76 protein-coding genes, 1 tRNA gene and 1 pseudogene are annotated in these 89,245 nt (G+C 62.7%); 40 read left to right on the top strand and 38 right to left on the bottom strand.

The annotated features are described in order from the left end of the window. Positions 1-53 precede the first annotated feature (53 nt). Positions 54-1,424: an IS1182 family transposase gene (locus BBX50_RS15535; RefSeq protein ID WP_065776228.1), complete on the top strand. Its 1,371-nt coding sequence runs from the start codon at positions 54-56 to the stop codon at positions 1,422-1,424. A gap of 153 nt (positions 1,425-1,577) precedes the next feature. On the opposite strand, the gene BBX50_RS15530 is transcribed toward BBX50_RS15535, so the two are convergent. Together BBX50_RS15530 and xylA are read right to left on the bottom strand one after the other, a co-directional pair. After that, the gene (locus BBX50_RS15530; protein WP_065776227.1) at positions 1,578-3,089 is read right to left on the bottom strand and encodes a globin-coupled sensor protein; all 1,512 of its coding nucleotides are present in this window, start codon (positions 3,087-3,089) and stop codon (positions 1,578-1,580) included. A gap of 379 nt (positions 3,090-3,468) precedes the next feature. Next, on the bottom strand, positions 3,469-4,779 hold the full coding sequence (xylA, locus tag BBX50_RS15525) for a xylose isomerase (RefSeq protein ID WP_065776226.1): 1,311 nt from the start codon (positions 4,777-4,779) through the stop codon (positions 3,469-3,471). A 142-nt stretch (positions 4,780-4,921) separates the two neighbouring features. Between xylA and BBX50_RS15520 the strand changes: the two genes are divergently transcribed. Then, entirely contained in the window at positions 4,922-5,284 is a 363-nt protein-coding gene (locus BBX50_RS15520) for a nuclear transport factor 2 family protein (RefSeq protein ID WP_065776225.1), read from the top strand. 38 nt (positions 5,285-5,322) lie between these two features. On the opposite strand, the gene xylB is transcribed toward BBX50_RS15520, so the two are convergent. From xylB to BBX50_RS15495, 5 genes are all read right to left on the bottom strand, one after another. After that, positions 5,323-6,777 (bottom strand): xylulokinase, encoded by a 1,455-nt coding sequence (gene xylB / locus BBX50_RS15515; RefSeq protein WP_065776224.1) that lies wholly within the window; start codon positions 6,775-6,777, stop codon positions 5,323-5,325. A gap of 61 nt (positions 6,778-6,838) precedes the next feature. Beyond that, positions 6,839-7,876: a LacI family DNA-binding transcriptional regulator gene (locus BBX50_RS15510; protein ID WP_065776223.1), complete on the bottom strand. Its 1,038-nt coding sequence runs from the start codon at positions 7,874-7,876 to the stop codon at positions 6,839-6,841. Between the two features lie 163 nt (positions 7,877-8,039). Beyond that, entirely contained in the window at positions 8,040-9,155 is a 1,116-nt protein-coding gene (locus BBX50_RS15505; RefSeq protein WP_083213697.1) for a metallophosphoesterase, read from the bottom strand. Between the two features lie 84 nt (positions 9,156-9,239). Further along, complete coding sequence (locus BBX50_RS15500; RefSeq protein ID WP_065776222.1) at positions 9,240-10,829, bottom strand: DHA2 family efflux MFS transporter permease subunit; 1,590 nt, start codon at positions 10,827-10,829, stop codon at positions 9,240-9,242. A gap of 84 nt (positions 10,830-10,913) precedes the next feature. Further along, positions 10,914-12,125 carry an HlyD family secretion protein gene (locus BBX50_RS15495; RefSeq protein ID WP_065776221.1) on the bottom strand — a complete coding sequence of 404 codons (1,212 nt, stop codon included), beginning with the start codon at positions 12,123-12,125 and terminating at the stop codon, positions 10,914-10,916. 158 nt (positions 12,126-12,283) lie between these two features. On the opposite strand from BBX50_RS15495, the gene BBX50_RS15490 reads away from it, so the two are divergent. The 3 genes from BBX50_RS15490 (at position 12,284) to BBX50_RS15480 (ending at position 14,794) form a co-directional block, all read left to right on the top strand. Then, positions 12,284-12,982: a TetR/AcrR family transcriptional regulator gene (locus BBX50_RS15490; protein ID WP_065776220.1), complete on the top strand. Its 699-nt coding sequence runs from the start codon at positions 12,284-12,286 to the stop codon at positions 12,980-12,982. Between the two features lie 110 nt (positions 12,983-13,092). Beyond that, positions 13,093-13,932: an AraC family transcriptional regulator gene (locus BBX50_RS15485; RefSeq protein ID WP_065776219.1), complete on the top strand. Its 840-nt coding sequence runs from the start codon at positions 13,093-13,095 to the stop codon at positions 13,930-13,932. Between the two features lie 112 nt (positions 13,933-14,044). After that, complete coding sequence (locus tag BBX50_RS15480; protein ID WP_065776218.1) at positions 14,045-14,794, top strand: TerC family protein; 750 nt, start codon at positions 14,045-14,047, stop codon at positions 14,792-14,794. A 240-nt stretch (positions 14,795-15,034) separates the two neighbouring features. On the opposite strand, the gene BBX50_RS15475 is transcribed toward BBX50_RS15480, so the two are convergent. Then, the gene (locus tag BBX50_RS15475) at positions 15,035-15,415 is read right to left on the bottom strand and encodes a VOC family protein (protein ID WP_065776217.1); all 381 of its coding nucleotides are present in this window, start codon (positions 15,413-15,415) and stop codon (positions 15,035-15,037) included. 224 nt (positions 15,416-15,639) lie between these two features. Beyond that, positions 15,640-15,987, bottom strand: a complete 348-nt coding sequence (locus BBX50_RS15470; protein WP_065776216.1) for a metalloregulator ArsR/SmtB family transcription factor — start codon at positions 15,985-15,987, stop codon at positions 15,640-15,642. Between the two features lie 255 nt (positions 15,988-16,242). Here BBX50_RS15470 and gltX point away from each other — a divergent pair, with 255 nt between their 5' ends. Together gltX and lysS are read left to right on the top strand one after the other, a co-directional pair. Then, entirely contained in the window at positions 16,243-17,700 is a 1,458-nt protein-coding gene (gene gltX, locus BBX50_RS15465; RefSeq protein ID WP_065776215.1) for a glutamate--tRNA ligase, read from the top strand. 10 nt (positions 17,701-17,710) lie between these two features. Continuing rightward, positions 17,711-19,207, top strand: a complete 1,497-nt coding sequence (lysS, locus tag BBX50_RS15460; RefSeq protein ID WP_065776214.1) for a lysine--tRNA ligase — start codon at positions 17,711-17,713, stop codon at positions 19,205-19,207. Positions 19,208-19,306: 99 nt separating this feature from the next. Here lysS and BBX50_RS15455 read toward each other — a convergent pair whose 3' ends face one another. Beyond that, positions 19,307-19,966: a hypothetical protein gene (locus BBX50_RS15455; RefSeq protein WP_065776213.1), complete on the bottom strand. Its 660-nt coding sequence runs from the start codon at positions 19,964-19,966 to the stop codon at positions 19,307-19,309. A 246-nt stretch (positions 19,967-20,212) separates the two neighbouring features. Between BBX50_RS15455 and BBX50_RS15450 the strand changes: the two genes are divergently transcribed. The 11 genes and pseudogenes from BBX50_RS15450 to mnhG all read left to right on the top strand — a co-directional run bounded on the left by BBX50_RS15450 (position 20,213) and on the right by mnhG (position 33,241). Further along, positions 20,213-21,166 carry a nucleoside hydrolase gene (locus BBX50_RS15450; protein ID WP_065776236.1) on the top strand — a complete coding sequence of 318 codons (954 nt, stop codon included), beginning with the start codon at positions 20,213-20,215 and terminating at the stop codon, positions 21,164-21,166. A gap of 94 nt (positions 21,167-21,260) precedes the next feature. Next, positions 21,261-22,271 (top strand): ligase-associated DNA damage response exonuclease, encoded by a 1,011-nt coding sequence (locus BBX50_RS15445; RefSeq protein ID WP_065776212.1) that lies wholly within the window; start codon positions 21,261-21,263, stop codon positions 22,269-22,271. A 4-nt stretch (positions 22,272-22,275) separates the two neighbouring features. Continuing rightward, positions 22,276-23,895: a cisplatin damage response ATP-dependent DNA ligase gene (locus BBX50_RS15440; protein WP_065776211.1), complete on the top strand. Its 1,620-nt coding sequence runs from the start codon at positions 22,276-22,278 to the stop codon at positions 23,893-23,895. 61 nt (positions 23,896-23,956) lie between these two features. Further along, positions 23,957-24,142 carry a DUF3008 family protein gene (locus tag BBX50_RS15435; protein ID WP_065776210.1) on the top strand — a complete coding sequence of 62 codons (186 nt, stop codon included), beginning with the start codon at positions 23,957-23,959 and terminating at the stop codon, positions 24,140-24,142. Positions 24,143-24,276: 134 nt separating this feature from the next. Next, positions 24,277-26,915 (top strand): annotated as a pseudogene (locus BBX50_RS15430) (EAL domain-containing protein). A gap of 310 nt (positions 26,916-27,225) precedes the next feature. Further along, entirely contained in the window at positions 27,226-30,150 is a 2,925-nt protein-coding gene (locus BBX50_RS15425) for a monovalent cation/H+ antiporter subunit A (protein WP_139108358.1), read from the top strand. After that, on the top strand, positions 30,150-30,497 hold the full coding sequence (locus tag BBX50_RS15420) for a Na+/H+ antiporter subunit C (RefSeq protein ID WP_065776208.1): 348 nt from the start codon (positions 30,150-30,152) through the stop codon (positions 30,495-30,497). Before BBX50_RS15425 ends, BBX50_RS15420 begins: the two co-directional genes overlap by 1 nt. Continuing rightward, positions 30,490-32,103 (top strand): monovalent cation/H+ antiporter subunit D, encoded by a 1,614-nt coding sequence (locus BBX50_RS15415; RefSeq protein ID WP_065776207.1) that lies wholly within the window; start codon positions 30,490-30,492, stop codon positions 32,101-32,103. The genes BBX50_RS15420 and BBX50_RS15415 overlap by 8 nt, the downstream gene beginning before the upstream one ends. A gap of 6 nt (positions 32,104-32,109) precedes the next feature. Then, entirely contained in the window at positions 32,110-32,595 is a 486-nt protein-coding gene (locus tag BBX50_RS15410; RefSeq protein WP_065776206.1) for a Na+/H+ antiporter subunit E, read from the top strand. Further along, positions 32,592-32,873 (top strand): K+/H+ antiporter subunit F, encoded by a 282-nt coding sequence (locus tag BBX50_RS15405; protein WP_065776205.1) that lies wholly within the window; start codon positions 32,592-32,594, stop codon positions 32,871-32,873. Before BBX50_RS15410 ends, BBX50_RS15405 begins: the two co-directional genes overlap by 4 nt. Continuing rightward, positions 32,870-33,241: a monovalent cation/H(+) antiporter subunit G gene (mnhG, locus tag BBX50_RS15400; protein ID WP_065776204.1), complete on the top strand. Its 372-nt coding sequence runs from the start codon at positions 32,870-32,872 to the stop codon at positions 33,239-33,241. Before BBX50_RS15405 ends, mnhG begins: the two co-directional genes overlap by 4 nt. A gap of 49 nt (positions 33,242-33,290) precedes the next feature. Here mnhG and cobM read toward each other — a convergent pair whose 3' ends face one another. Next, entirely contained in the window at positions 33,291-34,052 is a 762-nt protein-coding gene (gene cobM, locus BBX50_RS15395) for a precorrin-4 C(11)-methyltransferase (RefSeq protein WP_065776203.1), read from the bottom strand. 66 nt (positions 34,053-34,118) lie between these two features. Then, positions 34,119-35,360 (bottom strand): bifunctional cobalt-precorrin-7 (C(5))-methyltransferase/cobalt-precorrin-6B (C(15))-methyltransferase, encoded by a 1,242-nt coding sequence (locus BBX50_RS15390; RefSeq protein WP_065776202.1) that lies wholly within the window; start codon positions 35,358-35,360, stop codon positions 34,119-34,121. Here BBX50_RS15390 and BBX50_RS15385 point away from each other — a divergent pair. Continuing rightward, entirely contained in the window at positions 35,329-36,114 is a 786-nt protein-coding gene (locus BBX50_RS15385; protein WP_065776235.1) for a cobalt-precorrin-6A reductase, read from the top strand. The genes BBX50_RS15390 and BBX50_RS15385 overlap by 32 nt on opposite strands. Here BBX50_RS15385 and BBX50_RS15380 read toward each other — a convergent pair. From BBX50_RS15380 to ung, 6 genes are all read right to left on the bottom strand, one after another. Further along, the gene (locus BBX50_RS15380; protein WP_065776201.1) at positions 36,093-36,857 is read right to left on the bottom strand and encodes a precorrin-3B C(17)-methyltransferase; all 765 of its coding nucleotides are present in this window, start codon (positions 36,855-36,857) and stop codon (positions 36,093-36,095) included. The genes BBX50_RS15385 and BBX50_RS15380 overlap by 22 nt on opposite strands. Continuing rightward, on the bottom strand, positions 36,854-37,591 hold the full coding sequence (locus BBX50_RS15375; RefSeq protein ID WP_065776200.1) for a precorrin-2 C(20)-methyltransferase: 738 nt from the start codon (positions 37,589-37,591) through the stop codon (positions 36,854-36,856). The genes BBX50_RS15380 and BBX50_RS15375 overlap by 4 nt, the downstream gene beginning before the upstream one ends. Next, positions 37,588-38,220 (bottom strand): precorrin-8X methylmutase, encoded by a 633-nt coding sequence (locus tag BBX50_RS15370; RefSeq protein ID WP_065776199.1) that lies wholly within the window; start codon positions 38,218-38,220, stop codon positions 37,588-37,590. Before BBX50_RS15370 ends, BBX50_RS15375 begins: the two co-directional genes overlap by 4 nt. A gap of 2 nt (positions 38,221-38,222) precedes the next feature. Then, entirely contained in the window at positions 38,223-39,539 is a 1,317-nt protein-coding gene (gene cobG, locus BBX50_RS15365; protein ID WP_244513161.1) for a precorrin-3B synthase, read from the bottom strand. A 161-nt stretch (positions 39,540-39,700) separates the two neighbouring features. Continuing rightward, a complete protein-coding gene (gene cobF, locus BBX50_RS15360) occupies positions 39,701-40,471 on the bottom strand; it encodes a precorrin-6A synthase (deacetylating) (RefSeq protein WP_065776198.1) in 771 nt (256 codons plus the stop codon). A gap of 102 nt (positions 40,472-40,573) precedes the next feature. Then, entirely contained in the window at positions 40,574-41,281 is a 708-nt protein-coding gene (gene ung / locus BBX50_RS15355) for a uracil-DNA glycosylase (RefSeq protein ID WP_065776197.1), read from the bottom strand. A 239-nt stretch (positions 41,282-41,520) separates the two neighbouring features. Between ung and modA the strand changes: the two genes are divergently transcribed. The 3 genes from modA to modC all read left to right on the top strand — a co-directional run bounded on the left by modA (position 41,521) and on the right by modC (position 44,250). Further along, positions 41,521-42,312 carry a molybdate ABC transporter substrate-binding protein gene (modA, locus tag BBX50_RS15350; RefSeq protein WP_065776196.1) on the top strand — a complete coding sequence of 264 codons (792 nt, stop codon included), beginning with the start codon at positions 41,521-41,523 and terminating at the stop codon, positions 42,310-42,312. A 166-nt stretch (positions 42,313-42,478) separates the two neighbouring features. Next, the gene (gene modB / locus BBX50_RS15345; protein WP_065776195.1) at positions 42,479-43,180 is read left to right on the top strand and encodes a molybdate ABC transporter permease subunit; all 702 of its coding nucleotides are present in this window, start codon (positions 42,479-42,481) and stop codon (positions 43,178-43,180) included. Continuing rightward, positions 43,177-44,250, top strand: a complete 1,074-nt coding sequence (modC, locus tag BBX50_RS15340) for a molybdenum ABC transporter ATP-binding protein (protein WP_065776194.1) — start codon at positions 43,177-43,179, stop codon at positions 44,248-44,250. The genes modB and modC overlap by 4 nt, the downstream gene beginning before the upstream one ends. 112 nt (positions 44,251-44,362) lie before the next feature. Here modC and BBX50_RS15335 read toward each other — a convergent pair whose 3' ends face one another. Then, the gene (locus BBX50_RS15335; protein ID WP_065776233.1) at positions 44,363-44,722 is read right to left on the bottom strand and encodes a winged helix-turn-helix domain-containing protein; all 360 of its coding nucleotides are present in this window, start codon (positions 44,720-44,722) and stop codon (positions 44,363-44,365) included. A gap of 182 nt (positions 44,723-44,904) precedes the next feature. Between BBX50_RS15335 and BBX50_RS15330 the strand changes: the two genes are divergently transcribed. The 6 genes from BBX50_RS15330 (at position 44,905) to BBX50_RS15305 (ending at position 52,899) form a co-directional block, all read left to right on the top strand. After that, positions 44,905-46,236, top strand: coding sequence for an FAD-binding oxidoreductase (locus BBX50_RS15330; RefSeq protein ID WP_065776193.1), 1,332 nt, complete (start codon positions 44,905-44,907; stop codon positions 46,234-46,236). A 419-nt stretch (positions 46,237-46,655) separates the two neighbouring features. After that, entirely contained in the window at positions 46,656-47,888 is a 1,233-nt protein-coding gene (locus BBX50_RS15325; RefSeq protein WP_065776192.1) for a 3-methyl-2-oxobutanoate dehydrogenase (2-methylpropanoyl-transferring) subunit alpha, read from the top strand. Position 47,889: 1 nt separating this feature from the next. Further along, positions 47,890-48,903, top strand: a complete 1,014-nt coding sequence (locus BBX50_RS15320; protein ID WP_065776191.1) for an alpha-ketoacid dehydrogenase subunit beta — start codon at positions 47,890-47,892, stop codon at positions 48,901-48,903. A 1-nt stretch (position 48,904) separates the two neighbouring features. Then, a complete protein-coding gene (locus BBX50_RS15315; RefSeq protein ID WP_065776190.1) occupies positions 48,905-50,188 on the top strand; it encodes a dihydrolipoamide acetyltransferase family protein in 1,284 nt (427 codons plus the stop codon). 7 nt (positions 50,189-50,195) lie between these two features. After that, complete coding sequence (gene lpdA, locus BBX50_RS15310; RefSeq protein ID WP_065776189.1) at positions 50,196-51,590, top strand: dihydrolipoyl dehydrogenase; 1,395 nt, start codon at positions 50,196-50,198, stop codon at positions 51,588-51,590. A gap of 127 nt (positions 51,591-51,717) precedes the next feature. Continuing rightward, the gene (locus BBX50_RS15305; RefSeq protein WP_065776188.1) at positions 51,718-52,899 is read left to right on the top strand and encodes an acetyl-CoA C-acyltransferase; all 1,182 of its coding nucleotides are present in this window, start codon (positions 51,718-51,720) and stop codon (positions 52,897-52,899) included. A 118-nt stretch (positions 52,900-53,017) separates the two neighbouring features. Here BBX50_RS15305 and purU read toward each other — a convergent pair whose 3' ends face one another. From purU to hmgA, 5 genes are all read right to left on the bottom strand, one after another. Next, positions 53,018-53,902 carry a formyltetrahydrofolate deformylase gene (gene purU / locus BBX50_RS15300; RefSeq protein ID WP_065776187.1) on the bottom strand — a complete coding sequence of 295 codons (885 nt, stop codon included), beginning with the start codon at positions 53,900-53,902 and terminating at the stop codon, positions 53,018-53,020. Positions 53,903-54,092: 190 nt separating this feature from the next. Continuing rightward, entirely contained in the window at positions 54,093-54,731 is a 639-nt protein-coding gene (maiA, locus tag BBX50_RS15295) for a maleylacetoacetate isomerase (RefSeq protein ID WP_083213695.1), read from the bottom strand. A gap of 27 nt (positions 54,732-54,758) precedes the next feature. Further along, positions 54,759-55,775 carry a fumarylacetoacetate hydrolase family protein gene (locus BBX50_RS15290; protein WP_065776185.1) on the bottom strand — a complete coding sequence of 339 codons (1,017 nt, stop codon included), beginning with the start codon at positions 55,773-55,775 and terminating at the stop codon, positions 54,759-54,761. A gap of 69 nt (positions 55,776-55,844) precedes the next feature. After that, positions 55,845-56,714: an MBL fold metallo-hydrolase gene (locus BBX50_RS15285; RefSeq protein ID WP_065776232.1), complete on the bottom strand. Its 870-nt coding sequence runs from the start codon at positions 56,712-56,714 to the stop codon at positions 55,845-55,847. Further along, complete coding sequence (gene hmgA / locus BBX50_RS15280; protein ID WP_065776184.1) at positions 56,711-58,078, bottom strand: homogentisate 1,2-dioxygenase; 1,368 nt, start codon at positions 58,076-58,078, stop codon at positions 56,711-56,713. The genes BBX50_RS15285 and hmgA overlap by 4 nt, the downstream gene beginning before the upstream one ends. 176 nt (positions 58,079-58,254) lie before the next feature. Here hmgA and BBX50_RS15275 point away from each other — a divergent pair, with 176 nt between their 5' ends. Continuing rightward, positions 58,255-58,725 carry a MarR family transcriptional regulator gene (locus BBX50_RS15275; protein ID WP_065776183.1) on the top strand — a complete coding sequence of 157 codons (471 nt, stop codon included), beginning with the start codon at positions 58,255-58,257 and terminating at the stop codon, positions 58,723-58,725. Between the two features lie 4 nt (positions 58,726-58,729). On the opposite strand, the gene BBX50_RS15270 is transcribed toward BBX50_RS15275, so the two are convergent. Then, positions 58,730-59,209, bottom strand: a complete 480-nt coding sequence (locus tag BBX50_RS15270; RefSeq protein WP_065776182.1) for an Lrp/AsnC family transcriptional regulator — start codon at positions 59,207-59,209, stop codon at positions 58,730-58,732. Positions 59,210-59,340: 131 nt separating this feature from the next. Here BBX50_RS15270 and hppD point away from each other — a divergent pair, with 131 nt between their 5' ends. Continuing rightward, positions 59,341-60,453, top strand: coding sequence for a 4-hydroxyphenylpyruvate dioxygenase (gene hppD / locus BBX50_RS15265; protein WP_065776181.1), 1,113 nt, complete (start codon positions 59,341-59,343; stop codon positions 60,451-60,453). Between the two features lie 108 nt (positions 60,454-60,561). Here the strand turns inward: hppD and BBX50_RS15260 are convergent, their stop codons facing one another. The 8 genes from BBX50_RS15260 to BBX50_RS15225 all read right to left on the bottom strand — a co-directional run bounded on the left by BBX50_RS15260 (position 60,562) and on the right by BBX50_RS15225 (position 69,993). Further along, the gene (locus BBX50_RS15260) at positions 60,562-61,518 is read right to left on the bottom strand and encodes a glycosyl hydrolase (protein WP_139108359.1); all 957 of its coding nucleotides are present in this window, start codon (positions 61,516-61,518) and stop codon (positions 60,562-60,564) included. Between the two features lie 23 nt (positions 61,519-61,541). Then, positions 61,542-62,057, bottom strand: coding sequence for a DUF995 domain-containing protein (locus BBX50_RS15255; RefSeq protein ID WP_065776180.1), 516 nt, complete (start codon positions 62,055-62,057; stop codon positions 61,542-61,544). 50 nt (positions 62,058-62,107) lie between these two features. Continuing rightward, positions 62,108-64,072: a glycosyltransferase family 2 protein gene (locus tag BBX50_RS15250; RefSeq protein ID WP_065776179.1), complete on the bottom strand. Its 1,965-nt coding sequence runs from the start codon at positions 64,070-64,072 to the stop codon at positions 62,108-62,110. After that, a complete protein-coding gene (gene galE / locus BBX50_RS15245) occupies positions 64,069-65,052 on the bottom strand; it encodes a UDP-glucose 4-epimerase GalE (RefSeq protein ID WP_065776178.1) in 984 nt (327 codons plus the stop codon). The genes BBX50_RS15250 and galE overlap by 4 nt, the downstream gene beginning before the upstream one ends. Position 65,053: 1 nt before the next feature. Next, positions 65,054-66,094, bottom strand: a complete 1,041-nt coding sequence (locus tag BBX50_RS15240) for a UDP-glucuronic acid decarboxylase family protein (protein WP_083213694.1) — start codon at positions 66,092-66,094, stop codon at positions 65,054-65,056. Between the two features lie 558 nt (positions 66,095-66,652). Beyond that, positions 66,653-67,453 carry a response regulator transcription factor gene (locus tag BBX50_RS15235; RefSeq protein ID WP_065776177.1) on the bottom strand — a complete coding sequence of 267 codons (801 nt, stop codon included), beginning with the start codon at positions 67,451-67,453 and terminating at the stop codon, positions 66,653-66,655. A gap of 1,115 nt (positions 67,454-68,568) precedes the next feature. Continuing rightward, positions 68,569-68,865, bottom strand: a complete 297-nt coding sequence (locus BBX50_RS15230) for a DUF2218 domain-containing protein (protein ID WP_065776176.1) — start codon at positions 68,863-68,865, stop codon at positions 68,569-68,571. 198 nt (positions 68,866-69,063) lie between these two features. Beyond that, the gene (locus tag BBX50_RS15225) at positions 69,064-69,993 is read right to left on the bottom strand and encodes a siderophore ABC transporter substrate-binding protein (RefSeq protein WP_065776175.1); all 930 of its coding nucleotides are present in this window, start codon (positions 69,991-69,993) and stop codon (positions 69,064-69,066) included. A gap of 255 nt (positions 69,994-70,248) precedes the next feature. Between BBX50_RS15225 and BBX50_RS15220 the strand changes: the two genes are divergently transcribed. From BBX50_RS15220 to BBX50_RS15210, 3 genes are read left to right on the top strand one after another with little or no spacing between them, the layout of a single operon-like run. Next, positions 70,249-71,193 carry an iron chelate uptake ABC transporter family permease subunit gene (locus BBX50_RS15220; protein ID WP_065776174.1) on the top strand — a complete coding sequence of 315 codons (945 nt, stop codon included), beginning with the start codon at positions 70,249-70,251 and terminating at the stop codon, positions 71,191-71,193. Further along, entirely contained in the window at positions 71,183-72,151 is a 969-nt protein-coding gene (locus tag BBX50_RS15215; protein WP_065776173.1) for an iron chelate uptake ABC transporter family permease subunit, read from the top strand. Before BBX50_RS15220 ends, BBX50_RS15215 begins: the two co-directional genes overlap by 11 nt. Further along, positions 72,148-72,906 carry an ATP-binding cassette domain-containing protein gene (locus BBX50_RS15210; protein WP_065776172.1) on the top strand — a complete coding sequence of 253 codons (759 nt, stop codon included), beginning with the start codon at positions 72,148-72,150 and terminating at the stop codon, positions 72,904-72,906. Before BBX50_RS15215 ends, BBX50_RS15210 begins: the two co-directional genes overlap by 4 nt. Before the next feature lie 140 nt (positions 72,907-73,046). Here the strand turns inward: BBX50_RS15210 and BBX50_RS15205 are convergent, their stop codons facing one another. Continuing rightward, on the bottom strand, positions 73,047-76,145 hold the full coding sequence (locus BBX50_RS15205) for an efflux RND transporter permease subunit (RefSeq protein WP_065776171.1): 3,099 nt from the start codon (positions 76,143-76,145) through the stop codon (positions 73,047-73,049). Next, complete coding sequence (locus BBX50_RS15200) at positions 76,142-77,305, bottom strand: efflux RND transporter periplasmic adaptor subunit (RefSeq protein WP_161490875.1); 1,164 nt, start codon at positions 77,303-77,305, stop codon at positions 76,142-76,144. Before BBX50_RS15200 ends, BBX50_RS15205 begins: the two co-directional genes overlap by 4 nt. Before the next feature lie 259 nt (positions 77,306-77,564). Here BBX50_RS15200 and BBX50_RS15195 point away from each other — a divergent pair, with 259 nt between their 5' ends. Then, positions 77,565-78,164 carry a TetR/AcrR family transcriptional regulator gene (locus BBX50_RS15195; RefSeq protein ID WP_320410505.1) on the top strand — a complete coding sequence of 200 codons (600 nt, stop codon included), beginning with the start codon at positions 77,565-77,567 and terminating at the stop codon, positions 78,162-78,164. 104 nt (positions 78,165-78,268) lie between these two features. Here BBX50_RS15195 and BBX50_RS15190 read toward each other — a convergent pair whose 3' ends face one another. Continuing rightward, entirely contained in the window at positions 78,269-79,312 is a 1,044-nt protein-coding gene (locus BBX50_RS15190; RefSeq protein ID WP_065776169.1) for a class I SAM-dependent methyltransferase, read from the bottom strand. Between the two features lie 312 nt (positions 79,313-79,624). Here BBX50_RS15190 and BBX50_RS15185 point away from each other — a divergent pair, with 312 nt between their 5' ends. Next, positions 79,625-81,622 (top strand): EAL domain-containing protein, encoded by a 1,998-nt coding sequence (locus BBX50_RS15185; protein ID WP_065776168.1) that lies wholly within the window; start codon positions 79,625-79,627, stop codon positions 81,620-81,622. 298 nt (positions 81,623-81,920) lie between these two features. After that, a complete protein-coding gene (locus tag BBX50_RS15180) occupies positions 81,921-83,699 on the top strand; it encodes a hypothetical protein (RefSeq protein WP_065776167.1) in 1,779 nt (592 codons plus the stop codon). A 33-nt stretch (positions 83,700-83,732) separates the two neighbouring features. Here BBX50_RS15180 and BBX50_RS15175 read toward each other — a convergent pair whose 3' ends face one another. Next, positions 83,733-84,845: an AI-2E family transporter gene (locus BBX50_RS15175; RefSeq protein ID WP_139108361.1), complete on the bottom strand. Its 1,113-nt coding sequence runs from the start codon at positions 84,843-84,845 to the stop codon at positions 83,733-83,735. 332 nt (positions 84,846-85,177) lie between these two features. On the opposite strand from BBX50_RS15175, the gene BBX50_RS15170 reads away from it, so the two are divergent. The 4 genes from BBX50_RS15170 to acpP all read left to right on the top strand — a co-directional run bounded on the left by BBX50_RS15170 (position 85,178) and on the right by acpP (position 88,743). After that, complete coding sequence (locus BBX50_RS15170) at positions 85,178-86,560, top strand: DUF3300 domain-containing protein (protein WP_065776165.1); 1,383 nt, start codon at positions 85,178-85,180, stop codon at positions 86,558-86,560. 21 nt (positions 86,561-86,581) lie between these two features. Next, a complete protein-coding gene (locus BBX50_RS15165) occupies positions 86,582-87,556 on the top strand; it encodes a DUF2950 domain-containing protein (protein ID WP_065776164.1) in 975 nt (324 codons plus the stop codon). 289 nt (positions 87,557-87,845) lie between these two features. Continuing rightward, positions 87,846-88,079 (top strand): hypothetical protein, encoded by a 234-nt coding sequence (locus tag BBX50_RS15160; protein ID WP_065776163.1) that lies wholly within the window; start codon positions 87,846-87,848, stop codon positions 88,077-88,079. Positions 88,080-88,494: 415 nt separating this feature from the next. After that, positions 88,495-88,743, top strand: a complete 249-nt coding sequence (gene acpP, locus BBX50_RS15155) for an acyl carrier protein (RefSeq protein WP_065776162.1) — start codon at positions 88,495-88,497, stop codon at positions 88,741-88,743. A 387-nt stretch (positions 88,744-89,130) separates the two neighbouring features. On the opposite strand, the gene BBX50_RS15150 is transcribed toward acpP, so the two are convergent. Further along, positions 89,131-89,207, bottom strand: a tRNA-Met gene (locus tag BBX50_RS15150). Positions 89,208-89,245 lie beyond the last annotated feature (38 nt).

The raw sequence follows: 89,245 nt of genomic DNA, 5'->3' as shown, positions 1-89,245 counted from the left end.
CAGACTGCTGACAAACCTCTGGCGTTTGCCGGGGGTTTTTGATTCACTGGGTTATGTTGAAGAAACCCGCTCCCGAACAGACCGCACTCGAGATGGTGACGCTCGACAGCCTGGTTCCGCAGGATCACCTGCTGCGCCGCATCGATGCGGTGATCGACTTTTCCTTCATCCACGATCGGGTTGCCGGGCTTTACTGCGCCGACAACGGCCGCCCGCCGCTCGACCCGACCTTGATGTTCAAGGCGCTGTTCATCGGCTACCTGTTCGGCATCCGCTCCGAGCGCCAGCTGGCGCGCGAGATCGAGGTCAATGTCGCCTATCGCTGGTTCCTGCGGATGAAGCTGACGGATGGGGTGTTCGACGCCTCGACGCTGTCGCAGAACCGGCGGCGGCGTTTCAACGACACGTCGGTGGCGCAAGACATCTTCGATCACATCGTCAGCCAGGCGATCGGTCATGGGCTGGTCGACGGTACGGTGCTCTATACCGACTCGACCCATCTGAAGGCGAATGCCAACACGGGCAAATACGACCTGCAGATGATCGAAAAGTCCCGCTGCGACTACTGGGCCGATCTCGACCGGGCGATCGATGCGGAGCGGGCGTTGCACGGCCAGAAACCGCTGAAGGAGAAGGAGCGCGAGCCCGAGGTGAAGGAGACCAAGATGTCGCGCACCGACCCGGAGAGCGGTTACATGGTGCGCGACGGCAAGCCGAAGGGCTTCTTCTATCTCGACCACCGCACGGTGGACGGCCGGCACGCGATCATCACCGATACCCATGTGACGCCGGCCAACGTGCATGACAGTATCGTCTATCTCGACCGGCTGGACCGCCAGCGCCAGCGGTTCGCCTTCGACGTCAAGGCGGTTGGGCTCGACGCCGGTTATGCCACGTCCGCCATTGCCAGGGGACTGGAAGAGCGCGCCATCCTCGGCGTCACCGGCTATCGCAATCCGACCCCGCCCAAACCCGGCATGATGCGCACGTCGAAGTTCGTCTACGACCACGGGCAGGATGGCTACCGCTGCCCCGAGGGTCAGCTTCTGACCTATGCCACCACCGACCGCAACGGCTATCGCCACTACCGCTCAGATCCGGCGATCTGCCGCGACTGTCCGCTGCTGGCCTCCTGCACGGCCAACACCAAGGCGATCCGCACCATCACCCGCCATGTCTGGGCCGAGGCTCGGGAACGCACCGACGCCCACCGCCTGACCCCCTGGGGCAAGGCGATCTACAAGCGCCGCAAGGAGACGGTCGAGCGCTCGTTTGCCGACGCCAAGCAACTGCACGGCCATCGCTATGCCCGCTTTCGAAGTCGAATCCGCGTCGCATGCCAGTGCCTGCTGGCAGCCGCAGCGCAGAACATCAAGAAGATCGCCATGGCGCTGACCAAAGCGCCAAAACCGAGACCGGCGTGAGCGCAGGCCGCCACTTTTGCCACCCGGAAACCCGCCCCAACGTCAGCACCAAATCCACAAAACAAAACCCGCCGAAAAATCGACGGGTTTGTCAGCGGTCTGAAGGCGCGCCGGTGGCGCCCTTCCCCCTCGTCCGCCGCTCTCCTCAGACGATCATCCGTAGCGCCGGTTGGCAGGCACCGGATTGGCCTTGCCCTGCCGTCCGGCGGATACGGTGAATTGATCGACCAGCCCTTTGAGCGTGGTACTCACTTGCATGAGTGTATGGGTCGCGGCGCTGGTCTCTTCGACCATTGCCGCATTCTGCTGCGTCATTTGATCCATGTTGGTGACCGCCGTGTTGATCTCGCCGATGCCGGCCGATTGCTCACGGGCCGAGCCGGCGATCGCATCGATATGGCCGTTGATGTGGATCACCTGGTCGCCGATATGATGCAGCGCCTCGCCCGTCTTGTTGACCAGCGACACGCCCATCAGCACGTCCTCGGCCGATTTGTCGATCAACTCCTTGATCTCGCGCGCTGCTTCGGCCGACTTCTGCGCTAGTTCGCGCACTTCCTGCGCGACGACCGCGAAGCCTTTGCCTGCCTCCCCGGCGCGCGCCGCTTCCACCCCGGCGTTCAGCGCCAAAAGGTTGGTCTGGAACGAGATCTGGTCAATAACGCTGATGATCTGGGTGATCTTGCGCGAGGATTCCTCGATCGCGCTCATTGCCGCCACGGCCTGTTCGACGATCGCTCCGGACTTGCGCGCCTCTTCCGTGGCGTTTCCAACCACCCGCCGCGCCTCCTCGGCACGAGACGCGGCTTCCTTGGAAATGGTGGTGATCTCCTCAAGCGCCGCCGCCGTTTCTTCCAGCGAGGCTGCCTGCTGCTCGGTACGCCGCGCCATGTCGTCGGTCGCCGACACCAGTTCGCCGGCATTGTTGGCCGTTTCCTCGGACGCCCCGACGATCGCGCCGAAGGTCTGGTCGAGCTTGGCGAGTGCGGCGTTGAAATTGCCCCGCAAACTTGCAAATTGCGGCGCCAGTTCCGCAGCGATCACGGCGGTGAGATCGCCGTCGGCGAGCCGCCTCAGACAGTTTTCGAGAGCCGAAAGTGCCTCTTCCTGCTGGCCGTTCAAAACCTGTCGTTCCGCTTCGGATCGCTCGCGCTCTTCCTGCAGTGCCTCGAGGTAGACGGAAATCGCGTAATCCATGTCGACCATCGCCGCCTTGACGACGGCGGCGACATCCGTGCCGATTTCCCTCGCCTTGTTGCGATGCAGGAAACCTTTCAAGTGACTTTCGATGACGCTCTGCAGGATGGATTCGATGATCAGCGCATAACCGCCGATGTACCAGCGCGGCTCGAGGCCAAGGCGCGCATGCGTCTTGCCGATCGTGGTGACGGCATCGACATATTGCGCATCGAACCTGGCGGACGCGATCAGTTCCCAGTGCTTCGCCTGCCTGGCCTTCGCCCCCTGCACATGCGCGTCGCTTGCAAAGAAACGTGCGGTTTCCGGGTTGGCGCGCGCCTTGGAATAAAACTTGTTCAGCGCCCTATCGAGCGAGGCCGAAATCACGGGCAGCGAACGTGCGAGCGCCGTCCTCTGCGTGTCGTCAAGGTCGACGAACTGCAGGCGCTCGTTGAGCAGTTTTGTTTTTGAATCGAAGCTGGTCATGCGGAAAGTTCCCCCGGTGCCGCGACAGGACGCATGACAAGTCGCCGCTGCAGCTCAAGGTTCGGCGTACCCTGCACCAGAGATTTACCACATCATAATGTAGAAATAACTGCAAATTGTAGACGATCAAAAATGCTATCTTCAATTGCGAATCGAAAGAACGAACACAACCCACGTCGAGAGACACATCTGTGTCGACGGCCGCGCGCCAACATCACGATTGGCTGATAAAGACTTCCATGAAATCCACATCCCGGCAACAACCAGAAAGCGCCATGGATTTCCTGCTGTGGAAAAATACAAATCCAGGGTGGCGAAATATGACAGAAGCGAAAGCGGCCGGGATTATCCCGGCCGCCTGTCGATATCGGATCGTCACTCAGACGTAGCGGTTGACGACGTTTTCCAGCAGCTCCTGCTTGCCGGACTTCGGCTGCGGGTTGAGGTCGGACTTCAGCACCCAGGCTTCGATCTCCTCCAGCGAGAAGCCGCCGTCGAGCATCTTCTTGGCTTCCGGCACCTGCCAGCCCGCGTAGCGGTTTTCGAGCGGTGCGGAGAGCGCCTTGTCCTCGATCATCTTCGCCGCGGCCTTCAGGCCGCGGGCGCAGCAGTCCATGCCGCCGATATGGCCGATCAGCAGGTCCTCGGGATCGATCGACTGACGACGCAGCTTCGCGTCGAAGTTGGTGCCGCCGGTCGCAAAGCCGCCGCCTGAAAGAACCTGGTAATAGGCGAGCGCCATTTCCGGCACGTTGTTCGGGAACTGGTCGGTGTCCCAGCCCGACTGATAGTCGTTGCGGTTCATGTCGATCGAGCCGAAGATGCCGAGCGCGTTGGCAAGCGCCAGCTCGTGTTCGAAGGAATGGCCGGCAAGGATCGCGTGCCCCTGCTCGATATTGACCTTCACCTCGTTCTCCAGACCATAGTTCTTCAGGAAGCCGTAGACCGTCGCGACATCATAGTCGTACTGGTGCTTGGTCGGCTCCTGCGGCTTCGGCTCGATCAGGATCGCGCCCTTGAAGCCGATCTTGTGCTTGTACTCGACCACGAGATTGACAAAACGGCCGAGCTGGTCGAGCTCACGCTTCAGGTCGGTGTTGAGCAGCGTCTCGTAGCCTTCGCGTCCGCCCCAGAGCACGTAGTTCTGGCCCCCGAGGCGCTTGGTGGCGTCGAGGCAGGTCTTCACCGTCGCCGCGGCAAAGGCAAAGACATCCGGATCCGGATTGGTCGCCGCACCCGACATGTAGCGCCGGTTGGAGAAGAGGTTGGCGGTGCCCCACAGCAGGTTGACGCCGGTCTCGGCCTGCTTCTTCTCGAAGTGGTCGACGATCTCGTTCAGGTTCTTCGTATTCTCCGCAAAGCTCTTGCCTTCCGGGCGCACGTCCGCATCGTGGAAGCAGTAGAAGGGAACGCCGAGCAGATCGAAGAACTCGAAGGCGACGTCGGCCTTCAGCTTCGCCGCATCCATCGTATCCTTGAACCAGGGCCGCTCGAAGGTCTGGCCGCCGAAGGGATCCCCGCCCGGCCAGACGAAGGTGTGCCAGTAGGCAACGGCAAAGCGCAGGTGGTCCTCCATGCGCTTGCCGAGAACAACCTCGTCCTTGTTGTAGTGGCGGAAGGCAAGCGGATTGGTGCTTTCGGCCCCTTCGAATTTGATCTTGGCTATATCGCCGAAAAATCCTGTGCTCACGGGTCTTGCTCCTCTTTCAAGAGTGGTGTCGGCCGGTATCGCCCGGGCGATAGGCGCGGCCATTACGTGGAAGGTAATTGGTTTCATTCCCTCGTCCGGCGATACCGGAAGCATCGAAACGCCAAACGAAAGGAACACTTCGATGCACGACTTCAACGCGATTGCCGAAGCCTACATGGCCGCCTGGAACGCCACCGACGCCGAGAGCCGCGCAGCCCTGATCGAGAAGGCCTTCGCCGCCGACGTCCGTTACCGCGACCCGATCATGCAGGGCGACAGCCACGCCGGGATCGACGCACTGATCGCGGGCGTCCAGGGCCAGTTCCCCGGCTTTCGCTTCACGCCGAAGGGTGACGCCGATGGTTTCGATGATACGATCCGCTTTTCCTGGGCGCTCGGCCCGGAAGGCGTTGCCTCGGTCATTGAAGGCACCGATGTCTGCCAGATCGAAAACGGCCGCCTGAAAACGATCACCGGCTTTCTCGACAAGGTCCCGGCCCGCTGAGCGCGCGTCATCCGGACGAAGCGTTGGGTGCAGCGTCGTCACGACGCTGCTCCCTTGATCGCCGGATAGAGCCGGCGGTAGCGCTGGTAGCTCTCCTCATAGGCTGAGACCAGTGCCGCCTCCGGCGCGATGGTTTCGGCCGTGCGCGGCGCATAGCAGGCGGCGACAGGATCGGCACCCGTCGCGGCGATGAGGCCCAGGCGGGCCGCCCCGAAGGCGGCGCCGAAATCGCCATCGGCGGGCAGATCGACCGGCAGGTCGAGTGCCGTCGCGATCGATTTCAGCCAGTAGCGCGAGCGCGAACCACCGCCGATCGCCGTCACTCGCGACAACGTTGTGCCGGCGGCGCGAAGCGCTTCCAGACTGTCGCGAATGGCGAAGGACACGCCTTCCATCACAGCCTGCGTCAGCACCACGCGGCTGCTTTCATGACCGAGCCCGACAAACGCGCCACGGATCGCGGCGTCGTTGTGCGGCGTGCGTTCGCCCGAGAGATAGGGCAGGAACGTGACGCCTGCGGGCGCCTTCAGGTCATCGCCGAGTTCGGCGCTCAAATCCGCGGCACTCCGTCCGGCGATGCCCGAGTACCAGTTGAGTGCATCGGTCGCCGAAAGGATGACGCCCATCTGGTGCCAGGTGTTCGGCAGCGCGTGGCAGAAGGCGTGTACGGCGCTTTCCGGATTGGGCAGGTAACTTGCATTGGCGGCAAAGAGCACGCCCGAGGTCCCGAGCGAGACGAAGGCGTGTCCCTCGCCAACCGTGCCCATGCCGCAAGCGGACGCCGCATTGTCGCCGGCGCCGCCGGCAACCACGACCTCACCGGAAATCCCCCAGTGTGCCGCGAGTTCCGGACGCAGCCGGCCGGCCGCCTCGGTCCCCTCGACCAGACTTGGCATCTGCTTTTCATCCATGCCGGTGGCGGCAAGCAGGCTCTGCGACCAGCACCGCTTGCCGGTGTCGAGCCAGGCGGTGCCGGCGGAATCCGACATTTCCGACATGTGTTCGCCGGTCAGCCACAGGCGCAGATAATCCTTCGGCAACAGTACCCAGCGCACCTTGGCGAAGATCTCGGGCTCGTTCGCCCGCACCCAGGAGAGCTTCGGCGCGGTGAAGCCCGGGAAGACGATATTGCCGGTGATCGCGCGGAACTGCGGATCGGCATCGAGGGCTGCCGCCTCGCGGAAGCTGCGCGTGTCGTTCCAAAGAATGCAGGGCCTGAGCACCCGATCGTCGGCATCCAGCAGCGTCGCGCCGTGCATCTGGCCGGAGAGGCCGATACCGCTGACGGCGGCAAGTTCCGCGGGATGCGCCGCCTTCAGCCCTGATATCGCCTCTTCGCTCGCACGCACCCAGTCGGCCGGATCCTGTTCCGACCAGCCGGGATGCGGCCGGGAGACATCGAGCGCGCCGGAGGCCGAACCGACAATGCGCTGGTCGCCATCGATGAGCATTGCCTTGACGCCCGAGGTGCCGAGATCCAGTCCGAGATACATGCTTGCCTCCGTTGAGCAATTCCAGGCGGCTTCCCGCTCGGATCCGAGCAGTTCCAAATCGTTACGCCGGGTCAACCGGCAGGTTGTCCTTCAGGAAAATCTCGATGCGGATGCGCTCCTGCGCCCCGATCACGGCGAGGCCATCGGCGCGGGCCTTGAGCACACGAATGGCGCTGCGCACCTCATGGCCGGCATCCTGATTGAGGAGCGCGTCGAGAGTTCCGGAAGTGAGCGCTGCACGGCTATGCGGCGTCAGTTCGTGCGCGATGGCGCAAATCTCCGTTTGGCGACCTGTCTTCTCCAGCGCCGCGATCAGACCGCGATTGCCGGCTCCGAGGTTGTAGATGCCGGCGAGATCCGCATGATCAGCGATGAGCTTCGAGACGAGTTGCTCGACCTTGGCCGGATCGTCATGGCCTTCCAGGACGGGCAGAAGTCGGCGGCCCGGCGCGCTTTCGGCCATGGCCGCGCCGAAGCCTTCAAGACGGTCGCGATGGTCGCGCACCAGCATCGAGCCGGCGATGATCGCCACCGGGCCTTCGCGTCCCCCAAGGAACCGTCCCATCAACGTGCCAGCGGTTCGGCCTGCCGCGACGTTGTCGACGCCGGCAAAATGATCGCGCGTCGATCCCGGCAGATCCGAAACCAGTGTCACCACCGCGATACCGTCTTCGCTTAAGGCATCAACGGCCTTGACAACCTCAGGCGCATCGACCGCAACCACGGCAACGCCGGCGGGGGTCAGTGCGCGGGCCCTTTCAAGCGCCTGAGCCAAGGCCGCAGTATCGAATGCCGGGACAGAGAAAACAGTGATCGCGGTGCGCTCGACCGCCGAGCGCGCCTTGGCCGCCTCTACCTCGGCAGCAAGACCGCGCATGAAGGTGTTGTCGCCCTCAGGCAGGATGAAGATCAGCGGGTAGATGCGGCTCTTGGCGAGGTTGGCCGCGGCAACGTCGCGCACGTAGCCGAGCGTCGTTATGGCGCGCTCGACCTTGTCGCGCGTGACGCCACGTACGCCCGGACGGTTGTTCAAAACCCGGTCGACGGTCGCGAGACTGACCCCCGCTTCGGCAGCGATATCGTGAACTGTCGGGCGCATGTTTTCCTCCGGGCTCTGCCTTTAGAGGAATTTTTGACGTACGTAAATCAAAAATCCGCGACGATCGAAAATCGCGGCGCACGGCGGAAGCGCGAGACACCGGGAAGAGCAGAACAATGCTTTGATATAGTTCAATTTTTTTGAGAATAGCCAGGCTCGTCCGTCAGCCCAGCGGCTTGCTGAAGGCGTCGGTGAAGACGACCTCGCCATGGACCCGACTTGCCTCGGCCAGCACCACATCCATGAAGCCGCCGGTGACGCGCACGACGGCAAATCCGCCCATATAGGCTGCCTTCGGTTTGAAGAGATCGAGCCCGCCCTGACGGTAGATCATCGCCGTTTCGTGCTGGTGCCCATGGAAGAGCCCGACCACGTTGAAACCTTTGACGACGTCCAGCAGCGCCTGGCGCTGGGCAACGCTCCACCAATGCGGCGCACCATCGCCATCGTCGTCGAAGGTCTTCGCCTTCGCATCCCAGACTTCGGTCGAAAAGGCGTCCCAGCCATAATGCTGGAACAGTATCACCGGTCGGCCGTCGCCGGCGTAGGCGGCTAGGTCCTGCTTCAGCCAGGGCAGCGCATTCACGGCGCCCCTGGTTTCGTCACCGCCGAAGCGCTGCAATTGCACCAGATGCAATCCGCCCCAATCCCAGGAATAGCAATCCGACAGCGGATCGTAGTTGGTAACCGGCACCGGCGGCTTGTAAAACACCGTCTGGCGATGGTTGAGCTCGACATAGTCGCGCAGCTCGCGGCGATACCAGTCGACATGCGGCGGCGGACCGTCCTGGTCGAGGTCGTGATTGCCAAGACCGACAAAGACCGGCATGTGGACGCGGTCACTGCCAGCCCCTTCCTGATAGCGGCTGGAGAACTGCTGCAGCTGCCTTCCCTCGCGCGGCTGGTGCACCTGTCCACCGCCGTCGTCGGTGATATCACCGCCAAGCACCAGGCCGAGCGGCTTGCCGATCTCGCGCCCGGCGCTTGCGAGCCCGCTCGGTTTGCCCGCAACCGTCACAGGCCAGCGCATGGCATGCACGGCGTTCAACGCCGCCACGTGGCGCAGCAGGTTGGCGTCGGTCTTGCCCTCCGCGGCACAGTTCGGAGCAAGCCCCTCGATCGAGACGAGGCAGGCATGGATGTCATTGGAAAACAGGAACGTCGCGTCGATCGCCGGAACGGCGGCGCGCGTGCGAGGGGCCGCAAGTCCCGCGCCGAGGCCGGCAAGGCCGGTCAGGAAGGACCGTCTTGAAAGAGCCGCCGAGACCAATCCGCGCATACGTCCGCCCCTCGATATCAGTGGACGCAATTGTGCCGCACGGTTTCGCTCGCGTAAACCGTGCGGCCAATCTGAGCAGAATGGTTAGTGTCCGTCGCCGCCGGGGCCGACGCCCTGCGGTTTGCTGATCATCATCACACCCAGGATCAGCGACAGGAACAGCACCGTCAAGAGCACAAAGATATCGCTGAAGGACAGGATGATCGCCTGCTGCTGTGTCATGGCCGCGAGCTGCTTGATCGCGATCGTCGTGCCGTCGAGGCCGTGAGCGTTGAAGTTCGCGGCCATGTTGTTGAACCGCTCCATCGCCTCCGGGTTGCCCCACTGCACATGCTCGGCAAGCCGCGCATAGTGGAAGTCCTGGCGCTGGGTCAGGATCGTGTTGATGACCGCAAGTCCCACCGCACCACCGAGGTTTCGGGTTAGGTTGAACAGCCCCGAGGCGCCGCGCATGCGCGTCGGCGGCATGGTGCCGAGTGCGATGTTGTTGATCGGTACCATGCAGAGCATCAGCCCGACGCCTCGCAGGATCTGCGGGATGAACAGCTCGTAAAAGTCCCAGTCGGCGGTCATGTGCCCCATGATCCAGGTGCCGCCGGCAAAACTGGTGAAACCGATCGTCATCAGCACGCGCGGATCGAGCTTGCCCGAGAGGATGCCGGCAACAGGCGCCGTGACGAACATGGCAAGGCCCGAGACGAACATGGTCTCGCCGATCATCAGGGAATCGTAACCGCGGATGCGGCCGAGATAGAGCGGGTAGAGATAGGTAAGGCCATAGAGGCCGATGCCCATCACGAAAGAGAACATCGAACCAAAGGCGAAGTTGCGGTTGGAAAACGCCCTGAGATCGACAACCGGAAACTCCACCTTGAAGGCCCGGTAGAAGAAGATCACCGCGGCGATGACGGTGGCGACGGCGCCCATGACGATGTGATCGTCATTGAACCAGTCGTTCGCGTTACCTTCTTCCAGCACATATTCGAGCGAGCCGAGGAAGATCGCCATCGAGGCCAGCCCCCACCAGTCGAACTTCTTGAAGAGGCCGAGTTCCGGCTTGTCGAAATCGATGAAGGTCCAGGTAAGCGTCGCGACGATGATGCCGGGAATAACGTTGACGAGGAACAGCCAGTGCCAGGAGAAGGCGTGGCTGAGGTAGCCGCCGACCGTCGGGCCGATGGTTGGCGCCAGCGTCGCGATCAGGCCGATGATCGGCGAAACGATGTTGCGCTTCGACGGCGGGAAGATGGTGAAGGCGGCCGCAAAGACCGACGGAATCATGCCGCCGCCAATGAAGCCCTGGATCGCGCGGTAGACGATCATCTGGTCGATGTTCGTCGCCGTCGCGGCAAGCGCGCTCGCCGCGGTGAAGCCGGCGGCCGAAACCGAGAACAGCACGCGCGTCGAGACGATGCGCGCCAGCGTCCCTGAAAGCGGGATCATGATGACTTCGGCGATGAGATAGGAGGTCTGCACCCAGCCAATCTCGTCGGAACCGGCCGAGAGACCTGCCTGGATTTCGGCGAGCGAGGCCGAGACGATCTGAATGTCGAGGATCGCCATGAACATGCCGACGACCATGGCGAAGAAGGCGATCAGCCTCTTCGGATCCATGTGTTCCTCGACCTTCGGTGCGGCGGCCGCCACCGAACCTGCTGTTGCCGTTGCGGCCATCGCAGCCACTCCTTGCATGGATGCGCGCTGGAGCGCGCCGGCGTTTGGGGACGCGCCCTCGGGCGCGCCGGCGTTTGGGCCCGGTTACTTGGTGGCTGCGACCTTGGTCGCGTCCGGCGCCGTGCGCGTGTCGACATCGACGACGACGCTCAGGCCCGCCCGCAGGTGCCCCTCGGCCAGCACCTCGGCCGGCAGGGTGATACGCACCGGCACACGCTGGATCACCTTGGTGAAGTTGCCGGTGGCGTTTTCGGCCGGCAGTAGCGAGAACACCGATCCGGAGGCCGGCGAGATCGAGGCAACCGTGCCTTCGATCGCATGGTCCTCATAGGCATCGACATGGACCTTCACCTTGGAGCCCGGCACCAGATGGGCGATCTGGGTCTCCTTGAAGTTGGCGTCGATATAGAGCTGGTCAACCGGAACGAGGGCAGCAAGCCGCTGGCCGGCGGAGACGAGGTCGCCGACCTGGACGGCGACGTTGCCGACGATGCCGTCATAGGGCGCCTTCAGCACTGTGAAACCAAGGTCGCGGTTGGCCTTGTCTCGCGCGAGTTCCAGCGAGCGGATCTCGCTTTCGGCTTCGGTGCGCTGCGCTTCAAGCACCGTGATGCTCGCATTGGCGGCAGCGATGTTGGCGTCTGCGCCGGCAAGGTTTGCCCGTGCCTGGTCGAGCGCCACGTCGGCATTGTCAAGCGAAGCGACGGTGCCAACGGCCTTGGACTGGAGGTCACTTGCGCGCTTCTGCGCAAGCTCGGCGCCGCGCACCGTCGCTTCGAGAGCCTTCTTCTGCGCTTCGCTCTGGGCAAGGCTCGCCTTGGCACCGGCGATCTGCGCATCGAAACGGCTGAGTGCCAGTTTCTGGGTGGCAATCTTCGCTTCGGCCTGCTCAGCGGCAATGCGGTAGTCGCCATCGTCGAGGGTGACGAGCGGGTCGCCGGCCTTCACCTTCTGGTTCGCGACGACGTCGACCTTGGCGACGTAACCCGAAACCTTCGGCGAAATCGTCGCGATGTCGCCTTCGATATAGGCGTCATCGGTCGAGACCATGAAGCGGCCATTGGTCCACCAGTCATAGCCGAACCAGGCGCCAGCGGCGAGAAGAGCCAGACCGAGCACGGGAAGAATGGGCTTGCGTGCCTTCTTCTGCGGCTGCGCGGCCTCCTTGGCCGGAGCCTGTACGGCAGCCTGCTCGGCGGCAGGCGCCTTGGCTTCAAGCGCGACTTCCTGCTGCACTTCGAAATTCTCGTCGACGGGACGGACGCGAGCAGCGCTGGACGTGTTGGATGCGGACATTGGGCACCGGCCTGGTTAAAGATTGCTGAACGAACTGAACCGTTCGGTTCGATTGAAACTTGACATAAGCCCTTTCTGGTCGCATATCAAGAGAAAATCGAACCACGCGGTTCGACGACTGATATTTAATGCAAGCAGGACGGAAACAAGCGACCATCATGAGCGCGGTGAAGACCGGAACACAGGATGTGGTGCAGCCGAACATCGGCATCGACGAGGATCTTTCTTCGGGCGGCGGCCGCCATGCCGCCGGCGAGGATCCGGCCAAGCGCGAGCAGATCCTCGAGGGCGCACGGCGCGCCTTTCTGAGCCAGGGTTTCGACGCGGCCAGCATGAACGACATCACGCGTGAGGCCGGCGTCTCCAAGGGCACGCTCTACGTCTATTTCGAGAACAAGGAAGACCTGTTCAAGGCACTGATCATCAAGGGCAAGACCCGGGTGGTTCAGACCGCCAAGCACGCGCTCAACGATCATGACGACGTTGAGGAATCGCTCTACGACTTCGGCGTTACGTTGACGACGAGCATGACCTCCGAGGAGACCATCCGCTCGATGCGCATGGTGATCGGCGTGATCGACCGGATGCCGCATCTGGCCGAACGCTTCTTCAGCGAGGCACCCGAGAACGGCTACACCGTGCTCAAGGCCTATCTCGACCGACAGGTTCCGACCGGCGCGCTCGACATCGACAACACTGAGATCGCCGCTCGTCAATTCATCGAAATGGCCCAGGCCGGCCTCTTCAAGCACCGCCTGTTCGGCGGCATGTGCTCCGCCCCGCCGAAGGAACAGATCGAAGCGACGGTGACCGCCGCTGTCCGCGTCTTCATGTCCGCCTATGGGCCGAAGAAATAGGTCGGCCAGTACCGAACTCTTCCGGGCCTCCGGCGTTACAATCCAGCAATTGCGATCAAGCGCGCCTTGAGGCAGCACCCTATCAACAGGGCGCTGCCAAGGGAGTGAGGATGAGTGCCATCGGACGGGCGGTCTGGTTCATCGAGAGCCATTTCGCAAAGGACATATCGCTGGATGAGATCGCTGGGGCCGCAGGCCTCTCGCGCTTCCATCTGTCACGCGTTTTCGGGCTGGTCACCGGCCGCTCGATCAGCGCCTATGTTCGCGGCCGGCGGCTGAGCGATGCCGCTCGGGCGCTGGCAGATGGTTCCATCAGCATTCTTTCGGTGGCACTCGATGCGGGCTACGGCTCGCACGAGGCTTTCACCCGTGCCTTTCGCGACCAGTTCGGCGTTACGCCGGAAACGGTGCGCAAGCAAAGGCATGTTCGAAACATCGAACTGATGGAGCCACTCAGAATGGACGACACCCGCCTTCTCAAGATCGACCCACCGCGCTTCGAAGACAGCCCTCCGCTGCTCTTGGCGGGCTTGGCAGAGACCTACGCCTATGGCCGCACCGAAGGCATCCCGTCGCTCTGGCAGCGGTTCAACCGCCATTTCGGCGACATTCCGGGCCAGAAGGGCAACATCGCCTACGGCGTCTGCAATGAAAGCAACGGCGAAGCCGGCACCTTCCGTTACATGGCAGCAGTCGAAGTCAGCGACGCCGACTTCTTGCCGGAGGGCTTTTCGACGCTGAAGCTGCCGAAGCAGCGCTATGCCGTTTTCCTGCATCGCGGCCACATTTCCGCGATTGCCAAGACTGCAGACCATGTCTTCGGCACCTGGCTGCCGGAGTCCGGACTTCAGCACGCCGAGACGCCTGATCTCATCGAGCGCTATGACGAACGCTTCGACCCGCATTCGGGCATGGGTGTCGTCGAACTGTGGATTCCCGTCCGATCGTAAACGGTAAAGCGCTGCCGCAAAGGGAGGCGGCGCTTGCCACCTCTTCGGTGTTGCTTAAATACTTTCGGCGATTCTTGCGCGACGACGCGCCACCCAAAAAGGAAGATCGCCGATGCAGGACCTGCTGTTGCTTGCCCAAGACCCCACCGCCTGGGTCGCCCTCGTAACCCTCGTCGTCATGGAGGTGGTTCTCGGCATCGACAACCTGATCTTCATCTCGATCCTCACCAACAAGCTGCCGCACGAGCATCGCGAAAAGGCCCGCCGCATCGGCATCGGCCTCGCCCTCGTCATGCGCCTCGCCCTGCTCGGCACCGTCGCCTGGATCGTCAAGCTGACGACGCCGGTGTTCGAGGCCTTCGGCCATGGCTTCTCCTGGAAGGACATGATCCTGATCGCCGGCGGCCTGTTCCTCGTATGGAAGGCCACCAAGGAAATCCACCACAATGTCGATCCTGCCGATCATGGCGAGGACTTCATTGCCTCCTCGGCGATCAACAGTTTCGGCGCTGCGATCGCCCAGATCCTGCTGCTCGACCTCGTCTTTTCCGTCGACAGCATCATCACCGCCGTCGGCATGACGCCGCATTTGCCGATCATGGTCATCGCCGTCATCGCCGCCGTCACCGTCATGCTCGTTGCCGCCAACCCGCTCGCCAACTTCATCGAGAAGAACCCGACGATCGTCATGCTGGCACTCGCCTTCCTGCTGATGATCGGCACGACGCTGATCGCCGAAGGCATGGGCATGCATGTGCCGAAGGGCTACATTTATGCCGCCATGGCCTTCTCGGCGCTCGTCGAGATTCTGAACATGGTCGCGCGCAACGCCCGCCTCAGAAAAGCCGGCAAGCTCACCTGACAACCTGGGCGCAGAGGCCCTCTCATCACCAGAAGGCCCGCATCATCGATGCGGGCCTTCTTGCTTGCGGGAGTTAGCGAAGACGCGTGGCCGAACCGGCCGGCCGTCAACCGCGAGCCGTCAGCGGGAACCAGGATCGCTCCTCTTTCTTCCGCTGAAGTCATGCCGGCGGCACAGCCCCGCGTCTTCTGGTTGGACAACGCTTCTCCGCGAGAAACGTTCCCCCGCCCTTCGGGTCATTCAAGCATCCGGGCGGTGGCCGACTTCAACCAGTATGTTGCCAGGAATGATCGTGTAAAAAACATAGGCGCCGTGCCGATCCTCGGGTGCGTTCACCTGAACGCCGGATGCGCGCATGCGCTCATGGGCATCGTCAACCGCAATGCGCGTCGGCAGCAGAAAGCCGATGTGGTAGGTCTGCACGCCAAGGCTCACCTGATCACCGCCGCCAAGCGCTGCAATTGGCGGGCTGATGACGAGAACCAGACCCGAACCGTCGGTCAGGCGGAAAAAGGCATCCTTGCCCCGCCTTTCAACCAGCGTCAGGCCGAAGTGATCGATGAGAAAGGAAGCCGTCGCGGCGACGACAGGGCTATGGAGGTCGATATGGTTCAGTCGCATGTTGCTGTCTCCGTGTTTTCGAGAAACGCGGCGGACTGCGTCGATCTGCATACCCCGCCGCGGACCGATGCGATGGCATCGGAACCACGTCGTGGGTTCGAACGGGCTGTTCGAGCAGAGCTTCGTTGAAATACCGAAGGGACCGGGCTTACCTTATCCGGTCCTGCCTTTTTCGACGCCCCTTGCATACAGCAGAACGGCGGCAGGCGGAAGTGGGGCTGCGCTCAGTTCTTCCCGGCGTTCGGATCGACTTTCTGCAGCTCCTGCAGGTAGGCGTCGAGACGGTCAAACTTCTGTTCCCAGAAGCGACGGTAGCTGTCGAGCCAGCTGTTGACGTCCTTCAACGGTGCCGCCTCCAGCCGGCACGGGCGCCATTGTGCCTCGCGACCGCGGCTGATCAGCCCGGCACGCTCGAGAACCTTGAGATGTTTGGAAACCGCCGGCAGGCTCATTTGGAATGGCTCCGCCAGTTCGCCGACCGACGCCTCACCAAGAGTGAGGCGAGCGAGGATTGCCCTCCGCGTTGGATCGGCCAAGGCTGAGAGCGTCGTCGACAGGCGATCTTCCGGCATTTTCTAAAAAACCTTTCAGTTAAATAACCTTTCGGTTCATTACCGCCCACCGCAGGCAGTGTCAACAAAAAGCGGCGTGATCCACTTTCCGTTGACATGATCGGCGTTCTATGGTCTCACCCGAGCCATTGGAATAGCCTGCCGATACCGTTGTTGCGGCACCCTTGCGGGCCTTTCCTTCCCATAAAATGCGCGCCCGACGGCCGGATATCTTCTCCGGCAAGGGGCGAGAAGCACGTCAGACGGGCAAAGACCATGGCAAATTCAGCAGTCCGGGTACGCATCGCACCCTCCCCCACCGGCGAGCCGCATGTCGGCACCGCCTACATCGCTCTGTTCAACTACCTGTTCGCGAAAAAGCATGGCGGCGAGTTCATCCTGCGCATCGAAGACACCGATGCGACCCGCTCGACGCCGGAGTTCGAACAGAAGGTGCTGGACGCGCTGAAATGGTGCGGGCTCGAATGGTCGGAAGGCCCTGATATCGGCGGTCCCTACGGCCCCTATCGCCAGAGCGACCGCAAGGACATGTACCGCCCCTACGTCGAGAAGATCGTCGAAAACGGTCACGGTTTCCGCTGCTTCTGCACGCCCGAGCGGCTGGAGCAGATGCGCGAGAGCCAGCGCGCCGCCGGCAAGCCGTCGAAGTATGACGGCCTGTGTCTCAACCTCTCGGCCGAGGAAGTGACGTCGCGCGTTGCCGCCGGCGAGCCGCATGTCGTGCGCATGAAGATCCCGACCGAGGGCTCGTGCAAGTTCCACGATGGCGTCTATGGCGACGTCGAAATCCCGTGGGATGCCGTCGACATGCAGGTCCTCTTAAAGGCCGACGGCATGCCGACCTATCACATGGCCAACGTCGTCGACGACCATCTGATGAAGATCACCCACGTCGCGCGCGGCGAGGAGTGGCTGGCCTCGGTGCCGAAGCACATACTGATCTACCGGTATCTCGGCCTTGAACCCCCTGTCTTCATGCACCTGTCACTGATGCGCAATGCCGACAAGTCGAAGCTGTCGAAGCGCAAGAACCCGACGTCGATCTCCTACTACACCGCACTCGGCTACCTGCCGGAAGCGCTGATGAACTTCCTCGGGCTGTTCTTCATCCAGATCGCCGAAGGCGAGGAACTGCTGACGATCGACGAACTGGCCGCCAAGTTCGATCCGGAGAACCTTTCGAAGGCCGGCGCGATCTTCGACATCCAGAAGCTCGACTGGCTGAACGCCCGCTGGATCCGCGAAAAGCTCTCGGAAGACGAGTTCGCCGCCCGCGTCCTTGCCTGGGCGATGGAAAACGACCGCCTGAAGCAGGGCCTGAAGCTCAGCCAGTCGCGCATCTCGAAGCTCGGCGAACTGCCCGATCTCGCAAGCTTCCTGTTCAAGTCCGACCTTAGCCTCAAGCCCGAAGCCTTCGCCGGCGTCAAGTCGACGCCCGAAGAACTGCTCGAGGTCCTGAACACCGTTCAGCCGGATCTCGAAAAGATCCTTGAATGGAACAAGGAATCGATCGAAGCCGAACTGCGTGCGGTCGCCGAGCGCATGGGCAAGAAGCTGAAGGTGATCGTGGCGCCTCTGTTCGTCGCGGTTTCCGGATCGCAGCGTTCGCTGCCGCTGTTCGACAGCATGGAAATCCTGGGCCGCGCCGTGGTACGCCAGCGCCTGAAGGTCGCGTCCCAGGTGGTCGCCTCCATGGTTGGCAGCGGAAAGTAAGGAGAGCACGATGAACGACAAGACCGAGACCACTGGCCTCTCCTCCGACGTCACCGAAGTGCGCGCGCAAAAGCTGAAGTTGCTGCGCGAGCAGATCGGCGACGTCTACCCGGCGCATTTCCACCGGACAATGACCAACGCCGAACTCACCGCCAAGTATGAGAGCCTGGAGCCGGATACCGAGACGCAGGACGTCGTGACCGTCGCCGGCCGCGTCTATTCCTCGCGCAACTCCGGCATGTTCATGGACATCCATGACGCGTCAGGCAAGATCCAGATCTTCAGCCACAAGGACACCACGCCGGAAGACGCGCGCGCGCTGCTCCCGATGATCGACATCGGCGACATCATCGGCGTCACCGGCGTCGTGCGCCGCACCAAGCGCGGCGAGCTGACGATCAATGCGCAGGCCATCACCATGCTGACGAAGTCGCTGCTGCCGATGCCCGAAAAGTGGCACGGCCTCTCCGACATCGAGCTGCGCTATCGCAAGCGTCACCTCGACATCATGACCAACGAGGAATCGAAGGTGCGCTTTCAGCAGCGCAGCCGCATCGTTTCCGGCATTCGCCGCTTCATGGAAAATGACGGCTTCATGGAAGTCGAGACGCCGATGCTGCATTCGGTCTATGGCGGCGCCACCGCCGAGCCGTTCAAGACGCATCACAACACGCTGAAGCTCGACATGTACCTGCGCATCGCGCCGGAACTGTACTTGAAGCGCACGCTGGTTTCGGGCCTCACGGACAAGGTCTTCGAGATCAACCGCAACTTCCGCAACGAAGGCGTCTCCACCCGGCACAATCCGGAATTCACGATGATGGAGTGCTACTGGGCCTATGCCGACTACGAGGACATCATGGACCTCGTCGAACGGCTGTTCGGTGAGCTGGCGATGGCGATCCATGGCTCGACCGAATTTGCCTATGGCGACAAGGAAATCTCCTTCAAGGGTCCGTTCCGCCGCGTGCCGATGCCCGACGCCGTCAAGGAAGCGACCGGTATCGATTTCCTGGCGATGAAGACCGACGAAGAGGCCCGCGCTGCCGCCAAGGCCGCCGGCTTCGAGGTCGAAAAAGACTGGACCTGGGGCGAATGCCTCGCCTTCATCTTCGAGGAGAAAGTCGAGGGAACGCTGATTCAGCCGGCCCACGTCACCCATTTCCCGAAGGACATTTCGCCCTTTGCCAAGGAAGTGCCGGGCGAGCCGCGTCTCGTCGAGCGTTTCGAGACCTATTGCAACGCCTGGGAACTCGGCAACGCCTTCTCCGAACTCAACGATCCGGAAGAGCAGCGCGCCCGCATGGTCGAGCAGCTCGAACAGGCGCATGCGCGCGGCGAAAAGGCCAAGCAGCTGGACGACGAGTTCCTCGATGCCATCGACCAGGGCATGCCGCCGGCCGGTGGCCTCGGCATCGGCGTCGACCGCCTGATCATGTTACTCACCAACGCGCCTTCGATCCGCGACGTGATCCTCTTCCCGGCACGCCGCCAGAAGGCGGACTGATCCGAGGCGACATCGCCACGAACAAGAAAGCCCGGCGCGCCAACGCCGGGCTTTTCGATTCCTCGATGAACGCTTCCGCCGCCCGGTCGCGGCTCAGCCTCAATGTCCGGCAGGCGCCTCGGCCGTCTCTGCCGGTTTTGCCTCATGTTCGCCGGCGCCTGCGTCCGCCGCGGCTTCTTCGGCAGGAGCCGCCGACGGGTCGATGCACGAAGAATGGTCGTCCATGGCCGCCATCATCCCACGAACGTCGTCCAGGGAAAGGTCGATCGTCTTGCCGTGAAAGGCGCCGACGGAGTTTGCAGTGCCGTCGTTATAGGAGGCGCGAAACATTTCGCTCATGCCTGGCACGCTTTGCGGGCCAGGGGCAAAAAGGACCTCCGCACCGATCGCGGCTCCCCGCACTTGCGCCCGCTCTTCCGGCCCGGCCGCATCGAGCACGATCACCTGATAGAGATCGGCCTTTTCGGCTTTCGCCAGGGCACCCGCCACGCGCAAGGCCGTGCGGATGCGCGCCTGGCCATCGGCGCGATCGGTCTTGACGTGCATGCGGATCCACCGCTGGCCGTTGTGGCCAAGCTTTAGCGTGCGGATGGTCGTGCATTCGAGCCCTGAGGCCTTCGGTTCGGACAGCCGCGTCATCAGCGCGTCGCGGCTGACATAGACGGCTGCCCCGCCGGAGGCGGCCGAAACACCGAAAGCGGCCGCGAGGATGACGAGCAGCCTTTTCGATGGCCTGATCTTGCCGAGAATAGCCTTCACGAGGGTGACTCCGCCGTCATGTCGAGGATTACAGAAAAGCCCCAGGGGCAAGCCTCAAGCTTAGGCGCGCGACCTTTCGGAAAGTTTAAGCCGGCCTGGAGATAAATCGCTCAAAGCCGACCAACCGTCCGCAATCGGTCATCAATGCAGGATGCGCCACGCGGGACGCGGAGGATGATTGACATTCACCGCCATCTTGCCTCCATTGCGAGCCGTCAAACACAAGAACAAGAAAAGAAGAACGTAATGCATAAAGTCATCTTTGATACGGACCCGGGCATCGACGATGCGATGGCGCTGCTCTTCCTGCACCGCCACCCGGCCATCGACCTGATCGGCATCACCACCGTCTTCGGCAATGCCTCGGTTGAAACCACGACGCGCAATGCCCTGTTCCTGAAGCAGAGCTGGGGCATCGATGCGCCGGTCGCCAAGGGCCTGGACAAGACCTTCAATCCCGACCGTCCGCATGTCGGCTGGCCGACCTTCATTCACGGCGACGACGGCCTCGGCAACATCGACGTGCCTGAGACGGTCGACCTGCCGATCGACCCGCGTCCGGCGCACCGCTTCATCATCGATACGGTCCGTGCCCATCCGGGCGAAGTGACGCTGATCGCCGTTGGCCGCATGACCAACCTGGCGCTGGCGCTGCGCGAGGATCCCGATTTTGCAGCACTCGTGCGTGAAGTCGTCATCATGGGCGGGGCCTTCGACGTCAACGGCAACATCACGCCCGCTGCCGAAGCCAACATCCATGGCGACCCGGAAGCCGCCGACGTCGTGATGACGGCACCGTGGCCGGTCACCGTCGTCGGCCTCGATGTCACCACCCAGACCGTGATGACCAAGGCCATGATCGCCGACATCGCCGAGCATGGCGGTGATGCCGGCAAGCTGCTCGCCGATATCTCGAAGTTTTACGTGACCTTCTACGAGCAGCACGTACCCGACGGCATGGTCGTGCACGACAGCTGCGCCTGCGCCTATGTCGTGGCACCCGACCTCTTCACCGTCAGAAGCGGTTCGATCCGCGTCGTCTGCGGCGGCATCGCGGACGGGCAAACGATCCAGAGCCCCGACAACAGGCTGTTCCCGCCGAGCCCCTGGGACGATCTGCCGAGCCAGAAGGCCTGCATCGACATCGATGCCGCGCGCACGTTGAAGCTGATCAGCGATACGCTGGTTCTGGGCGGCTGATCCTGATCGAGGCGCGGTCGATGTTTCCGTCGCGTCTCGAAAAACTTGAAGATGACAGCTGGCGGACGCGCGTTCGCCAGCTATCTTTCAGTCCATGAAACCGGACGCCCTCCTCTATCCCGCCCCCAAGGGCCTCTACTGCCAGATCGGCGATTTCTACATCGATCCGGTGCAGCCGGTCGAAAGGGCGCTGATCACCCACGGCCATTCGGACCACGCCCGCGCCGGCCACGGCCATGTGCTCGCCACCCGCGAGACCCTCGACATCATGGGCATCCGCTACGGCGAAGGGTTCTGTGGCGCGAGCCAGGCTGTCAGCCTCGGCGAGACGCTCGTCGTCAACGGCGTCGAGGTCGGATTTCACCCGGCCGGCCACGTCCTCGGCTCGGCGCAGATCTCGGTCCGTGCGAACGGTACCCGCATCGTCGTCTCCGGCGACTATAAGCGGCGGCGGGATCCGACCTGCGCCGGCTTCGAACCCGTCGCCTGCGACGTCTTCATCACCGAAGCGACCTTCGGATTGCCGGTCTTCCACCATCCGGACGATCGGGCGGAGACACGCAAGCTGCTGACGTCGCTTGCACAATTTCCTGATCGAACCCACGTCGTCGGCGCCTATGCACTTGGCAAGGCCCAGCGCGTGATCGCCCTCCTGCGCGAACAGGGCTACCACCAGCCGATATTCATCCACGGCGCCCTGCAACGGCTCTGTGACTACTATCAGAGCCGGGGCATCGACCTTGGCGAGCTGCGCCCGGCGACGCTTGCCGCAGACGAGAAGCAGGATTTCCGAGGCACGATCGTGATTGGCCCGCCCGCCGCCTTTGCCGATCGCTGGTCGCGCCGCTTCGCCGATCCCATTGCCATTTTCGCTTCCGGCTGGATGCTGATCCGGCAAAGGGCGAAGCAGCGTGGCGTCGAACTGCCATTGATCATCTCGGACCATTGCGACTGGGCCGAACTCACACAGACGATCACCGAGATCGCACCAAGCGAGGTCTGGGTCACCCACGGGCGCGAGGAAGCCCTGGTGAGATGGTGCGAGCTTCAGGGCATCGCCGCGCGACCGCTACACCTCGTCGGCTATGACGACGAGGGAGAGTGACGAGATGCGCGCCTTCGCCGAACTGCTCGACCGTCTCGTCTTAAGCCCGCAGCGCAACGCCAAGACGCGGCTGCTCGTCGACTACTTTCAAACCGCGCCGGATCCGGATCGAGGCTACGCGCTTGCGGCGATCGCCGGAACCTTGTCGCTGAACACGGTCAAGCCGGCAATGATCCGCGATCTGCTGCTCGAACGCATGGACGCGGTGCTCTTTCGCTATTCCTACGATTATGTCGGTGATCTCGCCGAAACGGTGTCGCTCGTGTGGGAGCCGCCGGCCGGAACCGTTCAATCGGACGTTCCGCTCGGCGCGGCCATCGAGCGCCTGCAGATGACCGGACGCGCAGACGTGCGCAGCGTCGTGCGCGACATGCTCGATCGCCTCGACACCCCGGCGCGCTTCGCCTTTCTCAAGCTGGTGACCGGGGGCTTGCGCATCGGTGTGTCCGCCAAGCTCGCCAAGCAGGCGCTCGCCGAAATGGGCGGCAAGGACGTCGCCGAGATCGAAACGCTGTGGCACGGCCTGTCGCCGCCCTATCTGCCGCTTTTCCGTTGGCTTTCGGGAGAAGCCGGGAAGCCCGCGCTCTCGACGCCGGCGATCTTCCATTCGGTGATGCTCGCCAATCCGGTCGGCGATGGCGATCTCGATGCGCTCGATCCCAGAGACTTCGCGGCCGAATGGAAATGGGACGGGATCCGCGTGCAACTTGCCAATATTGGCGGCACCAGGCGGCTCTATTCCCGCAGCGGTGACGAGATTTCGAGCGCCTTCCCGGACGTTCTGGAAGCCGCCGACTTCAGCGGCGTCATCGATGGCGAACTGCTGGTCGGCGGCACGACGCGCACCAACCGGGCGACCCGCAGCTTCGCCGACCTGCAGCAACGGCTGAACCGGAAGACGGTCAATCACAAGCTGATGGACGCCTATCCCGCCTTCATCCGTGGCTATGACATTCTGTTTTCCGGTGACAGGGACATTCGCCCGCAACCCTTTGTCGAGCGAAGAGCCATGCTGGCCGACCTTGTCGATACCGCCTCGGCCCAGCATTTCGACCTGTCGCCGCTGGTGCCGTTTTCCTCCTGGGAGGAGCTCGACCAGCTGCGCGCCGCCCCGCCGGATCCTGTCATCGAAGGCATCATGCTGAAGCGGCTCGATTCTCCCTACACGCCGGGCCGCGTCAAAGGACCGTGGTTCAAATGGAAGCGCGCGCCCTACAATATCGATGCCGTGCTGATCTACGCGCAGCGCGGCCATGGCAAGCGTTCGAGCTACTACTCCGACTTTACCTTCGGCGTCTGGACCGTCGTTGACGGCAAGGAGACGCTGGTACCGGTCGGCAAGGCCTATTTCGGGTTCACCGACGCCGAACTGGAGATTCTCGATCGCTTCGTCAGGGACAACACCACCGAGCGCTTCGGCCCGGTCCGTGCGGTCAGGGCCGAGCCGGATTTCGGCTTCGTCGTCGAAGTGGCCTTCGAAGGCATCAACCGTTCGACCCGGCACAAATCCGGTGTGGCCATGCGCTTTCCGCGCATTGCGCGCCTCAGGCCGGACAAACTTCCACGCGATGCCGATCGGCTTGAGACGCTGCTGGCAATGATCGAAACGCGTGAAAGCACCTAACTCGGGAACATCCGACATTCCATCGCGTTGGCCAAGGCAACCAACGGAAAGGCGGTGCCCCATGCCAGCAAAATCCAAGGCGCAGCAACGAGCGGCCGGTGCGGCACTTGCCGCCAAGCGCGGCGAAGTCAAGAAATCGAGCCTCAAGGGCGCGTCCCGCGAGATGGAAAAGTCCATGAGTGAAGGCGAACTCGAGGACCTTGCCGAAACCAAGCACAAGAACCTGCCCGAGCGGAAGGACGACTGAGCTCCACTCGGCAATAAAAGCGACACCTAAAACAAGAATTGTTAAGACCCTTTTGGGATTATCCGGCTCAAGACCTAGTCATTCGCTTGCCGCCGGGGTGTTTTGTGCCTGCCAGACATGCTTTCAACCTCGGACTGAAAAGGCTCGCAAGAGTTTTGACGCCGAGCTACATTCCGGCGATTATCGCAGCCTTCGTCGTCTGTGTAGCTGGAATCCTTGCGGACAATCAGAACCAGGTCGTCGCTGAGGCGCGCATGCGGGCGCGGGTCGCAGACGAGCTCAATCCGGTGCGCTCCAAGCTCGAGGCCAACGTCAACGGCAATATCCAGCTCGTGCGCGGGCTGATCGGCACGCTCGTCACCGAGCCGGGCATGGATCAGCAGCGCTTCGCAACACTCTCGCGCAGCATCTTCACCGAACGCTCGCAACTGCGCAGCATCGCCGCCGCGCCCAATCTGATTGTCTCCCTGATCTATCCGCTTGCGGGTAACGAGAAGGCGCTGGGCCTCGACTACCGCAAGAACGAGGCGCAACGCGCTGCCGTCATGCGGGTGAAAGATACCGGCCGGATGGTGCTTGCCGGCCCCCTGAACCTCGTCCAGGGCGGACAGGGACTGATTGGCCGCTTCCCGGTCTCGATCGATGTCGGCGGTGGCAGCAATCGCTTATGGGGCATCGTCTCGGCAATCATCGACGTCGACCGTCTTTACACCGACAGCGGCCTGCGTTCCGAAGACCTGGGTATAGACGTCGCGATCACCGGGCGCGACGGCACCGGTTCCAAAGGTCCGGTTTTCTTTGGTGACCCCGGGATATTCGAGCGGGCGCCGGTCGAGATGACCGTGCTTCTGCCCGGCGGCTCATGGCGTATCGCCGCCGTTCCCAAGGGCGGCTGGCCGACGACCGCCGGCAATGCCTGGCTCATCCGCGGCCTGATCGTTCTCGGCGGCTTGATGATCATCCTCCCGATGGTGTTGACCGGGCGGCTGATGAGCGAGAGGCAAAGCAATATTCGCGCCTTGAGGCACAGCAAGGGGCAACTGCAGGAACTCTCGCATCGCCTGAAGATCGCCCTCGACTCGTCCCAGATCGGCATCTGGGAACTCGATATCGAAAGCGGCAGGCTCCTTTGGGACGATCGAATGCGGGAGCTCTACGGTCGCCTGGGCTCAAAGCGCGAGACCTACGAGGACTGGAAGGAGGCCTTGCATCCGGACGATCTCGGCCGAGCCGAACAGGAGTTTGCCGAGGCGCTCGAAAGCAGCCTGGCCTACAATTCCGATTTCCGCATCCGCCTTCCGGACGGCAGCGCCCGCCACGTCCGCGCGATCGGCTCCACCTATGTCGGCGCCGACGGGCGCAGGAAAATCGTCGGGGTCAACTGGGACGTGACCAACGACTTCGAAACCCGCGAAACGCTTTTCGAAGCCAAGCGCCTTGCCGAGGCGCACAGCGCTGAGCTTGAAGCGGCGCGCCACCGCATGGAGTTCAACGCGCGACACGATCCGCTGACCGGCCTGCCCAACCGCCGCTTCCTTGACCAGGTCCTGGCCGGACGCGACCGTCATTTCGATCCGGAAGCCAAGCTCAGCATTTTCCACATGGACCTCGACCGGTTCAAGCAGATCAACGACACGCTCGGCCATGCCGCCGGCGACGAGATCCTGCGCCATGCCGCCGAACTGCTTAGCGGCAATGCAAGCGAGAGGGATTTCGTCGCCCGCATCGGCGGTGACGAGTTCGTCATCGTTCGCCAGCATGGCGGGATCGAGCTTGACGCACGGCTGGCCTCCCGGATTATCGAGGCGATGAGCGTGCCCGTCCGTTACAAGGATCAGGAATGCCGCATCGGCGTCAGCATCGGCATCGCCGCCCAGAACCACGCGACCGACGACCTGTCGCAGGTGCTCGTCAACGCCGATATCGCGCTCTATGAGGCCAAGCGCCGCGGGCGAAACCGGCACGAGACCTTCACCGGCGACCTGAAAACGGCCGTCTTCAAGACCAAGCAAACGGCCGACGAGATTCTTCGCGGGCTGGAACACAACGAATTCATCGCGCATTTCCAGCCGCAGTTCTGTCCGCGCTCGCTCGACATAACAGGCGTCGAGGCGCTGGCGCGCTGGGATCATCCGACCAAGGGGCTGCTCGGTCCACACACCTTCCTCAAGACTGCGGAAGACATCAATGTGGTGGCCGCGATCGACCAGGCGATCCTGGAACAGGCGCTGTTCCAGATCTACCGCTGGGAGGCGAGCGGCATCCATATCCCGAAGGTCTCCGTCAATCTCTCCTATGCGCGGCTCACGACGAGGGCCTGATCGATCGTCTCGAACAATTGCGGATCCCGGCGGGTCGCCTGTCGTTCGAACTGCTGGAATCGATCTCCTTCGACGAAAGCGACGTGACGGTTCTGTCGAACATCCGCCGGATCAAGGAGCTCGGCATCGACATCGAGATCGATGATTTCGGTACCGGCTACGCCTCCATCGTCAGCCTTTTGAAGCTGACGCCACGGCGGCTGAAGATCGACCGTCAGCTCGTGCTGCCAATCCTTAATTCCCCTGCCGAAAAGCGCCTGGTTGAATCGATCATCGATATCGGCACGTCGCTCGGCATCGAGGTGATCGCCGAAGGCGTCGAGACCCTGGAGCACGCCCATATCCTGAAGGAACTCGGTTGCCACGGGCTGCAGGGCTACGCGTTTGCCCGGCCGATGAGCGCCAACGATCTTGCGACCTTCGCCTTCGAGCGCCGCTGGCTCGCCGCCTGACGACACTGCGGATTGCGGCAAAAGCGTCGCTGCGTGCATTTTTCGCACCGTTGAGGCTTGGCAGCCTTGCCACGAATCGCCATAAAAACAATTGCCTGCCTCCGCTATGTGGACTTGGCGGCATCATCTATGGCAGTCGCTGATGCGACCGTCCTCCAGGGCCTCTGGAGCATCCCGCTTCAAGTGAAATCACCGAAAGCGGAAAAGGTGCTCCAGAATCAAGATTCTAGAGCGTCCATTGTGCGGTCACTTGCACGCACGGCGTTCTGGCGCCCAATCTCCATGACACCCGGAAGAAGGGAACGGTACGATCGAATACGCGGGAAAATTGCTTTCTGTCTTCATTCTCGCCCCATTTGCGGGAAGCCTCCTTGCAATCTTCTTTCCGCTCGATCAGCGCGGTGCGACAGCCTGGTTTGCCGGCGCGATCGCACTTCTGTGTTTCCTCGTCGCGGCCGGCCTCTATCCGTTTGTCACCTCAGGTGGGGTGCTGCGCTACGACATCGCCTGGCTTCCCGAACTCGGCCTCAACTTCACGCTCCGGATGGATGGCTTTGCCTGGCTCTTCACGGTGCTCGTCACCGCGATCGGCGTGCTGGTGGTGCTCTACGCCCGCTACTACATGGCGGCGGAAGACCCGGTGCCGCGCTTCCTGTCGCTGTTTCTTGCCTTCATGGGCTCGATGCTCGGTGTCGTGCTCTCGGGTAATCTCATTCTGCTTGCCGTCTTCTGGGAACTGACGAGCATCGTCTCCTTCCTTCTGATCGGCTACTGGCATCACAACGCACATGCCCGCGACGGCGCCCGCATGGCATTGACCGTGACCGGCACCGGCGGTCTTTGCATGCTGGTCGGTCTCCTGCTCATGGGCCGCATCGTCGGCAGCTATGATCTCGATGTCGTGCTTGCATCAGGCGACCTGATCCGCAACTCGCCGCTCTACATGCCAGTGCTGATCCTGGTCCTGCTCGGCGCCTTGACGAAAAGCGCGCAGTTCCCGTTCCATTTCTGGCTGCCGCACGCGATGTCAGCGCCGACGCCGGTCTCTGCCTATCTGCACTCGGCGACCATGGTGAAGGCGGGCGTCTTCCTTTTGGCGCGCCTCTGGCCGGTCATGGCCGGAACGGAAGCCTGGTTCTGGATCGTCGGTCTCGCCGGCCTTTCGACGCTGCTGCTCGGCGCCTATTTCGCCATCTTCCAGCAGGACCTCAAGGGCCTGCTCGCCTATTCGACCATCAGCCATCTAGGCCTGATCACGGTTCTTCTGAGCCTCGGCAGCCCGCTTGCCGCGGTCGCCGCCGTCTTCCACATCGTCAACCACGCCACCTTCAAGGCGTCCTTGTTCATGGCGGCCGGCATCATCGACCACGAGACCGGAACGCGCGACATGCGCAAGCTCGGAGGGCTGATAAGGTACATGCCGGGAACGGCCGTGCTCGCCATGGTCGCAAGCGCCGCCATGGCGGGCGTTCCGCTTCTGAATGGCTTCATCTCGAAGGAAATGTTCTTCGCCGAGGCGATCGAGACCCACCAGGCCAACATCCTCGACACGATGACGCCCTATGTCGCGACGCTTGCCGGCATGTTCGCGGTGACCTATTCGCTGCGTTTCATCCACAGCGTCTTCTTCGGCAAGACACCTGAGGATCTGCCGAAAGTGCCGCACGAGCCGCCGCGCTGGATGCGCGCGCCGATCGAATTCCTCGTGCTTGCCTGCCTCGTGGTCGGCATCATCCCGGCGATCACCATTGGCCCCTTCCTGCACACCGCAGTCATTTCGATCCTCGGCGCAAGCACGCCCGCCTACAGCCTTGCCGTCTGGCATGGCTGGAATCTGCCGCTGATCATGAGCTTCGTCGCACTTGCCGGCGGCGTCGGTCTCTATTTTCTGATGCGCAACTACCTTGCCACCAGCATCGAGGGCCCGCCGATCTTCCGCCTGTTGCACGGCCAGCGCATCTTCGAGCGCGTGCTTGTGACGCTCTCGTGGAAGTGGGCGCGTTCGCTCGAGCAGCGTCTTGGCACACGGCGGCTACAGCCACAGATGCGTTTCCTCGTCTTCATCGCCGTTGCCGCCGGCGCCCTGCCGCTGCTTCTCAACCACTACGAACTACCGCCGCTTCTCGTGCGCAGCATCGATCCGGCCTTCGCACTACTGTGGGCGGTCGGCATCGCCTGCGCGATCGGTGCGGCGCTCCTTGCGAAATTCCACCGGCTGGCAGCGCTCGTGCTGCTTGGCGGCGCGGGCCTTACGACCTGCCTGACCTTCGTCTGGCTTTCGGCACCGGATCTTGCCGTAACACAGCTCCTCGTCGAGATCGTCACGACGGTGCTCATCCTGCTTGGACTGCGCTGGCTGCCGAAACGCATCGAGGACACGCAGGAAACCGAGCTGCTGTCGTTGCGGGTCCGCTTCCGGCGCCTGCGTGACTTCCTGCTGGCGATCACCGCCGGCGGCGGCGTGGCGCTCATCGCCTATACGATGATGACCCGCCCCCTGCCCGAGACGATTGCCAGCTACTTCCTTGAGCGCGCCTACAAGGAAGGCGGCGGCACCAACGTCGTCAACGTCATTCTCGTCGACTTCCGCGGCTTCGATACGTTGGGCGAAATCGCGGTCCTGGCAATCGTGGCGCTCACGGTCTTTGCCTTGCTGTTGCGCTTCCGTCCGCAGGCCGACAGCCTGGAGGCACCGGAGCAGCAGCGCGTTCAGAACGCCTTCGACGACGATCATCCGGATCGCAGCAAGGGTGACAGCGTCGCCGAATACCTGTTCGTGCCGTCAGTGATCATGCGCTGGATGTTCCCGGTCATCGGCATGCTTGCTGCCTACCTCTTCCTGCGCGGCCATGACCTGCCGGGCGGCGGCTTTGCCGCCGGCATCGCCATGTCGATCGGTTTCATCCTGCAATACATGTCCGGCGGCACGCGCTGGGTCGAGGAAAGGCTGCGCATCCATCCGCTGCGCTGGATGAGCATCGGCCTCCTGGTGGCGGCGGCTACCGGGATCGGCTCCTGGCTCTTCGGCTACCCGTTCCTCACCTCGCATGCGCAATATGTCACGCTCCCCATCGTCGGAAAGTTTCCGCTCGCCAGCGCCCTGTTCTTCGACCTCGGCGTCTTCTCTCTCGTGCTCGGCGCAACCGTGCTGATCCTGATCGCGCTTGCCCACCAGTCGATCCGCGCGCCACGCGCCCATGCGCGCGCCACGCGGAGCGGAAAGGAGGCCCGGTAATGGAGATCATTCTCGCAGCCGCCATCGGCGTCCTCACCGCATCCGGCGTTTACCTGCTGCTGCGCCCGCGCACCTACCAGGTCATCATCGGCCTCTCGCTGCTCTCCTATGCCGTCAACCTCTTCATCTTCGGCATGGGGCGTCTGCGGGTGAACGCGCCACCGGTGCTGGAACCAGGCGGCGTCGGCGATCTCAGCCGCTTCACCGACCCGGTGCCGCAGGCACTCGTCTTGACCGCGATCGTCATCGGCTTTGCCATGACCGCGCTCTTCCTCGTGGTGCTGCTCGCCTCGCGCGGCTTCACCGGCACCGACCACGTCGACGGCCGGGAGCAGCGCCATGACTAACTGGACGCACCACCTCCTGATCCTGCCGATCCTGCTGCCGGTGATGGTCGGAGCCGCGATGATCCCGATCGACGAGCGCAACCGCATGGCAAAGGGCGTGCTGGGTTTCGTCTCGACGCTCGCACTCTTCATCCTGTCGATGGTGCTGTTGCGCATCGCCTCGACCGACACGACGCTCGCCGGCAACGGCGTCTACCAACTCGGCAACTGGCCGGCGCCTTTCGGCATCGTGCTGGTGCTCGATCGCCTGTCGGCACTGATGCTGTGCCTGACGAGCGGGCTGGCCCTTGCCGCCCAGGCCTATTCGATCGCGCGCTGGCACACGGCCGGCCATCACTTCCATTCGCTGTTCCAGCTGCTGATCGCCGGCCTCAATGGCTCGTTCCTGACCGGCGATCTTTTCAACCTGTTCGTCTTCTTCGAGATCATGCTTGCGGCATCCTACGGCCTGCTCCTGCATGGCTCCGGGCCGCTTCGCGTCAAGGCGGGGCTGCACTATGTGGCGATCAACCTTGCCGCCTCGTCACTCTTCCTGATCGGCGTCAGCCTGATCTATGGCGCAACCGGCACGCTGAACATGGCCGATCTTTCGGTAAAGCTTGCCACGCTCTCGCCGAACGACCGCCAGATGGTCGAGGTCGGGGCCGGCGTCCTCGGTGTCGCCTTCCTGGTGAAGGCCGGCATGTGGCCCTTGAGCTTCTGGCTGCCGACCGCATATTCGGCAGCGACGCCGCCGGTCGCCGCCGTCTTCGCGATCCTGACCAAGGTCGGCATCTACGTCATCCTCAGGCTCTCGCTGCTGGTCTTTGGGGTGGGCGCCGGTGCTTCCGCCGGTTTCGGCCAGCCCGTGCTTCTCGCAGGCGGCCTGCTGACGATTGCTTTCGGCGCCATCGGCGTGCTCGCCTCCCAGGCGATGGGTCGCCTTGCCGCCTATTCGGTGCTCGTCTCCTCCGGCACACTGCTCGCCGCGATCGGCCTCGGCCACGCGGGCATGATTGCCGGCGCTCTGTTCTACCTCGTCAGCTCGACGCTGACGATCGCCGCCTTCTTCCTCTTGATCGAACTGGTCGAACGCGGCCGCGACGCCGGCGCCGACGTTCTCGCGGTGACGATGGAAGCCTATGGCGATGCCGATGAAGACGAGGAGGAGGAGGAAGTTGGCTCTCCGATCCCAGGCACCATGGCGATCCTCGGCCTCTGCTTCTGCCTCTGCGCCCTGCTGCTCGCCGGCCTGCCGCCACTCTCAGGCTTCGTCGCGAAATTCGCTATCCTTGGCGGCCTTTTCGGCCTATCGGGGCAGCAAACGGCCCCAGCCGTTTCCGTCGCGGACTGGACCTATGTCACGCTGCTGATCATCTCCGGTCTCGCCGCGATGATCGCCATGAACCGCGTCGGCATCCGCACCTTCTGGGCATCGATCGAAAACACCGTGCCGCGGGTCGTCGTTATCGAGATCACCCCGGTCGTCGTGCTGCTCTCCACCTGCATCTTCCTGAGCGTGCAGGCTGGGCCGATCATGCACTACATGCAGGCGACGGCGGATTCACTGATGAACCCGGCGGGTTACACCGAGCGTGTGCTCACTGCACCGCGAGCGGGAGGCTAGTCACCGATGCGCACCTGGTTCCCCTATCCGCTGCTGTCGTTCGGCCTGCTCCTCATCTGGCTGCTGCTCAATCAATCGGTCGCTCCCGGCACCATCGTCATGGGCACGGTGCTTGCGACGGGCCTCGCCTGGGTGACGTTGAAGCTGAGCCCCGTCCGCTCCCACCCGCGCCGGATCCTTCTGGTCCTGCACTTCGGCCTGACCGTTGCGTTCGACGTCATTCGGTCCAACCTCGCTGTCACCGCGGTCATCCTGCGCGGCCGGCGCAGGCCGCCGAGTTCCGGCTTCCTGACCGTCGATCTCGATCTTGATGACGAGAACGCCCTGGCGCTGCTCGCCTGTGTCATGACGGCGACACCGGGAACCGCCTGGCTCGAATATGACCGCGGCCGCAAGTCCCTGCTCTTTCACGTGCTCGACATGGAAAACGAGGACGTCTGGCTCGATACGGTCAAGCGCTACGAGGCAGCCTTGAAGGAGATATTCGGATGATGGAGCTTGCGATCATCTGGTCGATCCTGATCGCTCAGATCATGCTCGGACTGGCGATGGCCTTCGCCTTCTACCGTATGGTCAGGGGACCGCGGGCGCAGGACCGTATCCTCGGCCTCGACACGCTCTACATCAACGCCATGCTGATGCTTTTGACCTTCGGCATCCGCACCGCGAACTCGCTCTATTTCGAATCGGCGCTGATCGTCGCGCTCATCGGCTTCGTCTCGTCGATCGCGTTCGGCAAGTTCCTGATGCGCGGGGAGATCATCGAATGAGCCACCTGACCGATCTTCCCGTCTGGGCCGCCGTTCTCGTCTGCGGACTGACTGTTCTGGGCGCAGCGGTGGCTCTGATCGGCTCGGTCGGCCTTCTGCGGTTTACCAGCTTCTACGAACGCCTGCATGCGCCGACGCTGGCGACAAGCGGCGGCGTGCTCCTCATCTGCACCGCCTCGATCATCTGCTTTGCGGTGCTGCAAAGCCGCTGGGTGTTCCACGAAATCCTGATCATCGTCTTCGTCGTCGTCACCACGCCGGTGACACTGATGCTGCTCGGCCAGGCCGCGCTCTATCGCGACCGCGTCGAAGAAAAGCGCGGCGTTCCGCTCAAACAGCGGCCGACGCGCGAAGAGCCGACGGAATAGAACCCAGCAACGCAGCCGAAACCGCTGACGATCTCCTAAAGTGACGTGGCTACTCGCCGCGTCCTCTGAACCGCCGCTGATAGGCAGGATCGTAGAGCGAGCTTTCGCGGAAATCGGAGGCTTCGAGCCCCGGGCCGACGAAGATCAGCGCCGTGCGCTCGATCGGCTCGTCTGCCACCTTGGCAACGATATCGCCAAGCGCGCCACGCACCACACGCTCGTCCGGCCAGGACGCCTTGACGACGATTGCGACCGGGCAGCCGGCACCATAGAGCGGCGTCAGTTCCTCGACCACCTGCGCAAGCGCATGGATTGCGAGATGGATCGCCAGCGTCGAGCCGGTGGCGCCAAAGGCGGCGAGCGTTTCGCTATTCGGCATCGGCGAGGCGCGGCCGGAGACGCGGGTCAGCACCAGGCTCTGGGCAACGGCCGGAATGGTCAATTCGCGTCCGAGTGCGGCCGCAGCAGCGGCGAAAGACGGCACACCCGGTGTCATCGTATAGGCGATGCCGTGTTTCTCCAGCCGGCGGATCTGTTCGGCCACAGCGCTCCAGACCGAAAGGTCGCCGGAATGAAGCCGCGCGACGTCCAGACCGTCCGCTTCCGCCTTCACATATTCCGCCTCGATTTCGTCAAGCGACATCGGTGCAGTATCGACGATCCGGGCGCCCGGTGGGCAATATTGCAGGAGCTCCGGCGAAACGATCGAACCGGCATAGAGGCAGACCGGGCAGCGCCCGATCAGGTCGCGGCCGCGCACCGTGATCAGATCCGCAGCCCCCGGGCCGGCGCCGATGAAATGTACCGTCATGTGTCGCTCTTTCTCTTCTCACGCAGTTCCGGACGCAAACCGCTTCGCATTTTTGCTGGAGTTGCTCTAGGCCTTGATCCACGACCACTGCGTCACTGGCATCGCCGGCCGCCATCCGGTCATCGCGCCGACCGGGCCTGCCCGTGCGATATCGATGCGGATCAGCGCGCCGCCGAGCCGTGCGTGATGATCGAGCAGCACCGCCTCCATGTCTGTCGTTACCGCATTGGCGACCAACCGTCCGCCAATGCCAAGTGCTTCGATCGCCGCTGCCATCACGCCCGCTTCGCTGCCACCGCCGCCGATGAAGATCGCATCCGGCTGCGGCAGGCCGGCAAGGGCGGCTGGCGCCTCGCCTTCCACCACCGTCAGGCCCGGCACGCCGAACATCGTCGCGTTGCGGCCGATGCGGGCCGCGCGCTCCGGCGACACTTCGATGGCGATCGCTTGCATGGTCGGATCGGCCAGCATCCATTCGATGCCGATCGAGCCCGAACCGCCGCCGATATCCCACAGCAACTCGCCCTTGCGTGGCGCGAGCGCCGAAAGCGTCAGCGCCCGCACTTCCCGCTTGGTGATCTGCCCGTCATGCTCGAACAGCGCGTCGTCGCGGCCAGCCGCAAGCGGCAGGATGCGCGCGCCCTCGTCGGCCGCCACCTCGATGGCGCAGACGTTCAGCGGGTGCACGAGGCCGAGCATGAAACGCGACGCGATCTGCGTCGTCACCCGTTCCCCGGCGCCGCCAAGCGCCTCCAGCACTGTCAGCCGCGACTGACCGAAGCCGCTTGCGACCAGAAGCTCGGCAAGGTCTCGCGGGCCTGATCCATCCGACGTCAGCGTCAGCACGCGCGCACCCGGATGCAGGTGCGGCCGCACCAGATCGAGCGGGCGTCCATGCACCGAGACGAGGGTCGCATCCTGCAGCGCCCAGCCGAGCCGTGAGGCGGCAAGGCTGATCGAGGACGGCGCGGGCAGCGTGCGGATTTCGGCAGACGCAATACGGCGGGCCAGCGTCACGCCGACGCCGAAGAAGAACGGGTCGCCCGAAGCAAGCACCACCACGGGGCTGCCACGACGTGCGACGATCTCGACGACCGAGCGCTCGAGCGGGCTCTGCCAATTGTGGGCCTCGCCCGTGATGAGGGATGCGGCAAGCTCCAGGTGGCGGTGACCGCCATAGACGACCGGGGCTTCGGCAATGAGCCGCTTGGCCTCGTCGCCGAGACCCGCTACACCATCCTCACCGATACCGATGACGGTCAGCCAGGGGGAGACGATGGCGGGTTCGCTGTTCGACACGTCAGCCATGGAAAAACCTCGCATTCTGATACTGGGCGGCACCACCGAGGCGCGCGAACTTGCGCGCTGCCTGGCCGAAGACGTCCGTTACGACACCGCAATCTCGCTCGCCGGCCGCACCGCCGACCCGCGCCCGCAGCCGGTCAAGACCCGCATCGGCGGCTTCGGCGGCGCCGATGGTCTGGCGCATTTCCTGCGCGACGAGAATATCGCGTTGCTGGTGGACGCGACCCATCCCTTTGCCGCGCGCATATCGCACAATGCCGCCGAGGCGGTGCAACGAACCGGCACCAGGCTGCTCGCCCTTCGACGCCCGGAATGGCAGCCGGAGCCCGGCGACCGCTGGACCCCGGTTGAGAGTGTTACCGAAGCGGTGCATGCGCTGGGTGACGTTCCGCGCCGTGTCTTTCTCGCGATCGGCCGGCAGGAGGCTTTCCACTTCGAGGCAGCACCCCAGCACAGCTACATCATCCGCAGCGTCGATCCGGTGACTCCGCCGCTTGATCTTCCCGACCAGGAAGCAATTCTGGCGACCGGTCCCTTCGCGCAAGCCGATGAAGCCACGTTGCTTGAGACCCGAAGGATCGACGTGATCGTTGCCAAGAACAGCGGCGGCAGCGCCACCTACGGCAAGATTGCCGCGGCGCGCCGGCTCGGCATCGAGGTGATCATGGTCGAGCGGCGCAAACCGGCGGACGTGTCCACCGTTGGCAGTTGCGACGAGGCGCTCGACCGCATCGCTCACTGGCTCGCCCCCGCATAAAAGCGCGGCGTGTAGACGAGATCCGGCTGCCCCTCTCGCGCGACGATGCGCGTTTCCGGCGAGCCGATGATGACGCAGGTCGCCATGTCGGCGCGATTGGCGTCCGCTTCGCCAAGCGGCATCACCGTCATGCGTTCATCCGGCCGTCCGGCGGCACGCCCGAAAATCACGGGTACGGTCGCCGGCAATACGGAGCGCAGGATCTCGAAGGCTTCGCCGAGCTGCCAGGGCCGCGCCTTGCTGATCGGATTGTAGAGCGCGATGACAAGCCCCGCTTCCGCCGCCAGCTTGAGACGCCTTGTGATGACCTCCCAGGGCTTCAGATTGTCGGACAGCGACATCGCGCAGAAGTCATGGCCGAGCGGCGCGCCGATGCGGGCAGCGACCGCAAGCATGGCCGTCACGCCGGGCGTAATGACCAGTTCGACTGACTTCCATTCCGAAGGCCCCTTGTCGATCGCCTCGCAGACGGCAGCCGCCATGGCAAAGACGCCGGGATCGCCGCCCGAGACCATGCAAACCTTGGCGCCGGCAGCAGCCCGCGTCAGCGCCACTTGCGCACGGTCGAGCTCCTCGCGGTTGTCGGAGGCGATCCGCAGCTGGTCAGGACGCAGGTTCAGCCGGTCGAGATAGGGAAAGTAGCCGTAGAATTCTTCCGCCGCGGCGACGGCTTCCGCCGTCTCCGGCGTCATCTGTTTCGGGCTGCCCGGGCCAGTGCCGACGACATAGAGCGTGCCGGTCATGGCCTGTCCTTCCAGCCGGGAACGAGCACCAGCGAGAAATACGGCGCCTCGTCATCGGCTTTATCAGCAAGGGCCGTCATCGCCGCGTTCTTCATCGTGCCGCGTTCGACATAGACGGCCTGATCAAGACGGCCGGAAGCGGCAAGGGCGCGGCGGATCTTCGGCAGGTTGCGCCCGACCTTCATGATGACCGCAGCTTCGGTATCCTTGAGCCGCCGGCCGAGTTCGGCCTCAGCCATGGTGCCCGGAAGCACGGAAAGCACGTCATCGCCCTGCACCAGCGGCAGGCCGGCAAGCGACCAGCAGCCGGACATGGCGGTAATGCCGGGGATCACCTCGACCGGGAAGCGGTTGGCCAATCGCACATGCAGGTGCATGTAGGAACCATAAAACAGCGGGTCACCTTCGCTGAGCACGGCGACCGTACGCCCGGCGAGAAGATGCGCCGCCACGGCTTCGGCCGACATGTTGTAGAAATCGGTGATCTGGCTCTTGTAGGCGCCGTCATCCTTGTCGATCTCGGTCGTCACCGGATAGTAGAGCGGCAACTCGATGAGATCGGGCTTCAGCAGGCCCTCAACCACGGCACGGCCATTGCCGCTACGCCCGGCCTTGGCGAAATAGGCAAGCACATCGGCTTGCCCGAGCGCCTTCACCGCCTTGACGGTCAGCAGCTCCGGATCGCCGGGGCCGGTTCCAACGCCGATCAGGCGTCCGACGCCAGCGCCGCTCACAGGCCCGGCCTCGCGAGCGAATTCAGCGCTGCAGCGGTCATGGCGCTGCCGCCGAGGCGGCCGCGGACGATGGCGAAGGGAACGCCGTAGGAATTTTCCGCCAGCGCGTCCTTCGATTCCGCCGCACCGACGAAACCAACGGGCATGCCGAGGATTGCCGCCGGCTTTGGCGCACCGTCCCGCAGCATTTCAAGCAGGAAGAACAGGGCCGTCGGCGCATTACCGATCGCCACAACCGACCCGGCCAGGCGCTCGCTCCAGAGTTTCAGCGCGGCGGCAGAACGGGTGTTGCCGATCTCGGCGGCAATTTCGGGCGTGCGCGGATCGCGCAGCGTGCAGATCACCTCGTTGCCGGCAGGCAGGCGCGCCCGGGTAACCCCGTGCACGACCATCTCGGCATCACAGAGGATCGGCGCGCCGGCCTTCAGCGCCGCGCGGGCCGAGGTGACGAAATCGGGAGAGAACACGAACTGCTTTACCGCCTCGACCGAACCGCAGGCATGCACCATGCGCACCGCCAGGTCTGCTTCCTCGTCGGAAAAGCCGGAGAGATCGGCCTCGGCGCGGATGATGGCGAAGGAACGCTCGTAGATGGCGTTGCCATCGCGAATGTAATCATACTCAGGCATGTCTATTCCTGTTCGAACGCTGCCGAGACGCGTGCAGCTCCGAGCCGTGTAAGACAGGACTGCGCCGATTCGCCAGCGTCTTTGTTTTGCCGCACCAGCCGGCCGAGGCGGGCGAACGCGGATTCCATTCCATTCTCATCGGTGTAGGCGCTTGGCAAGCCATTGGCAGCCCCATTTACGACAAGGCCGTATCCTGATGGCGCACCGACCAGCGTCAGCTCGGACGGCTTCGGACGGGCGCAGCCCTTGGCGCAGCCGGAAAGATGTACGGTGAGCGAGCCGTCGAGCAGATCGGGTGCCGTTTCGATGAGGCGGTGCGCGACCGCCTTGGTCTCCATTCGCCCCGACGCACAGCCCTTGCTGCCGGCGCAGGTGGCGATCGCGTTGCGCGGGTCCTTTTCCGCGATGCGAAACCCGTGTGCCGCCGCCAGGCTCTGCGCGACGGCCGCCGTCTCGCGCGTCAGGCCAAGCACGAAGAGCGCGTGCCCGGGCGCAAGCCGGATGGCGGTGGCGCCAAGCTCCTGGACCTGGTGGAGGAGGGAGACAAGCACTGATGCCTCCACCTGAGCAAAAGCGAGGCCGAGTCCAAGAACCACTTCGGATCGGCCCAGTTCGTGAATGCCCGGTATTGCGGCCGAGCCTTGGGCTGCTGAACGCTCGCACCGCCCCTCGCCGCGACAAAGGGCGCGAAAATCGCCGGGATCGAGATCACGCCCACGCGCCGTCAGTCCGAGGCTCGAAAGCGTCTCCAGAATGGCGATCAGCGCCGGGACCACGGCGTCGCCGGCAAGCGCGCCGACAAGACCTCCCCTCGCCGCGGTTCCGCCAAGCGACAGCAACCAGACGACACCATGCGGGGTCGGAAGCGCCTGAAGGCGAATGTCGGCGACGACGGCATCGAGCCCGAAGCGGCCGCCACCGTCGATGACGCCGGAGAGTTTCGGCGCAAGCCGCAAGGGCGGCCGGTGCGCGAACAAGGCTTCCCGAAGCGCCGCCGCGATCGGACGGGGATCGGCGATCTCAGCCGGATCGATCCCGGTCAAAGGCGGCACTTCGATCGCAAGGCCCTCGGCGATCGTGATCTCGGCATCACCGATCGCCTGCGCCAGTGCCGGCACCGTCGCCTCACTCAGGCCGCGCAGCTGCAGGTTTCCGCGCGCGGTGATCTCGATGATGCCGTTGCCGAAGTGCTCGGCCGCAGCCGCGATCGCGATAACCTTCGGAAGCGTCAGGCTGTCCTCGTCCGGTCGCAACCGCACGAGCAGGCCATCGCCGGTCTGCATCGGTGCGGCGAGTGACGGACAGGCGCCGCGCCGCATGGCGGCGCTGGCACCGGGCTCTCCGGTCGATGGAAGGGCGCAACTGGTCATCAAATCCGTCATCGCTTGAGGTTCTCCTCCCTGAAGAAGCCCCTTAAGACGCTATAACACAGCGGCAAACCTTGAGTGAGATCAAACACGACGCAGATCGGCCCGCCACCTCACGCCTCGAAATCGGCGCCCTTGCGCAAGAGATAGATGTCCATGATCCATCCCATCCTCTCGCGCGCCGCCGCTCGGGTTTCGAGGATCCGGTCCTTCACCTCCGCGAGACGGCCGGAAATAACGATCTCGTCCGGCGTGCCGAGATAGGCGCCCCAATAGATCTCCGCATCGGGATCGTCGATGCGCTGGAACGCCTGCTCGCCATCGAGCATGACGACGGACGTCTGGCTCGTAACGGGGAAGCTTTCATGCAGCCGGCGACCGGTGGTGATTTCCACCGGCTTGCCGACGAGATTCAAGGGAATGCGATGGCTGGCGCAGAGCGCCTGCAGGCTGGTGATCCCCGGAATGACGTCGTAGTCGAAGGCAACCTGCCCGCGCGCCTTGACGCGCTCGACGATGCGGATTGTGCTGTCATAGAGCATCGGGTCGCCCCAGACGAGAAACGCGCCGGTTCCCTCCTCCCCCAACTCCTTCGACAGGAGCCCTTCGTAGATCGTGGCGATCCGGGCGTGCCAATCGTCGACGCTGCCGTCGTAGCTGACGCCCTCGGTCCGGCGCACCGGCACCGCGAATTCGACGGTACGGCTGTCGCTGCGCGTGACATAGCGGGCGCAAATGTCACGCCGCACTTCGGCAAGCTCGGTCTTCTTCGCCCCCTTGGTCGGGATGAAGAGCACGTCGGCCTGGTTCAGCGCATTGATCGCCTGCACCGTCATGTGCTCCGGGTTGCCCGAACCGATGCCGATGATCAGAATTTTGCGCATGCCCGCCTCCACCTGTCTTTTCACAGGCGTCTTAGGCGCATCGCCGCCGCCGACGCAAGCGCCTCGCGCGACAGCGAGCCCGCCAGCAGCGCCAACCCAGCTTCAGTTGGTCTCAGTCGCAGCAGGATTTTCCGGCAGCCGCCAGTCGATCGGATCGTAGCCCTTGCTCTCGAGGAAGGCATTGGCCTGGGAGAAATGCCGGCAGCCGAGAAAGCCGGAATGGGCCGACAAGGGCGAAGGATGCGGTGCGCGCAGCACCAGATGACGCGAGCGGTCGACGAAGGCCGCCTTCTTCTGGGCATAGGAACCCCAGAGCATGAAGACGACGGGATGATCGGCCTCGTTGACCGCGCGGACGATGGCGTCGGTGAAGCGTTCCCAGCCGCGCCCCTGATGCGACGCCGCATTCCCGCGCTCAACCGTCAAAACACTGTTCAACAGAAGCACACCCTGTTTTGCCCAGCTCTCGAGAAAACCGTGCCGCGCGGGCGGAATGCCGAGGTCGGTGTTCAGTTCCTTGTAGATGTTGACGAGCGAGGGCGGCGTCCTGACACCCGGCCGCACGCTGAAGCAGAGCCCGTGCGCCTGGCCATCGCCGTGATAGGGGTCCTGGCCGAGAATGACCACGCGCACCTTGTCGAGCGGCGTCAGATCGAGCGCGCGAAAATACTCGGGCCCGCGCGGGAAAATCTGCCGGCCTTCGTTTTTCTGGACCAGCAGGAACTGCTTGAGGTCGGCCATATAGGCGCTGGAAAACTCCGGCGCCAGCGCTGCCTTCCAGCTCTCTTCAAGCTTCACCGCCGTTTCCATTGCGCCTCCGGTCCATCTCTTGGCATCGAGGCCTGCAATTTATGCCGCCCGACCGCCATCGCAAGCCCTATCGCCGCCAACCGGCCGATGGTGCACGGCTTTTGTGTCAGCCGCCGCGGTGCACGCAGGCTGTGGCACTAGGCGTTCGCAAGAGCATTGTATTTCAATGGATACAACGGTAATCAGGAAACGATATCGTTGTATCCTAAGAGATATCACGCTTCGTTGGAGGGAAATTGATGATCAAGAGAAGAGACTGGCTGAAGGGCCTGGTGCTGGCGCTCGGCCTCGCCTGGGCCGGCAGCACTGTCATGCCGGCGTCCGCGCAGGCCGAAGAGAAGGTAACGGTCTTTGCGGCCGCGAGCCTCAAGAACGCGCTCGATGCGATCAATGCCGAATGGCAGAAGGAAAGCGGCAAGGAAACAACCGTTTCCTACGCGGCAAGCTCCGCACTCGCCAAGCAGGTCGAACAGGGTGCCCCGGCCGATGTCTTCATCTCCGCCGATCTTGCCTGGATGGACTACCTCGCCGAGAAGAAGCTGATCAAAGACGACACCCGCGCAAACCTGCTCGGCAACCGCATCGTGCTCGTTTCCGGCAAGGCGGATGCCACCCCGGTCGATATCGAGCAGGGCTTCGACCTGGCAGCGATCCTGGGTGACGGCCGTCTCGCGATGGGGGCCGTCGATTCCGTTCCGGCCGGCAAATACGGCAAGGCCGCACTCGAAAAGCTCGGTGCGTGGAAGGCCGTCGAACCCAAGGTCGCCGGCGCTGAAAGCGTTCGCGCAGCCCTCCTCCTCGTTTCGCGTGGTGAAGCGCCCTATGGCATCGTCTACCAGACCGACGCCGCAGCCGATCCCGGCGTGAAGGTCGTCGGCACCTTCCCGGAAGACAGCCACCCGCCGATCGTCTATCCGATCGCGCTCACGGCCGAGAGCAAGAGCCCGGAAGCCGCTGCCTATGTCGAGTTCGTCAAGTCGGCGAAGGCAGCAGCGCTGTTCGAAAAGCAGGGCTTCACTGTGCTGAAGTAAGCGACCTGAAAAGACGGTGGATCGCGGCTGTCCAGAGGCAGGCGAAGCATCTATCGTCACAACCGCGTCGCCCGCGCCCAAACGCGGGCGACGCAATGTCAGAGGCAGCGGCGGATGCAGGCGGACAGCTACATTCCACCGGCCACGTATCGGGGAGCGGCATCTGTTGGACTGGCTTGCAGTGAGCGATGCGGAATGGACGGCGATCCTTTTGAGCCTGCGCGTCGCGACCGTCGCGATGATCTGCAGCCTGCCCTTCGCGCTCGCCGTCGCCATGCTGCTTGCCCGCGGGCGCTTCTTTGGCAAGATGCTGCTGAACGGTCTCGTTCATCTGCCGCTGATCCTGCCGCCCGTCGTTACCGGCTTTCTGCTGCTCCTGCTCTTTGGTCGCCGCGGCCCGCTCGGCGCCTTTTTCGCCGACTATTTCGGCCTGGTCTTCTCCTTCCGCTGGACCGGTGCTGCCCTTGCCTGCGCCGTCATGGCCTTTCCGCTGATGGTGCGCAGCATCCGCCTGTCGATCGATGCGGTCGACCGCAAGCTCGAGGACGCGGCAACCACGCTCGGCGCCAGCCCGCTCTGGGTCTTTGTCACCGTCACCCTGCCGCTGATCATCCCCGGCATCATCGCCGGCATGATCATCGCCTTTGCCAAGGCGATGGGCGAGTTCGGCGCAACCATCACCTTCGTCTCCAACATTCCCGGCGAGACGCAAACCATATCCTCGGCAATCTACACCTTCACCCAGGTGCCCGGCGGTGATGCCGGCGCCATGCGGTTGACGATCATTTCGATCATCATTTCCATGGCCGCACTCATCTTCTCCGAACTGCTGGCGACATTCGCCGCCCGCCGGGTGGCGGCCCAATGAGCCTCACCGTCGAAGCTCGCCACCGGCTCGGCAATTTCGCGCTCGACGCCGCCTTCACTTCGGACGGCGGCGTCACGGCACTGTTCGGCCGCTCCGGCTCGGGCAAGACCTCGCTGATCAACATCATCGCAGGCCTCATGAAGCCGGAGAGCGGCCGCGTGCTGCTTGACGGCGACGTCATCGCCGACAGCGAACGCCGGATCTTCACGCCCGTGCATCGCCGCCGCTTCGGCTATGTCTTCCAGGAAGCGCGGCTTTTCCCGCATTTGAGCGTGCGCCGCAACCTTGCCTATGGCCGCTGGTTCTCGGGCAAGAGCGGTTCGGGTGGCGACTTTGCCCGCGTCGTCGACATGCTCGGCATCGGCCACCTGCTCGAGCGCAACCCCTCGGCGCTTTCCGGTGGCGAGCGGCAGCGCGTCGCGATCGGCCGCGCCCTGCTGGCGGCACCGCGCCTGCTTTTGATGGACGAACCGCTTGCCGCTCTCGACGACGCCCGCAAGGCCGAGATCTTGCCCTATCTCGAACGGCTGCGCGACGATGCCGGCATCCCGATTGTCTATGTCAGCCACTCGGTTGGCGAGGTTGCCCGCCTGGCAAAGCGTGTGGTCGTTCTTGAAAACGGTCGGGTGACTGCATCGGGCGCTGCCGCCGAAGTCCTGAGCGCACCGGCCGCCATGCTTGCCACCGGCCGGCGTGAAGCCGGCGTCGTGCTCGAAGGCGTGGTCGAAGGAACCGATGCGGCCCACGAGCTGACGACGGTTCGGGTCGGTGAGGAGCGGCTGCGCATAGCGAATGTCAGCGCGACGCCGGGAGCTACGCTCCGTCTGCACATCGCTGCGCGTGACGTGATGCTGGCGACGAGCCGACCGGAAGGTATCAGCGCCCTCAACGTGCTCGAAGGAAACATCTTCGCCCTGACCAGCGAAGAGGACGGCAGCGTCGATGTCCGCGTGTCTTGCGGCGGTGCGACCATCGCCGCCCGCATCACTCGCTTCTCGCGCGATGCACTTGCGCTTGTTCCCGGCAAGGCGGTCTATGCCATCATCAAGTCGGTGGCGATCGATCATTAGAGCGCCGTGCGTTCATACGCAGCAAGGACGCTCTAGCACTTTGATTCTAGAGCATCTTTCCGCCTCGGGTGGATCCACTTGAGAGCGGGATGCTCTAGATCAATGTGGGAGTTCAGCCCGCGCCGCGAACGCTTTCGAGCCAGGCGAGATCGTCGGCGATTGCGGCTTTCGCCTTCTCCTCCATCTCCCGGTAGCGACGGATCAGCGTCTCGCCAAAGGGAGTCACCAGGGCCCCGCCACCCTGCTTGCCGCCGCGTTGCGATTCGACCGAAGGCTCGTGGAACATCCGGTTCAGCGCATCGACCAGCAGCCAGGCGCGGCGATAGGACATGTCCATCGCCCGGCCGGCGGCCGAGATCGAGCCGGTCTCGCGGATCAGTTCGAGCAGCATGATCTTGCCGCGACCGAGCCGGTCGGCGGGAGGAAAATCGATGCGAAGGACGGGTCGAAGATCGGGACGGCTCTCACTCATGCCAGCGAGCATAAGACCTTGCGAAGAAAACCGAAAGTCCGCCCGGCATCGAGCCTGCGGAGTTTCCCGTGCGAGGTCGCCGACGCACCATCCTCCGCAAACGAAAGGTCAAATAACGGGTCTTGATCTCCGGGCTTCGGCATGCACCGATGGCGCAACACCCATCCGAAAGCGCTTCCCCCATGCCCGGCCCAACGCTCGACCCGACCGCAACCGATACCAGCCTGCCCGCGAAGGCCGATGTCGTCATCGTTGGTGGCGGCATTATCGGCGTCAGCACCGCCCTTTTCCTCGCCGAACGTGGCATCGATGTCGTGCTCTGCGAAAAAGGTATGCCCGGAGCAGAACAGTCGAGCCGCAACTGGGGCTGGGTGCGGGTCATGGGCCGGGACGAGCGCGAGATCCCGCTCGCAATCGAGGCACTGAGAATCTGGGACACGCTTGACGCCCGCGTCAGTGGCGAGACCGGTTTTCGCCGCAGCGGCATTCTCTACATCTCCGAAAACGAACGTGACGTCGCCAATCGCGACGCCTGGCTCGCCATGGCGAAACCCTATGGCGTCGACAGCCGGCAGATTGGCGCCGACGCGACCGCTGCGGCGATGCCGGGTGCTGTCCTTCGCTATGAAGGTGCGCTTTTTACCCCAAGCGATGGGCGGGCCGAACCGCAGAAGGCAGTGCCAGCGATCGTCGCGGGCGCCCGCCGCGCCGGTGCCCGCATCCTGACCGGCTGCGCCGTGCGCGGCGTCGAGCGGGCGAGTGGTCGCATCTGCGCCGTTGTGACCGAGAAAGGCCGGATCGAGACATCCACGGTCGTCGTTGCCGGCGGCGCCTGGTCGCGCCTGTTTCTCAAGGGTCTTGGAATCCGGCTGCCTCAGCTGAAAGTGCGCAACACGGTGCTCAGAACCGGCCCGGTCTCGGGCGGCCCGGAGGGCGCCGGCGCAACCGCGACCTACGCCTATCGCAAGCGCCTCGACGGCGGCTACACGATTGCCGATGGCGCCGCCAACCTGCATGCGATCGTGCCCGACAGTTTCGCCTTCTTCCGCGATTTCCAACCGGCGCGAAAGGCTGAAGGCGAGGCCGTGCAGGTTGGTATCAGCGCTCAGAGCTGGAACGAACTGTTCGAAATAGGCGCCGTCCCGCTCGATCGGCCCGGCGCATTCGAGCGTCACCGCATGCTCGATCCCAATCCGGATTCCCGCCGCGCCTTGCATGCTCTCGACGCCGCCGCAAAGGCTTTCCCGTTCCTGCGCGAGACCAAGGTGCAGCAGATCTGGGCCGGCCTGATCGACGTGACGCCCGACGCCGTACCGGTGATTTCGTCGGCGGAAGGCGTTCCGGGCCTCATCATCGCGACCGGATTTTCTGGCCACGGTTTCGGCATCGGACCCGGCGCCGGCCATCTCGTCGCCGATCTCGTGACCGGAGCACAGCCGATCGTCGACCCTGCTCCGTTCCGCCTCTCCCGTTTCCTCGACGGAACGCCGATCACGCTTGCTCCGCCGGTTTGATCGCCGCCGCCGGAGAATGGCCGCGAAAGAAAATTTCAAGCGGCGACCGGCGAGACCACGCGCGGCACAACGCGTGGGCGCGCTCCCGGCAGGATTCTATCTTTCTTTACTTCAGCCCGCTCCGAGCCACTGAAAAACCTTCATAAGCCCCGGAACTCGTGGCAGTCTGTGGGCATTCCCGTCGGGAGAGCGGGGCTTCAGGAGGAGTGTACGCAGACCTCAGGCAGAGGAGCCTTATGGGGTCGAAGCGTACGTCTTCGCATAGTCAGTCCGATCGTTTTCCCGATCCAGAGCATTTCCGGCAAAAGTGCGCAGCGGTTTTGCGTCCGGAAATGCGTGAGAACAGAAATGAAGATCGGTTCAACTGGAACCGATCTTGATTTGGTGCGCTGCGCACTCCGGAGGAGGCCGGAAACCGCATGAGCGATCTCGATCGACTTAGCCTGCATGTCCCCGAACCGGCGGTTCGGCCCGGAGGCCAACCGGATTTCTCCAACGTCAAGATCGCGAAAGCCGGCTCCGTGCCGCGGCCGGAGGTCGATGTTGCGTCCGAAGAGATCCGCGACCTCGCCTATTCGATCATCCGCGTCTTGAACCGCGATGGCGAAGCGGTCGGCCCCTGGGCCGGACTGCTTTCTGACGACGAACTTCTCGCCGGGCTTCGCCACATGATGACGCTGCGCACCTTCGATGCGCGCATGGTCATGGCGCAGCGGCAAGGCAAGACGTCCTTCTACATGCAGCATCTGGGCGAGGAAGCGGTCAGCTGCGCCTTCCGCCGGGCGCTGGTAAAGGGCGACATGAATTTCCCGACCTATCGCCAGGCGGGGCTCCTGATCGCCGACGGCTATCCCATGGTCGAGATGATGAACCAGATCTTCTCGAACGAGAGCGACCCGTTGCGCGGCCGGCAGCTGCCGATCATGTATTCCTCCAAGGAGCATGGCTTCTTCACCATCTCCGGCAACCTCGCCACGCAATATGTGCAGGCGGTCGGCTGGGCGATGGCGTCGGCGATCAAGCGCGACACCAAGATCGCCGCCGCCTGGATCGGCGACGGCTCGACGGCGGAGTCGGACTTCCACTCGGCGCTGGTCTTTGCCTCCACCTACAAGGCGCCGGTCATCCTCAACATCGTCAACAATCAGTGGGCGATCTCCACCTTCCAGGGCATTGCGCGCGGCGGCTCCGGCACCTTTGCCGCCCGCGGCCTCGGCTTCGGCATCCCGGCGCTGCGCGTCGACGGCAACGACTATCTCGCCGTCTACGCCGTCGCCAAATGGGCGGCCGAACGCGCACGCCGCAACCTCGGCCCGACGCTGATCGAATACGTCACCTATCGCGTCGGCGCCCATTCGACCTCCGACGATCCGAGCGCCTATCGCCCGAAGACGGAATCGGAGGCCTGGCCGCTCGGCGATCCGGTCCTGAGGCTGAAGAAGCACCTGATTCTGCGCGGCGCCTGGTCGGAAGAACGCCATGCCCAGGCGGAGGCCGAGATCCTCGACGAAGTGATCCAGGCGCAGAAACAGGCCGAAGGCCACGGCACGCTGCATGCCGGCGGCAAACCCTCGGTGCGCGATATTTTCGAAGGCGTCTATGCCGAGATGCCGCCGCACATTCGCCGCCAGCGGCAGAAGGCAGGATACTGATATGGCCAGAATGACAATGATCGAAGCCGTGCGCAGCGCCATGGACGTCTCCATGGAGCGCGACGACAATGTCGTCGTCTTCGGCGAGGACGTTGGCTACTTCGGCGGTGTCTTCCGCTGCACGCAAGGGCTCCAGGCGAAATACGGCAAGACCCGCTGTTTCGACGCGCCGATCAGCGAAAGCGGCATCGTCGGCACCGCGATCGGCATGGCGGCCTACGGTCTGAAGCCCTGCGTCGAGATCCAGTTCGCAGACTACATGTACCCGGCCTACGACCAGATCACCCAGGAAGCGGCCCGCATCCGCTACCGCTCCAACGGCGATTTCACCTGCCCGATCGTGCTGCGCATGCCAACCGGCGGCGGCATCTTTGGCGGCCAGACGCACAGCCAGAGCCCGGAAGCGCTCTTCACCCATGTCTGCGGCCTGAAGGTGGTGGTGCCCTCCAATCCCTATGACGCCAAGGGCCTGTTGATCGCCTCGATCGAGGATCCGGACCCGGTGATGTTCCTGGAGCCGAAGCGGCTCTACAACGGCCCCTTCGACGGCCATCACGACCGGCCGGTCATTCCCTGGTCGAAACACGATCTCGGCGAAGTGCCGGAAGGCCACTACACGATCCCGATCGGCAAGGCGGAAGTCCGCCGCCAGGGCTCCGCCGTCACCGTCGTCGCCTATGGCACCATGGTGCATGTGGCGCTTGCGGCGGCCGAGGAGACCGGCATCGACGCTGAAGTCATCGATCTGCGCAGCCTGCTGCCGCTCGACCTCGACACCATCGTCAAGTCAGTGGAAAAGACCGGCCGCTGCGTTGTCGTGCATGAGGCAACGCTCACGTCAGGCTTCGGTGGCGAAGTTGCGGCCCTCGTGCAGGAGCATTGTTTCTACCATCTCGAAGCGCCCGTCGTACGCGTCGCCGGCTGGGACACGCCCTACCCGCACGCCCAGGAATGGGACTATTTCCCCGGCCCCGCGCGTCTCGGACGCGCGCTCGTCGAAGTGATGGAGGCCTGAGATGGGCGAATTCGTAATCAAGATGCCCGATGTCGGCGAAGGCGTGGCCGAGGCCGAACTCGTCGAATGGCATGTGAAGCCGGGAGATCCCGTGCGCGAGGACATGGTGCTCGCCGCCGTGATGACCGACAAGGCAACCGTCGAAATCCCCTCGCCCGTGACGGGCACCGTGCTGTGGCTCGGCGCCGAAGTGGGCGACACCATCGCCGTGAAGGCCCCGCTCGTTCGCATTGAGATTGCCGGCGAAGGGGAAGCAGCGGCTCCGGCGGACGACAAGCCGGCCGCCAAGACGGAAGAAAAACCCGCCGTAAAGGCCGAAGCGCCCGCGCCGGTCGCCAAGCCTGCTCAGCCGGCCAAGGTCGAGGCGAAGGCACCGGTGGTAAACGGCGTTCAGCCAGCGGGCGAGCGGCTGGAAAAGGCGCTGGCATCACCCGCCGTGCGCCTGCGCGCCAAGGAAAGCGGCGTCGATCTGCGCCAGGTGTCAGGCTCCGGTCCGGCCGGCCGCATCACCCATGACGATCTCGACCAGTTCATTGCCCGCGGCGCCCAGCCGGCGCTGGCGCCTGCCGGCCTGCAGCGCAAGACCGCCGTCGACGAAATCAAGGTGACCGGCCTTCGCCGCCGCATCGCCGAGAAGATGTCGCTTTCGACCTCGCGCATTCCCCACATCACCTATGTGGAAGAGGTTGACATGACGGCGCTCGAAGACCTGCGCGCCACCATGAACCGCGACCGCAAGCCCGACCAGCCGAAGCTGACGATCCTGCCCTATCTGATGCGCGCGCTCGTGCGCACGATCGCCCAGCAGCCGGCAGTCAACGCAATCTTCGACGACGGCCCCGGCATCATCCACCGCCATCACGCCGTCCATATCGGCATCGCCACCCAGACGCCAGCCGGCCTCACCGTTCCGGTCGTGCGCCATGCGGAGGCGCGCGGCATTTGGGATTGCGCCAACGAACTCAATCGTCTGGCGGAAGCCGCACGCACCGGCACCGCCACCCGTGACGAGCTCACCGGCTCGACGATCACCATCTCGTCGCTCGGCGCGCTCGGCGGCATCGCCTCCACCCCGGTCATCAACCATCCGGAAGTGGCGATCGTCGGCGTCAACAAGCTCGCCGTCCGCCCGGTCTGGGACGGCACGCAGTTCGTGCCGCGCAAGATCATGAATCTGTCCTCGAGCTTCGATCACCGCGTCATCGACGGCTGGGATGCAGCCGTCTTCGTGCAGCGGCTAAAGACCCTGCTCGAAACGCCGGCGCTTATTTTCGTGGAGGCCTGAGGCGATCATGAAGGAAATTTCCTGCAAGCTGCTCGTGATCGGCTCCGGCCCCGGCGGTTACATTTGCGCGATCCGTGCCGGCCAGCTCGGCCTCGACACGGTCATCGTCGAGAAGGCCAAGGCCGGCGGCACCTGCCTCAATGTTGGCTGCATTCCCTCCAAGGCACTGATCCATGCCGCCGAGGAGTTTCACAAGTTGCGTGCGGCCGCCTCCGGCCGCAGCCCGCTCGGCCTGTCGCTCGCCAACCCGTCAATCGACCTTGCCCGCACCATCGCCTGGAAGGACGGCATCGTCGGCCGCCTGAACAGCGGCGTCACGGGGCTGTTGAAGAAGGCGGGCGTCAAGGCCGTGATCGGCATCGCCCGTTTCGTTGACGGCAAAACGGTCGATGTCGAGACCGAAACCGGAGTGCAGCGCATCCGTGCCGAGGCAATCGTGATTGCCACCGGGTCCGCGCCGGTCGAACTGCCGGACCTGCCCTTTGGCGGGCCGATCATTTCATCGACCGAGGCGCTCTCGCTGAAGAGCGTGCCGAAGAGCCTCGCCGTGATCGGCGGCGGCTATATCGGGCTTGAGCTCGGCACTGCCTTTGCCAAGTTCGGCAGCCATGTCACCGTGCTCGAAGCGCAGCCCCGCATCCTGCCGCAATATGATGCCGATCTTTCCAAGCCGATCGCCAAGCGCCTCGGCGAACTCGGTATCGAGGTCTTCACTCAGACGGTTGCCAAGAGCTACTCGGCCGAGACCGGCAGCCTGCAAGCCGAGCACAATGGCCGCGCCATCGACGTTGCCGCCGACAAGGTGCTCGTCACCGTCGGTCGCAAGCCGGTGACCGAAGGTTTCGGGCTGGAAGAGATCGACCTTGACCGCACTGGCCGCTTCATCCGCATCGACGACCAGTGCCGCACCTCGATGCGCGGCATCTACGCGATCGGCGACGTCACCGGTGAGCCGATGCTGGCGCACCGTGCCATGGCGCAAGGCGAAATGGTGGCGGAGATCGTCGCCGGCCACAAGCGCAGCTGGGACAAGCGCTGCATTCCGGCCGTCTGCTTTACCGACCCGGAGATCGTCACATCAGGGCTCTCGCCCGACGAGGCGCGTGCCAACGGCATCGAGGTCAAGATCGGTCAGTTCCCGTTCCAGGCGAACGGCCGCGCCATGACGACGCTTGCCGAAGACGGATTCGTGCGCGTCGTCGCCCGCGCCGACAACCATCTGGTGCTCGGCATCCAGGCGGTCGGCCACGGCGTCTCGGAACTCTCGGCAAGCTTCAGCCTGGCGATCGAAATGGGCGCACGCCTCGAAGACATCGCCGGCACGATCCATGCGCATCCGACCCAGTCCGAGGCTTTCCAGGAATCGGCGCTGAAGGCGCTGGGGCACGCACTGCATATCTGACGCCGCGCGTTGTAAACTGGCCCCTCATCCGGCCTGCCGGCCACCTTCTCCCCGCCACGCGGGGAGAAGGACCCAAGCGGCGCTCGACCGCTTCAAAACTCGCCTTTTGCCGTATGGGAGAAAAGACATGAGCAGAACTGATCCGATCGTCATCGTTTCGGCGGCACGCACCCCGATGGGCGCCTTTCAGGGCAGCCTCAGGGATTTGACCGCGCCGGAAATCGGCGCCATCGCGCTGAAGGCAGCACTGGGTCGCGCCGGGCTCGAAGCTGTCGACGAGGTGCTGATGGGCAACGTACTACCGGCAGGCATCGGCCAGAACCCGGCGCGCCAGGCAGCTCTTGGCGCGGGCCTCGGCAAGGAAACGCCCTCAACGACCGTCTCCAAGGTTTGCGGCTCCGGCATGAAGGCGCTGATGCTCGGCCATGATGCGTTGCTGTCAGGCAGCGCTTCGGTGCTTGCGGTCGGCGGCATGGAGTCGATGACCAACGCCCCCTATCTATTGCCCAAGGCGCGCGGCGGCTTCCGCCTCGGGCATGGTGAGGTCAAGGACCACATGTTCCTCGATGGCCTCGAAGACGCCTACTCCGGCCGGCTGATGGGCACCTATGCCGAGGATACGGCCGAACACTACCAGTTCTCGCGCAGCGATCAGGACGCCTTCGCGCTGCGCTCGCTGGAGCGCGCCAACCGGGCGGCCGAGGATGGTTCCTTTGCCGAGGAAGTCGTGGCGATCAGCGGCGCCGGCAAGCGCCAGACTGCCAATCTCGATCGCGACGAACAGCCGACCAAATCGGATCCGGCAAAGATCCCGAAGCTGAAAGCCGCCTTCCGTGATGGCGGCAGCGTGACGGCAGCCAATTCCTCGTCGATCTCCGACGGGGCTGCGGCGTTGATCCTGATGCGCGCAAGCGAGGCGGAAAAGCGCGGTCTGACGCCCCTTGCCATCGTCGCCGGACATGCCGGCCATGCGCAGGAACCGGCCTGGTTCACCACCGCGCCGATCGGCGCGATCGAGAAACTGATGGCCAAGCTCGCCTGGGAGAAGGGCAGCGTCGACCTCTACGAAATCAACGAGGCCTTCGCCGTGGTGGCGATGGCAGCAATCCGCGACCTCGGGCTGTCCGACGACATCGTCAACATCAACGGAGGCGCCTGCGCGCTCGGTCACCCGATCGGCGCGTCGGGCGCCCGCATCATCGTGACGCTTCTGCATGCCATGCGCGCCAAGGGCGTCAAGCGCGGCATTGCCTCGCTCTGCATCGGCGGCGGTGAGGCGACGGCGGTCGGGCTGGAACTGTTGCAATAAAATAAGAGCGCCACCGGGCGAACCGGTGGCGCTTGTCGTTTTCAGCGGTCGATTTACCGCTCGCCCCTCTCCCCGATTGGCGGCGAGAGGGTTAGGTGCGGGTCAGATCGCCCGCTCCTCAGCCCATGCGCTCGGAGGCATAGGAACCCGGGCTCGGCGGGAAGACCACGACGCGGTTGCCGTTGATGAAGCAGCGATTGTGGATATGCGCGTGCACGGCGCGCGCCAGCACCTGGCTCTCCACGTCACGGCCGATCGAGACATAGTCTTCCGCGCTCTGGGCATGGGTGATGCGGGCGATGTCCTGCTCGATGATCGGACCTTCATCGAGATCGGCGGTGACGTAGTGCGCCGTGGCACCAATCAGCTTCACGCCGCGCTCATAGGCCTGCTTGTAGGGATTGGCACCCTTGAACGACGGCAGGAAGGAATGGTGGATGTTGATGATGCGGCCGGACATCTTCTTGCAGAGCGCATCGGACAGAACCTGCATGTAGCGGGCAAGCACGATCAGTTCGGCGCCGGTCTGGTCGACGAGCTCCAGGAGCTGGGCTTCCGCTTTCGGCTTGTTCTCCTTCGTCACCTTGATGCAGTGGAAGGGAATGTCGTGGTTGACGACGACCTTCTGGTAGTCGAAGTGGTTGGAGACGACGCCGACGATATCGATCGGCAGCGCGCCGATCTTCCAGCGATAGAGCAGGTCGTTGAGGCAATGGCCGAAACGCGACACCATCAGGAGCACCTTCATGCGCTCCTCGCTGTCGCGGATCTCCGCATTCATGTCGAAGCGCTTGACGACCGCTTCGAAGCCCGCCTTCAGCTCGTCGAGCTTGGCGCCTTCCTGGCTGATGAAGGTGAGCCGCATGAAGAACAGGCCGGTTTCGAGATCGTCGAACTGCGAACTGTCTGAGATGTAACAGCCCTTTTCGGCGAGATAGCCGGTGATCGCGGCGACGATGCCACGGGTGGTCTTGCAGCTGACGTTCAGCACATAGCTTTTCATCGGTAGGTCTCTCGCTCCAGAGGTTTTTCCGGCCCCCCTTATACGGCCAGTCCGACAAAAACTAGCGCGGCCTTTCCCCCGCCGTCGATCCATTCGCGACATTCGCTTGACGGAACCGGCCAGACCGGGCCGGCGGCACGATGCGGTTTGCCGCGAAGGTGCTTGGAGAACGGATCGGAGCCGCGCGACCTTAGCGCGCCGTGCGGTCCGGGTGCGCACGGGCGAAAGCCTCGATCTCCGCACAATTCTGATCGATCGCCACGAGCCGCGGGCAGGCGCTGAGGTCCACCTCCCAGCGGCGGGCATTGTAGACCTGCGGCACCAGGCAGAAATCTACCATCGTCGGGCTGTCGCCATGGCAGAACCGACCGGTCGCGGAATGATCGAGCAGCCGTTCGAAGGCGGCAAGTCCCTCGCCGATGAACTTGCGCATCCAGTTGCGCCGCGCCGCCTCGCCGTCCTCGGCATTGGCCATGACATAGGAAACGACGCCGAGATTGCAGGTCGGGTGGATGTCCATGGCGATCGCGTAGGACAGCATGCGCACTCGCTGCCGCCCGATCGGGTCGGTTGGCAGGAAGCCGGCATGGCTCCGCGTTTCGGCGAGATATTCGATGATGGCGAGCGATTGCGTGAAGCGCTCGCCATCGATCTCGAGAACGGGCACGAGGCCCTGCGGGTTGCGCGCCAGATGCTCCGGCCCCTTGTGCGCCTTGGCCAGCAGATCGACCGGCACCGAACGATAGCTTTCGCCGAGGCTGTTGAGCGCAATGCGCACCCGATAGCTCGCGGACGAACGCCAGTAGTCGTAGAGGACGGTCTCGCTCATACCCGCAGTCCCTGTCATTTGGCCGGCTTAAGCCTTGCCGTAATGCTCGACCGTCTGTTCGATCGCACCGAAGATCGAGTGGCCGGCCTTGTCCTTCATCTCGATGCGCACCACGTCGCCAACCCTCAGGAAATGCGTCTTCGCCGCACCGCCGACGATCGTTTCGATCATCCTGAGTTCGGCGATGCAGGAATAGCCGGCGCCACCTTCTGCGACCGGCTTGCCCGGGCCGCCGTCGAGCTTGTTGGAGACCGTGCCTGAACCGATGATCGTGCCGGCGGAAAGCGGCCGGGTCTTGGCCGCATGCGCCACCAGTTGCGCGAAATCGAAGGTCATGTCGATGCCGGCATTGGCGCGGCCGAAGGGCTTGCCGTTGAGGTCGACGCAGAGCGGCAGATGCAGCTTGCCGCCGTCCCAGGCGTCACCCAGTTCATCGGGCGAAACGGCAACCGGCGAGAAGGCGGAAGACGGTTTCGACTGGAAGAAGCCGAAACCCTTGGCAAGCTCGGCCGGGATGAGCCCGCGCAGCGACACATCGTTGACGAGCATGACCAGGCGGATCGCGGCGCGCGCCTCGTCGATCGTGGCTGCCATCGGCACGTCGTCGACAACAACGGCGACCTCGCCCTCCATGTCGACACCGAAGCTTTCGTCGGCAAGCGGGATCGGATCCCGCGGCGCGATGAAGCTGTCGGAACCACCCTGGTACATCAGCGGGTCGGTCCAGAAGCTCGCCGGCATCTCGGCGTTGCGGGCCTTGCGAACCAGTTCGACGTGATTGACATAAGCCGAACCGTCGGCCCATTGGTAAGCGCGCGGCAACGGTGACAGAGCGTCGTGTTCGTGGAACCGGATCGTCGGCTGCGAGCCGGTCTCGATCCCATCGGCCACGCGCGCAAGTCGCGGACCGGCATGCGCCCAATCATCGAGTGCTGCCTGCAGCGTGCGGGCGATGTGCCCGACCTCCGAGCAGCGAGTAAGATCGCGGGAGACGACCACGAGCTTTCCATCGCGCGAACCGTCCTTGAGTGTTGCCAGTTTCATGCAGTCCTCCCTCTCAATCTTCTCATTGTTCCAGACCGGAGACCGCTTCGCGGCCTTCGCGGAATTGCTTTACGCGGACGAATCGTCCGCAATCTTCACAACAAGGCCGTCGGCGGCGATCGTCAAGGCACCTGCCCAGCTTTTGCGGGCGGCCGCGATCCAGTCGGCTTGCGATATCTCAGGGTCGTCAGCGGGAATGAGGTGATGCAACACCAGTCGGCCGACACCGGCCGCTGTCGCGATCGCGGCCGCCTGTTCGGCGAATGTGTGGCTCGCAAGCAGATGCTCCTTCAGCCGCGCGCCGTTGCCGGTGCGCGCCACCAGCCGGTCGACCCCTTCGGCGAGCATCGCCTCGTGGACCAGAATGCCGGCATCCCTCGCGAAATCTGCGAGTGGCGGGAAGTAGGCGGTATCAGCGGAGAAGACGACGGAGCCTTCCGCGTGGTCGAAACGCAGCGCGAAACAGTCGGTCACCGGCGGGTGATCGACACGCAGGGCCGAGAGTGTCAGGCCGTTGTCGGAAAAGACCTCCCCCTCAGAAAACTCAATCACCTCGACAAGAGCGCGCAGATCCGGCCGGCCTTCGTCGACGATGCGAATGTCGATGTCGAAGGCCATCGCTTGAAGGAAGCCCTGCCAATAGGCGCGGGTTCCGGCCGGACCGAAGACTCGCACCGGGTGCGCCAACCCCGCCGTCCAGGCGGTATGAATGAGCGGCCCAAGCTCAAGCAGGTGGTCCGAATGCAGATGGGTGATGACGATGAGATCCAGCGCCTTCAGCGGCACGCCGGCATCCGTCAGTCCGCGGGTAACGCCGAGACCGCAATCGACGACAACAGTCCGGCCACCAAGTTGCAGCAGCGACGAGGTCGGCCACGGACCGCCCGGCCGGATCGCCGGACCGCCCTTGCTGCCGAGCAAAACGAGGCGTGAACTCAAGACCAATCGCCTTCCGGCGTTCCGTTGAACCGCTTCTTGAGATCCGTCCAGCAGTCGATGTAGTTGTCCTGCAACGTCTCCAGTTCGGCGGCGAAGCGGGTCAGCTGCTGCGGGAAGCGGGTCTCGAACATGAAGGCCATCGTATGGTCGAGCTTCACCGGTTTCAACTCACTGTTTGTCGCCTTGTCGTAGCCCGACGCGTCCGGCCCGTGCGCCAGCATCATGTTGTGCAGGCTCATGCCGCCGGGCACGAAGCCCTCTTCCTTGGCGTCATAGCGGCCGTAGATCAGACCCATGAACTCGCTCATGATGTTGCGGTGGTACCAGGGTGGCCGGAAGGTGTGTTCGGCCACCAGCCAGCGCGGCGGGAAGATGACGAAATCGATATTCGCCGTGCCTTCCTCGCCCGAAGGTGCCGTCAGCACCGTGAAGATCGACGGGTCCGGATGATCGAACAGGATCGCGCCAACAGGCGAGTAGGTCTTCAGGTCGTATTTATACGGCGCGTAGTTGCCGTGCCAGGCGACCACGTCGAGTGGTGAATGGCCGATCTCGGTCACGTGGAAACCGCCGCACCACTTCACATGCACGCGGCAGGGCGTCTCCTTCTCCTCGAAGGCAGCGACCGGTGTCTTGAAGTCACGCGGATTGGCAAGGCAGTTGGCGCCGATCGGGCCGCGGTCGGGCAGCGTGAACTTGGCGCCGTAGTTTTCGCAGATGTAGCCGCGCCAGACCTTCTCCTCGCCAAGCCGCGTCACCTTGAACATGGTGCCGCGCGGCACGATGCAGATTTCCGAGGGCTCGACGTCCATCCTGCCGAGTTCCGTGAACACCTGGATCGCGCCCATTTCCGGAACGATCAAGAGCTCGCCGTCGGCATTGAAGAAGTAGTCATCCACCATGTCGGCGTTGAAGGCATAGGCATGCGCCGCCATGCCCGTCTGCGTCGGCGCGTCGCCCGCCGTCGTCATCGTGCGGATGCCCTCAAGGAAATTCAGCTTTTCCGTCGGAACCGGCAACGGATTCCAGCGCAGCTGGCCGAGCGCCAGCGAGTGTTCGGCCACATGCGGCGCCGTCTTCCAGAGCGGGTAGTCGATCTTGCTGAAGCGTCCCGTATGGCGAACGCTCGGGCGGATGCGGTAGAGCCAGGAACGCTCGTTGGTGCCGCGCGGTGCGGTGAAGGGTGAGCCGGACAGCTGCTCGGCATAGAGCCCATAGGCGCATTTCTGCGGGCTGTTCTGTCCCTGCGGCAGCGCGCCGGGCAGGCTTTCGGTCTCGAAATCATTGCCGAAGCCGGGCATGTAGCCGAGCGCTTCGCCTGCCTTTGCCTTTGCATCGGCCTTTTGGCCTGCCTTGTCGAGCATGGTTCGATCCTCCTCCCGTGGGCACCTGGCTCCAGCTTTGAAGCGACCCGAAGAAAGGGTCCGGCGCGATCCCAAACACCGCCGCAATGGCTCGATCCCGAGTGGACGAGACCATCACCTTCGGCATATTAGTTGCAATCGTAACTATCGATTTTGTAACTATCAAGGACACCACGATGGCCACCGATGGCTTCGAGCTCAATGCCTTTCTGCCCTACCGCTTGAACCGCGCGGCGGAATTCGTCGCCTTGCGCTTCGCCGCGCAATACAAGGTGCGCTACCAGCTCACGCGCCCGGAATGGCGCACGCTCGCGGCCCTTGGCAGCACCAGTCGCCCGATGACGGCAACCGAGGTGGGAGCCCACTCGGCCATGCACAAGACCAAGGTGAGCCGCGCGGTCGCGGCGCTCGAGCACCGTCGCTGGTTGACCCGCAATGAAGACGAAGGCGATCGCCGCTCCGAACATTTGGAACTGACGAAGGCGGGCGCTCGCGCCTATGCCGACCTGACGGCACTCGCAGCCAGCTATCAGGCCGAATTGGGCACACTGATCGGCCCGACCGGAATGCAGGCGTTGGCTGTCGGCCTGCAAGCGGTGGAGCGCGCCATCGGCAAGCTGGAGAGGCGCGCCGCACGGGACACGTGAAGACTTAGCCTTTCATCCGCTCCGGAATCGGCACGCCTTCGAAGCTTTTCAGCGTTTCGAGAACGATCGAGGTCTTGACGTGCTGCACGCTGTCATGCGGCAAAAGCACGTCGTTGACGAAACGCGAGAGGCCCGCGAGGTCAGGGGTTACCACCCGCAGGTGGTAGTCCATCTCGCCGGTCAGTGCGTAAGCCTCCAGCACCTCCGGCAGGCTGGAGACGAGCTTGCCGAAGCGCTTGGCATTGTCGCGGTTGTGGGTGGCGAGCGTCACCGAGATCACCACCATCAGGTCGAGACCGAGCTTCTGCCGGTCGATCTGCGCCTGATAGCCGATGATGTAGCCTTCCGCTTCGAGCCGGGTACGTCGCCGCGAGCATTGCGACGGCGAAAGCGCGATGCGTTCGGACAGTTCATTGTTGGTCAGATGCCCGTCGCGCTGCAACTCGCTGAGAATCTTGAGATCGAAGCCGTCAAGCTGCTCCATTCGTGCACCCTAATACAGTATTTTGCATGTTTCGTGCGGCATCCTGCCAAAAACGCGCAAGAATACAAGCATCATGCATGGGATTTGCGTCATACTCCAGCAAAGTTTGGAAGAATAAGAGGAGACTTCCGATGGGCCCCTTCCCACATGACGCCCCGCCGGCAACGATCACGGCTGAAAACCCCGCCGGCACAGACGGCTTCGAATTCGTCGAATTTGCCCATCCGGAGCCCGAAAAACTCGCCGAGCTCTTTACCCGCATGGGCTACAGCCCGGTTGCCAAGCACAAAAGCAAGAACATCACCGTCTGGCGGCAGGGCGACATCAATTACATCCTGAACGCCGAGCCCGGTTCGCATGCCATGCGCTTCGTCGATGAGCACGGCCCCTGCGCCCCGTCCATGGCCTGGCGCGTTGTCGATGCCAAACATGCCTTCGACCATGCGGTCTCAAAGGGCGCGGTGCCCTATGAAGGCAACGACAAGTGTCTCGACGTTCCGGCAATCGTCGGCATCGGCGGCTCACTGCTCTATTTCGTTGAAACCTACGGCGCCAAGGGCTCGGCCTATGAGGCCGAGTTCGAATGGACCGGCGAGCGCAATCCGAAGCCCGAGGGCGTCGGCTTCTACTATCTCGATCACCTGACCCACAACGTCTATCGCGGCAACATGGACAAGTGGTGGGCCTTCTATCGTGAACTGTTCAATTTCACCCAGATCCACTTCTTCGACATTGACGGCCGTATTACCGGCCTCGTCAGCCGTGCGATCACCTCGCCCTGCGGCAAGATCCGAATTCCCTTGAACGAGTCCAAGGACGATACGAGCCAGATCGAGGAGTATCTGCGCAAGTACAAGGGCGAAGGCATCCAGCACATCGCCGTCGGCACTGAAGGCATCTATGATGCCACCGACAAGCTCGCCGACAACGGCCTGAAATTCATGCCGGGCCCGCCGGAAACCTATTACCAGATGTCGCACGACCGTGTGCACGGCCATGACGAGCCGATCGAGCGGATGAAGAAACACGGCATCCTGATCGACGGTGAAGGTGTAGTGAACGGCGGCATGACGAAGATCCTGCTGCAGATCTTCTCGAAGACCGTGATCGGCCCGATCTTCTTCGAATTCATCCAGCGCAAGGGTGACGAGGGCTTTGGCGAGGGTAATTTCCGCGCGCTGTTCGAATCGATCGAGGCCGACCAGATCCGTCGCGGCGAACTGGGACCGCAGGCGGCCGAATAATCCGGCCAGACGGTCGCACCTCGATAGCTGTGCGCTATTCAAACTCGAGCCTCTCGCCTTCAAGCGAGGGGCTTTTTTGTGGGCGGAGGCTTCGCCGCTATCGCGACTTCAGTTCGTTGCCTCGTTGACCACCCGCCAATTCGGCCGGCCAAGGTCGTGTGGCCACTCGATGACGTCACGGTCGTTGAAGTAGACGACTTCGGTGAGATTCGGGAACTGCGGATCCGCTTTCGTCGCGGTGTCCATCCAGGGCTGCATATAGGTCTGGCTGCCTTCCCACCCGAGTTCCGCCACCCAGATCGGCTTGTTGTACTTGGCTACCAGATCGTAGCCGGGTTTCAGCGCCTCGGTGAACGTCCTTGGCGCCCCGTATTCGATCTTGTCGTACGGCTCGAGCCCGAAGACCGATAGACCGACGAGATCGACATAGTCGTCACCGGGATAGTAGTCATCAAGGTTCGGCAAGCCCTTCGGCGACCACATGATCTGCACCTTTGGCGTCTTCTTGCGCACGATGTCCATCGCGTGCTTGTAGGCTTTGATCCAATCCTGGGGTTCCCAGCCTGCCCAGGAGAACCGCCCGGAGGTGTCCTCCATTTCCTGACCCCAGCGCACGATGACGGGGCTCTTCAGCTCAGCGATCATGTCGGCGATCGCCTCCATGTTGGCATCATATTCGCCTCTGAGCATCCGGTCGCGAAGCTGGGCCGGCGTCAGCTTCCAATCAAGCGACCAGGACCAGGGCTCAATGGTGATGAGCAGTTTGCGACCGCGCTGAAGCGCATACTCGTCAGCGGTGCGCAGGGATGCGAGATCGACGTCTTCCCAGGGCAGGAACAGAGCCTCCGTCGAGACATCGCTCTGGGCGCCGAAATCACCGTGCGGATCATACGCGCCGAATTTCGTTCCGCCCGGGTGAATGACGGGACGCTTGTCGATCATCATCTGACCGGCATTCACCGCAGGATTGGCTTGCTCCTGCGCCAACACCGATACGAAGCCGCCTCCAAACTCCAACTGCAGAGCCAGGGCAGTGCATAGGGCGAGTGCCAATTTGCGTTTCATTTCATCCTCCTGCGGCAGCAGATCTATTTTTTGGCAAGGAATTGTTCCTTCAGCCGTAGTGCCTTTGTCGTGATGTTGTCGTGGGCGACAAAGCGGTTGTATTCATCACCGGCGCGGGGCTTGGAATGTCTGAAGACGTACCACTTCCCGTTCGGCACCTTCCGCTGATAGATGGTGTCACCGATCCTGGCGTGCCCGAAGCAGCTGCGGGCGTTGCCCGCATCGGCAGAGGTGGTCCAGGTGGCCTGCATGCACATCATGCCGCGGTCGCTGACATACCAGTTGCCTTCGGCAAACGACCGATCGCCCTTGCCTTTATCGACATAGGCGACGAGCTTGCGATCGTGCGCGGTGAAGCGAGCGCCACCGGTCGACCATTCCCATGTCTTGTTTCGATAGAGCGAATAGACTTCATAGGCGCTCAGTGGCGTCGGCTTGATTTCCATCTTCGCCTTGACGGGTTGGGCACCCATGTAGAACGCGGCGGCTGCAAGCGGCAGCAGCAGCGGCAGAACAATGACTTTCAACGACCCTTTCATTGCGTTACTCCTCGCGTTGGAGACCTTACAAACTCGACTGCTCGCCGTCGTCATGACGGCACATGTAACCGGGCGACCTTCCTGGTCGTCGTCACGTCCCCTGTCCCTGGTTGACCGAAACTCGATGCATTGGCTTCAACGCGCGGACCGTCGTCGGACGGTTGTGAAAACCCTTTCCACTTCAAGCGGAAGCGGACGATCTTCAGATTTGTGCCGTGCCCGGCGCCGGCAACGGTGTATTTGGTCTCGGTGAAAGTGACGAAGCCCAGGCCATGGGAGAGGGCCTCCGTCGCTTCGGCGCCATGGCGCACGGCCGACTGGGCCGACAACACTGAGACCAGCACCAGGCAAGCGGCCGTTGCCGCCGTCATCGTTGAACGCGGGACCAGCGCCAGCCGGTTTTCACGCGCATGGCAGATGTGGATCACCGCCACCAATCCCGCATAGATGAGGGCATTGATCCCGGAGAAGACATAGAACCCACGCGCCGTTCCGGCGTCGGATATGAACCAGGCCGCAAGTGCCGAGGTCAAGGAGAGAACGAGGTAGGGCATCAGCACCCGGAGCGGCAACGACTGGGCAGCACCGCTCCCCTTTGGCGTGATGCGAAAGTCGACGAACGAGCCCGTAAAACGATCACGGACCGCTGCGAGACAACCGAGCAACGACCACGGCCACCGCGCGAACAGGAACAAGGTGCTTTCCCAGCTCAGAACGCGTGCGTCATGGGGTCGGAAAGTGCCCGTCGAACGCCAGAAATAGGCAAGGACGACCAACACCAGCGACAGCGGCGCAAAATGCAGCAGGAAATCGGGATAGTTGACCGCAACGAAGGCGCGCCCCATGAACAGCGCGACGATCGGCATCACGAACATCAGCGCCATGAAGGACGAAAACAGCGGATACCAAAGCTGCGAGAACAGGAACTGGAAGCGCAGCCGCGGCGACAGGCGCGGCACGTAGACCGGCGAATATGTCAACAGGATCGTGACCAGGCTGCGTGCCCACTGAAACTCCTGAACGGCGAGATCGGCAAAGTTCGCGGGTCCGTCGCCATGGGCGATCGCGTTCAGTGCATGCACTCCGCGCCATCCATGGGCGTTCATGATCAGCGTGGTCGAGTGATCTTCGGCCAGTTCCGGCCCCAATCCGCCGATCTGCTTCAGAGCCTTGGTCCGAACCGCATAGTGAGAGCCGATGCACAGCGGTGCCCAGCCATTGTTGTAGCCGGCCTGAAGCGCTCCATGCATGCTCGCCTCGGCGTAGAGGCGCCCGCGCGCCGCCCAGCTTGTCGCAGCGTTGGCATCGCAAATGCTCGGCGCTGAAACATAACCGACCGCCGGATCATTGAACGGGCGCAGGATCTCGACGAGATAGGTGGTTTCGGGCACGTGGTCGGCGTCGAACTGGGCGACGAAATCATAGCGTTCGTAGCCGTAATGATCATAGAAGTAAGCAAGGTTCCCCTCCTTGCAGCGGGTCCGGCGCGGCCACGCCGAGCGATGGTAGTCGGCAACGCCCTTTCGCGTGGAAATCAGAACCCCGTGCACCGCGCACCACTGAGCCGTTTCGGGAGACGGATCTTCGTCGGCGAGCCACACATCGAACTCGCAGCCGGTCTGGTCGAGCATGGCGAGCAATGTCTTGCGCACGACGGCAAAGGGCTCGGAAGGAGCCTTCGTCACGACCATGGCAATCCGACCTTGCGGCACCGGACCCGTGCGCGCTGTCGCCACCTTCGCACCGGAAAAGATCACGATGAAATAAACCGGCAGCAGGGTGATCCAACCGATCACGATCGTGATGAGAACATAGGACGGCCACGCCACGACATGGGCAGGATCGAGCCACCACCGCCAGAAATAAAGGAAAGCCGCAAACCACGCTGCAACACCCAGACCATGAAGGAGTTGCCGCCGCCCCGAGAACAGGGCCGTCAGCCGCGGCCGAACTTGCCGGGCACGTGTGACGTCGACATTGCGATCGCGGCCAGCGGTTGTCGTTGATCCGGTCATGAGCGCACCCCCAGCCCGAAGCCCGGCGCAGCGGTCGCGATAATGGTGTCGATGTCGGAGAGCAGCGGGCGAAACCCCAGCTTTTGCCGCGCCCAATTCGTGTCGGCAAAGAGCACCGGCGGATCGCCAGGCCGGCGTGGCAGCATCTGCACCGGAACCCGCTGTCCGGTCACCCGGTCGATCGCCGAGAGAACCTCTCGTATCGAGGTTCCATGACCAGACCCCAGATTGGCGTGCAAAACTTCGCCGCCTTCGCTCAGATAGTTCACCGCCGCGACGTGCGCGTCGGCAAGATCGGTCACGTGAATGTAGTCACGGATGCAGGTGCCATCCGGCGTCGCATAGTCGTCGCCGAAGATATCAAGCCGGTCGATCCGGCCGGCAGCCGCCATCAAGGCGCGGGGAATGAGATGGGTTTCCGGATCGTGCTGCTCGGTGAGCTGACCCTCCGGGTCTGCGCCCGCGGCATTGAAATAGCGTAGCGACACCGACCGTATGCCATAGGCGCGGGCATAGTCGGCAAGCATCAGTTCGATCATCAACTTCGTGCGCCCATAAGGATTGATCGGCACTTGGGCCGTATCCTCGGTGATCGGCAGACGCGGAGGCACGCCGTAGGTGGCACAGGAGCTGGAGAAGACGATGTGTCCGATCCCGGTCGCGCGGCAGGCTTCGAGAAGCGAGATGCTGCCCGCGACATTGTTGCGATAGTATTTTCCCGGATCTTCGACCGATTCACCAACATAGGCAGACGCGGCAAAGTGGATGAGACATTCGGGCGAAAAGGTCCGGATCGCCTCAGCCAGTCGCTCCGTGTCCTCGATCTCCCCTTCCACGAAGGGTCCCCATTTCACGTTTGACCGGTGCCCCGTCGACAGATTGTCGTAGACGACGGGAACAATGCCCTGCTGCGACAGCCGCTTGCAGGTATGACTTCCTATGAAGCCGGCTCCGCCGGTGACGAGTGCGACGCGGGACATGTCATACCGCCTCTCCCGCCATCGCGCGGCCGACCACGCTCAGGCGTTCGTCGAAGTAGGCAATCGTGCGTTCGAGCCCTTCCCGCAACATGACCTTCGGCTCCCATGCGAGCTCGGAAAGCGCCTGCGAGATATCCGGCCGTCGCTGGCGGGGATCGTCGACGGCAGCCGTCTGGTGCACGATGCGCGAACGCGAACCGGTCAGCGAGCGCACCATCTGCGCAAGCTCGAGAACCGTGAACTCTCCCGGATTGCCCAGATTGACCGGCCCTGTGCAGCTGTCAGAGGAAACCGAAAGACGGAGAAATCCGTCGATCAGATCATCGACATAGCAGAACGATCGGGTCTGCTGTCCGTCGCCATAGATGGTGAGATCCCGTCCGAGCAATGCCTGCACGACGAAATTGGAGATCACCCGACCGTCATCCGGACGCATCCGCGGACCGTAGGTGTTGAAGATACGCGCAACCTTGATCTTCACCCCATGGGTGCGGTGGTAGTCGAAGAACAGTGTCTCGGCTGATCGCTTGCCCTCATCGTAGCAGGCACGCGGACCGATCGGGTTGACGTTGCCGAAATAGGTTTCGCGCTGCGGGCTGAGAAGCGGGTCGCCATAAACTTCCGAAGTCGACGACTGAATGACCGTCGCGCCGGTGGCGCGCGCATTTTCCAAAGCATGGAGCGCACCAAGGACATTGGTCATCAGGGTGCCGACCGGATCCGCCTGATAGTCGGGCGGCGATGCCGGCGAAGCGAAATTGAAGATGACGTCGGCATCGATCAAATAGGGCTTGCGAACGTCATGATCGATGATGTGGAGATGGGGGTTGCGCGCCAGATGAGAGAGATTTTCGCGGCGCCCGGTCGAAAAATTATCAATACAAATAACTGTATGACCAAGGGAGAGAAGTCTTTCGCAAAGATGAGAGCCCAGAAAACCGCTTCCGCCCGTTACCAGAATTCTCTTTGGTATTCCTGCGAGTTTCTTCAGAAATTCCCGCTGTCTGACGACAGACAGCGGCCCAGAAACGACCTTTCGCATGCGCACCTCCAATTATTTTACACACCATTTCTTTTGGTGATTTGGAGACGGACTGCGAATGAATAATATAATAAGGAAAATTCTCTTTATTACACAGTCACGCACAACCCGTTTGAAAACGAACTATACAATTCGATCTAATAGTTTACATTATTTCAAATTCAATATTAGATAACTATCAAATAACGTGTATTTCGTCAAACACAAAGGATGGTTAACGGCAATTTGTAACCCAAATTTACAATAAAACGCGTTCCGAATAATCCGATATGATTATAGATTCTGCTGACCAGCAGCGAAAATGTAACGCTTCATTTACCAATGTAATCTTTCGAATATCGCCTGTATTTTAAAGACGAGGGCTTGTGTTGAATGACGCCAGGCTTGCGGCTGCGGCGGTTTGCCGGCATCTGTTACAGTCCGCGCAACCCTCCACGGGAAGCGGCCAAGGGCGAAGGATGTCGGGAACTGCCCCGGGAAGTTCGCTCCGGAGCCAGGACGGCGATCGCGCCCTGCATCACAGACACAGGGCGCGGGATCATTTCACTCTTGCAGAACTCAGTTCTTCCAGCGCGATAGAAGCACGTCGCCGTTCCGTTCCGTGGCCGCATCGTTGGTGAAGTAGCGCGACGCCGCTTCCGTGCGGTTGCGAACGTTCATCTTCTTATAGATGTTGCGAACATGGACCTTGACGGTGTTTTCCGAGAGCCCGAGGCGGTCTGCAATGATCTTGTTCTGTGTTCCTTTGCAGATCAGATCGAGGATCTGAACCTCGCGCGTCGTCAACCCGTCCGGGCCAGCATCGCGCTTGCGCCGGCCCGTTCCCGAAGCCGCACCCGGCCCCGACATTTCCACGCGCCGACTATAGAGGCTGCTTGCCGAGAACGGCTCGGGAGAAAGCCGGCGCAGCAGGGCGGCCGGAAAATGCTCGCCCCCTTTCATCAGTAAATCGATGGCTGCGAGGCAGACATCCAGATTGAGGTTCAGCGGCAGGACCCCATGGATCAGACGCTCCTCCACGAAACCTGCAATCGAAGGATCGAGTTCCTCGGCATTCTCCACCACCAGGCCGATCGAAGCCCTCGGGTGAAACTCGTGTATGGTCCGCAGGATTGCCGGAAAGGACTTGGGAGGCATCCGATACAGCATGATCAGCGTCACATCGACGAGGTTTCCGTCCAGCAGATTGTCGGGATCGGGTAAGCAGACGATGTCATGCCCTTGGAACCTGGCGCCGACTGCCTGCATCAGGCACTCGGCGAACAGGTCGATCTTTGCGAGCATGACGATCTTTTTCTTTTGTGACAAAGCCTTGTTGTTATCTTCAAAATCACTCACTTTGGAGCTTCCAGGATACATTACGCCCTCCTAGGATTTTTCCATTTATTTTTATGGGTGCTCCGGGTTGACCGCAGGGCACCCCACTTTCAGAAAATTTTTTCGGATCCACTAAGCATCGCGATTCTTCCTGCGCGGGGAAAATTCGCGATAGCTAATGTAACGTAAAGATTTGCGCAACGAAACAGCCCAAAAGGATTAGAGAAGCGCGAGATGGGCACTTAAATCGTTATAAATCGAACCATCTTTGGGTTATACCGCAAACATTCTGTTTACCGAGACTCGGTAAGCCCCCTAAAACAAGATGATAGGGCACCCTTGCCGCCCGAGCTATTCCGGCCATTTCTGCGACGACGAGCCCCACAGAATGCGAAATGGATTAGTTGCCCGGACCTTCGAGACAGGCGTTTCGCCACTTCCTACGCCCCGATATACCCAAGGATACTTAGTTCGGACTACCGGACGCGCCTTACTAATCGGCAAGCGTTTACGTTCCCAGCCCAAACGAATGGTGGCGATCGGGGTATGCGTGCGCCATGGCGTCTGAGGAAGATTGAAATTCTCTTGCCGCAACAATGGCTTGCCACTGATTAGAAGGTCGGAAACTCTCAGTAATTACAAACCTCTAACCAAAATTGGTATCTTCCGCGCCGCTGCATTTGGAGTCAAATTGCACGTTCGTTCCGGGAAGTTTAAGGGTAACCGCTGGGTCTCAACCAGAGCTTCCACGAAGAGGCGCAAAACAACTCGGAGTGTTGCGTCCGCGTTCCAACGAGTAAGCGTAAAGTAAGTACATATATTTTGCGGGTCACAACCCGCACGCGCATTCCAGAAAAATGTAAAAACTGAAATTCATTTAACAAAAAAGCGAAAACATCTGCATTAGAATATTGGCCATTCCTCAAAAGAAGCCAACACTAGAAAAATACCGTAAAAGTTAAGGGTATTTGGTGTTGGCTTCCCTTTGGTTGAAAACCAGTTCCGGCACTGGCGACCACCTCCCCGCCCCGCTCATGTCACCACACCCCTTAATGCGGTCTCCTTCAGTCGTGGTCGATCAAGGCCGGGCAGCGCCCTGTCTCTTTGGCATTGGCACAGATCGAGCGAACAGACGTTTCACCCTCGGCGCCGCATCTTCAGTTCTCGCTCTCCGCCCAGTCGAGCACTTTCAATTGCTCGCGAAACGCAAAGCGGATGATGTGACTTTCGATGATGTCCCTGCCCCGCGCCAGTCCTTCGGCATCCGCCGCCTCAACGATGAAGGACAATTGATCGCCGCGGGCAGCCATTCGGCCCGTCACGCCGCCGGGTAGTGTCACGACCGAGTCCGTCTCGTTGTACTCGACCGCCGTTTTGTGCGCGAAATGCTTGGACATCTGCTGGAGATAGCGCGACGCGCGATCCGTCGTGAACCCGCTGACCGCCTTCAGCATGCTTTTCTCCTTTTTCTCGACGGCGCCGCACGTCCGATCAGACGCGCAAAGCTCGCTACAGCACTCTGAAGTACCCACATGGTTTGAACTGTCATCGGCAACGACGGAGCGGAACAGGTAGCCGGCGGCGCCCGGGCGCCGCCGCGACAATACCAATCAACCGACGACATCGCAGGAGCGCGGTCGTCGGTGCGCCGGCTACTTCTTGCTCAACGCCTGCGTCAGCTGATCAACAATGTCCTGCTGCGACTTCAGGCCGGAAGCGGTCAGATAGAGCTTGGCGGAGTCGAGATAGACGACGTGGCCGTCCTTCCAGGCTTTCGTTTGGCGGACGAGTTCGTTGTCGAGCAAGGCCGCTGCCGGCTGCGTCTGTTGGCCGATGGCCGCGTCGCGATCAACGACGAAGATCCAATCCGGATTGGTCTCGAGAATATACTCGTAGGAAACCGCCTGGCCGTGCGTTGCAACCTGCAACTCGGGATCGGCCGGCTTGATCCCGAAGACGTCGTGCAATGCGCCGAAGCGCGATCCCTTGCCATAGGCGCTGATCTTGCCGCCGGTGGTCAGCAGGATGAGACCAGTTCCTTTTTCGGCTGCAAGGCCACGCAGCGCCTCGATCGAGCCATCAAGCTTGGCAATGCTCACCTTGATTTCCGCGTCCTTGCCGAAGATCTGACCGAGGATTGCTGCGTTCTTTTTAACGCTGCCGATGAGGTCGTTATCGTCGGATGTCAGGTCGATCGTCGGCGCGAGCTTGGCAACATCAGCATACTTGGCCTGCGATCGGCCGCCGACGATGACGAGGTCAGGCTCGGCTGCGTTGATGGCTTCGAAGTCGGGCTCAAAAAGCGTGCCGATCTTCGGATAGCTGTCAGCCTTGTATTTTTCGAGCGACGGCGGGATTGCCGAACCGGGAACGCCAGCGACGGGAATGCCGAGCATGTCCAGGGTTTCCAGCATGCCGAAGTCGTAGACCAGCACCGTCTTCGGATTTTTCTCCACCTCGGTGGTGCCGCTGCTGTGTTCGATCTTCAGGGTTTCGGCCATGGCCAGCGACGCACCGCCAACCGCTAGCGCCACGGCAACGACCAGGCTGCGCAGACCATTAGAAAGTGGAGATATATTCATGACTAATTCCCTCATGTTTTCTCGATCCTCCTAGCGCGATTTCGTCACGAGGGCAACGTGTGCGTTCCGGCCCGGTCCGCCCGCACATAAACTTGACGAACCCGGTCATATATATGACTAAGGCGGGCCTTCGATTTTGCATCTTCCCTGCGGCGACGGACGCGGGGGCTTTGATGCTGTGGTCGACGGCCGGATGCAGTCTCGGGAAGTGAGAGCCGTGATCAAAACGAACAAAAGGCGGAGCGCGGCGAAGCAATGAGACCAGTCCTGCTTGCGATCCCGATCGTCCTGCTGCTTGCCGCCGTCAGCGTCTTCACCGGTGTCGGCAGCCTTGCCGCTAGCGACGATGGTCGCGGCTGGTTGCTGATCGTCGAGAGCCGCCTGCCGCGCACGCTGGCGCTGATGCTCGCGGGCGCCGGCCTTGCGGTTTCCGGAACGATCATGCAGATGCTGGCGCGCAACCGTTTTGTCGAGCCCTCGACCGCTGGCACGGCCGAGTCCGCAGCCCTCGGCATGCTGCTGGCCACGCTGATCTCACCGGGCCTGCCGGTCGCCGGCAAGATGGCTTTTGCGGCGCTTGCGGCGCTGGTCGGGACCGCCCTGTTCCTTCAGATTCTGCGGCGGGTCCCCTTGCGCTCTCAACTGATGGTGCCGCTCGTTGGCCTCATGCTCGGCGGCGTCGTCAATGCCATCACCACCTTCATCGCCTATCGCTACGATCTGATGCAGTCGATGGGCGCCTGGATGTCGGGCGATTTCTCTGCGGTGCTGCGCGGCCGCTACGAACTGTTGTGGATTGGCTTTGCGCTCACCCTTGTCGCCTACGCGACCGCCGCGCGCTTTACCGTCATCGGCATGGGCGAAGCGATCGCACGCAATGTCGGGCTCGACTACGACAAGGTGGTAACCCTCGGGCTCGCCATCGTCTCCATGGTCACGGCAACTGTGGTTGCAACCGTCGGCATGATCCCGTTTCTCGGCCTCGTCGTTCCCAACATCGTCAGCCTGATCCTGGGCGACAACCTCAGACGCACATTGCCCCTGATCGCGGCCGCCGGCGCCGGGCTTGTGCTCGCCTGCGATATCGTCGGGCGCGTGGTCATCGCTCCTTACGAGGTTCCAGTCGGCACCGTCATGGGCGTGATCGGCAGCCTGGTCTTCCTTCATCTCTTGCTTTCGAGGCGAGCCCATGCAGGCTGAGGCGAAAAGGCTCTCCCCTTCGATCGTGCTGCTCCTGTCGGCAGCGCTCGCCCTGGCGTCGGTGCTGGCCTTCATGACGCTCGGCGCCAAGGGGAGCTGGTCCTTCATCCTCTCCTTCCGCGGCGCAAAACTCGCGGGCATGGTGCTGGTCGCCTATGCCATCGCCGTATCCACCGTGCTGTTCCAGACGATTTCCGGCAACCGCATCCTGACCCCGTCGATCATCGGTTTCGATGCCATGTATGCATTGCTGCAGACGATCGCGGTGTTCTTCCTGGGCGCGGCGGGCGCTGTAGCCGTCGATCCGAGGCTGCAATTCGTCGTCGAAACCATAGCCATGGTCGGCTTCTCGTTGCTGCTGTTTCGGGCCCTCTTTTCCGGAGCCAGCCGAAGCCTGCATCTCCTGATGCTGGTCGGCGTCATCCTGGGCGGCCTGTTCCGCAGCCTCTCGTCGTTCCTGCAGCGCATTCTCGATCCCAACGACTTCGTCGTGCTGCAGGACCGGCTCTTTGCAAGCTTCAACACCGTCGACGCCAACCTTCTCGGCATTGCCACCGTTTCGACCGTCGCTGTGACCTTCGCGCTGTGGCGGCTGTCTCCGACATTCGACGTGCTCTCGCTCGGGCGCGAGGCGGCCATCGGCCTCGGCGTCGATCACCAGCGCGTCGTTACCTTTCTCCTGGTGCTGATCGCCATTCTCGTGTCCGTCTCCACCGCGCTCGTCGGACCGGTGACCTTCTTCGGCCTGCTGGTCGCAAGCCTCGCCTGGCAGCTGACGCCGACAGCCAGCCACCGCTTCGTGCTGCCGGTCGCCGTCTGCATCGCGATCACCACCCTCGTCGGCGGTCAGGTCATCCTCGAGCGGCTGCTTTCCTTCAACACGGCGCTCAGCATCGTCATCGAATTCTTCGGTGGCCTTGTCTTCATCTTCCTGCTTGTCCGAGGCTCCGCCCGATGATCGAAATCCAAGAGGTAACGAAATCCTATGACGGCAACGCGGTCGTGGACCGGGTGTCGCTGACGCTGCCCGCCGGTGGCCTGACCTCGATCATCGGCCCCAATGGTGCCGGCAAGTCGACACTGTTGTCGATGGTCAGCCGGCTGATGCCGATGGATCGCGGCAAAGTGCTGGTCGATGGCCTCGACGTCAGCCGCGCAGCCGGCGACGTGCTTGCCCGGCGGCTTTCGATCATGCGCCAGGACAATCACATCACCGCCCGCCTCAGCGTGCGCGACCTCGTCGCCTTCGGCCGCTACCCCTATTCCAAGGGGCGGCTGACGGTAGTCGATGCCGAGCACATCGATCGCTCGATCGCCTATCTCGGGCTCGAACCCTTCGCGAACCGCTTTCTCGACGAACTCTCCGGCGGCCAACGCCAGCGCGCCTTCATCGCCATGGTGCTATGCCAGGACACCGACTACATGCTGTTCGACGAACCGCTCAACAATCTCGACATCAAGCACGCGGTCGAGACGATGAGGCTTCTGCGCCGTCTCGCCGATGATTTCGCCAAGACCGTCGTCGTCGTGCTGCACGACATCAACTTCGCCTCGGCCTATTCCGACCGCATCGTTGCGATGCAGGGCGGTCGCCTCGCCTTCGAGGGAACGCCGGAAGATATGATCGTGCCCTCCCGGCTGGAGGCGATCTTCGGCGTCGACTGCCGCGTTCACGCCGTCGGCGAGACGCGGCTCGTCAATTACTTCGAATAGACCGAACGCTTGAAGCGCGCCGCACGGATTGAACCCGTGCGGCGCGCTTCAAGGTTTGTCGGCGGCCATGCCACGCACTTCCGTGCGGCAGGAGCATCTAAGTGGCGGAAAACCGTTCACGGGTTTCCCGGCATCGCTTTCTAGCCGGCAACGCCGTGTGCGCCCTCCCGACCAATTCGGGCGGCATCCGCCGCGTGATCCTCGTCCGTCACCGAGGAAAACCGCTTCAGTCGTCGCCCGAGCTTCGAGTTGATGTCGTCCATCACGGTGAACATCACAGGCACGAACACAAGGCTCAGAGCGGTCGAGGTGATGAGCCCGCCGATGACGGCGATCGCCATCGGCGCACGGAAGGCGGCATCGGCACCGACGCCGATTGCGGCGGGCACCATGCCAGCCACCATGGCGATGGTGGTCATGATGATCGGCCGGGCACGGGTGACGCCCGCCGTCAGCAACGCCGTGCGCCGATCGGCACCTTCCTTGCGGCACTCGATTGCATGGTCGACGAGCAGGATCGAGTTCTTGCAGACGATCCCCATCAGCATCAGGATGCCGATCGTCGAGGACAGATCGAGCGCGGCGCCGAAGAGCAGCAAGGCCAACGCAGCGCCGCCGATCGACAGCGGCAGGGCCACCAGAATGGTGACCGGCTGCAGGAAGTCCTTGAAAAGCAGCACCAGAACCGCCGCAACCATGAGGATGCCGGCCAGAAGCGCGAGCGCGAAGTTGCGGAACATCTCCGACATGTACTCCGCTTCGCCGTAATTGGCCTGCGACACGCCCGGTGGCAGCTCGGTCATCGCCGGCAGTGCCGAGATCGCTTCGAAGGCAGTCCCAAGCGTAATGCCGTTGAGGTTGGCCTCCACGGCGATCAGCCGCTTACGGTCGAGGCGTTCGACACTGCTTTCCTCGGCGCCGAAGGAAATGTCGGCGACGGAGGTCAACGGCACCACGGTACCGGCGTTCGTGCCGACCCTCAGATTGCGCAGCATGTCGAAGTCGCCGCGCGCCGACTGATCGAGCATCACCCGGATCGGCACCTGACGATTGCCGAGGTTGAAGCGCGCCGAGTTGCTCTCGCTGTCGCCCATCGTTGCGATGCGGGCGACGGTGCCGATCGACGTCACGGAGACGCCGAGCCTGGCCGCCTCGTCGAAGCGCGGCTTGACCAGCAGTTCGGGCGAAAGCAACGGCTCCGTCGACCGGACGCTGACCAGCCCTGGCAGCGCCTGCATCTCCTTTTCAAGCCGCCGCACCGATGCCATCAGAGCTTCCGGGTCGTCGCTCGTCAGGTAGATAGAAAGGTCCTTCGCGCCCTCAACCGAGGAGAAGGTCGCCTGGATATCGGGGGCGGACGCCAGCAAGGGCCGTAGCGACAGCTCGAAGGACTTGCGGTCGAGTCCGCGCTCCTTGCGCGGCTTGAGCTTGATACGCAGCGACACCTCGTTGAGGTTTTCTGCGGTCGCCAGGACGCTCTCGACCTCCGGTCTTTGCCTGATCTTGCCGACGAGGTCGTCGGAAATGCGAGCCGTTTCTTCGAGCCTCGTTCCCGGCGGCAGCGTGATCTTGAGCTGCGACACGTTGCTGTCGCTTGTCGGAAGGAAACCGGTCGGCAGCATGGTCAGGAGCGCAATCGAGCCGATGAAGATCAGCGCGACCAGCGACAGGGCGGTCTTGCGATGGTCGAGCGTCCAGCCGAGCAGGCGGCGATAGGCATCCGCGGTGCGCGAAGGCTTGCCGGCGTGGCCGTGCCCGGCCCGCGGCCGCAGCAGGTAGGCCGCCATCAGCGGCGTCAGCAGCCGTGCCACCAGCAGCGAGAACAACACGGCAATCGCGACGGTCAGGCCGAATTGCTTGAAATATTGCCCGACCGCGCCGCCGATGAAGCTGACCGGAGCGAAAACCGCGACGATCGTCAGGGTCGTCGCGACGATCGCGAGCCCGATCGCATCCGCCGCGTCGATCGCCGCGATGAACGGGCGCTTGCCCATGTCAACGTGGCGCTCGATATTCTCGATCTCGACGATCGCGTCGTCGACGAGAATGCCGATGACAAGCGTCAGCGCCAGAAGGCTGATGCTGTTGAGCGTGAAACCAAGCAGGTCCATCACTGCGAAAGTCGGCAGGATGGAGAGCGGCATGGCAAGGGCGGAGATCAGCGTGGCACGCCAGTTGCGCAGGAAGGCAAAGACCACGACGACCGTCAGGAGCGCGCCTTCGATGAGGGCGGTCACGGCGGCATCGTAGCTTTCCTGCGTGTACTCGACGAGCGAGATCAGCTCCGTCATTTCGACGCCGGGCGTGCGCGCCTGGATCTCCTTCAGCCGCTGGATGACGGCCTCGGCGACGACGGTGTCGCTCGCCCCCTTGCTGCGCGAAACGGCAAAGCTGACGACAGGCGCGCCATCGACGCGCGCGAAATTGCGCGGTTCGGAGGATGTGTCTTCGATGGTCGCGATGTCGGAGAGCTGCACCCATCGGCCGCCCGTGAGCGGGATCGACAGCCGCGAAAGCTCTTCAACCGAACCGGCGCTGCCGACGGTACGAATGGACTGCTCGCGCCCGCCGATTTCGCCGCGCCCGCTCGGGATGTTCGTGTTGATTTCCCTGAGCGCCGTGTTCACCTGGTCCGCCGTCACGCCAAGCGCCAGCAGACGCTCGGGGTTGAGTGAAACCCTGACCTCCCGGTTGACGCCACCCAGTCGCTGCACCTTCTGCACGCCGGGCAGCGTCAGCAGTTCACTGTTGATCGTGTCGTCGACGAACCAGGACAATTCCACTTCCGACATGTTCGGAGCGCGGACGGCGTAATAGACAATGGCACTGCCGTCGACATCGAGGCGCGAGACGATCGGTTCCTGGATGGACTGCGGCAGGTCTGCCCGGATCTGCGCGACGGCCTCACGCACGTCGTTGGCCGCGCGGTCGGGATCGGTGCCGATCTTGAATTCGACCGTGGTCGTCGAGACGCCGTTGGCAATGGTCGAGCGGATGTGACTGACACCGGCGAGGCCGGCGGCAACCCCTTCGACGCGGCGCGTCACCTGTGTTTCCATTTCGGCCGGCTGCGCGCTCGGCTGGGTGACCGTCACTGTGACGATCGGAAACGAGACGCTCGGATTGGCGTTAACCGGCAGCCTGATGAACGAGGCAATTCCCATCAGCGTCAGAACGACGAACAGGACGATCGTCGGAACGGGCTTTCGGATCGCCCAGGCGGATATGTTGCTGGTCATTGCGCGTTGCCCGTCTGCATAGGCTGAACGTCTTTCGTTGCCACCGCCTCGCCTTCGCGAAGCGACACGCCGGCCTTGAGAACGACACGATCGCCGGCTGCAAGACCGGAGACGATCTCGACCTTTCCGCCCTGGCGCATGCCCGGCTTGACCACCTTGCGAACGACGTGACCGTTTTCGACGACGAAGATCGAGACCGCTCCGTCGTGTGCCCCGTAAAGCAGCGCGGAATCGTCGACCATGATGGCGCTGCGCTCGGCGATCACGATCGCAGCGCGGCCGAAGGTGCCGGCGAAGGGCGGATTGCCGGTGTCGAGCGTGATCTGGGCGTTTCCAAGCCGGGTTTCGCGGTCGATCTTCGGATTGATCACCCGCACCCGCCCTGCGATCCAGTCGCTCCGGCCGGAGAGCTTGACCTTCACCGATTGGCCGACGGCAAGCAGCGACAGTTCGGTCTCCGGCACTTCGGCGGCGAACTCGATCTCGCCATCGCGGATCAGCTTGACCAGGGGATCCGTCCCCGCAAGTGCACCGGCGCGGGCAAGCCGCTCGGAGACAATGCCGGCTGCCGGCGCCAGGATGACAGCCCGTTCGAGCTTGCGGCGCGCCTCGGCTTCGAGTGCCTCCGCCTGCTCGTAATCGGCGCGTGCCACCTTCACTGCCTGCTCGGCGATGGCGAGGGCCGAGACGCGCTCCTCGAGCGTGGTCGCAGCCTGGAGGTGGCTGAGCTGACGGGCGCGCGAGAGCTTCCTCTGTTCCTGCGTAACCGTCTCCTCCTCCCGCGCCATCGTGGCGCCGGCGCGTGCCACCCGCCCCTCGGCTTCGCGCAGCAGATTTTCCAGCATTTCGGTTTCAAGGCGCGCAAGCACCTGGCCGGCTGCGACCCGGTCGCCGATCTCGACCTCGACCTTGGCGATGCGCTGGTCGGTGAGTGTCGTACCGACGGCGATTTCCTCGCGAGCGACGAAGATGCCGGCGAAGGATCTGGTCCATTGCTGCGGGCGGCTATCGGCGACAAGCGTCGATACCGTACGGGCCATGGCGGCACTGTCGACCGGAACGGAAGCAGCCGCCTGCCCGGAGGCATGGGCCGCGCTCCCGGTCATGGCGAGCACAAGCCAGGCGGCAAGCACGACGTTCAACTCATTAGTGCATCTCATTTCATTGGCTTTCCATGGGGTGGCGGATCGCAGCCTGTCGGTGCGGCCGGACCAAAGGTCGTACGAAACACGCTCTATAATTATTAGATTACTCGATCTAATAATTTGATCGACCAAACGCGTCAATTGTAAGGCAAATTGCACACTAGCATTGCGGGAAGATGGCGGCGCTCCGGGCCACAGGCAAGCTTGACACCGACCGCCCTCCATACGAAATCAGAGTGCTTAGTCTAATAAAGTGTCTGCCCCACAGGGAGAAATGCTGATGCGCAGGGTCGACCCCGAAAAACACGCCGCCAAGCGTCGACTGATCCTGGATGCGGCGATCACCTGCTTCTCGCGCAAGGGCTTTCATGGCACGTCGACCGCCGAAATCTGCGCCGAAGCGGGCATGAGCCCAGGCAATCTCTTCCATTATTTCCCGACCAAGCACACCATCATCGCCGCAATCGTGGAGGAGGAACGTCAAGAAACGGCGGAGATCTTTCGAAAACTGAGTGAAGAGCAGGACCTGTTGGCCGCATTGCTGGGCTTTATGGACACGGTTCTCGAACTTGCGAGCGATCCCACCTTTTCAAGTCTTGCGCTGGAAATCGCCGCCGAAGCCATGCGTGACGAGCGCATCGGAACGCTTGCCGCGAGGAATGATGCGGAGTTGCAGGCGGCGCTCGCAGCCTTGCTTCGCGGTGCGGCGAGCCGGAGCCAGATCGATCAGACTATCGATGCCGCTGGTGCCGCTCGCTGGATCGCCGCGATCATCGACGGTATTTTCAGCAGGGTCGCGGTCGATCCCGGTTTCAGGCCGAAGGACGAAGGCTTGATGCTGCGCCGTCTGCTAACCCGTTTTCTCCGTCCATAGCGTCAATCGTCCGCAAAATAGAAAACCGCAGCGAGTAACATCTCGCTGCGGTCCTGGTTTCAAGCCCCGGCTTTCGCCCGATGGAGGCGTGCACGGAAGCAGTGTCAGGAATGCTTCTGGATGATGCCGTAGACGATGTTCCTGTTAGCACCGAAGAAGACGCGAGCGTCGATCGCAGCCTTGCCGGCACTCTTGTGGATGATGTTCCACATGTCCGCCTCGGAGCGCAGCAACAGCGCCCAGTTCATGAACGATTCCATGTAACCGTCGACGCCGATATCCGTCGCGAAATTGGCAAACAGGAACACGCCATTCGGTTTCAGCATCTGCAGGCAGCGATGCGTCAGCTTGATGGCCACCTTGTCGGCAAGATAGTCGTAGAGACCGGCAGCATAGATGAAATCGAATTTGCCGAGCTTCTGGTCCCGGCCGAGCAGGCTGCGGACGGAACCGTCAACCGCTTCAATCGCCGTGCCCGCGAAATCGCGGCTGATCGATCCGACACTGAGCGGATCCTGATCGAGCGCCACCCAGCGCTTGATCCGCCGCTCCTGCAGCGCCGCCGAGCGATTGGCTTCGCGAAGGTGACCGGCGGCAATCGTCAGGATCTCCGCCTCGCCTCCGCGGCCTGCCGCGATCTCGTCGACATGGCGCGTCAGGAGATCGCGACGCTCACGCACAGCCACCGACGAGGACGCGTCCTTGGTATAATCGTAAAGGGCACGCCCGACGGGTGACGCCCGCTCGATTTCCCCGGCAACGCTGGCGTGGCCATAGATGAAGTCGAGCAACTGTGCGTCGCCCGAATAGCCCCTCGGCTTTTCGAAGGACCAACGCGTGAAGGGATCTTGCAGGAAGTATTCCGAGACCGGGTGATCCTGCGCAATCTGGATTAATTCCTGCCACACGGTCGGGTGGTATTTGGCACGAACTTCGTGGAGAGCGGCCGCAAGGCGGTCGATGATCTTCGCCGGCTCCGTTCGTTGAATAAATTGTTCCTGAGCGACCCTGAGTATCAATGCAAGCTCGGCCTTGCCGGTCGAGAGCTGTTCATCATGCCGCTCGCCGCGGGGCGAAACGAACTCATCGGCCATAGCCTTGGGAGTAATGAGGCTCTGACCGTCGAAAACAGTCTGAAATTGGCGCACGCGAGACCATCCGTTAAAGGTTTGTTAACAATAGTCGCGAAGATGCGCGCATTACGGCTCGGATTGCAAGTTTTTGTATATAATAAGGTAAATTCCTGTGTCTCATCCCTTTGGGTGATGCCGAATCACAGGCTTCCTAGCCCATTAATTTAACAAAACTTAATGGACACCCCCTATCATGCCTCGCAGCGTTTCCCGCCCTTGTTGCATCTTGCGCGCGGAGAGCACGCAGGGAGTGTCCGAAACAGCGTCTATTGATGGAAAAGCGACGACAAATTCCGTTGACCGTGACGCAACTCGATGGATCAGTGCATGAAGCACACGTTGGCCGACGTAGTTGACATCGACCTACACAAGCAGCCGCACAGGCCGCATCTGGCTGAGCTTCAGACCCTCTATCGCATGGAGGGCGAGGCCGGCCGGCGCGCTGCGACGAGACAAGGGTTGTGGGTTGCCGTCGTCGTCTATCTGCTTTTCTTCATCCCCGACATCCTGCTCATTCCCGACGTCGCGTTCTATACGATCGTCGCTCGCCTCATCGTCGGTCTTGGTGCGCTTTTGACCTTTGAGATCCTGTTCCGGCTAAAGGCCCGGACCAAATGGCTCGATGGCACTTGCGCTGCAGCTCTCGTTTTCGGCTACGTCGGCTGGCTCGTTCCTGCGATGATGACCGCCGACACGGGCAGCATGTCCTACTACATGATCTTTGGCGCCATCTTCATGATGGGTGCCAATCTCTTCTTCAGCTTTCGCTTTCGCCTCTCGGTGATCGCGTCCAGCATCGTCCTGGTGACCTTCTTCATCGCGCTCTCGTTCTTCTCCGAACACGATCCGTCCTATCTGATCGCCTTCGGGACGTTCTACGTCTCGTGCTTCGTCTTCACGTCCTATGTGAATTGGAAGCTCAACCGCGAGCGCTACAAGGTTTTCCTCAACGCCTTCGAGGCGAAGATCCAGCAGAACGAAGCCTCCGAACGAGGCATGGCCCTGCTGCGACTGTCCAATACCGATCCCTTGACCGGTCTCGACAATCGCCGCGCCATCGATCAGCAGCTGCGTGACTACTGGAACGATTGGCAGAAGCTCGGAAAGAACTTCGCTGCCATGCTGATCGACGTCGATTTCTTCAAGAAATACAACGACTGTTACGGCCATCAGGAGGGCGATCGCTGCCTCATTCTTGTGGCCAATGCGCTGGGCGAGGCCATCAAGGACTACAACGGCTCGATCGGCCGTTACGGTGGCGAGGAGTTTATCGTCCTCGCTCGCCTCGACACCCGGGAACAGGCGGCCGAGCTTGCAGAGGTCATCTGCCGAACCGTCGAAAACATGGGACTGATGCACGAGCAGCGACGCGACGGCGTCTCGATCGTCACCGTCAGCGTCGGCGCTGCCTTCACCCGCAACCACACCGGCGCCAAACTCGAGAAGATCATTCACGAGGCCGACCGCGCGCTTTACGCCGCAAAGGCGAGTGGCCGAAACTGCGCCAAGCTGTTCGATCCGAACGATCCGCAAAGCAGCGACGAGAGCGAGAACATCGCAGCGCTCCTAAAGATCGCGATCGACCAGAACCTCGTGTCCCTCGTCTACCAGCCGATCAAAAACATGATGACCGGAGAGGTCGACGCGGTCGAGGCCCTGATGCGCCTGACAATGCTGGACGGCACCTCGGTTCCGCCGAGCCTGTTCATCCCGGTCGCCGAGCGGACCGGCGCCATTCTCGACCTCGGTCGCTGGGCGATCAAGACCGTGTGCCGCGAACTGCTGGTCGACAACCACGTTCCTCTCGTCAGCGTCAACGTCTCGCCGATCCAATTGAAGACCCCGGGCTTTGCAACATCGGTCGCCGCGATCCTGGGAGAGACCGGCGTTGCCGGCAGCCGCCTCGCCTTCGAGATCACCGAGGGACTAGAGATGGAAATGCATTCAGGCATCCTGCGCTGCATCAGTGATCTGGAGACGCTCGGCATCCGGATCTGGCTGGACGATTTCGGAACCGGCTTCGCCGGTCTTTCCTGGCTGCGCCTGATCGACTTCGACACCGTGAAGATCGACCGATCGTTCCTGCACGATTGTGCCACGCCGAAAGGTCGCGCCATGCTCCAGGATATCATCGGGCTTGTGCGCAACCGAGGTCACAAGATCCTGATCGAGGGCGTGGAGACCGACGAGCAGCTGGCGCTGATGCGGCGCTTCCGGATCGATCACGTGCAGGGCTTCCACGTCGGTCGTCCAGCACCTGCAGCGACGTTCCATACCCCCACGCACACACCGCGCATTCCAGTAAGAAACGGCGTTCGATCCTAAGCGTCAGGCCCGTTAGCCGTGTCACCGGCCGTCAGTCGTGGCGAGGGTGGTCGATCGACGTTGCGAGTGCCGTTGCGCTCTGCCGTTGCCACCGTCTCGCAAACCAGTCTTGTGACCGCAACAATTCCGCTCCTTGGAGACTGTCCAGACGACCACGCACGCACTGGCCCTGCGAACCAAGCGCAACCCCAACGCAAACCGCGAATAGATATTGCGCTCCGGCCGGGCAGAGACGTAGGATACGGGAACTTACAGTGCCGCCGGATACAATCTCACATTGTGCCCATGGAGGCGCGCGATGGCCATTGGAGACCAGCAGGACGTCGGCGTCGAACCGACAGCATCCCCACTCAGCGACGCGGAAGTTCTGACGCAACTCGATCGAATTCGCCAAAGCGCCGAATTCGATGCCCCGGACCGGGACCGCAAATTCCTGGCTTATGTCGTCGAGGAAACTCTGGCCGGCCGCGGCGACCGCATCAAAGCCTATTCCATCGCGACCGAGGTTTTCGGTCGCGATTCGTCCTTTGATCCGCAAACAGATCCGGCTGTTCGCATCGAGGCGGGTCGTATTCGGCGGGCGCTCGAGCGCTATTATCTGGTCGCCGGCCGCAGCGACCCGATCGTGATCAAGATGCCGAAGGGTGCCTATGTCCCGACCTTCGAAAGGCGCACCGATGCACGGCCCGCAACCGGGCGGGGCAGCGTCACAGCCCCTGGCCCGATCGCTTTCATTCAACGGTTTCGCCGCCGGATCGTGCTCGGGGCGGTGGCGCTCGCCTGCGGGCTTGCCGGGTTGTCAGCCACTGTGCTCCTCTTCCCAGCGGAGAGCGAACCGGCCGGCGGTATCGGCCGACCAAACATCCCCTTGCTGGTTGTCAGTCCGTTCGAGGACCTCTCCGGCACGCAACAATCGGCAAGGATGGCGCGGGGGCTCACCGAAGAGGTCGTCGGCAACATCGCCAGGTTCAAGGAAATCAACCTCGTATCCCGTCCAGGCTCAAAGGATGCCCTGCAGACACCGGACGACCCGACCTATGCCCTGGAGGGACAGGTGAGACTCGAGGGCGAGCGGCTGCGGCTGGTCGTGAGGCTCGTGCGGCGTTCGGACGGATCGGTGCTATGGGCGAACGCCTACGACGAGCGTCTGCAATCCCAGGAGATCATCGACCTGCAGGCGAAAACTGCCGCTGCGGTGGCGGGCGCGGTGGCCCAGCCCTATGGCGCCGTCTTCCAGGCGAAGGCTGCCCAGTTCAAGCGGTCGGTCCCGGATGAGTGGCGAGCCTATGCCTGTACCCTGGCCTACTATGACCAGCGCGGCGACTTCGACCTGCAATCGCATCGTTCCGTCCAGGAATGCCTGCAGCGCACGACCCGGCAATTCCCGACCTACGCGACGGCCTGGGCGCTCCTGTCGATGACCCATGTCGATGCGTTCCGATATCACTTTGATCGCTTGGCATCGCCTGGGGCGCTGGAGCAGGCAAGCGAGGCGGCATCGCGCGCGCTTGATCTGGCCCCCCTCGACGTGCGCGCCCTCGAAGCGCAGATGCTCGTTTTCTTCTTTCGCGGCGATATCGATGCCGCACTGGCGACAGGCGCGCGCGCCCTTGCCATCAATCCCAACGACGCAGAGCTTGCCGGTGAATACGGTCTGCGGCTCGCGTTGTCGGGCCAGTGGGACACGGGCTGCAAGCTTTTGTCGGAAAGTGCAGCGCGCAACCTCGGCCAAGCCGGATACTTCGAGGCGGCGCTCGCCACCTGTGCCTATTTCGGCAACGACTATGTCGCCGCCGAGCGCTGGGCGCGCCTTGCCAATCTTCGTGCCAATCCGGCCTATCACGTTCTGTTGCTCGCAATCCTCGGCAAGCTTGGAAAGATCAGCCAGGCGCAAGAGGAGCGGACGTGGCTCGAAACGAACGCTCCGCGCTTCCTCGACAACATTGGCGCAGAAGTAGCCTTGCGGCTCCGCCGTCCGGAGGATCAGCATCGTCTTCTCGACGGCCTGCGCGCAGCAGGGGTCCCGGTTCCCGACGCGGAGTTTCAACAGGCGCGCACCGGAACTCCGATGCGCTGATTGCCCGCAGCGCGATGTCGCGGTCCCTCAGTGTCAGGCGGCGCTTTTTCCTTCCGGTTGCGACCGCATCCAGAACATCAGCAGGTCGTGCACGACGCTTAAAACGATTGGTCCCAGAAAAAGTCCGATTAGGCCGTAGGACAACGTGCCGCCGAGCACCCCCAGCAAGATGACCAGCGTCGGCGTCGAAAGCCCGCGCGCCACCAGGATCGGCTTCATGACATTGTCGATGACGAAAAGCGGGACCAACAACAACGTGAGCAAGGCTGCCGGGCCGAAGTCCATGGTCACCCAGGCCCAAATCATTACCGGCAGGAGAACCAGCGCCGGGCCGATCTGGATAATGCAGAGGATGAGCACGACAAAGGCGATCGCACCTGGTGCGGGAACGCCGAACAGGCTGAGCACCAGGGCCGAGAGAAACGCCTGCAGCAGCGCGACGCCGATGACGCCCCGTGCCACGTTGCGGATCGTCGCTGTCGACAGCCGCAGGAAGCCGACGCCTCTGTCTCCACCGATCCTGCCGGCGAACCGTTGGGCCACCTGGGCAAGCCGCTCTCCGGAGCCGAAGAGAAACCCGGCCACCAGCACGGAAACCACGAAGCTCAACACCTCGGCGCCAACGCTCGCGATCTTGCCGAGAGCCTTGCTGCCGGCCTGTATCAACGAAGGTTCGAGCCTGCCAAGAAGGGCCTCGAGATTGCCCGACGCCATGCTCCAGGCCGCATGGACCCGGTCGCCGATGATCGGCCAGGTGCGAACGCCTTCCGGTGGTACCGGTATTCTCAGCGAACCATCGCCAAGTCTTGCCAGCAACGCCTGAGCGCCTTCGGCAAAGCTCAGCGCAATCGTCGTCAACGGCGCGACAATCACGGCGAGGCAGGCAAGCGTGATGAGAGCCGCCGAAAGGCGCCGCGAGCGAAGTACCGCCCCAAGGCCGGCATAGGCAGGATAGAGGGCCACCGCCAGGATGGCCGCCCAGACGAGGATGATTGCGAATGGTGCAATCAGGGTGAGCGCCAAATAGGCGAAAAGCGCGACGATGCCTATCCTGGCAAGATCCGTGATCCTTGCCTCGATCGAGGAGGGCCCGGCAGACCCGTCGCGGTCAACGCCCGTTCGGGAAGGATCATCGTCCACTCTCATCCCTTCCCCTCTCCACACGGCAAACCAAGAGGCTGCCGCAAGATCTCGGTTGCACCACTGTCCGCGCACCACCGCCGACCGCTCGGGTCTAGCCTCCCGTGGATGCTAGGCCTACGGCAATCGCGCGGCGGTAACATACCGTAGCATACGTCAGTCGGGCTTTCCCATCGCCCGACCTCCCCTAGAGATTCTTGTGACAGATGGCAGCAGGAGCACGGGCTGCAGCACGATCAAATTCTAGTTGCAGCATGAGAGGCGTCGACAGGGGGCTGTCACGCGCGCTTGTTCAAGCGCCCGCGCGCACCACCCAATATAAAAGGGAGGCTGGATAGATGATCAGGCAAACGATCATCGCGCTCGGCAGCGCAATAGCATTGCTGGTAACAACGCCCATCACGGCGGCCTTGGCGCAGCAGACCGCGACAGCACCCGCGGATCAGGCGCAGACCGCGCCGGAACCGCTCAGCGACGACGAACTCGAAGTTCTGGTCGCCCGCATTGCGCTTTATCCGGATGAATTGGTGGCGCTCGTTTCCGCAGCCGCTCTCTACCCATTGCAGATCGTCGAAGCGGAACGCTTCCTGGAGGCCCGCGAGAAAAAGCCCGACATGAAACCGAAGGACGACTGGGACGGCAGCATCGTTTCGTTGCTGAACTATCCCCAGATCGTCAAGATGATGAGCGAAGACCTCGAATGGACGCAGTCCTTCGGCGAGGCGATCGCCAATCAGCAGAAGGACGTGCTGATCGCGATCCAGCAACTGCGTGACGAGGCGGTCGCCAAGAACATCATCAAGACCGACGACAAGGTGAAGGTGGTTCACGAAGGCGACAATGTCGTCATTCAGGCGGCAAATCCGGAAACCATCTACGTGCCGCAGTATCCGCCGGAGATGCTCTACGAACCGGATTATGCACCGGCGCCGATCGGCTACTACGACGAGCCCTATCCCGCCTATTGGTATCCGGGTGCCGCCTTCTTTGCCGGCGCTGTCACCGGCGCTGCCTTTGCCGCGATCGTCGATTGGGACGATTGGGGCGTCTGGGGTGGAAACTGGGGTGGCGACGTCGATATCGATTGCAACAAATGCTTCAACAACATCGATTTCAACGGCAAGCTCAAGATGAGCGACATCGACTGGAAGAATGTCGACCGGAGCAAACTGAAGCTCGACCGCAGCCAGCTGCAGAAATTCGACCGGACCAACATCAAGAACAACATCAAGGCGAACGGCAACAACAACCTTCGCAACCGCGCCGCCGCGATCAACCGCGACCGGCCGAACGCCCGTCCGGGCGGCGCAGGAGGCGGCCAGATCAGAGATGTGCGCAAGAGCACGCTCGAGGGCTTGAAGGCGCAGCAGAGACCGGCGGCGCGACCTGGCGGCGCTGGCGGCGGTCAGGCGATCGCGAATGCGCGCGCAGGCGACGGAAAGCCGAGCATCAATCGCCCAGGCGGCAACAAACCTTCCCAGGTCAGCCGCACCGGCGGCAAGAAGAAGATGGCGGCCAAGGCGCAGAACCGATCGCGGAAGCCGTCAGGTCTCGGCAACGTCAACCCCGGCCGCCGGGAGATGGCGTCGTCACGCCGCGGTGGACATAGCATGGGCGGTGGCCATCGCGGCGGCGGGCGGCCACAGATGAGCCGTGGTGGCGGCAGACCGCAGATGCACCGAGGCGGTGGCGGTGGACGCGGCGGCGGCCGCAGACGGTGACGGGATCACGGGAGAACGACCATGACTAAGCTCTTCAATCCGCTTCTCCTGGGAACTGCGCTGGCTCTGGCGGCCATGCCGATCGGCGCCTCGTTCTCGCAGACGCAACCACCGGAAGATCAGCCACCGGCCTATCAGATGCCGACCGAAATCGACGCCTACGCCGCTGAGGAAGACCCGCCGGCATTCGACGATCCAGCCAAGGCGGTGGAGGAATTCAAGGCGAAGCTGGCAGCCAACGATTTCGACGGCCTGGCAAAGCTCCTGGGGCTGAATGCCAAGAAGCTCAAAGACAGCGAAGGGGTGAAGGATACCTTCACTCTTATTCGCGAGGGGGCCGCCCGCAATGTCGTCGTACGGGACCTTGAGGGGCGCAAGATCCTTCAGATCGGCGACAGGCTTTGGCCCTTGCCCTTCCCGCTCACCAAGGGCGAGGACGGCAAATGGGCGTTCGACACCTATGTCGGGCTTGAGGAAATCGTTAACCGCCGGGTCGGGGAAAACGAGCTCCAGGCAATCGAAACGGTGCAGGCCTATGTCGACGCGCAAAAGGACTATGCCGCCCAGGATCGGGACGCGGACGGCGTTCTTGAATATGCGCAGAAGCTGATCAGCACGCCGGGCCAGACTGACGGGCTTTATTGGCCGGCCAGCCAGGGCGATGGCGAAAGCCCGGTCGGCGACGCGATCAGCGAGGCGGCCCTGGAGAAGGCGAAGGCGGGCGAGGGTTATTTCGGCTACCGGTTCCGCATCCTGACGTCGCAGGGCGACAACATCGCCGGCGGCCGCTACGACTACGTAATCAATGACAATATGATTGGCGGCTTCGCGCTGATCGCCTGGCCGGTGACCTATGCCGAGACGGGGGTGAAAACCCTCCTCGTCAACCAGCAGGGCATCGTTTACGAGCGCGACCTGGGGCCGAGCACCGAAGCGATCGTGCCATTCATCGACCGGTTCGACCCGGACGACAAATGGAACGTCGTGGAAGATTGATCGAGCGGTTACAAAAAACCGACCACGTCTTGCGGAGATGCCTGATCGGGCGTCTCCCCGAACCGACCTTGAGGCGTGAAGCTCAGTCGGCCAGACTGCGCTGCATGCTACATGTTTTCAAGGCGCACTTGATTGGTGGCAATCCCCCCCAAGCCCGAGATCGTTCCACAGGCGCCGGACCTGTGCGGCACCTGTGATCGGAGCAGCCGGCGCCGCCGCCCCCCTTGCCTCCCGTCCCAATTTGTGGCGCCATCAAAAGTCTTCCTGCCGCAACAGCTCGGAGGCCTCCATGACTGACACACAGCCGGCAACGTTTGACCAGGTCCTGGCGGACCTGATCAATGGCCAAATTGAGCAACGCCACACAAACGAACTCCGGGCAATTCTCTCGACTGGCAATGAGATCACCATGCACGGATCGTTCACCGTCGGGCGAGACTTCATCATTTACAAGACGTCAAAGGACAACACCGGCAAGTGGGCGATGACGCCCTTCGCCCACATCGTGCAACTGGTCATTTGACGCACAACACCTGCGCCCGCTTGGGTGCGACCACGCGCAAGAACTGTGGTATACTTGCCGTGTTGCCATGCGGCGACCGGACCTATCAAACCTTCCCTAACCCGCACGGACCGTGAGGCCTCAAAGAGGGCACTTGCGCGTCCCATTGCCAGAAATGTCGAACTGACAATGGCGACGAATGCGAACCAGCATTCACAGCACTCCAAGCAAGGAGGAATGCGCCATGTCAAATCGTCTGATGCTCTCGCTTGCGATCGTTTCCATGGGTATTCTGATGGTCTGGGCCTTCAGGCCCGCTCCAACCATCTTCACGGGCTACGAAACACCGTCCAGCGCAACCAAAACCGACCGAGTCCCGCAGTCGCAATAAGGGGGCCGAAAGACGAAGGCGCTCACGCGCAAAGGGAGGTGAGCCATGGGCGACGCCAGGACCGATGTAACCGGCCGTGTGACGAAGCTGATTGTTGAACTTCTCGGTGTGGAGGAGACCGAGGTCGTGGAGGCCGCATCGCTCATCGACGATCTGGGAGCGGACTCTCTTGAGGTGTCACAGATGGCGATGATGCTCGAAGAGGAATTCGATATCCAGATCCCGGACGAGTGGACGGACAGGCTTGTGACGGTTGGAGATGCCATCGACCTCATCAGCAACTGCAAGTCCTGACATACGGACAACAAAAAAGGCCGGGGCGAAACGCACCGACCTTCCTCATCATCGCTCTAACACCAGTGCCAGTACATCCGTGGTCAAAAGTCTAATGCGACGCCGCAATTGCGAGCGGCGAAACGTTCAGCGCTCATCAGCAAATGCGATGTCGGGTGTATAGATGGCGATTGTGTTCGAAACAAGTTCCGAGTTCGAAAAGCTGCTATGGCCGGAACAAGTTCGGGCAGGTCTGCTTGCGCTGGCATCGGCTTGCGGGTTGGATTTCGTTCCTTTCCAAGCCCTCGGGTTGCCCGGACAGCGTTTGTCGCCTGCCCTTTTCTGTCCCCTTAAACGCCAAAAGGGCTCCGCGTTTTCGCGAAGCCCTTTGATACTCTTGGACAGATTTGGTTGCGGGGGCAGGATTTGAACCTGCGGCCTTCAGGTTATGAGCCTGACGAGCTACCGGGCTGCTCCACCCCGCGCCATCGCGGTAGATCCCCATGGGATTTATCCGCTTTAT

The sequence above is a fragment of the Ensifer sp. LC11 genome, assembly GCF_001695835.1.
Classification (GTDB): Bacteria; Pseudomonadota; Alphaproteobacteria; order Rhizobiales; family Rhizobiaceae; genus Ensifer.
The sequence above is the reverse complement of the archived record's forward strand: the minus strand, read 5'-3'. Positions and strand labels throughout refer to the sequence as shown.

Bases quoted from the DNA above. Each gene is read 5' to 3' on its own strand.
- BBX50_RS15385 (WP_065776235.1), top strand. From the start codon at position 35,329: ATGGCGGGTTCGCTGTTCGACACGTCAGCCATGGAAAAACCTCGCATT.
- BBX50_RS15305 (WP_065776188.1), top strand. From the start codon at position 51,718: ATGAGCAGAACTGATCCGATCGTCATCGTTTCGGCGGCACGCACCCCG.
- BBX50_RS15450 (WP_065776236.1), top strand. From the start codon at position 20,213: ATGCATAAAGTCATCTTTGATACGGACCCGGGCATCGACGATGCGATG.
- BBX50_RS15160 (WP_065776163.1), top strand. From the start codon at position 87,846: ATGACTGACACACAGCCGGCAACGTTTGACCAGGTCCTGGCGGACCTG.
- cobM (WP_065776203.1), bottom strand. From the start codon at position 34,052: ATGACGGTACATTTCATCGGCGCCGGCCCGGGGGCTGCGGATCTGATC.
- BBX50_RS15480 (WP_065776218.1), top strand. From the start codon at position 14,045: ATGCAGGACCTGCTGTTGCTTGCCCAAGACCCCACCGCCTGGGTCGCC.
- BBX50_RS15485 (WP_065776219.1), top strand. From the start codon at position 13,093: ATGAGTGCCATCGGACGGGCGGTCTGGTTCATCGAGAGCCATTTCGCA.
- BBX50_RS15250 (WP_065776179.1), bottom strand. From the start codon at position 64,072: ATGACCGGATCAACGACAACCGCTGGCCGCGATCGCAATGTCGACGTC.
- BBX50_RS15235 (WP_065776177.1), bottom strand. From the start codon at position 67,453: ATGTATCCTGGAAGCTCCAAAGTGAGTGATTTTGAAGATAACAACAAG.
- BBX50_RS15470 (WP_065776216.1), bottom strand. From the start codon at position 15,987: ATGCCGGAAGATCGCCTGTCGACGACGCTCTCAGCCTTGGCCGATCCA.
- BBX50_RS15325 (WP_065776192.1), top strand. From the start codon at position 46,656: ATGAGCGATCTCGATCGACTTAGCCTGCATGTCCCCGAACCGGCGGTT.
- cobF (WP_065776198.1), bottom strand. From the start codon at position 40,471: ATGCGCAAAATTCTGATCATCGGCATCGGTTCGGGCAACCCGGAGCAC.
- BBX50_RS15330 (WP_065776193.1), top strand. From the start codon at position 44,905: ATGCCCGGCCCAACGCTCGACCCGACCGCAACCGATACCAGCCTGCCC.
- BBX50_RS15405 (WP_065776205.1), top strand. From the start codon at position 32,592: ATGATGGAGCTTGCGATCATCTGGTCGATCCTGATCGCTCAGATCATG.
- BBX50_RS15475 (WP_065776217.1), bottom strand. From the start codon at position 15,415: ATGCGACTGAACCATATCGACCTCCATAGCCCTGTCGTCGCCGCGACG.
- BBX50_RS15215 (WP_065776173.1), top strand. From the start codon at position 71,183: ATGCAGGCTGAGGCGAAAAGGCTCTCCCCTTCGATCGTGCTGCTCCTG.
- BBX50_RS15440 (WP_065776211.1), top strand. From the start codon at position 22,276: ATGCGCGCCTTCGCCGAACTGCTCGACCGTCTCGTCTTAAGCCCGCAG.
- modC (WP_065776194.1), top strand. From the start codon at position 43,177: ATGAGCCTCACCGTCGAAGCTCGCCACCGGCTCGGCAATTTCGCGCTC.
- BBX50_RS15185 (WP_065776168.1), top strand. From the start codon at position 79,625: ATGAAGCACACGTTGGCCGACGTAGTTGACATCGACCTACACAAGCAG.
- BBX50_RS15205 (WP_065776171.1), bottom strand. From the start codon at position 76,145: ATGACCAGCAACATATCCGCCTGGGCGATCCGAAAGCCCGTTCCGACG.
- BBX50_RS15380 (WP_065776201.1), bottom strand. From the start codon at position 36,857: ATGACCGGCACGCTCTATGTCGTCGGCACTGGCCCGGGCAGCCCGAAA.
- maiA (WP_083213695.1), bottom strand. From the start codon at position 54,731: ATGAGCGAGACCGTCCTCTACGACTACTGGCGTTCGTCCGCGAGCTAT.
- lysS (WP_065776214.1), top strand. From the start codon at position 17,711: ATGAACGACAAGACCGAGACCACTGGCCTCTCCTCCGACGTCACCGAA.
- BBX50_RS15535 (WP_065776228.1), top strand. From the start codon at position 54: ATGTTGAAGAAACCCGCTCCCGAACAGACCGCACTCGAGATGGTGACG.
- BBX50_RS15255 (WP_065776180.1), bottom strand. From the start codon at position 62,057: ATGAAAGGGTCGTTGAAAGTCATTGTTCTGCCGCTGCTGCTGCCGCTT.
- acpP (WP_065776162.1), top strand. From the start codon at position 88,495: ATGGGCGACGCCAGGACCGATGTAACCGGCCGTGTGACGAAGCTGATT.
- cobG (WP_244513161.1), bottom strand. From the start codon at position 39,539: ATGCGGCGCGGCGCCTGTCCGTCACTCGCCGCACCGATGCAGACCGGC.
- BBX50_RS15415 (WP_065776207.1), top strand. From the start codon at position 30,490: ATGACTAACTGGACGCACCACCTCCTGATCCTGCCGATCCTGCTGCCG.
- BBX50_RS15410 (WP_065776206.1), top strand. From the start codon at position 32,110: ATGCGCACCTGGTTCCCCTATCCGCTGCTGTCGTTCGGCCTGCTCCTC.
- BBX50_RS15500 (WP_065776222.1), bottom strand. From the start codon at position 10,829: ATGGCCGCAACGGCAACAGCAGGTTCGGTGGCGGCCGCCGCACCGAAG.
- BBX50_RS15445 (WP_065776212.1), top strand. From the start codon at position 21,261: ATGAAACCGGACGCCCTCCTCTATCCCGCCCCCAAGGGCCTCTACTGC.
- ung (WP_065776197.1), bottom strand. From the start codon at position 41,281: ATGGAAACGGCGGTGAAGCTTGAAGAGAGCTGGAAGGCAGCGCTGGCG.
- BBX50_RS15530 (WP_065776227.1), bottom strand. From the start codon at position 3,089: ATGACCAGCTTCGATTCAAAAACAAAACTGCTCAACGAGCGCCTGCAG.
- BBX50_RS15505 (WP_083213697.1), bottom strand. From the start codon at position 9,155: ATGCGCGGATTGGTCTCGGCGGCTCTTTCAAGACGGTCCTTCCTGACC.
- BBX50_RS15240 (WP_083213694.1), bottom strand. From the start codon at position 66,094: ATGCGAAAGGTCGTTTCTGGGCCGCTGTCTGTCGTCAGACAGCGGGAA.
- BBX50_RS15210 (WP_065776172.1), top strand. From the start codon at position 72,148: ATGATCGAAATCCAAGAGGTAACGAAATCCTATGACGGCAACGCGGTC.
- BBX50_RS15275 (WP_065776183.1), top strand. From the start codon at position 58,255: ATGGCCACCGATGGCTTCGAGCTCAATGCCTTTCTGCCCTACCGCTTG.
- BBX50_RS15335 (WP_065776233.1), bottom strand. From the start codon at position 44,722: ATGAGTGAGAGCCGTCCCGATCTTCGACCCGTCCTTCGCATCGATTTT.
- BBX50_RS15370 (WP_065776199.1), bottom strand. From the start codon at position 38,220: ATGCCTGAGTATGATTACATTCGCGATGGCAACGCCATCTACGAGCGT.
- BBX50_RS15290 (WP_065776185.1), bottom strand. From the start codon at position 55,775: ATGAAACTGGCAACACTCAAGGACGGTTCGCGCGATGGAAAGCTCGTG.
- gltX (WP_065776215.1), top strand. From the start codon at position 16,243: ATGGCAAATTCAGCAGTCCGGGTACGCATCGCACCCTCCCCCACCGGC.
- BBX50_RS15435 (WP_065776210.1), top strand. From the start codon at position 23,957: ATGCCAGCAAAATCCAAGGCGCAGCAACGAGCGGCCGGTGCGGCACTT.
- BBX50_RS15170 (WP_065776165.1), top strand. From the start codon at position 85,178: ATGATCAGGCAAACGATCATCGCGCTCGGCAGCGCAATAGCATTGCTG.
- hmgA (WP_065776184.1), bottom strand. From the start codon at position 58,078: ATGCTCGACAAGGCAGGCCAAAAGGCCGATGCAAAGGCAAAGGCAGGC.
- BBX50_RS15220 (WP_065776174.1), top strand. From the start codon at position 70,249: ATGAGACCAGTCCTGCTTGCGATCCCGATCGTCCTGCTGCTTGCCGCC.
- BBX50_RS15225 (WP_065776175.1), bottom strand. From the start codon at position 69,993: ATGAATATATCTCCACTTTCTAATGGTCTGCGCAGCCTGGTCGTTGCC.
- galE (WP_065776178.1), bottom strand. From the start codon at position 65,052: ATGTCCCGCGTCGCACTCGTCACCGGCGGAGCCGGCTTCATAGGAAGT.
- modA (WP_065776196.1), top strand. From the start codon at position 41,521: ATGATCAAGAGAAGAGACTGGCTGAAGGGCCTGGTGCTGGCGCTCGGC.
- mnhG (WP_065776204.1), top strand. From the start codon at position 32,870: ATGAGCCACCTGACCGATCTTCCCGTCTGGGCCGCCGTTCTCGTCTGC.
- BBX50_RS15195 (WP_320410505.1), top strand. From the start codon at position 77,565: ATGCTGATGCGCAGGGTCGACCCCGAAAAACACGCCGCCAAGCGTCGA.
- BBX50_RS15420 (WP_065776208.1), top strand. From the start codon at position 30,150: ATGGAGATCATTCTCGCAGCCGCCATCGGCGTCCTCACCGCATCCGGC.
- hppD (WP_065776181.1), top strand. From the start codon at position 59,341: ATGGGCCCCTTCCCACATGACGCCCCGCCGGCAACGATCACGGCTGAA.
- BBX50_RS15495 (WP_065776221.1), bottom strand. From the start codon at position 12,125: ATGTCCGCATCCAACACGTCCAGCGCTGCTCGCGTCCGTCCCGTCGAC.
- BBX50_RS15230 (WP_065776176.1), bottom strand. From the start codon at position 68,865: ATGCTGAAGGCGGTCAGCGGGTTCACGACGGATCGCGCGTCGCGCTAT.
- xylB (WP_065776224.1), bottom strand. From the start codon at position 6,777: ATGTATCTCGGACTGGATCTCGGCACCTCGGGCGTCAAGGCAATGCTC.
- lpdA (WP_065776189.1), top strand. From the start codon at position 50,196: ATGAAGGAAATTTCCTGCAAGCTGCTCGTGATCGGCTCCGGCCCCGGC.
- BBX50_RS15260 (WP_139108359.1), bottom strand. From the start codon at position 61,518: ATGAAACGCAAATTGGCACTCGCCCTATGCACTGCCCTGGCTCTGCAG.
- BBX50_RS15200 (WP_161490875.1), bottom strand. From the start codon at position 77,305: ATGAGATGCACTAATGAGTTGAACGTCGTGCTTGCCGCCTGGCTTGTG.
- purU (WP_065776187.1), bottom strand. From the start codon at position 53,902: ATGAAAAGCTATGTGCTGAACGTCAGCTGCAAGACCACCCGTGGCATC.
- BBX50_RS15490 (WP_065776220.1), top strand. From the start codon at position 12,284: ATGAGCGCGGTGAAGACCGGAACACAGGATGTGGTGCAGCCGAACATC.
- BBX50_RS15390 (WP_065776202.1), bottom strand. From the start codon at position 35,360: ATGGCTGACGTGTCGAACAGCGAACCCGCCATCGTCTCCCCCTGGCTG.
- BBX50_RS15175 (WP_139108361.1), bottom strand. From the start codon at position 84,845: ATGAGAGTGGACGATGATCCTTCCCGAACGGGCGTTGACCGCGACGGG.
- BBX50_RS15320 (WP_065776191.1), top strand. From the start codon at position 47,890: ATGGCCAGAATGACAATGATCGAAGCCGTGCGCAGCGCCATGGACGTC.
- BBX50_RS15510 (WP_065776223.1), bottom strand. From the start codon at position 7,876: ATGCGCCCGACAGTTCACGATATCGCTGCCGAAGCGGGGGTCAGTCTC.
- BBX50_RS15165 (WP_065776164.1), top strand. From the start codon at position 86,582: ATGACTAAGCTCTTCAATCCGCTTCTCCTGGGAACTGCGCTGGCTCTG.
- BBX50_RS15315 (WP_065776190.1), top strand. From the start codon at position 48,905: ATGGGCGAATTCGTAATCAAGATGCCCGATGTCGGCGAAGGCGTGGCC.
- BBX50_RS15270 (WP_065776182.1), bottom strand. From the start codon at position 59,209: ATGGAGCAGCTTGACGGCTTCGATCTCAAGATTCTCAGCGAGTTGCAG.
- BBX50_RS15520 (WP_065776225.1), top strand. From the start codon at position 4,922: ATGCACGACTTCAACGCGATTGCCGAAGCCTACATGGCCGCCTGGAAC.
- BBX50_RS15180 (WP_065776167.1), top strand. From the start codon at position 81,921: ATGGCCATTGGAGACCAGCAGGACGTCGGCGTCGAACCGACAGCATCC.